Origin of the sequence: Lachnoclostridium sp. Marseille-P6806 (assembly GCF_900625025.1) — a bacterium.
In the GTDB taxonomy this organism is placed as follows: Bacteria; Bacillota; Clostridia; order Lachnospirales; family Lachnospiraceae; genus CAG-791.
Window position 1 is genome coordinate 53,511 of the sequence record NZ_LR130577.1, and the last position, 115,343, is coordinate 168,853.

Genomic DNA, 115,343 nt, shown 5'->3' on the forward strand with positions numbered 1-115,343 from the left:
AGCTCCGCTATCGCTTCCCCGATTTTGACGGCTTTCTGTCCCGGGCGCTTGCAAACGACATATTTTTCCTGAATTACCCCTCCCCGGACGAAGGCGGCGATATTTCCTTCGCCGGAAGAGCGCTGCGCGACGAGATCGACACGCTCCTCTATCTGACCGCCGCAAACGAGGAGCTGCTCCTTTCAAAGGAGGATGTGATCGATCTCTTTGCCGCATTTTTCCGCATGGTCGATCTCACGAACTTTCAGCACAACATCCTCGCGGCGGGCGGCCCTGCCGATCCGGACGGAGGCCCCGGCTTCCTGCGCCGCGGCAGTGACCAAAGCGGCAATGACGGAGGCAGCGGAGGCGCTCCCGCCGCTGTGTGACGACCGCTGTGCCGGGCCGAAATCCCGAGCCCGTACGACGCGCCGTTCCCCGCACCGCATCACGTTCCCGCAGACACCAGATGCGTCTCCGGCTGCCGGACGCCTGAGCGGCTCAGCGCCTCCGTCACTCTCTTTGTCGTATCGTAATATACCTCCCAGTAATCCTCTGTTCTGACCCAGACCTTTACCGTAAAAGAATAGAAATTTTCTCCCGCCTTATCGAGATGAATTTCCGGGGCCGGCTCCCGAAGAATCTTTTCCACTTCAAAGACCGCCTCCCGGCACAGCCTCTCCACCTCCGAGACATCCTCCCCTCGCGAGGTGACAAAGCTCATATCGACCCGCCGGGTCGCTTCTCTGGAAAAATTGACGACATTCGCATTCATCAGCGCTCCGTTGGGAATCATAACCCTCTTGTTGTCCGGGGTATTCAGCGTGGTGTAAAAAATCGTAATCTCGCGGACCGAGCCGTCCGCTCCGGAGGCCGAAATATAGTCCCCCACACTGAACGGACGGAAGATCATGAGCATCAGTCCTCCGGCAAGATTTCCGAGAGACCCCTGCAGGGACATCCCCACCGCAATGCCGGCAGAGGCCAGCACCGCCACAATCGACGCCATCGGAACGCCGAGCACCGCAATGATCGACAGCAGCAGAAGCACATAGAGAAGCGTCCGGAGAAGATTCCCCACAAAGCTCCGGACCGTGGGCTCCACCCAGCGGACACTCCCCAGCTTATCAAACAGCTTCATCAGATGCTCGATCACGAAGCGCCCGATAAAGTAAATCAGCAGCGCCATCACCAGCTTTTTGACAATCTCCGTTCCGGAGACTGTCAGCTCATTGATCAGTCGTTCCATCGTTTCCTCCTTATGTACGGCACGGGCAGCGGCTCCCTGTCTCTGCTCCAGCCACAGACATACTGACACTTTACAGGCCCTCCTGTCAAACCGCCGCGGCATTCTCCGCGCAGCGGCCCGCAAGACTTCCCGCTTGCATACAAAAATCCCGCCCACCCGGCGTATGCTCCGGATGAACGGGACTTTTGCTTCATCAACTTTACATCAACTTATTACATAGGAGAAGGGGTTTATATCAAATTGACTGTGCGGGTCAATATTGATACCGATACCGGCTCCGACAGACACCGATGAGACTTCTGTTGCCTACCATGCGGGGAGTGCTCAGTTCTCCGGGCCAGCCTCACCTGATTCATTTCATCAGGTACTTTTCTTTGTCTCATTGAGTTTGTCCTGCCTAACTTAGTTGAAGTTTACCATGGGCGTCGGGGTCTGTCAACAGGAAAATACATCAAAAGCAGAAAAAGGTTAGTCGTATATAACTCAAAGTCCCGCCTGCGGCTCTTCCTCCGTCCGCGAGAGCGCCTATTCCTTGCGCTGGATCAGCGTCCGCATCTGTGTTATAGTAGCGCTGACATATTCCGGAAGCGCACAGTATGATCAGATAAAAAATGAAAGCAGAATATTTCCTTACCCGCAAGGGCGAAAAAATAGGCGCGATCTACGATACGCGCCAAAGAGTTTCTCTTCCGCAGCTTGAGCAGGACGCCTTGGCCGGTCGTCTGGAGAACGTCACAGCCTCCCGCTCGACGGACGGCGTCCGTCTCGTCGGGAACGGCGTTCCCTCCATAGAGGACCGGGAGCCGGAGCCCAGCACCACCGGAGACATCAATTTCTACCGTCTCTGGCGCGAGTTCTGAGCCCCGGCTCCGTCTGTTCGCACGGCGGAACTGCTTATGCGGGCGCCGCTCAGGCCAGCGACGCCGTGATGATCGCCATGGAGTAAACCTCCAGCGCATTGCAGCCCCGCGACAGATCGTTGATCGGCGCGTTGAGGCCGAGCAGGATCGGGCCGTAGGCCTCAAAATTTCCCATACGCTGCGCGATTTTATAACCAAGATTTCCCGCATTGACATCCGGGAAAATAAAGGTGTTCGCGTGTCCCGCCACATTGGAGTCCGGCGTCTTCTGCCGCGCCACGCGGGGAGAAACCGCCGCGTCAAACTGCAGCTCACCGTCAATCGGAACATCCGGATACCGGCCCTGCGCTTTTTTCGTCGCGTTCTGCATCTTGGTCACCGACGGATCATGCGCGGAGCCCTTGGTCGAAAACGAGAGGAACGCCACTTTCGGGTCAATGCCGAACGCCCGCGCGCACTGCACGGTCTCCCCGCAGATCTCAACCAGCTCATCCTCCGTCGGATTGATGTTGATGGCACAGTCGCTCATCGCGATAACCTCATTGTCGCCCGTCGCCGAGGGACGCACCAGAATGAAGCAGGACGAAACCACGCTGTTGCCCGGCTTTGTCTTGATGACCTGCAGCGCAGGACGGACCGTATCCGCCGTCGAGTAGGTCGCGCCGCCCAGCAGACAGTCCGCCAGTCCCATCTTGACGAGCATCGTTCCGAAATAATTCGCCTGACGGAGAATCGGGCGCGCTTTCTCCTCCGTCATGCCCTTGTTCTTCCGAACCTCACAGAATACCTCAACCATCTCGTCAAATTTATCATAATCCTCCGGATTGATGATCTCCGCCCCCCGGATGTTGTAGCCGGCCTCTTCCGCCGCTCCGGCGATTTCCTCCGGATTGCCCAGCAGAATGGGCTTGAGGAAATTGCTGGCCAGAAGCCGCGATGCAGCCTCCAGAATGCGGGCATCCTTTCCCTCCGTCAGGACGATGGTCTTCGGATCCGCTTTCAGCTTTTCAATCATAGTGCCGAACCCGTACATATTCCGATACCTCCGATAAAAAAGAAAGATGGATCCGCAGCCCGCCGGCGGGTCTGTTTACCGGCGGTTTTCGCGGCGGAGCTCCCGCACGGGCCCCTTTGCCGCCGCTTCGGATCTGAGATTGTATACAAAACCCCTTTTGATTGCAGTGTATCATGTTCTCTGCATATTTTCTTCCTTTATTTGAATTGTATATCATAAAAAACAAAACCACCCTGCCGCAGCCGCAGCAGGGTGGTTTTGCCCCTTATTATCGTTAAACTTTTGTCATTTTCGGCTCAGAGACGAAAAAACAGACCGGCTCTGCGGAGTGGCACACGAAGCGCCCAGTAGAGAAGAATGACGACCACCAGAGATGCCGCCGCGTTGACAAGCGTGACCGCAAAATTGATGGCAAACGACACCTCCGCCATCGGCTTTCCGAGAATCAGGATCTTGTAAAAATAGCGGAGCGTCGGATCAAAGACTACATTATAGAGGAGTCCCGCCGCACTGGCGATGATCACCCAGCGCATCACCTTTCCCTTATCGCTCTCCCGCGTGATATGGCCCAGACGGTGTGCGATCACCCCCACGATAAGGCCCAGCAGGAGCTTGATGATAAATGTGATCGGCGCCTCCGCGATATAGGCCGGGTCGACGAGATCCGCAATCGTAAGCCCCAGCGCTCCCGCGATTCCTCCGTAATATCCGCCCAGAAACAGGGCTCCCAGAACCACAAAGACATTGCCGAGCTGCACCGACACCTGTCCGCCGCCCGGCGTGGGGATCCGGATAGATAAAAAGGTGAATACTATAAAGGTCAGGGCCGCAAAGACACCGGCAAACACGGCTTTGCGGAGACGATCCTGACCGCGCCCCGCCTCCTCTACACGCGCAGAGCCTGTTCCCGCGGCTTCTCCTGCATTCTTCCTGACATTTTCTTCTCTTTCCGTACTCATTTGGCACCTCCTTGGATGCCACTCAGTATAGTGCCGAAGTGGATATACTTAAAGTTCCAATTTATGTATTTTTGAACAGTCCAGTTTTTCCAATCTCCGATCTCCGGATCAGAAACGCCATGCCGCTCCGCAGAGCTCTTTCATTGACGCTGTTTTCCCGTCATGCTAAGATTTCCGTGGTAAAATGACAGCAATCCTCCATGCCGAAGCACTTTTGTGCGAGGCACGCGCCACAATCGCCCAGCGCCAGCGCGCAGGGCTCCGAGCCGCTTTGCGGCTCGTGCCGTCCCTTGACCTGACAGCATTTTTCGTTTGCTGAAAGGTCCGCGCAGGCGATTTTGGGGCTGCGATCAGGGCTATTTGGGCTTCGGCACAAATAGCTGTGTAAAAATCAGCGCATCAGCGTGATTTTTCACACTATTCTCCATGGTGACGTTCATGAATTATACAGGCTATGCCGGAACCTACACCGGCTCCGGCAGTCAGGGCATTTACCGCTTTCAGTGCCGGGACGGGATCCTCTCCGAAGCCGCCCTGTTCGCCCGGGCTGAAAATCCGAAATATCTGTGCTTTTTTGACGGTATGATCGCGGCCGCCGTCGATTTTTCTGCCGAGCTTGCAGCCAAGTCCCTTCCGTCCACGGTTCCGAAAATCCATCCGGACGACAACGCCGGCATCGCCCTGTTCCGGCCGAACGGGGAGCGTGTGCAGGCTCTCGCCTATGAGAGAGGAAGCTCCTGCTATCTCTGCGCGGGCGGTGATTTCCTGTATTCCGCGAATTACCACACCGGAGTGCTGAGCGCGATCCGGGCGGATGCCTCCAAAGACGACCCGGTGCTCACACTGGCGGCGCAGCTTTTGATCGCCGATCATGCCGGTGCGCATCAGGCACTCCCTTTCGGCGAATGGCTGCTCGTCCCCTGCCTGTTTCTGGATCGGATCGTGCTCGTGGACCGAATCCGCTTCCGGATCACCGGCAACATCGGCTTTGAGCCCGGAGCCGGCCCCCGACATGGCGTTTTTTCGGAGGACCTGCGCTTTCTCTATGTGATCGGGGAGCTCAGCGGCGCGCTCTACGCCGTCGATATGCAGAGCTTTTCCGTCGTGAACCGCCTCCCGCTTCTTCCGGACGGAGAGCTCCCCGCGGAGGGGAGCGCCGCCATCCGCCGGGCGGGGAATCTCTTATATGTCTCCACCCGGGGACAGGATCTTCTCTCGGTCGTCCGGGCCGAGGGCAGCGAAATGCGGCTTTTGCAGACCTGCTCCTCCGGCGGCAGACATCCGCGGGATTTTGTCCTCACAGAGGACGGACGGCTCATCGCCGCGAACCGCTTCAGTCATTCGCTCGTGTCGATGGAACGGGCGGAAAACGGCCTGCTCGGCAGGAGCGTTTCCTCCGCGGCGGTGCCCGAGGCCGTCTCGATTATTTTACGGGAGCAATGAAAACAGAAGCTATAAAACCATATGATGCAGGCTCTGCGGCATGTACGCAGACAGAAAGGAAATCATGAGTCAGATCGGCGTCATCGGCCTGGGCGTGATGGGAAGCAGCATCGCCCGCAACATGCTGAGCCACGGCTTTTCCGTGAGCGGCTACAACCGCTCCTTTTCAAAGACACAGGCCCTCATCGGCCGGAACATTCCCGGCTTCTCGGGCTATGAGACCCTCGCGGAATTTGCGGCCTCTCTTGAGAGTCCAAAAAAGGTCTTCCTGATGGTGCCCGCGGGCAGCGCGGTGGATCAGACCATCGACGAGCTCATCCCTCTCCTTGCCCCGGGGGACATCATCATGGACGGCGGAAACTCTTTCTTCCGCGATACCAACCGCCGGAGCGAGCGCCTGCGCGCGCTCGGACTCCGCTACTTCGGCGTCGGCGTCTCTGGCGGCGAAGAGGGCGCTCTGAAAGGCCCCAGCATCATGCCCTCCGGCGATCGGGAGAGCTACCCTCTCATCGCGGAAATTCTGGAAACCATCAGTGCGAAGAAGGACGGGGAGCCCTGCTGCGCGTATATCGGTCCGGAGGGAAGCGGGCATTACGTCAAGATGGTGCACAACGCCATCGAATACGCCGATATGCAGCTTCTGGCCGAGGTCTATCTCGTTCTGAAATACGTGAACAGGCTGAAAAATGCAGAGATTGCGGATATCCTCGAGGACTGGAACAAGGGCGAGGTTTCAAGCTATCTCGTGGAGATCACCGCGCACATTCTGCGGGAGAAAGACCCTGACACCGGAAATGATCTGATCGATATGATCCGGGATGTTGCAGGCAACAAGGGGACGGGACGCTGGACCAGCATCGAGGCGCTGGAGCAGGAATGCAATGCCTCTCTCCTCACCGCAGCCTATCAGGCCCGCATCACCTCGGGCAGCACGCTCCTGCGCACGGCGCTCCGCGGCATCGTAAAAGAAAATGCGGCCGCGCCGGTTCCGATGCAGACGGTTCATGCGGCCTATGCCCTCGCCAAGTCCATCGCCTATTCGCAGGGCTTCGCCCTCTACTCCGACGCCTCCCGGCGCTATCAGTGGGATCTGAATCTCGCGGAGATCGCCTCAATCTTCCGGGCGGGCTGCATCATCCGGGCGCGCCTCCTCTCGGATATCATGGAGGCCTGCCGCGGCGGCGCGGAGCATCTGCTGCTCGCCCCCGGCTTCCGCGCACAGGCGGAGAACAACAGCGGAAGCCTCCGGGAGCTCCTCATCGCGGGGCTCCATGCAGGGCTTGCCCTCCCGGTCTTCTCAAGCGCCGCCGCCTACCTGAATCAGCTCTCCGCCGAGTGCCTCGGCGCCAACATCATTCAGGGGCAGCGCGACTTCTTCGGCGCGCACACCTACGAGCGGATCGACCGCGAGGGCGCCGAGCATCATCTGTGGAGCGCGGCGGAGCATTGATAAGACAGCAGCCCTCCTCTCCGGGAGGGGCCGGACGAGCGCCGGACCGGGCTGGCTTTGCCGCCCGGTCCGGCATGATATGAGGGAAGCATGAACAGAACAACTGTCATTATTTTCGGCGGGACCGGTGATCTCACGTACCGGAAGCTGATTCCCGCCCTGTACAACCTGAGCCAGAGAGAGCTTCTCGGCGACGATTTTTTCATTATTGCCATCGGACGGCGGGATTATGATACCGCCGCCTACATAAGCGTCATTGATTCATGGCTGAAGCAGTTCGCCCGCCTCCGCTTCGACGGAGAAAAGCTCGCCGCTTTTTACCGCCATATCCGCTATTACCGGATGGATTTCACCCGTCAGGAGGAGTACGAGGGGCTGAATGCGTTCTGCGCCGGGCCGGAAAGCGGGGCCACGCTGGTTTATTATGCCGTGGCGCCCCAGTTCTTCAACGCCATCACCTACGGCGTCAGCGCCTGTCCGAATATCCGCAGCCCCCGGATCATTCTGGAGAAGCCGTTCGGAGCGGATCTGGAAATGGCGAAGCTCCTCAGCTACGCGCTGGAATCCCGCTTCGGGGCGGAAAATATCTACCGCATCGATCATTATCTTGGAAAAGAGATGATCCGCAACATCCTCGCGATCCGCGAGAACAATCCGATTATCGAGAACGCATGGTCGCGGGAAAGCATTGAATGCGTCCACATCTCCGCGCTGGAAACCGTCGGCGTGGAGACAAGAGGCGATTATTACGACAGGGCCGGCGCCCTGAAAGACATGGTGCAGAATCATCTCCTGCAGCTCCTCAGCATCACAGCGCTGGAGCATACCGGGGGGAATCTTGCCGATGAACAGCTCGCCGTGCTACGAAGCCTCCGTCCTGCTGCCGGATCGGACATCCGGGGCAGCATGGTGCTCGGGCAGTACGAGGGCTACCGGGAGGAGCCGAAAGTCGCTCCCGATTCCGACACGGAAACCTACGCCTGCCTCCGGCTCTTCATCGACAACGAACGATGGCAGGGCATCCCGTTTTTCATCCGCACCGGAAAAAAATGCGGAAACCGCGAGGTGGAGGTCGCCATTACATTCCGGCGGGTGAATCCGGCGGCCGACCCCAATGTCCTCATCATTAAAATACAGCCCACCGAGGGCGTGTATCTTGAATTCAACATCAAAACGCCCGGCGAAGAGACCGGCATCAGCAAGGCCAAAATGGAATTCTGCCAGAACTGCAATGACATCTTCCGGCAGAACACGCCCGAGGCCTACGAGCGGATGCTCTACGCCTGCATCACCGGTGATTCGTCATGGTTCAGCAAATGGGATATGATCGAATTCAGCTGGAAATACATTGAGGATCTGAAAGCGCTCTATGACGACGCGGGCCTGACCGTCTATCCCTACGCGCAGGGAAGTGCCGGCCCCGCGGAGGCGGACCGGCTAGCAGAAAACGACGATCAGCGCTGGAGAGAGTAGACCGGCGGACTCAGCTCCGATGCGGATCGCCGCCGCGCCCTTTATCTCTTCTCCCTGCCGGCAAAGCGACAACAGAGTCTTACCGGCAGGCTCCTCCCGGATATCGAGCATTTCACGGGCCGCCGCATTCATGCGGACAAGCTTCCCGTTCTCATCCAGCAGAAGCAGCCCCTCTTCCATATACTCCAGTATGGTGTCCAGCTCCTCCTGCTTCTGATCCAGAAAGCGCTCCTGCCGGGTCAGCTCCTCCTGCTGACTGCTGATTCTCCGCAGAAGAGGCGCGAGCTCGTCGAAGCCCGCATTGTTGAGCGGCTGCTCCAGATCGAGAAAGTTGAGCGGCCGGATAATCCGTTCCGACAGCCGCACCGAAAAAAATGCCGATATCCCGCCCACCAGAGCCGTCATCACCAAAAGCGGCTGCAGGATCCCCAGCAACAGCATCCATATGGAACGCTGGGAAACCGAGAGCCGCAGCACGCTTTCGTCCTCCATGCGCACCGCCGCGTAAAGAAGACGCTCCATGAGCGTCTCGGAATAGCGCCGGCTCTCCCCGTAGCCTGTCCGCAGCGCCTGCTGCGTTCCGTACCAGAGATCCAGCTTGCTCGTCCGAATGGCAGTTTCCATATTTACCTCTGTTTCCTCAGCCTTGCGGCCATGTAATCCGCAAGGAAATTGATCAGCAGCGTCAGCAGAAGAAGAATGACCGCGATGGCAAAGGCGACCTCCGTCTCTCCGCGTTCCCCCGCGTACACGTACAGCGCCACCGTCAGGGTCGCCGATGATGACGTGAGCGCATTCCAGAAGCTGTTCAGGGCAAGGTCGAAGCCCGCCGTGAACAGCAGCGCCGCCGATTCCCCGACCATGCGTCCCGCCGCAAGAATGCAGCCCGTGACAATGCCGTCCACCGCGCCGGGCAGAACGACGGTGCGTATCATGTGCCACTTCCCCGCACCCATGGCCAGCGTTCCCTCCCGATGCTGTATGAAAATCAGCATGCCCACAAGGCCGAAGATAATGGAGGGAATCCCGGTCAGCGTCTCCGCCGCAAATTCGATGAGCTCCACGATTTTTCTGTTTTTTGCATATTCCGTCAGATAGACCGCCGCGCCCACGCTGACCGGCAGAGCGATCAGCATGGCCGTCACAATGATATAGAGCGTGTTCAGAAGATTCGGCAGTATGCCGATGCGGCTCTCCAGATAGCTGCTCTCCGTACTCAGAAGCTCCCACGTCAGATACGGGAGGCCGCGCCACAGAATATAGCCGATCAGAAACACCAGCAGTAATACCGTAACGGCGGCGCACAGGTGCAGTACCGTCGTCGCCGCGTTCCACAATCTGCGTCTCAGGCCTTTTTTCATGACAGCGTAGTCTCCATGCCGAAGCGCTTTTTGCGAGGCGCGCACCGCAATCGCCCAGCGCCAGCGCGCAGGGCTCAGAGCCGCTTTGCGGCTCGTGCCGTCCCTCTACCTGACAGCATTCTTCGTTTGCTGAAAGGTCCGCACAAGCGATTTTGCGGCTGCGATCAGAGGCAATTTGGGCTTCGACACAAATTGCTGTGTGCAAAATCAGCGCATCAGCATCAGCGTGATTTTGTATCCCCTTTCCTCATGATGGCATTGGGCACCGCGTTCAGCAGCATGATGAACAGAAACAGCACCAGACCGATCGAAAACAGCGCGTTTCTCTGCAGGGAGCCGACGGCGGCATAGGACATTTCCGAGGCGATCGCCGTCGTCATGAAGCGGACGGATTTGAGCAACTCCGGCATATTCGCCACATTTCCGGATACCATGATGATCGCCATCGCTTCTCCGACGGCACGTCCGACGCCCAGTACGATGGAGGCGGCGATTCCGCTGCGTGCCGCGGGAACCGATATTTTCAGATAGATTTCATACGGCGTCGCGCCGAGGGCCATGGAACCCTCCTCGTATTCTTTCGGCACAGCCTCCAGCGCCGAGACGGACACGCTGACGATGGACGGCAGAATCATGACCGCCAGAACCACGATCGCCGCCAGCAGCGTCGCGCCCGACGCCAGATGAAAGGCGCTCTGGATAAACGGAACAAGAACAATCATTCCCACCAGCCCGTACACCACCGACGGGATTCCCGAAAGAAGCCGGACCGCCGTTTTCATCATGCGGGCCGTTCCCGCGGAAGCCGCTTTGGAGAGGTACAATGCGGTCAGCAGCCCGACCGGCGCCCCGATCAGCACCGCTCCCGCCGTCCCGTACATACTCGTCAGGATAAACGGGAGAATGCCGAATGACGGCTCGGCCGCTGTGGAGCGCCATACGGTACCGGACAGAAACGGCACCAGACCGATCGTCCGGATGGCCGGAATCCCCGAGATAATCAGATACACGGAGATGCAGAGTACAAAGACAACCACTGCCAGACCGCAGAGCAGGAACACCATGTGCGGAATCGCTTCCGACATTTTCTCATTCTTTCTCATTGTGCGGGGACCACTCCGGCTTTTTCAATCAGCTCATGCACCTCTTCCGAAATCATGTAGTCGAAGAACGCCTGCGCCGCGTCGCCAAGCTCAGCTCAGACCACGATGTGATGCTGCCCGTATAGACGTCCGCGATCTGCTCGACGCTGAGATCCTCCAGCGGATTCGCCTCATTGACGATGATGGCAATTCCGTCCTTTGCAATCGTCGTCTGCGCAAGACCCTTGCTCTTTTCTTCCTCTTTCAGATCTCTCGATGCAAGACCGATATCGCAGGTGCCGTTCCCCGCCGCCTCGATGCCCGTTCCCGAGCCAGTGGCGTCGTAGGTGATGGTCACACCGCTGTTCTCCATCATGAACTGCTCCGACAGAAGACCGATCACCTTTTCCATCGAGGTGGAACCGTTGACTGCAATATTCCCGGAAAGCTCAGCCGGCATTTCCGCCGCGCTCTCCTGCGAAGCCGCCTCATTCGAAGCGCTCTCCTGCGGGGCGGCCGTCTCGGGCTGCGTTCCGCCGCAGCCTGCGAGCAGCATTGCCGAAGAAACCAGTGTCACCGCCGCAGCCGTCATTCCTTTTCCCATCTTCCCTGTCATAAACTTTCTCATATTTTCCTCCGTTTTCAAACACATCCGACGGTTTCCTTATTAACAGCTATGATCATAACGGTCAAAGATCAATTCTGTTATCATATTCCTGTAAGAACTTTGTAAAATCACATCCCCCGCAGCTTACCGCCGGGCATCTGACCCGCGACGGCCTGAACGCAAAAACCCCTGCGGCCGCCGATATTGCAGCGGCCGCAGGGGAAATTTCCTGTATCATGCGGAGCGTTCCGTTTTATTCCCCGGCGCCCCACCCCGGTTTCTGCCGGATATGCAGCAGTTCCTGCGCATCCTCCAGCAGAATATGAAATGTGGAATTCTGCTCGCGGTTGATATCTCCCGCAGTCACGTCCATCGCTCTGTCATAGCGATCCAGATCCAGACATATATTCTCGACCATATCCTCTGCAGCCGCCTCATACGGTACCGACTGACGGACCAGAATATATTCAAAGCGGTTTGCATTCCCGCCGCTCACGGCAAGCTGGGCGACTGATTTCACCGGCTTTCCGGGGCGCAGCTCCTCAAAGCTGATGTGCTGCACCTGACCGCTCCCCGGCGCTCTCTGCACCTCCGTGATAAAGGCCTTGTGCTCTTTCCCCTCCACCAGCAACTTCACCAGTCCGCCTACCGTAGCCTCCCGGAGGAGCTTGTCGCATTCCGTATCCCGCAGCTGCAAGGAAAGGTTATCCGTATCAACCGTGCTGCGCTGATCGAGAATGACCGGGATCCAGCCCTCTCTCCGCAGTCTCCGGTTCTTTGTGTTTTCTCCTCTTACTCCCGCTTCTATCGTCGTCATGATGTCTGCCTCCATCCATCTGCCATGTTCCGGTTTTCTGTTCCATTCCCTGCGCAATCCATAAATCTATACTCCCGGCAACGCAATCACCTCCTCTGTGCCGCTGACGCAGCCGTCTCCTCTGTAAATCTCCATATCGGAGCGTTCCCGGCGAGGCGCGCCGCAAAATCCGCGCAGATCGGATTTCCCCGGCTTCTTCCCGGATATAAAAAGGGAAAGACTCCTAACGCCTGCCGCAGACACGGCAGGACACCAAAAGCCCTTCCCTCATGAGACGGTTCTTTTCTTCTCTGTCAGATTCCGGAGCAGCCGATCGGATCTATCACGCGATAACCTCCGATCTCTTCTGATCCGGAAATTTTCTGTATTTATTATAGCGCAGGCCGAAAATAATGCAAATTTTGTCTGCACATCTCAAAACTGCACGCCATTTTTACAAGAACTTCCACTCTGTTTTCACGCCGTTCTCGCCCCATGCAATTCCCGATCCGTTCAGGCATCGTTCCACGCAATTTCGTTCCGCCTCCGCTATGCCTCGATTACCCGGAAGCCGTTGCGAAGCAGGAGCTCCGCCGTCACGCCCGGCCCCTCGGTCAGCGTTCCGGTAAAGCTCCCGTCATACCGCTGCTTCACGCCGCAGCTCGGACTTCTCGGCTGCAGTATGATGAGATCGGGCTGTTCCCTCCGGGCAAGCTCCAGACACTGCTGCGCGCCGGAGCGAAATTCCCGGTTTACATCACGGCCATCCCTCGTGGTCACTCTGCCCGCCACGATTTCTGCGGGGACGCGCGGCGTCGGCAGACCTCCCATCACCTCCGGACAGACGGAGATAACTTCATGCCCCGCAACAAAACGAAGAACGCTCTCGTTCCGGTTATTTCCGCCGTTGTATTTGCAGTTTTCTCCCAGAAGACAGGCACTGACCATGATTTTCATCGGCGATTAATCCTCCATGCCGAAGCGTTTTTTAGCGCGGCACGCGCCGCAAAATTCGCGCAGGCGGTTTTGCGGCTGCGATCAGGGGCTATTTGGGCTTCAGCACAAATAGCGTGTGCAAAATCTCTGCGCCAGCGCGCAGAGATGCGAGCCGCTTCGCGTCTCATGCCGTCCCACTACGTAACAGCTCTTTTCGCTTACGGAGCAAATCATCGCATCAGCGTGATTTTTCACACTACTCTCTCGGTGTGTCCCGCGCCGAAGCTCTGCGAGGTATAGGCGGCGCCCACGACAGACAATCCGATGGCAATCGAAAAGAAGAAAAAACTGATGGCATTCGTCGAGCCAACCGCCGCGAGTGCATCCGGTCCGAAAAATCTGCCGACAATGATCGAGTCCGACAGATTGTAGAGTTGCTGAAAAACATTGTGCCGATCCCCATCGGAAGAAGAAAGCGGAGCAGCAGGCCTGTCGGTTTTCCCTCCGTCATATCCAGTGCACCGTTTCTCATTCCACTGTCCCTTTGCCCGAACACGCTTTCTTCCCGTTTCTGATTTTTCTGTTATTCCGCAGAGCATTCTGCCTTACATGGCCACCGTCACAATGTACTCCATGTCCTCAGGAACGGCGATGCCGGGATCTCTGCTCACCGCTTCCGGCCGCTCTCCCCGCTCTTCAAGTCCTGTCATGAAATGGCACAGCGCGATTCCCACATCGATCTTCTGCAGATCTCCCGCGGCATCACTGACATAGCCCTTGTCCCTCTTCTCATAAAAATGATACCGGCCGTCTTTCCGGATGATTCTCCACGGCTGTTTATTGACGGCGGACGGCGCCCAGCGCACCATTTCGATCAAATCGGAAATCTCCGCTTTCTCCTGCTCCGAAAGCGGCACATCCGGTACGCCGTCAAAGAACAGTCTGTCCGCCGGCATACGGCTGTCGGCATGAACGCCCTTTCGCATCAGCGTCTCCCTCACGGAACGCTGCTTTGCAGGATAACCGAGTGGACTTACACAGGGCATCATCTCGTTTTCAACGAGTGCGGCGGCTCTCTCAAACAATTCCCTCCTGATCGTCCCGCCGATCCATGTCGTTCCGATCCCGAGGGACCACGCATAGAGCACCAGCTTCTCAAAGGAATAGCCAAACGCGGCCTCTGCGCCGGGCCTCTTCTCGGTTTTCCCCGCCACATAGAGCTTTTCCCCCGTAAGAACCGGACTGGAAAGACCATACTCGTCCGCATCAAGGAACACAAAACGAACCGGAATGTGAAAGGGATTCGTGATCCCGGCAGCATACTGCTCCAGCGTTTCCCGATCCTCCGTGGAAAGCCCGCTCCCGTCAAAGCTGCGGACGCTTTTTCTGCTCTTTATTAGCTCAGACCATGCTGTCATTTTCATCGCCTCTCATCCGTACAAAAACATATTCCGTCTCTGATGATCGACTCTCGTCGAAACGGTATCCGCTCCTCCGGAATGCCTTGATCTGCTCCGGCTCCTCCGCGCCGATCCCGGCCATGAACCGCACCATTTCACCTCTGGCCATCTTGGCATACACGCCTTTCTGGATGATTCTGCCGCTTTCCGCCTCACCGAATACGCAACGGATGGAGCGGTCGCCCGGCTGCAGATATTTTTCTATGCACTTCGCATACTCTTTCGAGGCCAGATTGATCAGAACCCGACTGTCGTCCATAACCTCCCGGTACAGCGCATCGCCCCAGAAATCATAGAGATCACGATACCCCGCCACCTCCGCTTTTGCCTGCATTTCCAGCCGGTACGGCACTACGCCGTCCATGGGCTTCACCACGCCGTAGAACCCGGACAGAATTCGCAGATGCTTCTCTGCGTAGTCGAACTGGGCATCCTCAAAAACCACCGGCGCCATATAGGTATACTGTATTCCGTCATAGGCAAGAAGCGCAGGAGTCAGCCGCCGGCGAAGATCCATGTCCGCAAACCATTCCGCACTCTGCCGCGCAATCCTGTCGCTGCAGTCCCAGAGCTTCTTCTGATCCGCATACAGAAGAGCAATGATCCACTTTCTCAATGCCTCTGCCTTTCCCAGAAACACCGGAAGCTGCATGCAGGCAAGCGTGTCCATATCCTCCCGCATCTGCTTCGCCGGGGATATGATGATCCTCATGAAAGCTCTCCCAGCATCTGCTCCGGATTCTCTGCCGCTTTCACCTTATCAAAGGCTTTCTCGATCACGCCGTTTTCATCGATCAGATAGGTCGTCCGGACCACTCCCATAAACGTCCTGCCGTAGCTCTTCTTTTCTTTCCAGACATCATATGCCTGAATCACCTCTTTTTCTGTGTCCGAGAGCAGCGTAAACGGCAGCCCGTGTTTTTCTTCAAATTTTTTTTTGAGAGGCCACACTGTCCTTGCTCACGCCGAGCACGACCGCCCCTTTCTCACGAAACTGCGGGTACAGCTCCCCGAATGCGCAGGCCTGCTTCATGCAGCCGGCCGTCATGTCTTTCGGATAAAAATACAGAATGACTTTCTGCCCCCGGTAATCAGACAGACGCCTCTCCTCTCCGTTCTGATCAGCCAGCGCAAATTCCGGTGCTACGATTCCAATTTCAATCCTGACTCCGAAGCACTTTGTGCCGGGCACGCGCCCTCAAAATCCGTACAGGCAGTTTTGCGGCTGCGGTCAAAAGCAATTTGGGCTTCGGGACAAATTGCCGTATGAAACATTTCCGCGTCGGCGCGCAAGGCGCCGAGCCGCTTCGCGTCTCATGCCGCCCCCCACGTAACAGCGCTTTTCGCTTACGAAGCAAATCACACCGATACGCTGTTTGTTTTTCCACTGTCAACATAGCGCACTTTTGAATATCTTACAACCGCCACGCGGGGAATACGAGGAGAATATTTGGGTATTTCAATACTTTCAAGGATCATCCCCGCCACGCGGGGAATACCTGGGAGAAGTCAGACAGCTATCCTGCTGTAGAGGATCATCCCCGCCACGCGGGGAATACAAATGCACAAAGGAGGGCGCAGCCTATGACCTAGGATCATCCCCGCCACGCGGGGAATACTTTTCGGGAGGCGTTTTGGAGGGGGAAATCCTTGGATCATCCCCGCCACGCGGGGAATACTACCGGTGACACTCTTACGCTCACGGTGGACGGAGGATCATCCCCGCCACGCGGGGAATACAAGAAAACTGAGATAAGTCAATTTCAAAATGAAGGATCATCCCCGCCACGCGGGGAATACCTGACTGCCGCGATCGCGCGGAGTATCGTATCAGGATCATCCCCGCCACGCGGGGAATACGGCGTTCCATAAAACTGTCCACTTGGCTTTCCAGGATCATCCCCGCCACGCGGGGAATACTTTTTTCTTCCAAGTACTGGATGAACGGCGAGTGCATCATCCCCGCCACGCGGGGAATACTTATCACGTAGGCGAAACCGTCAAGGTGGACAAGGATCATCCCCGCCACGCGGGGAATACCAATCTGTACGAAGCCAATCTGCGCGAAGCCAAGGATCATCCCCGCCACGCGGGGAATACGGTCTGACATGATGCTCCGCACCTCTTCAGCCGGGATCATCCCCGCCACGCGGGGAATACGCAGACATCATTTCTCGGTTTCCGGCCAGATTGGGATCATCCCCGCCACGCGGGGAATACATCTCCTCAACTCTTACTTCGCCAAACTCCTCAGGATCATCCCCGCCACGCGGGGAATACTGTTATACCATGCCACCTAATAGGTGGCAAGTAGGATCATCCCCGCCACGCGGGGAATACGGACATGTGGGACAACTTTTCATTTGCGCAAAAGGATCATCCCCGCCACGCGGGGAATACGCTTCTTAAACTGCTTGTCAAATCGGGAAGTAGGGATCATCCCCGCCACGCGGGGAATACGACAACTTTTCTCCGAGATGAAAAACACCGTTAGGATCATCCCCGCCACGCGGGGAATACATATGCCTGCCCTGATTTTGGAATGTTTATCGGGGATCATCCCCGCCACGCGGGGAATACATGTGGACAGTCAGGTGGATGTGTGGCAGATGGGGATCATCCCCGCCACGCGGGGAATACAAGTCGTGTCCATCTTCGTCCTTGCAACAGTGAGGATCATCCCCGCCACGCGGGGAATACGCTTGTTTTTGCGTAGTCCATTTCTTCGATGCAGGATCATCCCCGCCACGCGGGGAATACGAGTGCTATATCGAAGAGGAGTTTGAACTGCGGGGATCATCCCCGCCACGCGGGGAATACGAGAAATGCGCGTGAGAACGAGCCGACGGCAGAGGATCATCCCCGCCACGCGGGGAATACGCATTTATCGGATGGAAAAAGGCCAGTGGGTATAGGATCATCCCCGCCACGCGGGGAATACACGTGGCATCACCGCTATGGAAAACGGCAGCAGGGATCATCCCCGCCACGCGGGGAATACGAAATTTCCTTTTTCCATAGCTTACGATATTTAGGATCACCCCCGCCACGCGGGGAATCCCCGTCATGCACGACTTGCGGAACCGCCGAAATAGGATCATCCCCGCCACGCGGGGAATACACTAAAAAATCCCTGAAAATCCGCCGTTTTCACGCTCTGTCGTGCTATATTTCCTTTAGTTTCTCATAGAGCCGGTAGGTCAGATAGCAGTCGTTATATGCTCTGTGCAGTTCTTTCTGTTCAAAACCCAAAAATTTCACCAATGTCGACAGCTTATAGTCCGGTGCGCCACGCACTCTGCGTCTGGCCAGCGCCAGCGTATCCACGCACGGATTGCCCGGCGTTTTGATCCCCGCTTTCCGGCAGCCGGACTGAATAAAGCCGACATCAAACGCAGCATTATGGCTTACAATTTTATCTCCTCTCATGAATTCCAGAAGAGAATTCAGCGTCTCTTTTAAGCCTTTTCCCTCCTCCTGCAATATCTCATCGGTAATCCCTGTCAGCTCACGGACGGCTTCCGGAATTTTTCCGGAGATTCTGACATACTGATGAAACGAGCCGCGGATCTCTCCCTGCTCTATCCGCAGCGCCGCCATTTCAATGATATCGCATTGCTGTATGGACAGGCCGGTTGTTTCGAGGTCAATGACCACATACGCATCCAACTGCAACTTTTTCTGTTTCGCCGCCCGGATACGGTTTATTTTATGTATATTCTCAATCCGCGTCTCCGTGATCTTTTCCTGTACGCCGGTTTCCCTATGTCCCGGCAGAGGCCTTTTCATCAGCTGAATCCCGTCAAAATCCACCGGCTCCCAGTTTGTATTATGCGCACGGAAGCCCATTCTCTGTTCTCCGGCCGCGCTGTAAACCATGGTCGCCTGCCCTGTTTTTATATTTTCACAGATGCGGTCCCACAGCTTATCGCGGACCCTGACGCTGATGTTTCCGACATATACGCCTGTATTGATTTCGCAAAGCCACTTTGAAATGTCCCCTCTAAGTTTGGGCGGGCAGTCTGTCAGGCTTATCACAACCATGAGCGTCCTCAGCTTTCTCTGTACAGTCTCCCGTTTTCTACGGTTCCGATGCGGTCATCCCAGAGATAAATCACATTGGAGGCTTCCTTTTCGAGCTCTTCCTTTTCCAGCAGGAGCCATCGGATATCATGAACCATCCGCTCCAGAATATGGGCCGACACCATGGCATCCCTGACCCGGCGTCTGACAACGGCAGGCAGATCCCACAGATTTTCGGAGTCTATCTGAATTTCGGAATCTGTCTGGACCTCGGAATCTGTCCGGAACTCGGAATTTGTCCGAAACTTAGAATCCGCCTGAATCTTAGAGCCTGCCTGAAACTCGGAGGCCGTCTGAAACGCGACAGGAATGGTGATCTCCGCCTTATACAGATCCGCGATGTCATAGACAAAAGAACAGTCATGTCCCACATGGACGAAGCCAAGTCCGGGAGAACAGCCGAGCGCCGCAATGACGGCATGCGCCAGTCCGTACAGACATACGTTTCCGGCAGACAGCGCCTGATTTACCGGATCGCCCGCGGCGAAATCCTCCGCATCGTAGCTGCGGCCTTTCCATGAGATTCCCCATTTTTCAGCCTGTCTGCGGTAAATGTTCCGCATCCTGCTGCCCTCCCGCCCCCGGAGCTGCTGCAGCGTCAGCCTCGACACATCCTCGCCCGAAAAGCGAATCTCATACATTTTTCTCACTACGCCGAGGTGCTTCCGCATATTTCCCACAAGCTCCGCCTGCCTGACGAGGAGCCGGGACTGGTGCGTGAGAGGACGGCCGGAGGCATAGTACCGGACGCCGTGCTCGCCCACCCAGGCGACACTGACGCCCGCATCGCCGATCAGCTCCATCGCTCTGTGCGTCACCGCCGTCCCCGGGCCCAGCAGCAGAACCGAAATGGAGGCCGCCGGGATATGAACCACGCCCTCGTCATCCGTCACCGTAATCGCGCTGTCCTGACGGTTCAGTTTACATTTTTCCAAATACAGAAAAGTCATCCTGTCACGGATTACCGGAAGCTCCTGAAGCTCCGGCCTTATCATTCCCGGCATCTCGGATTTCATAATTTCATCTTCCCCCGCAGGCCGCGCGCAAAGAGCGGCCTGCATGATCCCCGTTTCCTTATGTCCGAAGCCGTAGCTTTATCCTGTCCGCTGTCCCGCGCTATCCCTTTACAATCGTCAGCAGGCCCATCCCGTAGGCTTTTCCTCTTCCGATTCCGGTACACAGCGTCTTTTCAAAGAGCTCCCGGTTCTTTACCGTCAGAACGCCCTCATAAACCGCGCCTTTCAGGCTGACTCTCCGGCGCTGCTCTCCTTTCGCGAAAATGTGCCATCCTGTCTCTCTGACCTGAAATTCTCCTTTTTGCAATATAAAGCCGTTCTTTTCCGCCCGCTCGAGCAGCCATTCCTCCTGCTCCTCCACCGAGCAGCAGGCACGGACCTTTCCTCTTTCTCCGCGGGATACCATCTCGCTTTTTACGGGGTTCGCCGCCAGCCGGAACCGCCATCGGCTTCCGTTCTCCACCCTATGCAAAAGGGCGTCATAATCTCTCGTTTCCCATGGCTCTCCGGTCCCGTAGCGCTGCATCACCTGTGTGAGCTCCGGTTTTTCTTCGCTGAGAATGAGCAGGTACAGCTTTTCTCCCAGCGTGTCAATCCGCCACAGCTTTCTTTTCCGTTCCCCGGCAAACGCACTTTCCACCGCGCCGTGCAGGTTTCCCGGAGAGGAAAGCAGCCGCAGCGTGCTGCGCCGTTTTTGATCCAGCTCCAGCCTAGTCAGAAACATCCCTCTCCTCCTCCAGTTCTCTCATCGGGTCATGCTCCGCCGTCTCCCCGTCCGTTCTGGCAATCGAAAACGCTTTCACCGCCCGAAAGCCGTATCTGCGCATCCTCTGATCAAAGGATAGGGGCAGATCATTCTGCAGAACCGTTCCGCCCCCCTGCCCCTCGCTGTCCATGACAATCCGTGCGCATCCGGTGCGAAGACGGGGGTTTTCATCTGCAAGATACGGCTCGGAGCGCAGTGCGTATTCCAGTCCCGTCTCGCGAAGCCCCAGAACCAGAGGCATCACAGGCGGACAGGCTCTCCGCCCCAGAAACAGCGGATACGCGGGATGCCGGAGAGCGGTCTCCAGCTCATGCAGAAGCCCCTCGTCTCCCTCTATGCCCACCAGAAATACCGCGTCGCAGAGATAGCAGCGTTCCGTCACATAGGAAGTCTCCGCATTTCTGGCTGTGTGATAATCCCGCAGAATGACCCCCTCCCGATCGGCCCGCACGCCCGTCCGAAGAGCGCAGAGGCGGCTCAGATCCCCGTCCCTCGGCAGCCCGAGGGCCGCTGCCAGCAGGCCGATGATGCCGCTCTTGGACGGCTCCCGTCCGGTTCTTCTGGTCTCAAATTTAGAATCGATTCCCCATGACTGAAGCGGCGCCGCAAATCGAAGTAATAGCGTACTCATCCGTCTTCCCTCTGTACCAGATAATCCTCTGCATATTTTTCCACACGATCGAGCAGGTCGTCCCTCGATACCGTATCCATAAAGCCGTGCAGCGCCTTTCCCACCCCCAGCTCCAGGGCGGGCTCCGCCACATAGTCCTGATAGGTCTCCCTCGCGTAGTTCATCAGGCGTTCCGCCGATTTCTGCACATAGCCGTCCCTGCTTTTCACCGGCTCCTCAAAGGCTCCGCACAGATTGACGGGCTGATCCTTTCTGCAGGCCGCGTAAATGACATCCGGCCGCGTCCGGTTCCCGAAGCTGTTCTGCTTTCCCGTCGGCATGGAAACAATAAACGCCTCCGCGAAGCCCCGAACCACCTTTGCCGCATCCCTGCCGAGCAGTCCTGCGAGCTCGCCCACATTGACGGTCGCATAGCGGTAAAGCGTCGCGGAATTAAATTCGATGGTGCCGATGTGGCCGGCTCCCGCATTATCCTCCGGGGACAGATCATCCACAGCCGCGAAATAGTCATATTCCGTCTGCACTCCATGGGTGGAAATGCTGTGCGCAACCTGCGCCGCGGCATCGTAATTCAGCGACGGATCGGCCGCCACCATTCTGCCGAACAGCGCCATATCATAACCCGGTTCTCCCTTCAGCGCCGCCTTATATTTCTTTTTATCGCTTTCCTTGGCAACTGCCAGCGCGGCCAGCGCTTTCGCCTGCGCCGGGCTGAAAAAGCAGAGAACATCGCTCTCATTTTTTTTGCTGTCGATTTTTATGCCGATATATCCCAGCGCTTTCAATGCCAGCCCGTTGGCGTCCGCCTCCGGACGCAGAGCGGCAATTTCCGCCGCGAGCATATCCACGACCTTTTTCGTCCGGACGCCAAGCTCTTCCCCGGCAAAAATCCTCTCAAATTCCTCTCTCATGGCATGCTTCCATGCCTGCGAGGAAACTCTGGCCCGGGTGACGCCTCCATATATCGCCGTTTTGGGGCTTCCCGTATCATCCCTGTTCACACAACTGGGCGGCACGGTCTGCAGCACATGAAAATCAATATACAAGTTGTTCCTGTCCATAGTCTCACTCTCCTTTGTCTTCTTTTGGCATCAGCAGCATGTCTCTTGTCCGATAGTAATCTCTCCCCCAGTTCAGTCTGACGGAGGCCCGCTGGTTCAGATCCTGATAGCGGTACAGGTCCTCGGCCAGCGCAGGGTAATCCAGAGGGATCTTCTGCTGCCGCAGGAGCTGTACAAGGCCTTTCAGATGCCATGCCAGCCCTTGTATATCCGCCCCTGCCGCCAGCGCCTGAACCCGTCTCTGCACCGCCTCCTCGGAAAATTTCTCGCGAAGCGACAGAACCGCCATGGCTTTCCCGAGTCTCTGCCCGGCCTCGTACATGTTTTCTGTGCCCGGCTTTTTCCCCTGCTGATGCAGCGCATACAGGGTCAGGGCATCGTATACCGCCCATTCCGCCGGACCCGGCTCCTGCCCCGTACCCTCCAGCTCTTCCGGAAAGTCCATGAAAAGGCTGGCCCAGAGCTCCGGCATATCTCCCGGCTTTTTGCCGATTCCCCGCCGAAGCCTTGCAAGCTCTGCGCCTGCCGCCGCCTCATTGGGATTCTCCGAAATCTGATGCAGCTTGTATAAAACGATGTCACGCACCCGTTCCGACGGTCTCTTCTCCTGTGTCACGGATTCCCTCCCCTCTTGTGTCTCCGAGCAGTCTGCGTATGTTTCTCAGCAGACGCTCGTATGCTCCCGGCGCCGTATAGACGATCTCGGCATCTGCTCCCTTTATTTTTTCTTTCCTCTTTCTTCCCATATAAGCGCGGTCCCCCGCCTCCGCCACGAGCTCGCGCCCCAGCCGCTTCGCAATCCGCCGCTCCTCCTCCAGCCAGAGATCCGTGATCTGCTCCGCCTGCTCTCCTCCGGTTTCCGGGTCAATCCGCTGAAGCCATCCCCGGAAAGGGATATCCACTCTTTCATAGAACGCTGCTCTGGCCTTTTCCGCGATCTCCGGCTTCCCGTCGCCTCCGCCCGCCTTGTCCAGATCCTGCGCAAAATAGCCGATCACCTCCGACAGCTTCCGGCAGCGCTCCACCTCCCCGGCGATTCTTTCCCGCCACTCTGCTCCCGCCTCTGTCAGCAGCTGCGCATGAAACGAAAGCTGATCCGCAAAGGAATCGTCGACGAAAAAGTCCTTATCACCATAGTGCATTGAGGTGACGCGGAAGCGTACAAGCTCCTTTCTTCCCAGCATTCTGGTTATTTCTTCGTTCCAGCAGACGACGCCCGGATTTCGCACCGCTTCTTTTCCCTGATTCCTGTCGCTCGGAAAAACAGCACCGAAATCTCTCCACATCTGTTTGGCCGGATCATGGCGTCTCGGCTGAAAAACAGGCGGCCGGTCTTTTTTCTCTTTCACGGCTCTCCACACGGTCATCTGCTCCGAAAAAGCAAATTCCTTGGCGAAAAAGTCTCCACCCAGAACGCGGACGCCCGTCACCTTTTCTTTATTTCTCACAAGAAGAAGTCTTCTGGACTGCAGCGTCAGCAGCTCGGCCTGATTTTCCGGAAGCGCGATTTCCGTCCGTTCCCCGGCTCTCGGCTTTTCCCTCTCCCAGACCGGGAAATCTTCCTCCTCCCACAGCTCCGTCCCGTCCTTCAGCAGCGTCAGGTTCAGCATCAACGTCTCAAAAAGGTTTTTCCCCACCGCCGTAATCAGTCCCAGCTTACCCAGCCAGCCGGCGCCGGGCGAGGGCAGCTCCTTGCCCTTGGGCTTGGCGGAGGTATCGTCATAGCCATTGATATAAAGAAGCCATCGGGCCGCCTGCGCGCAGCTGAGCTCCTGCTTCGATTCCCCTGAATAAGCCGAAAAGAGCCGCACCTTGTTGCTGCTCTCTGAAATTTCTCCGTTCAGCTTGGCCGCCTCGTACTTTGTCCCGAGCTCCGCCTCATTCACCTGCCAGAACGGTCTTTCCTCATGGAACAGCCAGAAGCGATCCCTCCACTCATTCAGATAATTCCGGATCGGTTCCTCGGGCAACTTTCCCAGACGCCAGAGCGTCTCCCATCTGTTTCTGGCGTCCTTCGGGCGCTCGATCGGCGCCTCCTCGCCCGCGGCATTCACTCTGGAAAATACCGTATGCAGAACAGCCAGCAGTAAACGAAGCACAGCAATATCCTGCGCGGGCATCTCCCCCCGGATGTCGACATATTCATGCGCGTGTATCAGCGCCTCCGGCAGTGACAGCTCGCTGACCGCGCCGTTTTTGCCAAGCAGGCAGATCCAGTTTTCCTCGCACAGATTAAATTCCGGCTCCATGCTCTTCCTCCTTTCCGTACTCCAGCCCGTTTTCCGCAGAATATTTCAGATGATATCCCATAAAATCCGTTTCCATCCGTTCATCCAGCAGCAGAATCATCTCCTGACACAGAAGCGGCGCATGGTTCCACCCGGCAAAAAACGTCTCCCGGATTTTCCTGAGCTCCGCTATGGTTTTGTCTATCCTGCAATCGAGGCAGAAAATCCCCGGCATCCGGATGCTCTGCGTCAGAATCTCTCTCTGCTCCTCCTCGGACGGCACGCGGTCCGCGCACACCTCCTTTCCGCCAAACTGCCACGGAAGAAAGCAGATTGTCTCCCCCTGTTTTCTCAACAGAAGTACCTCAAAGGACGCATCCCCGTCGCGCACCGCCGCCTTGCCCTGCGCGTCTTCTACATACGACTGATGAAAAAGTCTGTGGATGGCAGAAAATTCCTCTTCCTCCGCCTCCTCCGGTGCAGCAAGCCGATAGGCATCCGCTTTTGTCCTCTGCTTCTTACAGGCTTTTTTATACTCGTTGCGATCTTTCTTATCCTCTGCACGCCCCTCCTGCGCGCCGCTTTCAAAGTCGTACACGCTCTGCACAAGCACCGGAATGGAGGAGGGCAGAAGCAGCCTCTCCGGAAGCCGCTCCGCCGTCCGTTTCAAAATCCACGCATCGTAGACACTGTTCCCCCATTCTTCCTCCTGCGGCTCCAGCACATAGCACTTCGCAGCGCCGAGGCAGGCGGGACGTATGTCATCATGCCTGTCATGCCGGTGCAGGCGCCCGATCCGCTGGAGCAGAAGATCCATCGGACAGAGCTCGGTCAGGAGAAGATCAAAATCAATATCGAGGCTCTGCTCCAGAACCTGCGTCCCTACCACCAGAAGACGATCCCGGTCAGCCCGGCCGGATTTTTTGCCGATCCGTTTCATAAGCGCCGCCTCTCTCTCCGCTCTGTCCCGGAAAAGGAATCGGGAATGGAATAAAATCACCTGCATTCCCGAAAGCTCCTTTCGGGCTGTTTCCGCAAAGCGCTGCGCCTCCGCGACGGTATTCATGATCACGCCGGCGCAGCCTCCCTCCCGCAGCCCTTCTTTCAGAACGGATATGGCATCCTCTTTGCAGATGCGAAAAACGGATACAGGTTTTTCTTCCTGCTGCATCTGCAGTGCGCTCTGCCGCACCTCTCCGCGGTCGGTCCATGTAAAAAGCGGATACTCCAGAGCCTTTTCCCACGGAGCCGCCCCGGCCCTCTTTCCTGCTCGCGGGCTTTTTCTTAAATAGGAATTGACCAGCGCCGTCCTTTTTTCGGCAGGAAGCGTAGCGGACAGAATAATGACGGGAACCCCGTATTCTCCCAGCCACTCCATAACCCGGTAAAGATACTGGCTCATGTAGCTGTCGTAGGCATGGCATTCGTCCACGATGACTACTTTCCCGACGAGGCCGAAATGCCGCAGCATGACATGTTTCTGCTGCAGCGCGGCCATCAACAGCTGATCGACGGTTCCGACGACAAAATCTGAGAGAAGAACCTGTTTTTTCCCCTTAAACCAGTTATGGACAATCAGACCGCCCTCTTCGCTGTCCTCCTCTACCCTTGCTGTCCCCTCAAACAATGCCCGGTAGTCCTCGTTCATCTCCGCCGCGCCATGGGCGAGCCGCACGGAGAGCTGTTCATTCTCCGCGAACTGACCGGCCCATTTCATGAGACGTGGAAATATTCCGTTGGCCGTAGCCTGCGTCGGCAAGCCGAAGAACAGACCGCCGCAGCCCTTTGCCCTCGCGAAAGTCTCCGCGGCCGCCAGTGCCGCTTCCGTTTTTCCGACCCCCATCTGCGCTTCCAGAATGAAGATCCCCGGCTCCTCGATTCCTGCGGCAATCTCCAGCGCCGCTCTCTGTACCGGATTCGCTTCATAAGAAAAACGATCGTAAAAAAGCTCCGCATCCATGCCAAAGCCCGTGACCAGCCAGCACGCCGGCGGATGCAGCCGCTTCCAGCCCGCGCCAATTCGTTCCGGATACATCTCCTCCCGCCCGGTTTCCTCCACGGATATCAGAGGGAAATAGCAGGTATTGCTGGCGATCCAGTCCGCCATAACCAGCATTCCGCTGAGCAGAAGCTGATGCTTCATTTCCAGAAATGCGAGCTGCGAAAGGGACGAATACCCTCCCTCGTCGAGCGCCGCTTTGATCCAGATATCCCAGAGGGTATCCCATTCGCTCTTCTGATCACCGTAATACAGGCGCGGGTTCAGATTCATTTCGAGCTCCGGATTGAGGCTGTCCGACTGCGGCGCGCCGTGATGCGCCCCCACGACGGCCGCGGCCCCGATGCGGCACCCTTTATTCCGCAGGATCACCTCTCCCGCCTTTGCATGCGGCGCATTGCCGGCGTCCCGCAGCTGAAAAAAACGAGGAATATGAATGCCCGCATCCTCCAGCCGTTCCCGGCACTGAGGATCCAGTGCATCGCTGATTCTGCTCTGAAAGACCGGCGTCGTCTTCCCTATATCATGGAGATAGCCGAGAAGCCGACACAGCTCCCGCATCTCGGCGTCCCAATCCCCGGTCTGAAAGCAGCTCGAAAAGCACTGCCTTGTCGCTTCCGGAATCCACTCATTCCACAGGCGGGCCATCACCCCCGCTGTATCCCGCGAGTGCATCCAGAGCGGAAGCCAGCTCTGGCCCCCATCCCCTGATTTCGCGATCAGCAGCTTGTCCGCACGTTCTGACATCATGAGCATCCTCCGGCCGAAAGAGTCTCTGTGCTTTTGAAGAATATCATTTCCCGAAACCGGAAAAGAATATTTTTAGAAGAGCAGTGAAATGACATACAAATGTCAATGCTTTACAAAGAATTTTTTCACCACTATTTTGTGTTCTCTTTACGATCCTAATTACTATCACAGAAATTCAAATTCCACGCTGGTGTCTTGTGCTGTGGTTGCTATCTCTCTGGATGACGTGGTTTCCATAAATTTTCTCCACCCCCGCCATTGCGGGGAAACTGCAAAACGCTCCCTGATTTACGTCATTCATCCTTGGAGCACCCTCGCCGCGCGAGGAACGTGATAATATATCTGTTATGAAACGCTCCTCCAGAGCCTGTTTCAGATTTTGAAGTCAAAATTTTCGACCTCAAAAATTCCCATTCATCTCCTGTGAGCTGAAATCCAAAATCTTCATCAAACTTCTTACTGTGCCTATAATATACCTGTTAGAATAATTTTTCAATATTTCATTAATCCTATTAATAAAATTAAGTCCACCTCTTTCTACAGCCTGATATCTTTCTTTCCCATGCGCGGGACCGCCCGCTGTGTTACGATATCCCTTGGCCTGTGAGCAGGCGGCCCCATGAGGAACCCACATCTGAACAACACCACTGCGGACACTTCCGCAAAACGCATCTCAGAGGAAAAAGAGCTCGACCTCTGGATCACCACTCACCGCGACGAAGCGCTCGCACAGCACCATATCGAGGTATACTATCAGCCCGTCGTCCGCACTCTGAACGGTTCTCTCTGCGGCTTTGAGGCTCTGGCCAGATGGCGCGATCCCGAACGGGGCATTCTCGCACCGGCGCAGTTCATCGCCGCACTGGAAGCAGATAACCAGATCCATAAGCCGGACGTATATATGATCCGTGAGGTCTGCCGGAAGCTTCGAGAGGAAATCGACAAGGGCAACCGCGTCGTTCCCGTTTCCTTTAACCTTTCCCGTCTGGACTTTTTTGCCTGCGATATATGCCACATCATTGCCGATTATGTCTCGCTCTGTAATCTCTCCATCGACCTATTCCACGTCGAAATCACAGAAAGCATCATCACCTCCAACGAAAGCCGTATCCGGGACGATCTCAACCGGCTTCGCGCCAAAGGCTTTTCCATCTGGATGGATGATTTCGGCAGCGGATATTCCTCACTGAACGTCCTGCAGGACTACCATTTTGACGTCATCAAATTGGCATGATCTTTCTGCGCAACTTCCCCGACCGCGCGCAAGATCATCACCGCGATCGTCTCGATAGAAAAAACGCTCGGCGTGCAGGTGCTCTGTGAAGGCATCGAGACGCGGGAGGCAGACCAGCTATTTCCGCGTCCTCGATAGGGGACAGAAGAACTGGTGCTTCTATATCATACTCCAGCTCCCCAGCCCCAAAACAGACGTCATCGTTCTGCTCTCCTTGGACTGCAGATTTGAAAATCCGGATGTGAACATTTCCCCCTGAGGATGTGTTTCTGAAACAGAATGGAAAGCCCTCTCATATCCGCTCGTTGTTATGGACAATATCGCTCACAGGTCTCCCAGATATTTTCTGAGAGTTGCGCGCACCGCCCCGGGGCCGGCGATTTCTTCGCGGAACATCGCTTCAATTTTCTCCCCGAGGCCGGCATTGTACAGATCGACACCGAATATATTGACATTGGAAAGAATCGGCCGGAGCTGATCCGCAGCGCTCTCCGGCCTCCCGAGCTCTATGCCGGCAAGCTGCCTTTGCAGCTCGGGAAGCAGCGGGTCCGGCGCCGGAGCAAACGGCTTCCCGTCGTCATCCACCGCCAGCAGATACCGCAGCCAGCCGGCAATGGCCAGAGGAACCCCGACGAGCGCCGCTGCCGTCCCGTCCTTTTGCAGATAGGATTTAATGGTTTCGCCGAAGCGGATTCCCATCATCTGGGAAATATCCACGGCGATGCGCTGCGAGGTATCTCCGAGAAAAGGATTGGACAGTCGGACATGAACCACTTCATCTAAAAAGTCTTTCGGATTTAGTATGCCCGGGTCCGTCACGACCGCGAGGCCCTCCGCATAGCCGATCCGACTTGCAAGACGGGCCAGCTCCGGATCGTTCATTCCGTCAGCGAAAAAGGTATGCCCGAGCATGCAGTCATACGTACAGAGCGCCGTGTGAATCGGATTCAGGCAGGTATTGACTTTCATTTTCTCCGCCTTGTCGACCGTCTCGCGGGAAGTCATGTAAACGCCGGCTTTTTCCAGCGCGGGGCGGCCGTTCGGGAAGTGATCCTCAATAACAAGATACTGCGCCTCTTCCGCATTGCCAAAGGGTGCAATAAATGTCTTTTTGTCCGTGACAATCGGCTGCATATCCTCCACGCCGTCGGCCGAAAGTTCATCCGCCACACTCTGCCCCGGCCGCGGCGTTATCTTATCGATCATTGTCCACGGAAAGGAAATGTTCCGATCATTCTGCACATATTCGAGAAAACCGTCTTCCACAAAGCCCCGTTTATTCCATTCCCGGCAGATCGTTAGAACGGATTCCCGGAGCTTTTCTCCGTTATGGGAGCAGTTATCCATCGAGACCAGCGCAAGCGGATATCCTCCCGCCCGATATCTCTGATGGAGCATGGCCGCGACGACCGCCATCGCGCTCCTCGCCGCCTCCGGGCCGCTCCGGATATCCTCTTCAATCCATTTCAGATACCGGCCGTCATGTCCCGTCAGCGCATAGCCCTTTTCCGTGATGGTAAAAGACACCAACTGGAGACCGGGCGCGCAGAACACCTCTTTCAGGCGGCTCCACTGCGGAGTCCCCGCTTTCGCGGCAATAGCCTCGCCAAACGGCGCCAGAACCCGCTTTGTTTTTGTCCCGTCCTGATGCAGGATCACACTGAGCATCAGGTTATCAAAGGGGCGGTAAATCTTGTCAATCACTTCATAATCATAGGGTTCAACGCAGGTCACTCCCTCCTGCATCAGCCCCCCGGTCAGCAGCCTGTCGGCAATGCTCCCGATGAAAATGCGGAAAATATTGCCGACGCCGATATGAACCCAGCGCGGTCTTTCCGCAGTCGCCTGCCGAACCGCCGCCGCATCATAGGACGGAAGAGCAATTCCCGCTCTCTCAAATGCCGCCCTGTCCGAAATTCCTTTCAAGGTCAGTTTCAAGGCTGTGTCCCCCCTCATTAAGAACAGGTATCTGATGAATGATACTTATACTACACACATTAACATGAGAGACTCTGTTTTCCTAATTATTTTCAGTGTTAAAATAATTTATAACAAGAAACCCGATGGAGGACCGCGATGGATATTGAAAAATATCTGCTTCTGATCAACGGAGAAGATAAAACCGATTACAGCCCAAAGATACAGTATATGGAGATACAAAGACGAATCCATCCGTCGGACTTCATCATTACCGCATAAGGAAACTTCATTCCGCAGACGGAAGATATTCTGGATTTCGGTCCTTTTTACCGCTTTCTCCGCGCCGGAAAAACATCTCCCGTATATCCGAAATCCTCTGTAATATTCCAAAAGAATTGTCTCCTGAACGAAAAGAGACGCGCTGCCTTTGACTACTTCAGGCAGACGGCAGCCGTGGTTTCAAACAACAACTCCGCCACTCTGAACGTAGCAGAAAAATTAGAGAAGAAAGGCGTCTCTTTCCTCACAGCCTTTTTAGGCAGTCACGCAAGTCAAATACCCCGCAGCTTGCTGCGGGGCATGATCTAGCTTGTTTCTGGATTTGTACGCCCCAAGGGGGCGGGGTATCCCGCCCTCGCGGAATTCGCCAAATGGACATGCAAGCATGTCCGCTTGGCTCATTGCCCGCGGGAATAAAGAACGCTTTCTGAATAATCAGTCCGGAAAATATCCCGATATGGACGCGTGGGCCCTGCCGCAAGAAGAAAAAATCTGCTGAATCAGGAGGTTGCCGCGCTCTCCGAAGAACTCAGCAATCTCCTCCCGGAAACTCCTGTCCCTCTTGCTGGACCCCCTGGCTGGAATATGAGGAGCATGCCCGACGGGGGAACAAATTGGGCCTGATTCAGAAAATTTTCATCCTGTTCCGCTTCAATCACAGCGCTCTGAGAATGTTCCTCCATGAGCCGGAATTGGTAATTCCGTATCTTCAACAACAGTTTTATGTGCTGCACCGGCAGGAATTGACAGAAGAGAGAGTACAGCTGGAGAAAAAACTGGAGGGGTTCTCTTTCGCGGAAAAGATGACGGAGCCGGCGGAAAAATCTCTGCGACTGTTCCACGCTGAGCTGAGCGAAGCATTCGACTGGCGGCGTCCGCACCGACACTTCAGCCAACAGGATTTGCAGAAAAATTCGGGAGATTTCAATCAAGAATACCCGGTGGTATTGAGTACAACCTACTCTGTCAAAAGCACCTTGAATCCGGCGCACGTCTACGACTATCTCATCGTAGACGAGGCTTCACAGGCAGACCTTGCCACCGGCGTACTGGCCTTTTCCTGCGCACGAAATGTCGTTATTGTCGGAGATCTTCAGCAGCTTCCCAATGTACTGGACAGTAAAAGTCTGCGGGACAGCGAAGATATCCGGGCCCGGTATTCCCTGCCGAAGGCCTATCATTTTTCTGCCCATAATCTGCTCTCCTCCGCGGCGGCAGCATGGCCGGACATTCCCTCCGTGCTGCTGCGGGAGCACTATCGCTGTCATCCCAAAATAATCAATTTCTGTAACCAGAAATTCTATGACGGAAAACCGATCGTCATGACCGAGGATCACGGTGAACCGGATGTCCTGACCATGTATCGGACGCCCCCCGGAAACCATGCGCGGGGACACACGAATCAGCGGCAAATCGACGTAATCCGTCAGGAGGTTTTCCCCAGACTGATGAAGCAGGAGTATAAGAGCATCGGCATCATCACGCCATACAAGGATCAGGTGGCAGTTCTTCAGGCACAGCTGAGCCGGAATCTGGAAACGGCAACCGTTCATAAGTTTCAGGGTCGGGAGAAAGGTGCCATCATTCTGACTTCTGTTGACAATGTAATCACAGAATTCGTGGATGATCCCCGGATGCTGAACGTGGCAGTATCCCGGGCCGTTCGGTCGCTGACGGTGATCACCTCACAGACCCCCCGGAACGATCGAACCAACTATGGCGACCTCGCTCGCTATATCGAGTACAACAACTGTGAAATAATAGAAAGCACCGTCTATTCCGTATTTGATCTGCTCTATCAGGAATATGACCGTCAGCGGCGGATTTTTTTCTTTTGCGGGCTGCGCTGCGCATGTGTCGCTGGTCAATATTTTGAAAAATGATTCATTGCTGAGCGCTGAGGAAGCCGCAGCCGCATATGCAGGAAATCCTCTGACACATGTGGATTTTCTTCTGTTTCGGAAAACAGATAAATCTCCTCTGCCCGCGGCATAAAACACAGGCGCAACACCATGGCATGGCTGCTGCGTCAACTGTCAGCCTCCTTGCTACCATCCCGGGGGTTCAACGGGATTCTGCCATACGCATCATCGCGGAGATCGGGGCCGATATGACACAGTTCTCCTCCGCAAAGCAGGCCTTAAAGCTGCTGAGGGCGGAGGGTATTATTGCCGAAGAAATCGGAGTCGCCTCCTGACGCTCTTTATATCTATCCCTGTACAGCCCATCCTTTGGTGGTTTTTTAACGTTACCCTTTTTATGAATACCCTCTACTTTCTTTCACACTATCCTCCATAAACAACATTTTTCAGCATCCTGTGCCGTCCAGACGGCATGCCGCCGCTTCCGGCCGTCCGGCTCTCAGCCCGACATCCTCCGGCGAAAGCGTGACGGTTCCATCCTCCAGCACGAAGCACGGGATCCCGACACAGGCGTTCTCTTTCGCACCCGCAAAGGCCGGTTCCGCATCCCGGAGCCGCAGAAATGCTTTCAGATCCTTTACGTGTCCGCCGATATCCACCATCCGGAAATCGTCTCTGCCCCTTATCTGCTTCGCGACATACGCGCAGTCCGGGCATGTCGACATGCCGTATACGGTAATCACCGTCTTGTCCTCTATTTCCGCATACGCCGGATTCTTTTCAACTAAATGCGCCGCATATGAGCAAAACGGCTTTATCCTCATGCCCTCCGTTTTCGCCTCCTGAACTACACAGTCCACCAGCTCTCCGGCAATTCCCTGACCGCCGTATTCCTGATTCACCTCTGTGTGCGTAATCACCCAGAATGTCTTTCCGGCGGCAATCTCGCACTCGCCCACGAGACGGCTTCCGTCATAGGCCGCTGCTCTGCGCCGCTCTTTCTCAAACTGTATCGCAATCATGATTCTCGCCTCCGCATCCCCGGATGTCTTTCAGTTATTATCCTCCCAGTAGCCGTAGGCTTCATCCCATGCTTCATCCTCATCATTGCCGCCATCGCTGAATTCGTCGGCCCAGTCATCGGCAAAATCTTCCGGATCATCATACTCATATACATCATATGGATCCGGATTATAGCCGGAACTCCCATGGGAATAATAGCTGCCATATCCGGAACTATTTCCCCCGGAATCTTGCAAGCCCGGAAGTGCGTTCTGATTATTTTCCATCCTCCGCTGCTCCTGTTCTTCATAGCGCCGCCTTTCCTCTTCATAGTACTCCTCCCACGTCTGTCCGTGATCTCCGGGATTCTGATTTTTATACCAATCGACAAAAGTATATTGGTCTTTCTTGAGAAGAAACGACTTTCGCGGTTCTAAATTTTCAACAATATGCGGAAGCTCCGACCTCATTGATAAATATACATCATCATACAAAAGCTGCCGGTCAATTACCGGATACTGAATAATCAGCCGGGTAGTATACCCCCGGTGATCATAAGGCTGTATCGCCAGATACCCTGCATAATCCCAGTTGTACAAATCCTGACAGTCCTGAAGATAGCCGTACATCTGAAGCTCTCCCACGACCGCCCTTTTATTGTCCGACTCATACAAAATCGTTAAGGAATAATTGTCAGGATCTATATTATTTGCATCATCTTCCCACGAAGAATCTTTTCCACCATATTCTTCATGCATCGGCTGCACTTCGACAGATACTTTGTCTTCCCACTCAAACGGACAATTCAGATTATAATACCTTGTCTGAATCTGGATTCCACCCGCTTCCGATGCCACAACGCGGCCACGGCAAACAGAAGCATCATTGATCCTTGCCGCAGCATAGCGGAAGACATAACAGCTTATAGGAATTGCCGCGATGACTCCCACTGTCAGCAGTGTATAATTGATCTTTTTCATGTGCCGCCATCCCTCATCCCTGTGACAACGCAGCGATTCCTGCCGCCAGTCAATTTTTCATCTTTCAATGAATTGCGCTTCATTCCCCGCTCTCCCGAGTATAATAGATTATACTCACAAATGCCTTGTTTCATGAGCTCCCGATTTGAAGAAAGTGTATTTCCTGATGAACACACAGTTTGTCCGATCCGTACAGATTCACTGGGATCAGCTCCCGGAAGAGAGCTATGTCCGCGGCATTCCTGCCTTTGAACATGTCGATCAGATCGAATTTCATCACCCGGTCACGTTCTTTGTCGGTGAAAACGGCAGCGGCAAGTCCACACTCCTTGAAGCGCTTGCCATCCGCTGCGGCTTTAATCCGGAGGGCGGCACCCGCAATTATTCCTTTTCCACCTACGACGACTACTCGGATTTTCATGAAGCCGTCACGTTTTTCAAGGGATATCGCAAACCGAAATGGGGGTATTTTCTCCGGGCGGAGAGCTTTTATAATGTCGCCTCGGCGGAAGAAGAATACTCCCGGTACGGCGGCCGGCCGGAGCGGCTGCACGAGCAGTCCCACGGCGAGAGCTTTCTGTCCATTGTCCAGCACAATTTTCAGGCAGACAGCCTCTATCTGCTCGACGAGCCGGAGGCCGCACTGTCTCCGCAGAGACAGCTTACTCTTCTTGCGGAAATTGTCCGCTGGGCGAAGCAGGGCTCGCAGTTTTTCATCGTGTCACATTCGCCGATTCTGCTGGGAATCCCGGAAGCGGAAATCCTGACCTTTGACGACGGCCCCGTCCATCCGTGCCGCTATGAGGATACCGATAGCTATATGGTGACGAAAATGTTTCTTGAACACCGGGAAGCGCTTCTCCGCTGGTTGCTCTCGGACACCTAAATTTTAAAGCGGATGGCTTTCCAGCGTCCCCGCCCGTAGACGACGGAGACAAGGGCCGTTCTGACAAGCTGGTCTGAAGCAATGGCGAGCCAAGCCCCCGATCAGTCCCATTCCCAGCCAGTAAATCGACGCCTGCGCGATCACCGGACGAAGAAGCAGAATTCCGATCATCGTAATCACCGCCGTTGTCTTTGTGTCGCCTGCACCACGGAGGCTCCCCGAGAGGATGAACTGCGACGTCTGCACCGGCTGGAGCAGGCCCAGACTGACAGAAACGGCGATGCCGATTCGCACGCAGCGGGCGGAATAATGCTCCGCCATATCCGGCCTTTTCTTCCCGAGGCTCTGCCCTACCAGCGACGTGGATGACGCCGCCATGTCGACAGGGCTCGCCAGAAGCAGCTCCACCATGGAGGGCCACGCGATCCTCATCACATCTCTGACAAGGACAAGCTCTCTGCATCCCTCGGGCAGCTTCCGGCGTTCCCTGCGGCTCTTCGTCAGTTCTCCTGCGACAAACTCATCGGTTCCAAAGGGCAGTGAATCCAAAAAAGTAGTCGTCATCCTTTTTGCCGTATACTGCATTTTTCACTGCCCCCTTTGAAACAGAAGCTTCCGCGCACTACTGCTGCAGCGCCTCATATACCAGGTCGCGGATGGCGGGATGAATTTCCGAATAGACCACCGGGAAGCCCATAATATGCTGCACATAGAAGATACTGACGTGATGGATCGGATCGATCACCACATACGCCCCGGCCGCTCCGTCCCAGCCGAACTCCCCGAGCGGAGATTTCGACCTGCTGCCGTCAATCAGCACACGGACGCCGAGGCCATAGCCGTAACTGTCTTTCCCGGACTCCTCAAAGTCTTTCTGCATCTGTCCGGTCGTATAATTCGTCATAAACAGGCGGATCGACTTCTCAGACAAGATTCTTGCGCCGTTCCGTCCTACACCGCCGTTTGCCAGAGCATCTATCACCGTGCTGTAATCCGCGATGCCGGCAATCAGGCCGGCTCCGCCGCTCTCGTAATTCTCCGTAATCTTAAAGCTGTCCGACATTTCCCCGTCGTCGCGGACGATATCCTTTGTTCCGAATTTCCCCATATAAAGGGCGGCAAGTCTTTTTTGCTGCTCCGCATCCAGACCGAAGTGGAGATCCGAAACTCCGAGAAGGCGGAAAATATGTTCGTCAAGATATTCGCTGAATTTCTGACCGGAGACGATCTCCACGACGGCCGCCAGAACATCATGTGCAAGGCTGTAAGCCCAGCGCGTTCTCGGTTCATACAAAAGAGGCATTCCGGCCATTGCCCGGACGACCTCCTGCGTAGACGCCTGATTGCCGCTCTCTTCCTTGACGCGCAGCAGCTCCGGCGCCGTCGTATTGTAGTTCAGTCCGGCCGTCATGCTCATCAAATCAATGATCCGGATGGAATTGTGCGCAAGATGACACGGATCGCTGCGCTCCGGCCAGTGGATCGGAAACGAAAAGGTATACTCATCGGCGACATACAAGCATCCGAATTCCGGAATAAATTTCTGCAGCTCATCATAGAGGCCAAGTTTCCCCTGCTCGATCAGCTGCATGACCGCCGTCATGGTGATCACCTTTGTCGCAGAGAACAGACGGTACAGATTGTCCTCCCTCGTAGGGATTTTTTCCTCATAGTCGCAGAACCCGGTCTGATGCCGGTAAACCGTCTCATGGTCCTTAGTCACAATAATATCCGATCCCGGTACGCCATAGGATTCTTTCAGGCCGTCCAGATACATCGTCAGCTTTTCAAAATTCATATTTTCCTCCTTGCCGAAGCACATTGGTGCGAGGCGCGCGACGCCGCGCCCCTGCCCCGCGGCACTTCCGTTGATATCAAGAGTATAAAAAACGGCTATGCTTTCTTCCTTAAAAAAACGAACCTGCTCTTTCAATTTTGTACGCTGAAATCAGAGCTCCATCAGCTGTCCCAGCCGCATCGGCTTCGGCTCGCGGCTTTCCGCTCTCTTCTTAAATAGAGATACACAATCCGCTCCTTATCCTCTTCGGTGAACATGTGCGAATCATTTCCCAGAATGAAGACCTCATCATCCTTTTCATACGGCTTCTCCGCGCAGTGCGGACTGCCCGCACGATGACTGCGCTCTGTCTCATTCTCCTTGTTCATCAGCCATACGTATGCTCTGCGCCCGTACTGAACGCATTTCTGCGCCAGCTTGATGGAGCCGAGAAGCATGATGTCCGAGGCGATCGTCGCGCCGGACTTCGCCGCCTTCATCGGAGCCGTCCCGGGATACCACTGCTTCATCCGGCTGATGTTGTCCGCAAAATTCCTCTGGAGATAGGCTTCGTATTCTTCAACCGGAAGCCCTTTCTCTTCATCCCCAACAGGGAACTCCTGCGCACAGCTCCCGATCATGACGTCAAAATCATTGAATTCCCCGCGCTCGATCAGGTCTGAGTACTTATGTTGTCCGGATCGCCGCCGAATGCCGCGATGTTGTTCTTAACCCAGCGGCAGGCCTTGACGATATCAAACAGCGCATAATTGCCGCTCGAGCCATTCCCCTCCGCCGTGCACCCATATGAATACCGGCAGCTTATCCTCCGCGGTCCCGGCCGGGGACCAGATATTCACTAAAACTTCCCACACCCAAAAGGTGTGTTGAACCTTGAAACCTCAATAAATGTAGGCAATAAAAAAGGCATAGAACTCTGTTCCTTGGTGTAATTGAATTGACTAGAAACAAATAAACTAAGGAGCAGATCTATGCCAGCTTCAATTCTACCACAGGACCAGGACGGACAGGAACTTTATAATGCAATTTCTTCTTTTTTCAGCACTTTTCACATTGGAAATCTGTTGCGTAAATGTAATGCGCAGAAAGAAAAGGGAGTTCCGGTTCTCCAGATTTTCAAATATAAGCTCTGCAACGTCTTCGCCAATCGAAGCATGTATATGCAGCAGAAAACAGGTTCTTTCAAGGAATCTTTCTCCAAGAATACGTTCTACCGTTTCATGAACAGTTCTAAGACCAACTGGATGAAATTCACAATACTACTGTCGAAGTCTGTGGTGGATACCCTTGAACCTCTTACCAGTGAAGACAGAGTGAATGCTTTCATCGTTGATGACAGCCTGTTTGAAAGAACCAGCTGCAAAAAGACAGAACTGGGATCGAGGGTATTTGATCACGCTTCCATGCGCTACGCAAAAGGCTATCGCCTGCTGACGCTAAGTTGGACGGATGGCAATACCATGATCCCTGTAAACCGCACGCTACTTGCATCTTCAAAGGAGCAAAATATACTCGGTGTTCAGAAGAAGTACGATGGCCGTTCTCTTGCCGGACGCCGACGCAAGCGTGCACAGATAAAAGGCACTGATGCCATGCTGGAGCTGATTCGTACAGCCCAGTCAGCTGGTCATAAGGCAGACTATGTGCTGTTTGACACTTGGTTCTCCTCTCCGGCTCAGATTCTTTCTGTTAGAGATCTTAGTCTGGATGCTATAGCCATGATCAAGAAAAGCTCCAGGATCCGGTACGAATTCGAAGGGAAACAACTGTCACTCATCAGGATTTTCAGCGCTTGCAAGAAACGCAGGGGTCGTAGTAAGTATCTGCTCTCCGTAGATGTAATGGTAGGAAAAGAACAGAAGATTCCTGCCCGCATCGTCTGCGTTCGCAATAGAAGCAACAAGAAAGATTGGGTTACCTTCATCTGCACAGATATGAGTCTCAGTCCGGAAGAAATCATCCGGATATATGGCAAACGCTGGCAGATTGAAGTCTTTTCAAGACCTGCAAATCATACCTGAACCTGATTGGTGAATGCCATTCTCTTTCTTACGATGCTCTGACAGCACATGTAGCTATCGTGTTTGCACGGTACATGATGATTGCATTGGCGCAACGTAAAAATCAGGACGAGCGGACGCTGGGCGAGCTATTTTTCTATTTCATTGACGAAATGGCTGACATCACTTTTGTAGAATTTTATCAGATTCTGGTAAAAGCAATGTTTGAGTGTATCTATGCCATTTTTCAGGTAAGTGAGAAACGGATGGATGCGTGACGAGAACGATATTCTCCGTTCTTATTCTTCCACTATACTCTGTGCTCTTTCACAGAATTCATCCAGTGTAATTTCATTCATAATGTATTCCTGAAAGTTTTCACCCATTTCCGAAATACTCTTCATCGGAGCATCCGTAAAATACCGGGCTTCCAGTTCACATTCAGAAACATATTCTCTCATGATATCCAAATCCGGAATCTGCAGCTCTTCATCAAGAATATCCAGTCTGGCCGGCAATCTGTGCAGTGCGTTGCTGTATGCTTTACACCCCTCTGCGCTGGCGCAATATGTCAGGAACTTTTCAGCCGCTTCCTTATGATCGGATGCATTGTTAATAATATACTGCCATGTTGCAATATTGGTTTTCATTGCGCCAAAATCCGGCAGTTTTACAATATGTATCTTATTTTCTTCATACCTGCCATCCTGTACGAAAAAATTCATGGCTCCGCTGTACATAAATATTGAAGCATATTTGCCCTCAATAAATTTCTGTTCCATCTGGTCGTATTGATCTACCAGCTGGTCTATGGGCGTATCATGGTTTCGCGCCATATCATGCAGTAATTTGACGGCTTCCCTTGTCTGTTCATCTGACCAATCGAGATAGTTTCCGCCAAACATATTCACAAATTGATAAATCTCATTATATACGTAGGTCTTCTCCCATGCTCCGCCATATCCATATGTTCCATCGCTCCGCGTTTTTTCAGCCAAATGCTTAAACTCATCGATGTTATTGATATGTTCGATTCCTGTTTTATCAAGGATTTCCTGATTGACCCAGAACATCATTATATCCATATAGAATGGCACGGAGTACAGAATATCTCCCTCCATCGGTATGGCTTTCAAATACTGCTGCGGATACAGCCCCCGTATTTCCGGTGAAACCGTTTCTTCTGAAATCGGTTCCAGATATCCTTTGGACTTAAATTCACTCATCATTTCATCATTAACAGTAATGACATCTACCGATCTGTCGCCTGATGAAAGAATCGTTGAAATTTCCGCATGCCTGTTATCCGCGTTTTCATTGGGCTCGCGCACATTGATTTTTATATTTAACATCTGTTCCGCATCCCGGATAAACTCCTGATAAGCAGGGCTTGAGGCATCCATACTCAGGAGAGTTATTGTTTCATCGCAACGATTTTCCGCGTCTTTGTCACAAACAGCAGTGGGCTCGGCCGTATCAGAGCCGAGCCCGCAGGCTGTCTGCAAACATCCGACCACCAGAACCGGAATGATCCATAAAAACCATTTCCTCATACAGTTCCTCCATGCCGAAGCTCAAATCGCCGTGTGAAAAATCCCTGTGCATCCGCGTGATTTTTCACACGATATTCCTTTTTTATCTGGGCCATCTCTCCTCTGACGGCGGAAGCTCCTTAAACTTTGCATGCGGAAGCAGCTGATACCAGTATGCCACGCTGGCAACATCGTCCTGTCGTTCAAAGAGACCTCGATATCCAACTCCGATCTGCTGAATCGTCACTCTCAGGTTTTCATCAAAGCAGATCGGGTCCTGAATATGCCATCTGTAAAAACCGCGCTGCGGCATTGTATCATTGTTATGGTATAAATTATGAACGGCATCATCCTGTCTGGAATAATAAGGATATCCGAGATATGGCGTACAATAATTCTGTTCCACGGTTTCACCGTTCACCTGTTTGGCAAAGCTCCATGACCCTCCGAAATAATCCTCCGTCCCCGTCCCGCAGATTGTCGGGTACTGTTCATCGCCATCAATATAGAACTTAAGTTCACCCTCTCCCCACCAATACCTTTCCAGCGTGGTAAGAGCGAGATATGTCCCAACATAGTGGCCTTTGCCTTTCACTCCGTCAATAATCGTATAGTCAACGCCCTTTTTCGTCAGTCTTTCTCTTCTCCACTGCGCATGAAAGTAATTGATATCTTCAGGGAGATCATCTCTCAAACTGTAATCGATCTGATAGAAAAACGCGGGAATCGGGTTGACATGCTGATTTTCCAGAATCACCCGTGCTTTTTTCTTAAACGGCATCTGAAAATAGCAATTCATTCCTCTGGAGGGAACAACAACCATCGGGAGAGAATTAACCACACATTCACGCCCAAAGCCACAGCAGAAGAAATCTCCGAGAGGAGCTTCGACCGAGGGATCGCCTTCATCCTCCCAGAAAATTTTCAATACCAGATCACGCAGGACGAAGCAATCCGCTTCTGTTGTCCGGTCCGCCACCGTTACCCAGATATGATTGATCATACCCGGACCCTCCATCTCGCCAAGAACAATCTCCGCTCCGGCGGGTATATCGCGAAGACAGGGACTCCCCTTGCGTGAAGGACCTAAAACGCCTGCTTCCATTCCTCCTCTTCCTTTTTCTCCCGTTCTGTTTTCCGCATTGATCGAACGGCTTTTCATATGCTTATTGAGCGGAAGAGATGACAGCGAACCATGAAAATCATACATACCAGAACCTCCTGAGGCTTACTCTTTGACACCGCCCGCCATAATGCCGTCCATGATCTGTTTCTCAAAAATTGCAACAAAGATGATAATAGGAAGAAGAATAATCCATCCCATTGCACTTGTCAGATCCCACGGAACACCATACATATTATCGCGAAGCGGAAGCTGCACAATGGCTACCGACAGTACCTGTATTCCATTTGAATAATATAACGGCGTAAAAAAATTATTAAGACAGTTAATAAAGTTGATGATACATACTGTCGCAATGGCCGGTTTCATAAGAGGAATCACAACGAAAAATAATCTTTGAATGAAGCTTGCGCCGTCAATCGATGCGGCCTCTTCCAATGATTCAGGGATCTCTCCCACAAAGTTTCTGAGAATCAATACCGAAAACGGAATCACACTGCTTATATAAAGAATGATCAGACCCGGAAACGTATCATAAAGCCCGGCCTTTTGCATGAATTCATAGAGCGGACGAGCCGTCACAACCTCTGGTATCAACATCGTTGCGACAATAAAGCCAAATACAAGACTGATTCCTTTATTCTTAGCAAATCGGCAAAATGAATATGCGCCAAGCACACATACCAGCGTACTGATCACCAGTGTAAATCCGATAATAATTGCAGTGTTCTTTATTTTATCCATCAGGCCGACATTATCAATCAGGAACCGATAGCTTTCCAGCGTGGGATGATCCGGCAGGTAGTCGATCGGTGATTTGAACAGTTCCCCGGGTGATGTGATGGAAGAAATAAAAATCCAGTAGACCGGAACAAGGACCACTAGTGCAACAATTGCTGCAAGAATCCATTTCCCGGCTCGTACACCGATCGTATAAATTTTGTACTTTGTATTATTCATTCTGTATGGTCTCCTTTAATCAGCCATTTTTGTCTGGAGCCGCATATTCAATGACGTAAATATGAGCATTACAATAAACAGCAGAACGGCAAGCGCTGCTGCATAGCCCGTATTAAGATTCGTGAATGCCTCCATCGTGATCCGATAAGCAATGAGAGCCGTGTCCTCTCCCGGCCCGCCCGACGTCATCGAATATACTAGATCAAAGGAGGTCAGCCTCCACAGCGTAAAAGGAATCGTCAGAGTCGCTACATTTTTTGCAATCAGAGGCAATGTGATTTTTGTAAAGCACTGTATTCCGCTTGCGCCATCCACTCTGGCCGCCTCATAAATATCGTGGGAAATAAACTGAAGTCCTGATAAGACAAGAATGGCAAAGAACGGCAGATCTTTCCAGAGATCCATCACAATTACTGCAAATCTGGCCGAGTTCTTATAAATAAGCCAGCTGTAATTAAAATCCGGATTTATGAATCTGCGGATCAGATCATTGATCAGGCCGTAGTCATTATTAAAACCCCATTTCGCGGCCATACCGATTACAACGGCAGGCATCGCCCATGGAATAAGAATTATTGTTCTTAAAAACCTCTGTCCCTTGAACTTTATGTTCAAAATCAGCGCAAGTATGACTCCCATCATAATGTGGAGGATCATAGACGCGGCCACAAAAATCACAGTAAACTCTATACTTGTCAGCACCTTGGGATCTCTGAAAGCAAAGATATAGTTTTTAATTCCGCAAAATTCATTTTTCCCCTGCAGCAGCTTAATATCAAAAAAACTGTTGCGAATCGTTGCCGCGATGGGATAAAGCGTCGTAAATGCACGGATGGACAAAACCGGTATTACCAGAAGCCATGCGGCTGCCAGTATTGATTTTTTATTTTTCATTATAATCCTCTAGGCCGAAGCCCAAATAGCGTGTGCAAAAATCATCGCATCCGCGTGATTTTTCACACTATTCCCCGTCAGTCTCTTATAAAGCCGGGGCACATCATGAACCATGTGCCCCGGCTTCCACCATATCAATCCGTTTCGCGTCAATTACTGATACTGCTCAACATATCCCTGCGCCTGTTTAAGGAAATCATCCACTGTAATTTCATCTCTCACATAGGATTGGAAGATGGTTCCCATTGCGCTGATGAATTCCATTGTCTGAGGAAGCATCGGACGGCCCATAACGTTACATTCGGACGCATATTGAGAATACATTTCCTTTGTCGGGTCTGTATCCGGAACAACCTCTTCCGCAACATCCGCCCTTGCCGGGTAACGGTCAAAATACTTATAGCCGGCTTCCATCCCGTCTTTTCCCGCCGCAAACTGCAGGAACTTAACCGCTGCATCCTGATGCTCAGATGCCGCATTCAGAACATAGCTCCATGAATCCGTAAAGATATATCGCTGTCCGTCCTCCGATAAGCAGGGAACCATTGCCTGATGAATCTTATCCTCTCCAAGCATTCCAGCGTTTGCATAATCTGTTCCAAGCCCCCACATAAACCAGCAGCCATACTTGCCATCATTGGCTTTCGGATTCATCTGCTCATATTTATCTGCCAGCTGATCAAGTGGTGTATACCCATTCTTAACAAGATCATGCATGAATTCCATAGCCTCTTTATTCGCCGGGTTCGTCCAGTCATAATAATCGCCGCCGAACATATTGACAAACTGGGCAATTTCATTGAATACGTATGTTTTCTCCCATGATCCGCCGTATCCATATCTGCTGCCATCAGAGACAGCTTCCATATACTTCATGAAATCTTCCTTGGTATTAATCGATTCAATCCCAACCTCGTCAAGGATTTCCTGATTTACCCAGAATGCAAGGTACCCCGCATAGCTGGGCACGCCAATGATATCTCCATCATTGCTGGTGATCATCTGCTTTACATAACCCTGCGCAAATTTATCACGGATATCCTCTGTCATGACAGTATCATTCAGTCCGACAAGCCAGCCGGAATTCTTAAAGGTCGTGGACATTTCATCATTGATCTCAATGATATCAACACTGGAATCCCCCGTAGAAAGCATGGTCGTAATCTTCTGCTGCCGGGTATCAGAATCCGTAGGCGCTGCAATTACATTGATGTTCAGTCCGGTTCCGGCTTCAACGTCTGCAAGCCATTGATCAAACTCGGGGTCTGTCGTCTGAATGGAATAAAGAGTAAGGTCATACTCTTCATCTCCCTGAGACAAGGCCGCCTCTGCTTCTTCTGCTGCTCCCGCAGCTCCTGTACCTGCTGCCGCTCCGCCGGATGATGCTCCGCAGCCGGCAAGCAGACTGGCTCCCATAGCCCCGCTGAGTACTAAACCAATCAGTTTCTTTTTCATTTCCGCCTCCTTAATCCATCGACACGTCATCAGGATGTCTCTGTTTTGTATTTTTAGGTTAACAAAGCAAATTGGAATTAAAAATATGATTTATTACTATCTGTTTATGAAAAATTTTGATTTGCAGTTGTCTGACTTGAACGAAAAAATCATTTTGAGACAATAGTATAAAGGAAACTCGAAGCGGCTCGCATAAAGCGCTTCGGCATGGTGATTTTTTATGAAAGAAAAAAAGTTATTCCGCCCGATTTTTCTTTTGAAATTTCAATCCAAGCTCTTTCTCAGCTTCATCTTTTGCAGCATGGTTCCGCTCATCGCAATGGGCTTTTTATCGTATCGTTATACCTATCGCAATGCCGTTGAACGTGTGCTTCAGACGACCATACGCTCCGATGATCTTCTGAATTCCCAGCTCAATGATCGGATCAGACAGGTAGAGACGGTTGCGGACACCCTCCAGTACGACATGTATACTTTGAATCAATCACAAGGAGACATTTCAGATGAGCTTTCTGTCTTCACGAATGTGCGCAACAATATCAGTCTGTATAAATCAACCTTTGATTTTCTGCATATATTTGTTTTTCTTCCAGATAACTGCATCGGCTCCGATGAGGGGCTGACCTTTTTTTCAATCGAGGATCTGAAGAAATTCCAGTCATTTTCAAACAGTTCCGGCATTTCTTCTCTCTGGTTTTATCAAAGCGACATTGTTTTGCCGGAGCTTGTTTCCTCCAGAAATCCCTCGGATTCCGTCGGATGCGCCCGCATATTGACTGACCAGACCACCGGCAAAACAGACTACGCTTATATCATCTTCCTGCAGCCCCGGGAATTATCCGGCTTACTGCGTCAGACCTATACCGATTTATCGATTGCCAGCTATATTCTTTCCTCCGATGGGCAGATTATGGCCCATACCGATGAAGCTCTTAACGGTTCAGCAATACCCCGGGATCATTTCCGGCATCTGATAAGTTCCGGATCAGAATTTTTATCCGGGCATACGCACTATCACGTGATTAAACTGGCAAATGGATGGTTTCACGTCACAGAAATCCCTCAGGAATACATCGATTCCAATATTCATGTTCTGGTCATGAGTATTTTCGTGATTTTTCTGCTGACGACTTCCAGTATTGCCGCCCTAACCATTGTCCTTTCGCGCACCCTTTCCAAACGGCTGACTACGATTTCGGACGCCATGGAGGCTTTCCGGCTCGGGCACTCTTTCCCCAAGGAAAAGGAACAGCAGCTGGTGCTTGCCGGCAATGAAAAGGATTATGATGATTTCGATAAATTAGGCGTTACATTTTTAGAAATGAATCATTCCATTAACAGAAGCATGCACTCCATCCTCGAGTTATCTCTTACGGAAGAGAAGCTGCGGTACAAGCTGCTCCAATCCCAAATCAATCCGCATTTTCTTTATAATATTTTAGGGACAATCAATAACTGTATATCTCTCGGAAAGCTTGATATCGCAACAAAGATGACCACGAATCTCACACAGTTTTACCGTCTTACCCTGCGCAAATCCGACGAAATGATTCAGATCAGAGATGAGCTTGAGATATCCCGGCTCTACCTTGCGCTTGAAAAGCTGTGCCACAATGATACTTTATCATGGGAAATTCATGCAGAGGATGGAATAGAGAACTTTTACATCTGCAAATTCACGCTGCAGCCCTTCCTCGAAAATTCGATTCATTACGGCTACGCACCGGGCATCGATAAAATACATATTACAGTAGACATCCGCTACGGCGACGACACTGTGATCGCCACGGTACAGGACAATGGAAAAGGCATTGAAAACGACAGGCTCGCGGAGCTTCAGAAAATGCTGAAAAGCAACTCCTTAAGCTATACAAAGCATTTCGGTATCGGTAATGTTAACCGGAGGATTTCCAGTCCTAATTACGGAAACGGCAAAATTGAAATCTGTAGCGCCGATGCCGGAGGCACTCTGATAACCATTACATTGAATCAAATTGATGAATACAGGGAACAAAATATATGAAAAAAGTAATGATTGTCGATGACAATTACATTTCTGTCGAGGGAATCGCTGCCGGCATCGACTGGGCCGAATTAAATGCTCTTGTCACGTTCAAAGAAAATGACGGCTGTTCAGCCGTCAGGGATATGAAAAAAGATCCTGTGGATCTTATCATCTCCGATATCGAAATGCCTCAAATGGACGGGATTGAAATGTGCCGGCAGGCGTTGATAATCAATCCTCAGGTAAAAATTCTTCTGATCAGTGCCTTTGATAAATTTGAGTATGCCAAAAGAGCCATTCGGATTGGTGTATATGACTATATTGAAAAACCGGTCGACTATGCCTATCTGCGCAAAAAAATAGAAAACGCCCTCCGGATTATGGATCAGGAGGATCGAAATCGCCGGATTATTGAGCAAAGCCGCCCGGTTTTAATGGAAAAATTTCTGATTGATTTGGTAACAAACGCCGGCGATAAGGTTCAGGATCACCTTGGCCAGTATGCAGACTTCCTTAACATCCGCACCGACTACTCCCATTACAATGTCATTAAAATTGAAATTGCAAATGCGGCAGATATTGAAAAGGTGTACGGCGTTATGCAATACCAGATGGAAATACTGGGCACCATCGACCGGCTGAAGGAACAATGCTCTATTTATAACTGGTTCTGCTGGACGACCCGCTATAACGAGATCGTATGCTACATTGGTCAAAACACGAATAATCCCATCCATTTTCTTCAGGTTATTCACAAATGCTCAGAGGATATCCTCGCATTTTCCTCGCGGACCCTGCTCGATATCAATATAGGAATCGGAACCATTGTAGACAGTATATGGAAAATGCACGTTTCATATGAGAACGCCAGTAATGCTCTGAAATATCGCTTCTGTTTTCCCCATGAATCCATTTATGATTCAAACGATATTGATAAGCATTCTTTTTCACTGACTCTTGATTCCGACCGGACAGAGGATGAACTGATTCTATTGCTGGGAAATAAAGACGAAGAAAAAATCAAAAAATGGCTGGGCGGTTATTACAATGATCTGCTGACCACCTCTGCGACAAAAGGCATCCTTTTTACAAGGACCTATAACCTTGTCGGAAAAGTACTGCGCTTTCTCTATGAGCTCAATATGGATTCCACTGATCTTGAAAATGACATCGCGGGCCTGTACAGTGAATTTGATAAATTTGATACATATCAGCAGCTATACAGCTGGACTTGCGAATTTTGCCGCAAGGTATGTCAGAAAATGGATACCTCCACATACTCCTACCACGCTCAAATATGTCAGAAAGTCTCCTCTTTCATTGAGCACAATTTTATGGATAATACTTTGAGCCTTGCTGATATTGCACGCGACGCCGGCGTCAGCAAAGCCTATCTGTCAGCGCTGTACAAAAAGCTCACCGGTCAGAATATAAATGATACAATCTATAGCTTTCGCATCCAGAAAGCATGCCAATTACTGGCAGGCTCTGAGCTGCCGTTAAAAGACATCGCAACGCAGTGCGGATACAGTAATCAATACTATTTCAGCAACAGCTTTAAGAAAAATATCGGAAAATCTCCCTCGGCCTATCGGGAAGAACATAAACGATAAATGCGTGCATACGATACTCCGTTGCGAAATGATCCCATATTAACTACCCCTTAATCCCGGAAAGCGCGATCCCCTCCACGAACTGCTTCTGAAGAATGCAGTACATAACGAAAGGGAAGACGAACGAAACGGCAGCACCGGCCATAAGAAGACCGTAATTGGTCGCATACTGCGTCTTCAGCAGGGACAAGGCGACCGTAAGCGTGTACATCCCGGATTTGGATGTGGAGATAAGGGGCCACATGAAATCATTCCAGCTGGTCACGAAGGTGAAGATCACAAGCGACACCAGAACCGGCCGGATCAGGGGAACCACGACGTTCAGGTAGATTCTGAACTCCGGGCAGCCGTCAACCTGCGCCGCCTCAATCAGATCGTCCGGCACTCCTTTCATAAACTGGCGGATCAGAATCACGCCAAAGGCATTCAGAATCAATACGATCAGGGCATAGTAGGTGTTGAGGAGCTTCATCTCTTTCATCATCAGAAAGATCGGAATCATGGTGACCTGTCCGGGGATCATCATCGTCGCCAGATAGATCAGATACAGCTTTTCCTTCCCCGGAAACTGTTTCTTCTCAAATCCATAGGCCGCCATGGAGGCGATGATGCAGTTCAGGACGCAGGAAAAGCCAACAACAACGATACTGTTCCACAGCGATCGCAGAAACCCGTTGTTGCGAAAGACATAGTTATAATTGCTGAAGTCCGTGAGGCGTATCTCACGCAGCTGGAGCGTCGCCGTCGTCGACTGCGTAAAGGACATCAGAACCATGTAAATAAACGGCGCGATGCAGATCGCCGCAAACAGAACCAGAATAACCAGACCGAGGATGGAAAAAACCGTCCATTCGCGTTTCCTGCGGCTTCTGTGCTCATACTTGTCTGTCAATGCAGAATTACCCATCTCTCTTCCCTCAATCCTTTTCCTTAAAGAACTGGTTCTCAATCAGATTCACAATCAGCACGACAGCGAGGAGAATAATGGCCTGAGAGCAGGCATACCCCATCTTGTTCTGCTTGAATGCCGAGTTGTAAATTCCCATAACCAGCGTAACGGTTGATTTGCCGGGCCCACCGCCTGTCATCTGATAGGACAGGTCGAACACCTGAAAGGACCAGATAATGCCCAGCGTAACGACAAGATAGGTAATGGATTTCAAAAGAGGAAGCGTCACCCTGAAGAACTGCTGCAGCGCGGTGGCGCCGTCGATTTCCGCCGCCTCGTACAGGTCCGTCGGAATTGCCATGATCCCGGCATAATAGATCACGAGAAAGTATCCGATGTTTTTCCAGATGGCGACGATACATACCGAAATCAGAGAGGTGCCGGTATCGCCAAGCCAGTTCACGGGAGCGCCTCCGAAGATGCCAAGGATGCTGTTGAGCATGCCGCCGTCCGTCGCAAGGATGATGCGCCAGATCGTTGCCGCCGTGATGCCGGATGCAATGACGGGAATAAACATAAGACTTCTTAACAATCCGCCGAAGCGCTTGTCTTTCAGCTTGACTGCCAGAAACGCCGCGAAAACCAGAGCCAAAATCGTCTGGAGCGGGACTGTGATAATCGAATATACCAGCGTATTCTTCGCCGCCGCCCGCACGTAGCTGTCCTTAAAGGCTTTCAGAAAATTGCTGATTCCGACAAAGGCCGGCGCTTTCATCATGTTGTAATCGGTCATGCTGAAATACAGCGTCATAAAAATCGGAATGATCGCATACATTATCAGCAGAATCAGGCTCGGAAGAATATACAGCACTCCATACAAGGCCTGTCTCTTTTTTCTGGTCACGGTTATGTCTCCTCTAAGCCGCAGCAGGGACACACATCGGCAGCGCCGCTGCATGCCCCTGCATTCTGCAAGCCTTTCTCCGTTCAGGAAAGAACTTCTCTTTCAGAACGATGGCATAAACTTATTTTAGATTCTCATTATAATACGTTGTTGTTTCGGAGAGAACAGCCGCCGGCTCCATCTCCCCGAGCATCATGGACTGCAGGTTCTTGAAAAGGGAGTCGTACATGCCGGAAGCATTCGCAAATACCGGGAGGGACTGCATATTGTCGCTATAATTGGCGAACATGTCGTCAAACTTGTTGTTCTCGCCGGTATAGCTGTCGTCCTCGGTAATGGCAGGCTGCTGGGAAACTCTCTTATGGAAGTCCGCCATCACCTCTGCGCTGGAAAGATACTTCATCAGCTTCGCCGCAAGCTCCTTGTTCTGACACTTCTCAAACATCACAAGGCAGTCCGCCGCAACAAAGGTTTTGGACTGATCTCCTGCGGGGCCCTTGATAACCGGCGCATAATCCCAGTTGACGCCGTCGATCTTAAGGGCATTGGAGGTTGCGCAGTAAATCATCGCGGCCTCGCCGTTCTTAAACGAGGTGAGCGAATCATCGTTGGAGGTGGCAGACGCCGGAATGATGCCCTCCTCCTTCAGCTTCATAAGATACTCGGTCGCTTCCAGACCCTCCTTGGTGTCGATGGTCAGATTGCCCTCCTCATCGACGATCGAAGCGCCCGCCCCCCAGAAGAAAGGCCAGTAGATCTCATTCAGGGAACCGTAATGCGGATTGCCCCAGTCCTGCATGAGCGGCGAAACGCCATCGCACTTTTCAAGAATTGCCTTGCCGACTGTCTCAAGCTCTTCCCATGTCGCCGGAACCTTGTCGATTCCCGCCTCGCCAAGGATATCCATGTTAGCAATCAGAACACGGGGATTCCCGACCACAAAGGGAAGACCGTACTGACCGCCCTGAATATTTCCAAGGCTGTAATACTTGTAATTTGCCTTTTCCTCATCGGTAAAATACGAATCGACATCCGCAATCATGCCGTTGTTTATATAGTCATAAAACATTTCCATATAGAGATATCCCACGTCCGGGCCGTCGTCCGAGGTGCTCCCCGTGAGATACTTCTCTTCGTATCCGTCCCATGGCGTGATCTCGATAGATACCTTACAGTTGTTTTCTGCTTCAAAAGCAGCCGCCTTTTCGGTCCAGAAATCAAGATCCGTGATTTCTCCATCGGTTCCGGCAAAAGGGGGAAGCCAGAGGGTAAGCGTCTGCGCTTCGCCGTCTGCGGCTTCGGCTGCCGGCGTTTCCGCAGAGGCTGCACCGGAGGATTCCTGCGCTGTCTTGCCGGTGCCCCCGCAGCCGGCAAGAAGCCCCGCGGCCATCGCTGCGGATGCAGCAAGTGCAATAAACGGTTTCTTTTTCATAATTTTCTCCCTTCTTTGTTACCTCCGATACATCATCGGATGGTGAAAATGTGAACAAACTCCTGTTCCATCTCTCCGACGAGCCGAATCTGCGTTCTGGCTCTCTCAAGGTTGTGCGTCGCATGGTCTGTCTTATAATACACATCCCCCAGAAGATAATCTCCAAGGAACCGGAGCGCCTGCTCATAGGTAATGATTTTGCTCCCCTCCGGAAGCATCCGGATCTCTTCCTGCGTCAGGGCATCCCCACAGCCTTTCAGAAACCCGGCGAGAAAAAGATCGTACAGCTTTTTATCAAAATGGACCTTGTCAAGGTCCTTTTCATCCTCCGCGGCGGTCGAGGCGCCGAAGCGGATCGCATCCCCGAAATCCATGATGACATAGCCCGGCATGATCGTATCGAGATCAATGACGCAGAGCGCCTTTTTGCTGTCCTTATCAAAAAGCACATTGCTGAGCTTCGTGTCGTTGTGGCACACCCTGCGTCGCATGGACGTGTTCTGCAGCTCCTCCGCATAGTGGAAGCGCTCCGTCAGGAAACGAATCTCCTCCCCGACATCCGCCGCCCGCCCCACGGGATCCTGTTCCACCGCGGCAAGAAAATCCCTGTACCTGACGGCGGTGTTGTGGAAATCCGGAATCGTGTCATACAGCGTTTCCGCAGGGTAATCGCGCAGAAGATTCTGGAAGCGGCCGAAAAGCTCTCCGCTCTGCCCGAACTGCTCCGGAAGCTCCGGCTTGTCATAGCAGAGCGTATTCTCAATGAAATCATACGCCCGCCAGTAATTCCCCTCCGCGTCACGGTAACAGGCCCTGCCGTCCCTTGCAGGAATGACCGTCAGAGTCTCCCTCGCCGGATCTCCGCCATATTCCCGGATCCTGTCTCTCAAAAAAGCGGTGACCCCCACGACGTTTTCCATCAGCTCTTCCGGCCGGTGAAAAACATCGATGTTGATCCTCTGCAGAACATAACGTTTCTTTGACGCGCACCCGCTCACGGTTATGATTTCGGTGTCGTTGATATGTCCCTGATTGTTTCTGTCAATCGCCTGCGGTTCCCCTTCCAATTGAAAATGCGCCGCTGCTTCCCGCAGGTTTTCTGCTCTGAGCTCTCTCATGTGTACATCCCTTTGCTTAAACCTCTCCCAGCTTCAGACAGTCCTTATAGATCCCGCAGACCTCATCCGCCATCTCTCTCGTCGGCATCTCAGCGAAAACGCGCAGCAGCGGCTCTGTCCCTGAAAACCGGATGGAGATCCATCCGCCATTTACAAAATACACCTTGCAGCCGTCCATATAGGAAACATGATCGATTTCATAGGGGAGCTCCGGAACCGCCCGGTCCTCCATGATGATCCGCAGATACTTCGCCTTATCCTCGGCGCGGAAGCGGTAATTGTTTTCCACAAAGACAGACCTGCCGACCACTTCCCGGATATCGTCGAAGATCTCGCTCATCTTCTTCCCGGTCACGGCCAGCATCTCCACGAGGAGCGCCGCGGCATAGATCCCGTCTTTCCCGTGAATGTGCCCGCGAATGGAAAGCCCTCCGGAGGATTCTCCTCCGATGAGCGCATTGCTCTCCGACATTTTCGAGGAGATCCATTTGAAGCCGACCGGAACCTCATAGCACGCCTCGCCGAACATTTCAGCCAGCCGGTCCAGAACATGCGTGGTGCAGAGATTTCGGACCGCCGGCCCTTTCCTGCCCTTATATTTTTCAAGATAGTAATACAGAACGACCAGAAGATCATTCGGCGAAAGATACCTGCCATTGTTGTCGATGACGCCGATGCGATCCGCATCCCCGTCGGTGGCAATCCCGATATCGAAGCCGCCGTCGACAACCGTTGCGCTGAGAGCTCTCATGGCCTTTTCATTCGGCGCGGGGAGCTTTCCCCCGAACAGCGTATCGTGATTTCCGTGAATCGTCGCGACATCGCACCTTGCCGTAATCAGCAGCGTCTTGATGGACGTCTCGGAAACCCCGTACATGGGATCCAGCGCGACGCGCAAATTCGCCCTGCGGATCGCCGCGGTATTGATATCGGAAAGAATGCTGTCGAGATATTCATTGATCGGGAAGATCTCCTCGATCAGTCCCTCTCTGACCGCGTCTGCATACGGAAGAAACGGAATCGGGAACAGCTCGTCATGCTTCTCCCCCGCAAGTCTGTATGCCGCAAGCCGCTGTGCTTCGATTCTGCCGGCATAGCTCTCAATATCCGCCGTCACCTCCATATCCGCATCTCTCCCGCCCCGCGTAAACACCTTGACGCCGTTATAGATGGCCGGATTGTGACTTGCCGTGACCATCATTCCGTAAGGAAGATCATGCTCCATCGTGTAGAACATGGCGAGAGGCGTCGGCGCAGACCGGTTGATCAGCCATGTGTGGATTCCGTTCGCGGCGAACACCTCCGCCATCCACTGCATGGACTCCTTGGAAAGAAATCTGCGGTCATATCCGATGACAATTCCCTGATCATCGACCCGTTCGGCTTTCATCTTGTGGGACATGGCCGCCGCAAGCAGCTGAAGATTGTATTTCGTAAAACCGTCTCCGATGACGGCGCGCCAGCCGCCTGTTCCGAATTTTATCATATTCCGCGCCTCCGGGAACGCTGTCTGCCTGAACAGACGTACCCTCTTATTCAATAAAAGGATACATTTTTGCATGTATTTTTCCTGTTTCCATTTTACCCTGCCGTCCCTTGCGTATTTGCACGATTGTTCGTATTATTTATACATAAGGATTTTTTATTTATGCACATTGCAGCAAAACGCACGGCGCCGGAGCACATTTATGATAATTCTGCCTTATCGGATGACGGAGCTTGAGCGCATCATTGAGATTCGCGCTCTCATCTCGGTTCACTACTACGAGTACAAAAGAAACTTTTCCTTTGAGGGCGAGGTTCATAATTTCTGGGAGTTCATCTGCGTCGACCGCGGCGATGTCGACATCACCGCAGGAAGCAAAAAAATCGTCCTGCACAAGGACGAGATTGCATTCCACGAGCCGATGGAATTTCATGATGTCCATACCTCCCCGCATTCCACGCCGAACCTTATCGTGATTGCGTTCGACTGTCCCTCTCCCGCAATGGACTATTTCCGCAGAAAAGTCCTGAAAATCAATCAGGAGGAGCGGACGATTCTGGCCAGTGTGATCAGAGAGGCGAGAAACTGCTTCTCGGGCCGGCTGGATGACCCTTATTCCGATCACCTTGAAATGCGCGAGGATCAGGAAGAGGGCTCCCAGCAGATGATCCTCCTGTCCCTCACCTCCTTTCTCATCCATCTGATGCGCCGCACCCGGATGGAAGCGGTCCGCAGGCCGGCGCATCGCCTGCCCTCCAAATCCACCGCCATCAACGATGCCGACCTGCAGTTCGAGAAGATTCATAACTACCTCGAGGGCCATCTTCACGAGTCCCCCTCGATCGAACAGATCTGCCGCGATAACCTCATCGGCCGCTCACAGCTTCTGTCTCTCTTTCATAAAAAAACGGGCCACGGCGTGATGCGGTACTTCCATGAAATGAAGATCGATCAAGCCAAGACCCTGATCCGCCGGAGCAACAAGCAGTTCTCGCAGATCGCCGCAGAGCTGGGTTACTCCTCCATATGCTATTTTTCCAGACAGTTCCGAGTGATTACCGATATGTCGCCCTCCGAATATGCAGAATCCATTCAGGCCATCTCGGAGAAAGACCGGGGGTGAGATGGGCATGGAATCAATTCTGCGATATCCATATTGCAAGCGTCGGAAAAACCTGGGCGCATCACTGCGCTCGGGTTCCCATCTCGTCAATGCTCGTAATTTTCAAGTGAGATTGCTTTCAGTCCTCCGTCATCATAAACCGTGAGCTTCAGCTTGTAGGTGAAGTCATCAAACCAGTTATAAACGGTATAGCCGAGCTCTTTTGAGACAAACGGCTCTTCCTCCGGCTCCCCGTAGGCTTTCAGAATATCCTCGGACGTTGATCCCCATGTAATGCCGTCCGGAAGCATCACCTCCGGATACTTGTCCGCCGAGGAGATATCCATGGTAAAGGACCAGACATCGGTATCCAAAATATCCTGCACCTTATCTCCGGTATTCATGAAGCCGATGTTGAACCGGACCTTGTCATACCGGTCGTTGTCCAGCGTAATCGTTCCGGTCACCTTATCCCCCGGATTCAGTACATAGCCATCGGCATATCCGTAATCCGCAAGGTCAAAGCTCCAGCTGTCCCGGAGCTTGGAATAAGGGAACGGAAGCTGATATATCTGCCCGTCCATGGACAGAACCATATCCTGCCACTTTGCATCGCCGAGATCCGCGTCCTCTGCGGACTGCCCCGCGGCGGATACCGCGCTCATGACCTCTTCCGGAATCTGAATCGCTCCCACCTCGTTGAAGCGGTCAAGAATCGTGCTGATGTGAAAGATCCCTATCGTGAACGACACATCCTCATCCGTCTCTCCGACGGCGGAACGGATCATGGCATTCCCCAGCTCCTCAGCATCCACGTCAAGGCCCGCAGGATACAGTGAGTCCTCATAGATATAGAGCTCTGCCGGTGCGGAGGCCTCGCCAAGATCCATATTGTTGTCTGACATATTGTTCAGCGCAGAGTTCACCTGCTGCAGGGCGTCCTGCAGAAACTCTCCGGTCAGAGTGACACGGATCACATAGGCATCTTTCCCATTGACCGTTTTTGTCTCATCCTCTAGAACGGCATCTGTCCCGCCGTCCGCAATCGCCTCATAGACGGTGCGGGAATACAGACTGCTGTCCTTCGGAATATCCGCCTGCGTGCCGGTCCAGGTCGTCCCGTCCGAGGTATAAAGATTATATTTTCCATCCTCCTCGACAGAATACATCTCGATTTTCGTTTCCTGATCCTGTCCCAGCACCGAGAGCCTAACCGTACCGTTTGTATGTGTAACGAGCGGCTCCTGATTCAGATCAATGGCAAGCTCCATGCCCATGGACAGCTCCGCGCTTTCTTCTCCGGAGTCTATGGTCGCTTTCAGATCCAGCGTCACAGACTGGGAGACTTCCCTGACTTCGCTCATTTTCTGTATCGTCTGGCCGGCAAGCTCTTCCGCCGTCAGCTTCTTCTCCGGCTCTTCCGGCGCCTTTGCCGGCGTCTCTGCCGAAGCCTCCTCCGTGACAGGGGCCTCGTCGGACGCCGCCGTTAACGCCTCCTTACCGGAAGCTCCCGACCCGCAAGCTGTGGCAAAAATTCCAAGGAATAACGCACAGCACACTGCCGCGAGCTTCCCGACCTGCTTTATTTTTTTCATAATTACCTCTTTTCCGCGAGGCGAATTTCAGATTCGCCGATGCAATCTGCGACTCGGTGCCCCGCACCGATGTCGGAGTTTGAAAGGACTGCATCAGCAGGACTTTCAAACTTTTCCTCCTGTCCTTCCGTAATATGGTGCACACTCAGTATACTCCGTCTGACGGACGCTGCACACCCCGCGCTTCTGCCGGTGTACTACCGCCCGTTTGCGCCATCCATCACTTCCATGCCGATAACCATACTGCCAGTCAGCCAATCGGAAGAATCACTGCTGTAAAAGCTCCTGTCCACCTCTTCAAATGTCAAATCCGGATTATTTGTCAGAACGGTGTACTTTATATCGTATCTGGCATTCGGGCTTCGGCCTGTCAATTCCTTTTTGTATGCAAAAACCATATCCCCCTCTGCGACATACACTCCGAATTGACTGATCAGCGTCCAGAACCTTTCATTGGAACCCTCCCCGATCTTATAGCACGCCCCGCCGGTGCAGAACATATTGCAGCTGTCCGTTGCGGGAAATACGGTTCCGACCGTTCCGTCCAGACCATTGATTTCCTCCGGATTTCCGTGAAGCGCATATCCCTTAAGATCATATATTTCCCGGCTCAGGCTGTGATCCCTGACACGGTAGACAAACATATCCCCGCTTCCGGCAGGATGTAAATAAACGGTATTTCCGTCAGCGCTTACCGCCTTTTCACAAAAATCATCGCCTTGCGTCCGGCTGCAGCCAATCGGCTCCAAGTCCACGGCGTTCGTTATCGCTCTTCGTTCTTTGGAATATACAAAAAGGCCATAATATTCGCTGAATATGATCCTGTCTTTATCCGCATATAATATCTCCGTCGGGTCTGCGCCCTCAGAAGCTGACAGATTCACCACGGGACTTGCCGGCTCTGTCCATTCTGCTTCGGAAGCAGACGGATTTGCGGCGGGACTTACGCTCTCTCCCATCTCCTTATGTTCGATGATTCCATTTCCTGCCTCCGGAGAACGCGCTTCCGCCGGCTCATTCTGCGGATTCGTCATAAAACAGACAGCCACAATAACACACAGCACGGCGGCGCTCAGGATTACCCGGAACGCCGGCTTTTTATAGCGCAGTACACCTCTTATGCGTTCTTTCACTCCGATCTCACCGAACGCGAGCGGACAGGCCGCAATTGTACGCCGATGAATGCTGCAGTCCAAAAGCGCCTGAGAATAAGCGGCAATATATGCCCGGTCTTTGTTCCGGATCACCTTTTCATCACAGGCTGTCTCGATATCCCGGCAAAGCAGGATATAGGCGATCCAGCAAAGCGGATGAAACCAGTACACGGCCAATAATCCGAACCCGAGCGGCTTCCACCAGTGATCATGTCTCCTGAGATGTGTTTTTTCATGCGCTGCCGCCAGATCCAGAGTATCGGCGCGAAGCCCTGACGGCACATAGATTACAGGATGTATGATCCCCAGAATAAAAGGAGACTTCACCTCATCGCACGCCATGATTCCATCGCGCACCGGCACCGCTGCCCTGACTCTTTTCTTCAGCAGGATATAACTGAACAGGGCATACAGAAGAAAGCAAATAACCCCGATGCTCCAGATTATACCTGCTGCGAATATGACGGCCTGCATCGGATTGCCGCCGGCCGCAGCATCGGCGGCAAATGCGTCCCCTATCACCGGATTTACCGCATGATCAATCACCCTGACGCCGGAATGAATCTGCGGCGTCTGCTCCATCGCGATATTGCCCGGTACGACTTCCGCGCTTGGCAAGAGACTGTAAGCGCTCGTAACAGATAACGGACAGACGAGACGCAGCGCGACCAGACCCCACAACAGGCAGGACATCCAGCGGGGAGCTTTCTTTAACATGAACCTCACCGCGATCACCGCCATGATAAGCCAAGAGGCATTCCATGACAGATTCAATACTTTCAGGAACAACAGCGTACTCACCGTCTCATCCCCCTTGCTTAATGGAATCAATCATCCTTTGAATCTCGCTCACCTCATCCGCGGTCAGTTTTTTTCTTGATGTAAATGCCGCTATGAAAGCCGGCAGAGAACCCTCATAGGATTCCGCGATGATCTGTTCGCTCTTTGATGAATAAAACGCCTCCCGGCTGACAAGCGAAGAAACCATTCCGTTCACATTCTGAAACAGCCCTTTCTCACAGAGCTTGCGCAGAACCGTGTACGTTGTCGGCTTTTTCCAGTTCAATTCTTTTTCACAGATTTTCACCAGCTCTCCTGATCCGACAGGCTCATTTCTCCATACGATATCAGCGAAACGCTCCTGTACTGCTCCAAGCTCTATGTCGAACACAGCTTTCTCCTCTTTGAGTTTACTCTGATAAACCACATAAAAAGTTTATTCGGATAAACTGACTTTGTCAAGCTGCCTCTCTTCTCTATGATGAAAGAATGTCCGCCAAATTTATGTTTTCCAGACGCTTATTCGGAACGAGCTCTATTGCTCTCCTCCTGCACATGATGCTCTGCGGACGATCTCAAGAATGTGCATGGCACAATCCTGCAGGTCGCCTCTGGTAATGGTCTTTTCGTCGTGCCAGACACCCTTATAAATGATGGATCTGCCATCCTCCGACAGAGAAGCGACCTCCGTCGTAACAGGCGTGGAAAACGGACAGGCATCGTGATTTCTGAACATTTCGCGAGGGGGAGTCGCCTTGCGGAAGATGGCTTCGCCGTCAACAAGGATTTGCCCGTCCTTTATTTCCGCGTGATGTTCTTCACCGATCGGCGCTGTCACTATATCGCTGCCATACTCTGATACTTCAAAGGAGTTCCAGTCCGCCTCGTAAAATGGCATGACATTGACCGGTTTAGTCATTCGAACCTGTCCTCTCTCATCAAAGGCAGGATCGATGTGATGATAAGCCAAAAGAATTTCTTTCTGCTTCGACGGACCGCCGGGCATGATTAAGTCATTGCCCGCATGCATAGAAACACTGGCATGGGAACTGCCGCCATTCCAGTCTGTCATGATAAGACCTTTGAAGCCCCATTCATTTCTGGCTGCGACATTACAGAGATCTCTGCTGTCAGCACAGGGCACATGATTGATCTTGTTGTAAGCGGTCATGATGGCCCATGGGGCCGCCTTTTTGACAGCAATTTCAAATCCTTTCAAATAAATCTCGCGAAGCGCTCTCTGCGAGATGATTTCATCAACGCCGCTGCGATTGGTCTCCTGATTATTGGCTGCATAATGCTTGATGCATCCGCCCACAACTGTGCCGTCCTGAAGTCCTTCCACGAAAGCCGCTCCGCACAGGCCGGTCACAAGCGGATCCTCGGAGAAGTACTCGAAGTTTCTTCCGCAGAGAGGATCTCTGTGAATATTCATTCCCGGGCCCAGAAGAATGTGGACACCGATATCTTTCATTTCCTCTGCAAAGGCCCGGCCGACCTTTCTCAGCAATTCTTCATCGAAGCTCTGCGCCAGAAGAGTTCCTACCGGCCATGCCGTTGCATAGTGGCAGACCGTTTCTTTCTGACCGGTCACTTGATTGAAAGCCTCAAAATCCTGACGGACACGAACGCCGCCGGGACCGTCCGCCATAATAATGGAGGGTACGCCGTACTCTTCTTCCAGCATTCTCGTGGTCTCGCCCGCTGCTCCGGGAACAGACTCGGAGTTCTCACCGACAATGGGGTTGTTTTCATCCGCCACGCCCCAGCCGGTTCCGGTATTGATCCTTGCCAGATCCAGATCGGAAAGCTGTGCAATAAACTCCGCCATGGCCGCACGGCCTGCCGCCACGCCGGAAAACATGATTTTGTCTGTTCGTCCGGTGTTCACCGGTCTGTCGTAGTCTAAAACCGTCTCATAGGCAGCTGCCTGATCCGGCGTCAGATACGTTGCTACCGGAACGTCCGGCATACGAAGATCCGCCGTTTCCGCCTCACTCTTCAAAATAAGCTCCGGAACGGAAAGCTCATCCGCCGTCATTACGTTATAGCTGACCGGCTCAGCAAAAGGCAATTCTACCGGAAGAATCTTCGATACAAAAGAAATCACCTGATCGGACTCAACCTTTACACGGTAGACAGCTGTCAGCCTGTCAGAGCGGGTTCCTGTCAGGAACAAATAGTTCCCTGCCAGCAGAGTGTAGCTCTGGTTCGTCTCCAGAAAGCTTGCCAGATCATCCATCTCCACCTTTACTTCCAGAACCTGCGACTGGCCGGGCATCAGCAGTCTCGTCTTCGCAAAACCTGCCAGCGCCTTGACAGGCTGTACAATGCCGTTTGCCTCCGGGCATATTCTGGTGTAAACCTGCCACACTTCACGACCGGCACAGTTCCCGACGTTGGTGACTGCTGCATGCAGCGTTACAATTCTCCCCTGTAATGTAAATGTTATATCTCCTACTTCAAAGGAAGTGTAAGAAAGGCCGTAGCCAAAAGGATACGCCGGCTTCGTCTTTTTCAGATCAAAATATCTGTAACCGACAAAGATGCCCTCCTCATATTTTTCCAGATCAATATCCCTGTTCTCATCACCAAAGGTCTTCGATGCAGGATAATCTTCATAATTTTCTGCCCATGTGTCGGTCAGCTTGCCGCTGGGATCGAATGTTCCGTTCAGCACATCGCGAACCGCGCGTCCGCCCTCCTGACCCGCTAAGCTCATGAGAAGAATGGCATCGGGATTCACTCCGCGAATCTGCTTTGTGTCCAGAATGCCGCCGACGTTGAGGACGACAATCAGCTTCCGGAATGCACCGCGCAGCTTTTTCAGATTCTCCGCCTCCGTTTCGGAGAGCGCAAAATCGCCGATGGTTCTGGCCTTTCTCTGTTCCTTGCTGCCGCCGTACATATGACGATCGGCTCCCTCGCCGGAGTTTCTCGTGATGACATAAATGGCCGTATCACATCCCTTTCCGCCCTCTCTCAGCATCTCTTCTGTTACCGCGGGTTCCGGGAAAAAGAAAGTACCCATGCCGGGACGAAGCTGTGATTTTGCATCGTCATAAGGCTCCGCCTGTCTGCGCAGGAACCTCTCTGTTGTCACTTCATAGCCCGCTGCCACAAAGGCATCCAGAATATGAATGTGGTAACGCGGGGACTGATCCACATCCACACGGCCGCCTCCGGAGAGGCCGCCGTTGAAAGGGTCTCCGGAGCCGGTACCGCTTCTGACGGTCCGGACTGCTCCAAGACCGAACAACGCTGCTTTGCCGCTTTGCTCGATCGGAAGCGCTCCGTTGTTCTCCAAAAGAACCATCCCTTCCGCTGCCGCGCAGTATGCCAGATCGGCGCAGCGGATCTCGCGTTCGCTCATACGAATCATTTCCATCGCGCGATTTCCCTCTCCTTTGGACAGATATCATCCCTTAACTCCGCCGAGTGTAATACCCTTAATAAAATTATTCTGAATAAAGGGATAGACAATAACGATCGGTAAAACACCTACCACAGCCATGGCCATTCTCACAGATACACTGGGAATACTGCCAAGACTCTTATCCGCACCGGTAAGTGAGGACGAGTTGTTCACAAGGAATTGAATGTTCTGGATCATACGGTACAGAAGATTCTGAATGGAATAAAGATCCGTCCTCTTGGTCAGATAAATATAACCGTTCATCCAGTCATTCCAGTACCCGATACCGATAAAAAGTCCGATCGTTGCGATAATCGGCTTGGACAGAGGAAGCGCAACTCTGAAGAAAACCGAAAACTCATTCGCGCCGTCAATATTGGCCGCCTCCATGATTTCTTCCGGAATGCTTGTCACAAAATATGACTTCATCATCATGACGTTAAAGGCATTCATGAGAAGCCCGGGGATCATAAGGGCAAGGAACGTATTCTTCAATCCGAATACACCGGTGTAATTGATATACGTCGGCACCAGCCCGCCGGAGAAGAGCATGGTAAAGAATACAATGAAAGTAAGAATGCCTCTGCCGGGCAGAAACTTCTTTGACAGCGCATAGGCCAGAAGCGTCGTGATCGTAAGGCCTATCAGGGTTCCGGATGCGGTCAGCACGAGCGATATCCAATACGCATGAGGAACGGAATTTCCGCTGGAGAAAATATACTGATAGGCATAGACGCTCCACTTCTCAGGGACGAAAGAATAACCGTTTCGAATCAATGCCGAATTATCCGTCAGGGAAGCAATCGTTAACAGAATCAGAGGAATGATGGCAATCAGCGTAATCAGAATCATTACAATATTGGCAAAAACCTGAAATCTTCCTTCCGGCTTAATATTCATGACTTCTCTCCTATATAAAATAATGCGCTCCTTTAAAACAATGCACTTCTTTAAAACAATGCACTGTCCGGGTCTGCCCTTTTTACGATCAGGTTGGCGGCCAGAACCAGAACAAAGCCGACAAATGACTGATATACGCCTGCGGCTGCAGACATTGTGATGTCGCCGAGCTCCAGCAGCCCCCTGTACACATAGGTATCAATCGTATTCGTAACCGAATACAGGGCGCCTGCATTCTGAGGCACCTGATAAAACAGGCCGAAATCAGAATAAAAGATGTGACCAACCGCCATGAGGGTCAGCATGATCACCGTCGGACGAAGCAGGGGCAGCGTAATCTTGGTGACCTGCTGCCATCTTGTGGCGCCATCGATGGATGCCGCTTCATAAAGACCCTTATCAAAACCGATAATCGTGGAGAGATAAATAATGCAGTTGTATCCGATTCCTTTCCAGAGATTCACAAATACCAGAATGAACGGCCAGTACTTCGGCTCCTGGTACCAGCTGATTCCCTCTTTTCCCATTGCTTTCAATATGGTGTTGTTGATAAACCCGTTTTCGGGAGAAAGAAACGCGAATACAAGGTAAGAGACGATCACCGCGGAAAGCAGATAGGGAAGCAAAATAGCGGACTGATAAACCTTTTTCAGTCGGCCTGTCAGCTCTGACAGAAGAATGGCCACGGCAATCGCTGCCATCGTGTTGACCACAATAAATGCCAGATTATAACAGATCGTGTTTCTGGTAATAATAAAGGCGTCCTGCGTCTGAAACAGATACTTGAAGTTTACAAATCCTGCCCATGGCGAACCATAAATGCCATCCTTGGCCTTATAATTCTTGAATGCCAAAATAATGCCGGGCATGGGCATATAATTATTGATAAACAGATAAATCAAACCGGGAAGCGCCATAATGTAGATCGGGATGGTTCTTTTCAACAAGGCTTTCTTTTTCGCCTTGGACATTTTCGGTTTAGCAGCGGTACTTTTTCTTATCATGTTCTTCTCTGCTCCTTAGTGTAAGAAAACGGCTTTTTCCTTTTCCGCTTTCTCTTTCAGCATCTTCTTCCATGCAATCTGATTCTTGATTGCAAAGGGTGAAACGACGCCGGTATCGGCAATCAGTTTCTGCAGCTTATGATCGAAATCCGGCGCCAGACGGCATCCCGCATTGTCAAATACCATTGTGTTCTCTCTGTCCGCACGGCAGGGTATCCATGTGATATCCCCGCATACGCCGGGCTCGCCGCTTGCCGCGAAATTCACCCACGCCGAACTCATGAGATTCTCCAGCCGGTCCGAAACGCCCGGAATATTGGAAATCGGTATCTTATCCGTATTGCGGAAGCAGAATGCAATATCTGAACAGTGCCATGCGGTTTTTCCCTCGTTATAGGGGAACTCATAAGCAAATACATAAGAGTAAACATTTGTCCTGCTGACACCGGATAACGCCTTGATGAAGTCGATGGCGGGCTTTCGGAAGAAGATATCGTATGTAAGCAGATTGGTGAGATGGCTGCCCGGGAATGCCCGGGAAAACTCCCCGGCGATTTCCTTTTCCGCATCTCCGAATTTATCCCTCAGCATCCTGTGTATTTCTTCTCTCAGCTGCTTTCTGCCCGGCAGATCCGGCATAAAGCCAAGCTCGCCCATGCAGCTGCCCATAATAATCGGTACAGTTTTGGCATATTCTGTGAATCCCACATGCAGGGGATCGCCCAGATAAAAGTCATTCTGAATGGGATAACCGCCAATATAGTCTCCCTGAATCAGGATATCGGTACTTACCTTGTTGTATGCGTCAGCAAGCCTGTTATAAGGCATGGTTTCCAGTGCCTTAACGTCCCCGGATTCACAGCCGAGCTCCGCAAGCATTGCTTCGACCAGCGGACGGGAGTCTGTCGTTGTCTCATGCATGAAGTCTTCGAGAATGCCGCTCTGAATGATGCCCTTGTGATAAAGTCCGTCCGCCTCGGGCGTCTGCATAAGCGTCCAGATTTTCATGCCGCCGCCGGACTGTCCAAACAAGGTAACGTTATTGGGATCGCCGCCGAATGCCTCTATATTCTCCCGAATCCATTTGAGTGCCGCAACGATATCCGCATTTCCCAGATTGCCGCTGTTGGCATACTCATCTCCATACGGCTCCAGATTTAAGTAGCCCAGAATATTCAGTCTGTGGTTGAGAGAGATTACAACCACATCTCCGAATGCGCTCAGGTTATCGCCGTCATAGGCCTGCTGCTCAATGGAAGATCCTGCATAAAATCCGCCGCCATGAAGCCATACCATAACCGGGCATTTTGCTCCTTTGCCCAGATGCTGAGTCCAGATATTCAGATACTGGCAATTCTCATCCATCGGCCAATACCTGTGCGGAACCATGACCTCGCCATTCGGAACGTCCTGCTGAAGAAGCGGACAGACATACCCATAGGAGAGCGCATCCTTTACGCCGTCCCATGGCTGCACCGGTTCCGGTGCGTGAAAACGTTTCGCATCAGCGTATTTAATTCCATGGAACGTAAAGGTTGTTCCATATTGAAAGCCTCGAATTTTTCCCCCGGCAGTCTCAGCCACAGGAAAATCGGAAGAACTTGCAAACAGCTTCGTCATATCTACATTCTCCTTAATTTTTTTCTGAATTTTTTCGGAGTGTCTCCGGTGATTTTCTTAAACAATCTGGAAAAATAAGAAAAATTGTCATATCCCACAGCCATGGCAATATCATTGATACTCTGTTCTGTCGTCTCCAGAAGTCGACAGGCTTTCTGGATCCGGACATTGATCAGGTAATTCGTTATGGAAATACCTACTTCTTTTTTAAACAGCCGCGTCATGTAATCCGCATTGAGGTGAACCAGATCCGCCAGCTGATTTCTCATCAATTCTTCTGCACAGTGCTCCCTGATATAGTCTTTCAGGATCCGGCAGGCATCTCCCAGCTGTGAGGTTTCCACCCTTTCCGCAGCTTTGCTCTCCAGCTCAAGAAATTCCTCTCCCGCATTTTTCAGTGTGGTTTCGGCATGGATAATTTCAACCGAACTGTCCAGATGCTTGTCAAAAACGCTCTGAAGCTCTGCGGCAACATCATCAATGCATAAAGCACATTTCTTCAAAACAACAGTAAAAATATCTTTCCGATATATACTGATATTCTCCGGTACACATCCGCTTTTTGTAAAAACCTCGTCGACGATATTCTGTACCACAAATTCCTGCATGGCCTGACTCAGAGCTTCCATCTTCCCGCTTGTTTCCGTTATCTGAAGCAGGAAGAGATCAAACAGCTCCGATGTCTTATAGTTCACCTTTCTCCGTTCGCAGTAGTCGGCAAGGCTCTCCTCATCCAGCGCAATGACACTGTAAAGTATATGTCTCCAGAATTCCTCTCTTCGATTCTTTTCATCATCCAGCCAGTACTGTCCGTACTGCAAATAGGACTGCTTTTGATGTTCCGAGCGCACCTGCTCCACTGCCTTTCTGATCAGAGCCGAAAAATCATCGAAAGCAATCGGTTTCAGGTAGTAGTCAAAACACTGCAGCTCCACGGCTTTTTTGGCATAGTTGAAATCAGCATAGCCTGTGCAGAAAATCGTAACCAGATTCATGTTCTGCTTCGTCGCCCATGTCAGAAGATCGATCCCGCTCTGCTGCGGCATTTCAATATCCGTCACCAGAATTTCGATTGGTACAGAGCTCAGGATCTTTTTTGCTTCCTGCACGTTATCCGCAGCATAAACCTTATCGATTCCAATCTCTTTGTAATGAATGCCGATCTGCAGACTTTCAAGAACATTGATCTCATCATCGACGATTAAAATGTTCATGCCTGTTCATCCTCTTTCATGCAGGGCAGCTTTAATATTACGCAGGCGCCCCCTTTCTCCAGATTGCACATCTCCATAGAAGCGCGTAGGCCATAAAGAAGAGACAATCTCTTCTGCGCATTCAAAATCCCTATTTGGAAACGTTCATCGCCCGAATGCAGACTATGGTTTTTCCATTGCTCCAGAAAATCTTCAGGAAATCCGGGGCCGTCATCGCTGATCTGCAATGTCATTTCCTGCGTGTCCGGATTGGAAATAAAGCCGCGAATTCGAAGCAATATGCTGCCGTGGCCCGTGGCTGTGTGTTTGATGCAGTTCTCTGCAAAAACCATGAGCAGAAGCGGAGGAATCAAAGCATTCATCAGCTCCGGTGAAATTTCTGTAATCACCTCACAGCGATATCGGTACAGAACCTCATGAATTTTGACGTAATTCTGAATCGTCGTGATTTCCTCAGACAGCTCTACCGGATGCATACCCCTCCGGAGAGAAGAGCGCATATAATCCGTGACGTATTTTGCCAGTTTTTCTATCGCTGACGTCTTATTCATCTGCGCCATGCTGAAAATGCTGTTTAAGCAGTTGATATAGAAATGCGGCCGTATTTGAAGCTGCAGATATTCGACCTGAGCCTTTTCTGTATTCAGCCTTTCTTCATAGACCTGAACCTTAAGATCACTGATCTCCTGTTCCAGCTTTCGGAAAATCTCTCCGGCTTTCGAAAATTCATCGTATATTCCCGGATCGCTGAACCTGCCGGTTTCCTTATACTTTTGGATGCTCTCATAAAAAAGCTGAATAGGTCTGTTGACCATTCTTCCGGTATAGAGAATGGAACCAATACTTACGATAATGACTCCGGCTGCTGCCGCCAGCAGAACGATCTGATACCAGAACAGCGTTCCCTCGATTGATGTTTCCGCCATGAGATACAGCTCCGCTTCCGCATTGGAAAACGAAAAGGAAAGCGGGAAGTTCTGCCAGTCCTTTGTTTTGTCCTCCGCTCCGGTTCTGTCTTCCCGCACCGCATAGGCCGTGTCTTTCTCAGGGCAGTACACATATATGCTGCTGACCAGTTTGCTGTCCCACATAGGCTCCAGAAGGTCAGCAAACGATGCTGTGCATCCGATGCAGATCCCATTTTCCTGAAACCCTGTTGAAATCAGCAGTCCTCCCTCCTCCGTAATGGTCCATTGCCTTGAGCTGCTCTTAATCAGCCGGTCTGCGCCATAGCCTCGGATGAACTTTTCAAAATTTTGTTTATCCGTATAGCTGTTTGCCGTAATCAGATAGATATCCTGCGCAGGGCTGATCATCCAGAAAATATAATTGCCGTCAAAACGATTTCCCAATGTCTCCAGCTGTGACAGCATGTCACGTTCTGCAGAAAGCCTTTTAACCAAGGTCAAGCTGTTGCTGCTGTTTCCCGCAGACCGTATGTCATTTATTGTCGCATTTCCGACGAGGACATCTACGATCGACTGATTGATCATCTCAAACTCAGCGTCGATGTCTTCGCAATTCATCTGGATATTACTGCGTGCAATATCCGATACCTCTTGTCTGTATTGAATGAACAGATACCATCCAAGCAGATACATTGTTACAACTGCCGAAACCAGAAGAAGTGTGATCTTTCGAATTGTATGGATCAGGTTTCTCATTCCGGCCTTTCTTACCTCAAAAGGGCCGCATCCTCCTGAAAGAATGCGGCCATATTATGGTTAATTCTGCTGTGCCAGCCACTCGTCGAGTTGTCTCTGCTTTTCGTCAATTACTTTCTGAAGTCCGGCAGCATACAGCTTCTGATTGAATTCAGGAAGAACTTCTTCCGGATCAACCGCACCGCAGTCAAGGGAAGCCTCATACTCACTCATAACATTGCTGAGGGCCGTAAGTTCAGCAGCAACGTTTGTACTGTCAAACATGAAGCCGAGAGCCTTGGAATGAGTTGCCGTATAGTTCATCGCTTTCTGCTCATCCATGATCTCATGAGAGCTGCCCTCCCAGACATGCATATTATACTGGTTTGGAAGCTCCCATCCCATATTCAGGTTGTAGCCTGCTGTTGTCGCATCAACACCGTCGGGGAATCCGATAATATCGTTTTCTTCATCAACATACTTGTAATGCACGCCCTCAATGCCCCAGTTAAGCAGGTTCATGAAGTCCTTGTTGGAATACATGTAGTTGAGAACCTTCATTGTTATCTCCGGATCCTCGCAGTTGTAGGAAATGCCCCATGTAAGAGCTGCAACAGCACTAGTATAGCAGAAAGCTCCCGGAGGGTTGATTCTGACGGCAATCAGGTCCTGCCCGGTGCTTAAGGATTCCTGCTCGGCAACACCCGGCTTGTAAGGCGTAGCGAAGCAGAACGCATTGCCCGCTTTCATGATTACCGTACCGGAATCCGTGCTCGTCGGCATATCCTTGCTGATGTACCCCGCCTCATAATACTTGCGGACGGTGCCGGCAAGATTCTTGTAGTTATCCGTCTCGAAGTAGTTGACTACGGTAGAATCCGCACCGCCGTTATCAAGAACGCCCAGCTTATCAGCCAGAGTATCCGCAAAATAGATGTTGCCGATCAGCGAGCCGCTTGCGCCGACAATCACATCCATTTCGGGCTCATTCTCATGAACCGCGGCAAAGATATCTTCACACTCCTCCAAGGAATCGATGCCGGAGACATCAAGATTATACTTATCAAGGATATCCTTACGCATAACCAGACAGCTGTCTGCATACCACTCTTTTTCAACAGGAAGACCATAGGTGATTCCGTTCATGGATGCTACATGTAAGATCGTGTCATCATTGATCGCGCTCTTGATATCAGGTCCGTACTGCTCCACAAGATCTGTCAGATCAAGGAGATAACCGCTGTTTACATAGTTGCTTGCCTGTGTATACATGACAGGCACCAGATCCAGCTTCTCACCGCCTGTCAGCATCAGCTGAATCTGCTGTGCGAATTCGCCCCAGCCAAGAACAGTAACATCGATCTGCGCCCCGAGATCCCGTCCCAGCTGCTCATTCATCTTCGCAACAACCTGATCAAGATCTTTCTGCGGGTTGCCGATAACCGCCATCGAAACAGTAAACATATCATCTGTATTTACGGGCTTTGGCTCCGCATCGGCTGTCTCCTCAACAGCCCCTGCATCATTGGATGCCGCTTCTGCAGGAGCCGTATTTCCCGAAGCGCCGCATCCCGCCAATGCTCCCGCTGCCAACCCGGCGGCAAGAGCAAAAGATAAAACTTTCTTTCTCATACATTCCCTCCCTATAATATTGTTGTTTACGTTGGAATTATAATATCCCAGAGAGAAGTATATTTCTTGCAGCAGGCTGACTTAAATTGGCACTCAAATGTATATTTTGTAAAAGGCGCCATTGCGGAAGAAGGCCGATTGCAGAAGATTCCGATCCGCTTCGATGTACGCCGGCCGTCAAATCCGCACCCATGCAGGCACGGCGCCCGCTCTCCGTCCATCTCACACAAAAAGCCCTGCTGAACCGGGGTTGATCCGTTCAGTAAGGCTTTCTTTTCATACCGTTCGACGGCTTTCATGACAGCATCCGCTTTACAAAGAAATTCTCCAATAATCCCACCATTTCCTCGAAGCTGTTTCTATTTCTTCTTCCGTATAATCCTCCATGCCGAAGCGTTCCTCAGCGAGGCACGCGCTGCAAAATCCGCGCAGGCGATTTTACAGCTGCGATCAGGGCTATTTGGCTTCGGCACAAATAGCCGTGTGAAAAATCAGCGCATCGGGCACAGAGGAGATGTTTTGTCGCTGAAAGGGTTTCCAAACCGCTAAAGTCTTTGACGGTTATTCTGTTACATATAAACATAAATAATACTATTATCAATTATACGGTATGGAATTATTATAGAGTTATGATTCAGAAAATTTTCATGCAACAAATAAAAAGGGCAAATTAGAATTTATGAGAAAGGATAGGGTACATGATTACAATTTTATTCCGCAGAGTATCCGTATGTATGGGCGATGATGCTGGAAATGGTGAATATACAATTGAACTACATGACAGTGCTACGCTTAGAGAACTGCTACATGTCATTTTGCATGGCGGAAGCGGTAACGACTGGCCGATTCCTTATACTGGGGCAAATAGCTACTGGGTGATTCATTCCGATATCGGTGAGCTTGCCAGAATATTCACCGACAGCAATGGTGAATGGCATATTACCAACTGTTGCTGTAACGAAAATACACTCCTAAAAAAACTCGGGATCACATGGACTTTTGCTGGCAGAGATTGAGAAAGGAAGGCAACAGCAACTCCCGGTTTGTCTAAATAATATTTTCCCGGAATACCCACTTTCAAATAAACACAAAAAGACCGTAACAACTAAGCTACGGTCTCAGACTGTAGACAAAGTCCGATGTTTCGGCCTCGGATTTTTATTACCCAAAAGTGTTGGGAATGGCGTATCTACGGCATTTCTAGTACTTTTCTATAGTATAATAAAGATGTCAAAAACGAGGTGTCCGGCACTATGATGACTCATGATTCTGATAAGAAAAGAGGTCAGGTCCAGATGTTCTGTATGGATGACCTCGTCCCGCAAGATCATCTCTTAAGAGCAGTTGATAACGCGATCGATTGGCGTTTCATATACGAGCTTGTCGAGGAAAAATACTCGCCCGACTTTGGCCGTCCGAGTATGGATCCTGTCGTACTCATCAAGATCCCCATCATTCAATACCTCTACGGCATCCGGAGCATGCGTCAAACGATCAAGGAGATCGAAGTTAACGTCGCTTACCGCTGGTTCCTTGGCCTCGACATGACAGATCCGGTTCCGCACTTTTCTACGTTCGGGAAGAATTACACCAGGCGATTTAAAGACACCGACCTGTTCGAGCAGATCTTTGCCCGAGTTCTGGAAGAATGCTGCAGTCATCACCTCATTGATACAAAGGACATCTTTATCGATTCCACACATGTGAAAGCGTGTGCTAATCATAAAAAGATGGAGAAGAAGTTTGTCCATCAGGAGGCTCTCTTCTACGAGAAACAGCTGGAGACGGAAATCAACGCGGATCGCGAAGATCATGGCAAGAAACCTCTGAAAGACAAGGATGATCCTCATGACGGTCCGGGTGCTGGCGACAATGATAAAGAAGTTAAAGCCAGTAAATCCGATCCGGATAGCGGATGGTTTCACAAGGGTGACCATAAGCAGGTGTTCGCGTATGAGATCGAAACGGCTTGCGACAAGAATGGCTGGATCCTTGGATATGATGTAAATCCCGGGAACGGGCACGATAGTCGTACATTCAAAGGTATTTACGATAAGACCAAAACTCTTGCTCCAGAAACGATCATCGTTGATGCTGGTTACAAAACACCTGCTATAGCGAAGCTGCTTATCGATGATGGAATAGCTCCTCTTTTCCCTTATAAGCGTCCAATGACCAAGGATGGGTTCTTCAAGAAATACGAATACGCATACGATGCGTTTTACGATTGCTGCATCTGTCCCAACAATCAGGTTCTTAAGTATTCAACAACGAATCGTGACGGATACCGTGAGTACAAAAGTGATTCAAGAGTATGCGCAAGCTGTCCGTATTTATCTAAATGTACGGAGAGTATGAGTCATGTAAAAGTAGTCACCAGGCATATCTGGGAACCATACATGGAGATCGCTGAGGACATCCGCCACACGATCGGTATGAAGCAGCTCTACGACATCCGAAAAGAGACGATAGAGCGGATCTTCGGAACGGCGAAGGAAGCCCATGGCTTCCGCTATACACAGATGATAGGGAAAGCCCGCATGGAAATGAAAGCCGGGCTTACTTACACATGCATGAATCTCAAAAAACTGGCAAGAATGCTTCAAAGAAAGGCGAAAAGAGAGGGCGGAGCCTCGTCTTATAAACGCTTATTTTTGTTCTCAGCAGCATAAATGTTTCCAGATAACAAAAAAGCCGGTAACCTTGCAGTGCCGATTACCCACTTTGTCTACGGTCTGTAGCGCTGCCTGACTTACTCTTGTAAATCAGACAGCGCTGTTCGTTATAGAATGATTCAAAGATTAAATTTTGTTGCCGAATCGTCGCCAAACGCTAAGCATTCTTGCTTGCAACCCGCATAAATAAAAGGTTCCATGATGGTCGAATATCACTCGAATTCTATCGTCCCGGTCGGCTTCGGCGTATAGTCATACAGCACCCGGTTCACGCCCGGCACCTCGTGCGTGATGCGGTCCGCAAGGCGGCACATGAGCTCAAACGGAACATTCTCCACCGTCGCGGTCATGGCATCCTGCGTATTGACCGCCCGGATGATCACCGACCACTCAAAGGCACGTTTGCCGTCCCTGATCCCCGTGGAGCGGAATTCCTGCACCACCGTGAAATACTGCCAGACCTTTCCCTCCAGTCCGTTCTTTGCAAACTCCTCACGAAGGATCGCATCGGACTCGCGGACCGCCTCAAGACGATCTCTCGTAATGGCGCCGGGGCAGCGGACCCCCAGTCCCGGACCCGGGAACGGCTGACGGTACACCATGGCGGCCGGAAGCCCAAGCTCCTCCCCGACCACGCGCACCTCGTCCTTGAAGAGGATGCGGATCGGCTCTACCAGCGCAAAATCCATATCCTCCGGGAGGCCGCCGGCATTATGGTGCGCCTTGATGCCCTCCTCGCTCTCGAGGATATCCGGCCAGATCGTTCCCTGCGCAAGAAACTCAATGCCGTCCAGCTTTCTTGCCTCCTCGGCGAATACATTAATGAATTCCCCGCCGATGATCTTTCTCTTTTCCTCCGGGTCCCCGACGCCCGCCAGCTTATCGAGGAAACGGTCCACCGCGTCCACATAGATCAGATTGGCGTTCATCTGATTACGGAAAACCTCGACGACCTGCTCCGGCTCACCCTTGCGGAGAAGTCCGTGGTTGACATGCACGCATACGAGCTGCTGCCCGATTGCCTTGATGAGAAGCGCCGCAACCACGGAGGAATCCACGCCCCCGGACAGGGCCAGCAGCACCTTTCTGTCTCCCACCTGTGCGCGGATCTTTGCCACCTGCTCCTCAATAAACGCCTGCGCAAGCTCCGGCGTTGTGATCCGGCTCATGTTCTCCGGTCGTCTCTCCTCTGTCATCTGTTCATTCCTCCTTATGCTTATCACGCTGTCGCTGAGTACGATAAAATGCCGGCTGTTCTGCTGCCTCTGACATCATACCACAAGCCGGCCCATGGAAATACGCCCAAAACGGCAGACAAAAAATTTATTCCTGCGGGGTATTTGACTGCTTCAAGGCTCCCTGCTCGTACTCCTCACACAGTCCCGAAAAATACTCCAGCTTGCACGACACTTTCTCATACGTCTGCTGCATTTCGGCAAGGCTCTCTGCCACAAAAGCTTTCTGCCTTTCGAGAATCTCACAGCGCGCCCGCAGAGTGGACGGCCCCTGTTCGCTCAGCTCAGGAGGTTCCATAATGAAAACCTACAACATTACCGGCGGGCCGCAGGAGGCTTCCGCCATCATCCTCGGCTGCATGCGCATGCCTGCGCTGTCTGCCTGTGAAGCTGTCCGCATCATCTCCACGGCCCGCGAGCTCGGCATCAATTACTTCGACCATGCCACCTGTTACAGTGCGGACGGAGAAGCGGAGACGCGCTTCGGAGAGACTTTCGCCAAGACGGGGATCCGCCGTGAGGACATCTATCTCCAGAGCAAGTGCGGCCTGTGCTTTGAGCGTCAGGAATTTGACTGGACAAAAGAAAATATTCTCTCCAGCGTGGACGACAGCCTGCGGCGGCTGAAAACCGATTATCTCGATGTTCTGCTGCTCCACCGCCCCGATCTCCTCTTTGAGCCGGAGCAGGTCGCAGAAGCCTTTGATATTCTCAAAAAGAGCGGAAAGGTCCGCTGGTTCGGCGTCAGCAACGTCTCCACAATGCAGATCGAGCTCCTGCGGAAATATGTGCATCAGCCGCTGATCTTCAACCAGCTTCAGTTCTCTCTCGAGCAGTTGCAGCTGATTGATCAGGCTCTCTATGTCAACAACCTGACCACCGAGCGCTCCGTCAGCCGCGACAACGGAACGCTGGACTACTGCCGGCTGCACGACATCAGGGTACAGGCATGGTCGCCGCTGCAGCACGGCATGTTCAAGGGCTGCTTCGTCGACGATCCCGCTTTCCCGGAGCTGAACAAGGCACTTCAGGAGGTCGCGGACCGCTACGGCATCTCCAAAACAGCCATCGCATGGATTCTCCGTCACCCGGCCGGCATTCAGCCCATCGCCGGAACCATGAATCCCGAGCATCTGCGGGATATCTGCGACGCGGTAAAGGCAGAGCTCACGCATCACGAATGGTATCAGCTCTATCTGGCATCCGGCAAATTCCTTCCATGAGCCGCCGCTTGGAACTGCCCGGCCGCGTCATACGGGCAGCCCAAAATCGATGTCCACCTGAATTCGGCGCTCACGGAAACGCTGCCGCCCTACCAGACGGCTGTCGGCATCACTGATATCATCGCTCATCTCTACGAGCGCTATCTCACCAATACCGGCAAGGTCGAGGTGACCGACCGGATGATCGAAGCGCTGATCATGACCATGATCCATGAGGGGCCAAGGGTGATTGCAGAGCCTGACAACTATCAGCCCAGAGCCAATATCATGTGGGCCGGCATGATGGCGCACAATAACTCCTGCGGCGTCGGGTGCAGTCAGGACTGGAACAGCCACAACATCGAGCATGAGCTTTCCGCGCAGTATGACTGCGCGCACGGAACGGGTCTCGCCGTCACCATGCCCGCCGTCTTCACGTATGTAATACAGCATGATATCACGCGCTTTGCACAGATCGCCGTGCGTGTATGGGGCTGCCGGATGGACTTCTATCCCCCTGAGAAAACCGCCGCAGACGGCATCGCCGCCCTGCGCCGTTTCCTTATTTCCATCGGAATGCCCTCGAATTTCAAGGAGCTCGGCGCGAAAGAAGAGGACATTGAAAAAATGGCCCGGGTCTGCGCTTTCGGCGACGGCCGCCCGGCTATATCGAGGGCTTTGCCCGGCTCGATCAGAAAGATATTGAAAGCATCTACCGCCTGATGCTCTGATCCCTTTTTCCACACAAAAACAAAGCGCTGCCGGTCTGCCTGATTTCCCGATCCATAAAGCATGGCCTGATTTTAGGAAGCCATTCTCATGGATACAGAACAGGCAGAGCGACAGCGTTTCTGCTCCCCTCATTTCCGCGTTGTAATCCCCGCGTCACGATACTGTCTCATCCGTAACAGCAGGCATGTCCTCCCTCACCGTGTCCGTGATCGCCACAGCCGCCGTCTCCATGATCGTGATGATCGCAGCGGATATCCTCCTGATACGACAGATTCCCTTTCAGAAAAGCATCGACCGCCGCATCCGCATTCCCGCTGCAGCCGCCGAAGAGACGGATCCCCGCCTCCGCCAGCGCCGCCTGCGCGCCCCCGCCGATGCCTCCGCAGATCAGGACGTCCGCACGCAGCTTCTTCAAAACGCCGGCCAGCGCGCCGTGTCCCTGTCCGTCGGTACTCACCACATCGCTTTTCTTTACCGTATTGTCCTCAATTTCATAGAGCTTGAAATACTCCGTCTTTCCGAAATGTTGAAAAATTTCTTCCTTTTCTCTGTCATAGCTTACTGCAATCACCATTTTTCCGTTCTCCTTATTATTGTTCTGCATGACCATGGAAATCCCGCCGGTCCGATTCCGCGCAGGGCTCCCCGCAGGGCTTTCGCCGTCGTACACAAAGCAGTCGCCATCCTCAATCCGGAGAGAGGAGCCGCGTACCAATGCCTCCGCGAGCTTTTTTCTCGCACCGTCATAGATACTCTGTACGCTCGCGCGGGACAGCCCCATACGCGCTGCACATGAGGCCTGATCGCAGTTTTCCAGATCGATCAGACGGATCGTCTCATACTCATCCAGCGTAAGCACGACAGTCGGCTGCCTGCTGTGACCGTCCTGCGGGCAAAAGCAGCGGCAGACAGGCTCCCGCTCGATCCACCGGGTTCGCTTTGGTCTTGGCATCTCTCGCTCCCACCGTTCCTTTGTTTCTGGCATATGCTAGTTATGATCATAACACGTTTCGACGGAGAAGTCAATTCTGCTTTTCTGTGCTTTTGAGCCGCGGCGGTCTGCATTATGATATGATACAGGCATGGAAAGTCTCGAAGCCGGCCGTGCCTGCGCAAAGAGACTTTTCGCATACAGATCATGGAGCAGGTACTGTTAAGCCATGGGAAACTACAATGAGAAAGGAGTCAGCATGAAACTGGAAAACAAAGTGGCAATCGTTACAGGGTCTACCTCAGGGATGGGGCGCGCGACGGCTGTGCTTTTCGCACGGGAAGGCGCCAGAGTCGTCGTCACGGGCAGAAATGAAGAGCGCGCCAAGGCTGTCGTTGATAAGATCAGAGCTGAGGGGAAAGAGGCATTTTACGTTCTGGGAGATGCTGCCGACCTGAATTTCTGCAAAGAGATCGTAGACAAAACCATTGAAGCTTACGGCACCGTTGACATCCTCGTAAACAACGCCGGGATGCTGAGCATGTCCCCCTTCAGGATGTGACGCTGGAGGAATGGGACAGAGTATTCCGGGTCAATGTGGACTCCGCCCTCAGGCTCTGCCAGCTCGTCGCCCCTGTCATGAAAGGCAAGGGCAAAGGCGTGATCGTCAACATTGCTTCTGTGGCATCCTATGCGGCACACCACGGATTTGCCGGATATATCTCATCCAAGCATGCTTTCGCAGGGCTTTCCAAGTCCATGGCATGGGAGCTCGGGCCTGAGATCAGGGTCAACGCGATCGCACCCGGCGCGATCCACACAGCGATGGTAGACAGTATCGGAGGTCCGTCGGTTCTTCAGGGCATGATCGACAGCTGCCCTATGAAGAGGATAGGACAGCCGGAGGACATCGCAACGGTCGCCCTCTTCCTCGCCACAGACGACTCCTCGTTCATCGACGGACAGATCATCAAGGTCGACGGCGGCTTTGAGTGCTGATTCTGCCTGAACGGCGCCGTATTTCGGATTTCACTGTTCATAGTAAGGGGGAGGGCTGTAAAAATTCCCCTGACGAAAAATCGCTCAAGCCTTATGACTTGGGCGATTTTAGGTATAATGAATTATACGACTAACTATTACAACTAATACTTTCCCAATCCGCCGTACTATAGAAAACGGCGAAATTGACTCGTTTTAGTGTCTGAACGCTGCGCGTTCGTGAGTAGTTCCAGATTCTATCCGCAAAGTTCCGCGACCGGTCAACACCATTGTCGAGGATAACGGCCGTGACGGACCAAACCGCTTCGCTGTCCGGGAACGGATCAGCACGAGGTACATCCCGGGAGGCAATCCGCAGCCCCGCAACGGGAAAGTCATCGGACATATCCGTGACGGAAAGTATGTCCCCAAACAGGGTTCTGTTGCTGCAAGCGTTCCGGACATGCTCTCCTATGGCGCATCGGCTTTTGTAAAGTCCGTGACCCGTGACATCCTGGACGATCTCCTGGAAGTGTACGCCATCAAGGATGCTTACACTATCATGGCGGCCGCGACTCTGAGGATCATCAAGCCTTCCATCGTGAACGGCAGGCTCACTTCAGAGTACAGCCGTACGTTTGTCTGCAAAGACTATCCCGGCATTGGAATGTCGCCGAATACGATATCCTCGTTCTTCCAGCACCTTGGCCAGGACAGGAAGAAACGCCGACTATTCTACCAGAAGCGAACCATGAGAGTCGTGGCAGATCACCACGTCGCGATCGACGGGATGCTCAAGCAGGACACCAGTACCGTCAATGATCTGTCAGCTTTCTCCTACAAAGCCCGGGTCAAGGGCTGCAAGGATGTATAAATCCGTAACCTCGTTCGTATTCAACGGCGTGAAGTCTGTTGTCAGCATCAATGACGGAAAAGAATATGTGGAGGACACCACTTATACAAGTGAAATAAGAGTTTCCACGCTCGACTGTTCGTCCTTTACAAATCCCTATCAGATGCTGGAATATGCCGAAATGCGCCTTGCCGATTACGCAAGCCCCCGTATTTCCTATGTGCTGAATGCCATGGATTTATCTTCCCTGACCGGGTATGAGCATGAACAGTGGAAACTCGGAGACATTGTTACCGTCAAGGACGATGAACTGAATCTCAGCATAAAAACCCGAATCGTCCGGCGCGAGTATAACCTCCGGGATCCGTGGAATACGATTCTGGAGCTTTCCACCACGCTCCGGGAACTTGGCGATTCTTCTTCCCAGTGGGATGCCGCCGCAGATACGCTTGCCGGAGCGGATTTTGTTGACAGTCCGGAAATGAAAGACCTTGTGCCATTCAATCATCTGCGCAACTCCAGAGCGGATTCCGGACTGAACTACTGGGAGAACTCCGGCTTTGAAGTTGACGCCGAAAACGGAGTCAGCGGCACAGCATCCTTCAAATGCGAAGGCTCGCTTAATACGACCAAAAGCCTGACACAGACGGTCACGCCAGCTAATCATGACAGCTACACTTTCTCCTGCCAGATCGCGTCCGAGGATTTGCAGAAAGGCGAAAGCGGGCAGGTCGGCATCGAGGTGGTTTTCGAGTATGAGGATGGCACGACAGAGACGCGGTTCATTGACCTTTTGTGAGGTGATGAGATGGCAAGTTTTACGCATACCGTGCAGGCGGTCAATCCGCAGAGCGAACGGATTAAGCACATCAAGATCAGTGTCTGCGTGACGGACTGCACAGGAACGATATACATCATCAAGATTATTTTTAGTCGCAACGCCGAGATATACCAATGACAATTGACAAATCAGTTAGGCAAGACTAAGATATTTATAGAGCTATATTCTATTTTTGGAGATGTCTATGAGAACGAAGAAAGATCCGGAAATCAGGCAGGAAGCCTTTATCAAGGTAGCTACTGAGCTCTTCATGGAGAAAGGCTATGAGGCTGTGTCCGTCCGTGATGTGCTGGATACCGTAGGCAATAAATCTTCCTCTCCAAGCGTGTTCTACTACTATTTCAAGTCAAAGAATGAGCTATATCACGCCTGCTCCAGAGCACTGGCAGAAAACTATATAGCAAGCCTCTCGGAGGCTTATGCAGCGGAAGGAAAGTCTATCGAGGAACAGACGCTCCTGCTTGTCGGCTGCATTGACGCCTACATCGAGCACGAGAGGAAGATGCTCATGACGGGAAAATCCACTCCGAACCGCCTGTTTATTCTGGATATGCGGCAGCAGCTAACTGAGCGAATCGCTGCACTGTGGTCAAGATTTCTGACTGACGAAGCAGGCTTCTTACCTACCGATGCAAAACGAATGGCACAGTTCCTTACGGGCGGCATCGGGGAGATGCTGTATGTATTTATGCAGGACGGCGCACATGATCCGGACGACGCACTGCGACTGACAGAGGATATTGCCCTGCTTGTGATGAACACGATCGGTATTGCGGATGAAAAGAAGACCGCCATGATGGATGTCCTGAAAACATATCATGAAAGAAGGAAAGCATAATGGTCACCCTTAAGGAAGAAGTCGATATCCCCGCTCCGTTCGAGAGACTTGACAGATGGGTGGATAACTTTGAGGAGGAGTTTGTCAAATGGAGCCCTTTCCATCTGGAATGCAATCTCTACAACGGTTCAGTTAAACCCGGGGACAAGGTGCGGTTTTATGAGATTGTCATGGGCATGGATTATGACGTTACCGGAACGATAATCGAATCCGAGCGTGACGCAGACCATTTTCTCATAAAATTTGAAAGCGACGCGAAAACGGCAATGATCACGTTCGAGGGGAAACGCACGCAGAAAGGGTGTCGCTTCTCTCATACCGAGATGTTTGGAATGCAGGCTCCCATCATCGGACTGATTATGAACTTCCTGATCTTCAAGGTCTTTTACCGAAAAAAAGCGAACTGGCAGCTCATCAGGGATGACATGATTCTGGATAACAAGCTGCTCTCCGATATTCTGACCGAAGGCAAATACCCAGAAAGGATGCCGGTGGAGGAACTAAAAAAGGTAATTAGAAAGGACAATTAAAATGGCTGAATTAGGAACCGTAGAGGACACCTTGTTTGTCCCCATGCTCGGCAGGATCTATGCCAGCGAAAACTGCAAAAACGTTCTGTACGATGAAAAGGCCCTCTCTCTCAAGGATAAGCTTCCAGAGCATCTCGCAGGTCAGGACACGCAGACGGAATATACGCTGATCGCTTCTGCATCACGTTCCGCAAACATGGACAGATATATCCGCAATTTCCTGAAGCGCAGGACGGATGGCGCGATTGTCCAGCTCGGATGCGGGCTGGAGACAACCTTTTTCCGAGACGGCAATGGGAGGACAATGTGGTACGGCATTGATCTCCCCGATGTGATCGAATATCGCAGGATTCTCCTTCCTGAATCGGAACACGAAAAATATATAGCGGGAGACGCTTTCAGCGATGAATGGATAAGACAGGTACGCAGTGAACAGCCGGACGCACCTCTACTCGTTACTGCCAGCGGCCTGTTCTACTATTTTGAAGAGGACAAGGTTCTCGAACTATTCAAAATGCTGCAAGGTTACGGCTATATCGAAGTCGTCTTCGACACTGTGAACAAGAGCGGCATGACCGCGATACGAAAAAAATGGATAAAGATGGTTGGCCATGAGGATGCGAAAATGTTCTTTTATGTCGATTCAGCCGCAGAGCTTGTCGCAAAAATCGGTGGGAACGCCAAGGTCTTCGCGGAAGAAAAATATTACAACCACATTGACAGATCCGGACTCAAATTCGGTACGCGCTTCAATATGTGGGGTTCCGACCTACTGAATATGGTGAAGATGATTCATCTGGCGCTTTAAAATACAAATTTTTACCGCGTGAACAACGGTACTATCACTTGGTACAACCTGGATCTACCTGATGTCATAAAACTCAGAGATCAGATTTTTTCTGAAAGTGGGCGGGTTTCATCCATCGATGCCTCCGCTCTGGATCCTAACTGGTCAAAGAAAGTAAAAAGCCGGAACAACATCCTTTTTATTATAGAAGGACTGTCCATGTATCTTACTGCTGGAGAAAATGCCAGAATGCTTTCTATCATTCGTGAAAACTTTGATACGGCTACGGTCATAATGGAATGTATTGCGAAGATGTGGGTGAAACGAGAAAGGGTTGAAAAATCCATCCAGCAAACCGGAGCCAGATTTGTTTTCGGTGCGGACAGCTTTGCGGATATCAAAGACATCGCTCGAGGGTATCATAAGATTAAAGATGACAACATCCTGCGCGGCATGCGTGTTCTCACGCCTTCATTGAAACTTATTGATTGGCTCCCGATTGCAAGGAAAATCACACAGAAAATTCTTATTTTCGGTAAAGATTAAAGAAATCCACAGCTTATCAGCTTTCAGCGTCTCAGCAATGAGGCGCTTTTCTTTTGCCCTGACGGAGGTGACGAAGTGGCAATCGACAAATTAAAAGGATGTATATTATCTTGAATTCACTTTCCTTAAAAGGAATCAGATTCAGATTGCGTGCGCTTCTGGCGCCCATTAAAATTATGCTTGCGTGCAACTTATCATCAGGAACGAAATTTTTTTCTCACCGGATTTCTTCATTTTCCGCCTACAAATAACAAAGGCAACGATCAAGGCAATTATAGAGTATGCGATAAAAGAACCGGCGAACTGTCCGAGATATGTAACAACCATAAAATGTGCGTACCTTCCTCAATTTGCTTTTCATTTCATGCTGCCGTGGCAGCCAAGAGAGGTTTCTGCACATATTTGGGAAGCCAGCGGATGAAATCGTTCGTAAATACGGCGATCTGCTTTGGGAGACCAGACTCTCGTCTTATTTTAGATTGTTGTATTCTGCTCCATCCACAGATTCCAGCCATTCTGTCGACGTGTCTTCCCCGGATATTTCAATCGCCAAGTGGGAGAACCACGAATCCGGCGCAGCGCCATGCCAGTGCTTGGTATTGGCGGGGATATGAATGACTTTTCCCGGAAGCATCTCTATCGATTCTTTGTTCCATTCCTGATAATAGCCGCGTCCGCCGACACAGATTAACATCTGCCCGCCGCCATTCGTCGCCTTATGGATATGCCAGTGGTTTCGGCAGCCCGGCTCAAAGGTGACGTTATGGATCGGCACCTGACTATCGGAGACGACCGCAAGATAACTCTGCCCGTCAAAATACTGCGCGTAGGCATCGTTCGGCTCTCCCACAGGAAAGAAGATCGAATTCTGGTAGCGATCCTTGTCCGTCTGTCCCGCGCGAGCTGTCCGTGATGCCCTGCGCCATCAGCGCAACTACAGTAATGAGGCTTCTTGTTTTCAGGGGCAAATCTTCGTTGTTCCAGTTCTCACCGAAAAGAACATCATCGTTAAAATGAGCAAACTCCGGCGCGAATTCGCCGAGTGCGTTCCTGCCCGCTGTCTGTACAATTTTCTCAGCCATTCTGATGCCCTCCCTTACAGTTTTCCGCCGAACACCGGGAAGAATCCGTGCTCGCCGTAATCCCTGATATGTTCGATGTTTTTCAGCACATCCATGTCAGCGTCAGAAATTTCAAAGTCTATGTCGGCATTTGCTGCCATATGTTCCGGATTTGCCGTCTTCGGAAGCGTGATCATGTTCAGCTGGAGATCATAGCGAATGCAGAGCTGCGGAACGGAAACACCGTATTTCGACGCCATTTCTCGGATCTTCACATTTTTCAGTGCCTCGCCGTGAGCGACCGGAGAATATGCCTCCATCACGATACCCCTGCTCTGACAGTATTCGATCAACGCAAGCGGCGTGTTGGAAATATGGCACAGCACCTGATTGACCATCGGCTTTATCTCCGCATTTTCAAGCATGTTGCCGATATCCTCTTTCAGGAAGTTCGACACACCGATGGCACGGAGTTTACCCGACTTATATGCATCGGTCAAAGCTCTCCACGCTTCCAGATTGCCCTCAAAATAGCGGTCATCCGACTGATTGACTTCTTTCCATGGCTGCGGGCTGTGAATGATCATCATGTCGATATAATCAAGCCCCATTTTCTGAAGAGATTCCTCAATAGAAGCTGCCGTGGATTCATACGTTTTATGCTCCGCTGCGACTTTTGTTGTTACGAAAATCTGCTCCCGCGGGATGCCACAGGTACGGATGCCTTCGCCAACGCCGCGCTCGTTTCCATATGCCTGCGCCGTGTCAATATGGCGGTATCCGATTTTAATGGCGGCGCGGACAGCATCCGCAACCTTATCGTCATCAATAAGCCATGTCCCAAGCGCAAGCTGGGGAACAACGGCGTTCGTTGGAAAGTGTGATTGTTTTATGATACATACTGAAATCCTCCTGATTTAGTCGTTTGTGTGGACATCACATGCGGTCAGCATCATATTCGCTTGCCCATTTTTTCAGTTCATCTGCAGAAACACCGTTCGGAAAACGCTTTCCGGCCACAACCTTTGCGCCCGGCGCAAGCGCCTGCATATTCCTCCCGGAATCCCCAATGGGACTCATACCGGATGTAGCAAAGGGCACAATGGTTTTGCCGTGAAAGTCATAACTCTCTATAAAGGTGTCAATGATGGACGGCTCGCGGTACCACCATACGGGGAAACCAACGAATACTGTCGTGTATTGTTCCATGTCGCCCACCTTTGTGGAGATTGCCGGACGGCTGTTTCTGTCTTCCATCTCGATCGTGCTTCTGGACTTTTTATTTGTCCAGTCGAGATCCTCTTTTGTGTAGGGCGTCTCCGGCTTAATCTCAAACAGATCCGCCCCGATTGTTTCAGCCAGCTTCTCCGCCATCTTTGCGGTCACTCCACTCGCTGAAAAATACGCTACCAAAGCCTTACTCATGATCTTAACCTCCTATTTTCCTGCTTTATGGCATGCTTCAAAACGATTCCGAAGTTATCGTTCAAGCATTCTGAATTATGTCCGCAGGTTAAAAGATAATGGAGATGTCTCCGTGGAGCCAGATTCGGAGCATCCCAATCAGCACCAGGTGCGCTGGATAGTAAATATAGAAGAACCATTTCACCCCCTTCCAGTTTCCGCGCTTACCATTATACTTGGCAAGAAAAAAGGTATTTCCCGTCAATCAGGTAGACCATGTGTCCCCAGGTATGACCGGGCACAAGAATACAGTGGACCTCAATTCCTTCGATATGCAGAGTTTGTCCATCCTTCAGCAGAACTTTCTTATTGTCTATAGTTACCTGCGGAAGCTTGTACAGTCCCCACCAGACCTTCCGACGCCATTCTCCGGTAAGGTATTTGTTCTCGACCCCGCTGATATAGATGGTCGCATCGCGGAACAAACCGGGGCTGTCCAAAAGAATATGTTCGCGATATATTCCCTGACGCAGGCCACATGTTCATCGATCCATCCTGTGTTGAGTGGCGCCCAGAGTCCCATGCCACGCGTACCGCGGCTCATGACCTTTACCTGAAAATCGGTTGCTCTCTTTGACATTTTTCACCTCGCTTCTATCAGCTTTCCATGAATGAGATGAGCTCTTTCGCATATTCTTCGCTGTGCTCGTGCAGGAACTGTCCGTGTCCCATGTGCAGCTTCACCTCTTCGGTCATCTGCGGTAAGTACAGTTTTAACGTCTGGAAGCCTTTCACTGGCATGGTTTCATATTCACCGCACCAACAGGTGACCGGATTCTTATAGTTTCGGAGTGTTTCCGGAACGCGATAATCATCCAGCAGTTTGAGGCAGTTTTTTACGGTATTCTGCGATATTCCCGGATAAAACATCTCCAGCAGGCTGGTATTATCCCTCCCGAACATCCGACCCATCAACCATTTCGGAACCGATTTTCCTTTCTTGATTCTCTCGATTCCCTTGCAAAAAACGAAGGTGAGAGGCTTTAGAAAAGCCCCTATCCGGATGACAAACGCTGCGTCCAGAAGCGTGCGTTCTACCTCTATATTTCCACGCCCTATCAGTTCGACCGCCATAGTACCGCCCATGGAGAAGCCAATCAATCCATGGAGCTTGCCATCCAAATGATCTTTTATATATCCCTCGATGTCATCACAGCAATCCAGAATGGAAGTAAGGTCGCCGGGCATTCGCTCACTATGACCGTCAATTTCCGCCAAAATGACATGATACTCCTGCAGGTAAGGCAGAAGCGGGGCAAAGCACAACTCCGCCGTAGACGCCATTCCGTGGAGGAACAACAGACTTTTATTTTCCGGTGATCCGCAGGTCAGATAGTTCAATGTCTCTTCCGCTCCTCTGCTTTATTTATCTTCTTATATCCGCAGTCGCAGTAAGGGCCGCCGGACACAAGTGTATATTTCCGGACAAACTGGTATGTGCCGCTTGCCTCGCCCATGACGAAATCCAGATGGCACATCACCGGCGTGAGATCGTAAAAGCCATACTCCTTCATCAGCGTACAGATGCCGCAGGCGTAAAACCGATCCTCATAGCCGCTCCCGTCCTCGTAGGGCAGATAGTCCATATTCCATGAGTAAGGATTCCGATCTGCCGCCTTCAATGCGGAGGTATCCTTTGCCTCCTGAATATCTTTATCCGTGAACTTCTGCTTTCCCATCATACGGAAAAACCATCGGGTCGGCGGATTCATCATGGCGTTTGTATAAAATTCCGTGAGGCTTTCAATATCAGGTCTGGTGCTCATGGCCTGCAGAAAAGCTATCAGAAGCGCACAGTTTACAATATTCACATCGAACTGGTCGGATTTTTCAAACTCCGGTAGTTTCGCGATAATCTTTTTATAGTTTGGTTTCGCGGCTACCATTACTCTTTTTGCTTCGGAGGATGACAATCCAAGGTCGGAAACCAAATGCTTCCGAAATGATCTGCGGTACAACACCCACATTCCCCACGGAAGACCACCATATTTCATTTACCTGCCCCCAGTCTGAAAGCTGCAAAAATTCTAACTGAATGCTTCATTTGGCCTACCTCCGTCGTAACCTCTCAGGCCGACACCCCTTGCAAAACCGACACCCCTGAACTTCAAACGACACCCCTGAGAGAGCTATCGTTTAGCGACGTGAAGAACTCGCCACGCAAATTAGCGCCTACAATTTCTTCATAGGCTTTGCCTTTGATATCAATTCTAGTGTTCAGGAGGCTGTAACGTTGAAACTCGCTGACGATATACGCCAAGCTGCGCGGGCTGAGTTTGATTTCATCATTCGCGTCAAAAATCTTGCCGTGACGTTTCTTTACGCGCTCAAAGATTTTACCAATTCTGTTACGGACAGTGAGCTGACCGTCAGGATCGGAACGTTCATCAGATGTAGTATAAAACTCCAAGGGATTAGGGATATTGCGCTCGTCCTCAATCTTGCAGAAAATGACCTTGAGCAATTCAAAGAAAGCAGGCTGCTTCTGCAATCCATCATTCACATAGATGTGATTATGACAGGTCTTGAAAACAAACAGGAGATTATCGTCATAGGTATTTTTGAGGCTGGTTCTGCTGGGACGGTTGACTTCATCCAGATTGCCATCTGCCGAGGGAATGTCGTTATATTCCATGAAGGTGATATTCCCGGAAGCATCTACTTCTTTGCGGAAAACAAACTTCTGGATACTGTTTGTCCACATACCCCATTCACAGTTAGGGCATACTGACATATAGGACTGCAACTGAGCGATACCATCTTTGGCATTGCGTGCGTCAACGGTCTCTTTCTTGCACTCAATGATGATTTTTCCGTCGATATAGTCACAGATTTTACCATCGGGAATAACGATTATTTTTGTATCAGCCATTATGAGTTCCTCCATCCTTGCTCTTGGATTTTTCTTTCTTTTTAGCATTGCGTGTGGACAAGTACTCTTCAGCCGCTCGATTGAAAAAATCTGCAAAGCTACTCTTGTCATAAGCCAATGCCGCTTTTAGATCGGTGTGCAGTTCTTCTGGCATTCTGAACTGCACTTGTTTCGTTCGATCGCTCAATAAGCTGCACCATCCTTTCTGCTTGGCTAATGATATTATTCTATCAAGATATAATGATATCATTTTCACACGATTTGTCAATGTTTCCGGAGATTCATGATGTAATGAACATTGTATACAAAATGCGGATTGATCTGATTCTGCAAAAGCTTGTATTCCAGCTGCTTCTTCTGACTTTCCTCTTCTCTTGCCTGCTTCATGAGCGCATCAATATTAATGGCGAGAGAATTGATCGCCCTGCCCATACGGCCCACCTCGTCGTCGCCCTCGAGCGTGCGGTCCACCGAGAAGTCCCCGCCCGATATTCTTCCGAGCGCCTTGATGCTGCGCTGGATCGGCTTCGTCAGCCAGTTCGACAGGATCGACGTCAGGATATTTCTGTCATACACAAACAGCACCGACATGGGGTCAAAATTATAATCCTCGATCGTATCCGCAATCAGATCGGTTGAGATGCCGATATACTGCCAGCCGACTTTCTTAGTAAGAATCCAGAGAAATGGCCGCACGGATAATCTGGATGAGAATCGATATCTCTGATCGCGTTCCTCAGATCCTTATCCAGATTGACCGCCGGGTCATTTTCATAATCACGGATCAGCACTTTGGAAATGTTCCGGTTATAATAAACATCATTGGAAAGATTGATAAACTGATCCAGCAGGCGATTGATGTCGCAGATTATCCTCACTGCTCTTTTGAAGCTTCTTATATGTATGATTATCCCTTAATCCGGAAACCATGTGTGGCCCGCACGCGCCAAAAACGTGTAAATTTTTTCGATATCAATCACTATTTTAGGGAAAGCAGAGATTACCACGGCAGCCGGTCCTGTTATGGCCGCAAGCAAAAAACAGCAATGGGGAAGCCGTAAATCCATGCTCTCCATTGCTGTTTTCTCTGACGCTTTTATTTATATTTTTTCCATCTGCCGTCATGCCGTCACAGACGCCAGTAGCTCCATTCCGGCGCCGTGAACCGGTTTTTATCATAGAGGCCTTTCAGATCGACAAAGACCTTTGTCCTATGCTTTGCCGCAAAGAAGCCGGCGATGTCCTCCGGCGTGAACGCCTCGAATTCCCTGTGCTTCACAGCCATCAGCACGGCGTCCATCTCTTTCACCTCGCTCATCGGGGCAAACGTCACGCCGTACAGCTGCTCCGCCTCCGCGGCGTCTCCCTGCGGATCGACGATCATTGGCTCGATCCCGTACTCCCGGAGCTCCTTTACGATGTCAAAGACCTTGCTGTTGCGGGTATCCGGACAATTTTCCTTGAACGTAAAGCCCAGCACCGCAACACGGGCGTTCTTGACCTGCGTATCGTTCCGGATGAGGAGCTTCACGAGGCTTTCCGCCACATATTTCCCCATATCGTCATTGATGCGGCGGCCGCTCAGAATGATCTGGGAATGATAGCCGAACTGCTCCGCACGGTAGGTCAGATAATAGGGATCGATCCCGATGCAGTGACCTCCCACGAGCCCCGGCTGAAATTTCAGGAAATTCCACTTGGTTCCCGCCGCCTCGAGCACGCTTCTGGTATCGATCCCCATCTTATGAAAGATGATGGACAGCTCGTTCATGAACGCGATATTGATATCGCGCTGGCTGTTCTCAATGACCTTTGCCGCCTCCGCAACCTTGATGCTCTCGGCGCGGTGAACCCCCGCCTCGACGACCAGCTCGTACACCTTCGCCACCGTATCGAGCGTCTCTTCATCCATTCCGGAGACGATCTTCGTGATGGTCTCGAGCCGGTGCACCTTGTCGCCGGGATTGATCCGCTCCGGCGAATAACCGATTTTCCAGTCCACGCCGCATTTCAGACCCGATTCTTTCTCGATGATCGGAATGCAGGTTTCCTCCGTCACGCCCGGATAAACCGTAGATTCAAAAACGACAATCGTGCCGGGGGTGATGTTCTGCCCGACAAAGCGGCTGGCCCCCTCCACCGGCGACAGATCCGGCGTGTGATCGTCATTTACCGGCGTCGGCACCGCCACAATGATGAATTTTGCTTCGGCGAGCCTTGCTGGATCGGCCGTAAACTCGACCGTTGTGTTCCGGATCGCTTCATCCCCCACCTCGCGGGTCGGGTCTGTGCCATTCCGGTATTTCTCGATCTTTTCTTTATTAAAATCAAAGCCGATGACGCCTATTTTCTTCGCAAAGGCCACCGCAATCGGCATGCCCACATAGCCGAGACCGACCAGCGCCAGCTTCGCCTCACCGTCAAGCAGTCTCTCATAAATGTCCATTTTCATCTCCAACCTCCGCACTCCTGACATTATAGCATACCGCTTTCACGTCCGCAGTATCCTCTCCGCCTCTTCCATATAGGCCGCGGTGACGCGGCGGCGGTCAAACTCCCGCTCCATTTTCTCCCGGGCGCGGCGTCCCATCTCCGCTCTCCGCTCCCTGTCCAGCAGGAGGAAGCGGCGCAGCGCCTCCGTGAGCGATTCCGCGCTCTTCGGCCGGCAGCCGAAGCCCGTCCTGCCCTCCTCAAAGATTTCCCGGCAGCCGCTGATGTCCGACGCAATCACAGGCCGGCCGGACGCCGAGGCCTCCATCAGGACATTGGACATTCCCTCGTGGTACGTGGGAAGAACCACCGCCGAGCAGACATGATAAAAGCGGTTCACCCCGGTATGAAAGCCGAGCTGGCGGATGACGCCCGCGCGCTCCTTTTCATCCAACAGCGACTGATAGTCCTCATCGCAGTAGCCCAGAAGCTGAAACTCAACCGTCTCGCTGTGAAGCGCCTCCGCCGCCGCTAAATATTCCCCGATTCCCTTTTCCCGCATCATCCGGCCGACAAACAGAAAGCGGACGACGGCATCCTCCGGGTACGCCGCAAACGGATGCGCCGTAAGATCGACGCCCGAGCCGGACACCAGCCTTGTCCGGCCCCGGAGGAGGCCGAAGCGCCGGAACGTCTCCCGATTCTCTTCATTCTGAAAAAAAACGCAGTCTGCCCGGCGCATTCCCGCGCGGTACAGGCAGCAGACGAGCCGGCGCACCGCTCCCCCTTTCTGAAACGCGCTGCCGAGCCCCGTCACCGTCTGAATATAAGGAATCCCGGCTGCGGCACAGGCCATTCCGCCGTAGACATTCGGCTTGATGGTGTACGTGAGCACAAGATCCGGACGGAATGTTCGGAGGAGGCGCCGGTATTCCCGCAGGAGCCGGAAATCCTGCGCCGGATTCATGCCCCTCCGGTTGATTGGCGTAAGGACGACCTCGCAGCCCTCCGCCGCAAGGAGCTCTGTCTTGACCGTATCGGGAAGGGACACGATCACACGATGCTCCGCAAGGAGCGCCTGCACAAGTCCGTTCCGAAAATCATATAAGCCTGCCGAGGAATTCCCCAGAATCAACACCGTTCCCATGCGTTCTGCCCTGCCTCCCGGCCGCCGGCGCAGGCCGATAGCGCCGCCCGATACCGCCCCGCCGCGCTCTGCCGGAGCGCCCTGCCGGCGCTCTCTGTCACGCTTCTTCCACCCTGCGCACCGTGAGCTCAACATATTTCATCATGGCGATTCCCGCCTCGTATCCCTCGCTCTCCGGCGGGTTCTCCCGGCCCTCAAGGTTCGCGATATACAGAGAGGGCGTATCGACGCCGCACAGATAGGCGTGCGGATAGCCGCCTCCGTAGCGCGGATTGACCTCCGAAATATAATAGACGCCGTCCTGCGCAAACACATCGATGTCGATCTGTCCGCGGAAGCCCGCCCTCTCGGCAAAAGCACGAACAAGCGCGGCGAGACGGTCATCCCGCACGGAAACCGCCTTATCGGTCTCGCCCGCGCGCATTTTCAGCTTCTTTTTGATAAAGATGCTGACACAGCGCCCGCTCAGCATATCGACATACGCATCGACGCCGTACTCCTGCCCCGGCATATATTCCTGAATCAGCAGCTCCGGACAATGCGCCGCCGCAAACCGCAGCTCCTCCCGATTGTCGCAGCGGGAAATCAGCATGCTGGCGCTCCCGTTCTCCGGCTTGACAAAGGCCGGATACGCGGCCGTCCCCGACGCCGCGTCCCGCTCGAACTCTGCGACGCTCCGCCAGCATCTTGCCGTCGGAATCCCGTACTCCCGCAGCAGCTCATACATCCGGTACTTGTGAAAGCAGGTTTCCACCAGATCATAGTCCGAAATCATCGGCGTGCAGCCGAGCGCGCGAAACTCCTCCGCATGCGCCGCAAGGAGCGACAGCTCCGGATCAATGAGGGACAGCGCGCCGGTGATCTTCCACTTCCGGATGACGGCATAGATCCTCTCAAGGTAGTCCGTCGCGTCGATGCGGGGCACGATTTCCCACGCGTCTGCATCATAGAGCGCCGGCGCATAGGGGGAGCAGTCCGTCGCAACGACCTTGCCCCGCCCGCGCAGAGCCTCTTTATAGAACTGTACGATTTTATTGCGGGTTCCCGCACTCAGAATCAGAATGTTGACTGCCATGCTCCACCTCTGAAAGCCGTTTTCTGCGGATCTCGGCAAAATTTCCCTCCGCCGCATTCGTGTCCGCCGCCACCGTATCCGCATGCCCCAGCACGGTGCGGACCGTCATGGCGATCACCCGGCAGTCCATGCCGAAGCTGAGCCGTTCCACGTACTCCGCATCCAGCGCAAGGCGCATGTCCCAGTCGACCGCATTGCGTCCGCTCGCCTGCGCAAGCCCCGTGAGTCCCGGCCGCACAGTATGGCGGAGCCGCTCCCGCTCCGTATAATACGGAAGATACTCCGGCAGCAGCGGGCGGGGACCAATAAAGCTCATGTCCCCTCTCAATATATTGAAGAGCTCCGGCAGCTCGTCAAGGCTCGTTCTGCGCAGGAACAGCCCGAACGCGGTGAGGCGCTCTCGGTCCGGGAGAAGCGTTCCCTCCTCATCCCGCGCGTCGGTCATCGTCCGGAACTTGCAGATCGAAAAAATCCTTTCGTTCCGCCCGGGCCGTTGCTGCCGGAACAGCACCGGAGCCCCCAGCTTCACCCGCACAAGAACCGCAAGAATAAGATAGACCCACCAGAACAGAGCGAGAATCACCAGCGACAGCAGGATGTCCAGCAGCCGCTTGATACCGTTTCGATAAAGCATATATTCTCCCGTATGAAAGCCGTCAGGCGCATCCCCCGGACCCGCCCGTCTGCCCGGACGCTTCCCCGGATGCCGCCCGCTCCCGCTCCTGCTCTGCGCGGTGCTCCTCCGGCGATTTGTAGGTTGGAACAATCGCCCGCACATACGAGCGGATATCCGGCGACTCATTTTCGGCCGCCGCTTTCAGCTCCTCCAGCTCCTTAAAGAAGCGGGACTCGTCGATTTCAATCGGTCTGCCGATATGAATCTGCCGGTTCGCCGTATCCCGCATGCCCTCCTCTTTCATGAGCATCTCTTCATAGAGCTTCTCCCCGGGCCGCAGGCCGGTAAAGCGGATCTCGATATCCTCGCCGACCCGGTAGCCGGACAGACGGATCAGGTTTTCCGCAAGATCAAGAATCTTCACCGGCTCGCCCATGTCAAGAACGAAGATCTCGCCGCCCATCGCGTAGGCCCCCGCCTGCAGAACCAGCGAGACGGCCTCGGGAATCGTCATGAAATAGCGGATGATCCCCGGGTCCGTGACCGTAACCGGGCCGCCCGCGGCGATCTGACGGCGGAACAGCGGAATGACCGAGCCGTTGCTGCCAAGCACATTTCCGAAGCGGACCGCGACAAACTTCGTCCCCTCATACTTCCGGTTGAACGTCTGTATAATCATCTCGCAGATCCGCTTGCTGGCGCCCATGATGTTCGTGGGGTTCACCGCCTTGTCCGTCGAGATCATGACAAAGGTCTTCGTGCCGCTCTGCGCCGCCGCCGCGGCGGTTTTCCACGTGCCGAGGACATTGTTTTTGATCGCCTCGCAGGGACTTGCCTCCATCAGGGGCACATGCTTGTGCGCTGCCGCGTGGTAGACGATGTCCGGGCGGTAATGCTCAAAGATCCAGTTCATCCGCTGCGTATTCCGCACCGATGCGATCAGCACCGTAAGGTTCAGCTCCGGATTCCGGAGAAGAAGCTCCTGCTGAATGTCGTAGGCGTTGTTCTCATAAATATCCACAATGATGAGCTGCTTCGGCCTGTGCCCCGCGATCTGGCGGCAGAGCTCGCTGCCGATGGACCCGCCGCCGCCCGTCACCAGCACCACCTTGCCGCTGACATAGCCGAGGATGGAATCCAGATCCACCGCGACCGGCTCACGCCCCAGCAGATCCTCTACCTCCACGTCGCGGAGCTTGCTGACGTTGACCTCGCCGTTCACGAGCTGATACATGCCCGGCAGCGTCCTCACCTTGCAGCCCGTCCGGCTTGTGATGGCGAGGATTTCCTTCATCTCCGCACGGGAGACGCTGGGCATGGCAATGATGATCTGATCGATGTCATAGAGCGCGGCATACTCCGCGATGCGGTCCCGCCCGCCGACCACCTTGATTCCTTGAATATAGCGTCCCCATTTTCCCTGATCGTCGTCGATGATGCAGCGGATGACCATGGTCGAGAAATGACTGTTGATGATCTCCTTTACGATGATGTTCGCCGCCTCTCCCGCGCCGATAATCATGACCGAGATGCTGTTCGTCCGGTTCTCCCGCTTATGCTTGCGCGAGCGCAGGTAACGGTAGGAAAAACGGCTGGTAAATTCAAAGGCGATCAGAAAAAAAACATACAGAAAATAGTAGCTCTGCGGCACCGGCTGGTTGTCCTCGATGCGGAAGAGCTGGAGCAGCAGCACGTTTCCCACGCCGGACAGCACGCAGGAGAGCACCAGATTCTGGAGCTCGGTCTCGCCCGCATAGGCCCAGAGGCTGTGATACATGCGAAAGGCCCAGAACAGCGCCAGCGTCATCGCGAGATTGACCGGCAGAAAATTGCGGATCGGGTTCATGAACTCCGCGGGGATGTGATCCACATGGAACTCATACCGCACGAGGATCGCAAGAAAGCTCGCCAGAATCACACTGATGATATCGTAAATGATCAGCGCGGTGCGCCGCCAGAACAGTTTGTAATTAAAGGGCTGCGGTCTGTTATGCAAACGAATTTCCTCCGGAGGATTCTTCCTCATTTCCGGCGCTCTGCTTTTCTCCGGAGCCGTCCCGTACAAGGAGCGGCGCCGCCGTGAACAGGAGCAGCATGGTCAGCGGATTTGAGAACTGGAACACCCATTCCACCATGCCCGCCATCGCGAAGCCGACCGCCGCCGCCATCGGCAGCAGTCCGTCCGGGTCTCCCCGGTCTTTGCCGTAACTATAATATATTGCGCCCCGAATAAATGTCAAAAGCAAGACGGCGGCAAACAGAATCCCCACCGGGATCCCGTGATCGTAGGCCGCCTGCAGGAACGTATTGTGCGCATGGACGGCAGGCTCCCCGTCCTCCAGCTCCGCGTTCATGGTATCATGCCCCGTCATGTTGAGCTCCGCAAGATACGCCCGCCATATCGCCGTGCGGCCGTTGGAATAATCGTCTCTGTCTTCCGCTTCCGCTCCGGGCGGCACGCCCTCTCCTCCGGCGGCTCCGTCGTCTTCCGCTTCATGAGAGAGCCGCGCCCCGCCGTTCTCCCCGCCAGCCGACGCAAGGAGCGCCGCGGCCCGCACCGTCACACGGCTCTTCGGGAGAAAAAGCCCCGGAGGAGGGGACGAAAACTTCCCCAGATATCCCTCGTTCAGATCCGGTCCTATCGTCTCCTCAACGGGAATTTCCCTCCCCTTGTAGTAGTCGTAGGAGCCCTCCTCGAGCCCGAGCATCTTGCTTCCGAACACCTGCGCAAAGCGCTCGATGCACATGTAATACATGGAATCCCAGTGCCGGCCCCGCAGAACGGCATCCGGGTATTTCTCAATCGCAAAGGTCCGCGGCGAACCGTTCACGGTGGAAAGAATGCGCTGCATGGTGAACACCGCCGGGAACGCCAGAAGCACGGAGCAGATCATGGCGGAGAGAAACACCGCAAGGCGCCGGCAGAACATCGCCGCCGGGCCGGGAACCGTCGCTCCGGGAATCGCCGCGCCGCGCGCCGCTCCTCCGCGCACCGATCCCCCTCCCTGCATCCTCCGCCGCCCGAGAGACGCCGCGGGGAGCAGAACCATGGCCATCACGAGAACAGCAATCACGCCGGTTCTCGACATTGTAAACAGCAGGTAGACGGAGGCCGTCGCAAAAAGCGCCGTCTCTTTCCAGCAAAGGGCAAGGGCCCGGCGAAACGGCTCCCCCTCCGCGCGCCGCAGCGCCGTGAGAAAACGTCCCATAACCACCGCCTCAACCAGTGTCAGATACTCGGCCGTGATCGTGACCGTGTGAAAATTCATGGCAAAGCGCGTAAAAATAAATGAGAGAAACAGGCGGTGCGCCATACAGTAGACGACCATGACGACAAACTGAAGACAGACGCCGCCGCTGACAATGCGGAACCAGCGCGCCCGGTCCTCCCGAAAGCAGTACCGCACAAAAAGCATGACAAAGGCCACAGCAAACAAAACCGGCCACCATCGGGTATTGCGCCGGAGCACCAGCGCCGCGAGAAGAGCCGCCGCCGGGAGCGCGTACCACAGACAGAGCCGGAGCTTTCCCCCGCACCTGCCGCGCGCCGCAGCTCCCGCCAGATCTCCTGCAAGAAGAAGCAGCACCGGCACGGCCAGAATCAGCACCAGAATACCGGCGCGGAGTGCCGCCCGCTGTATATCGGAATCCTCTCCCTGCAGACCGGCCGCATGAGTGAAATACCAGAACATCCCCGTCGGCGCGGCGCAAAAAAGCCACGCGCCGATCCATTTCCGGAGGAGCCTCTCCCACGACCATGAAAACAGAAGCATCAGAAGAAACGCGGCCGCCATGCGCCGCTCGAAGAGCATATGCTCATAGTCCGAAAGCGCATTCATGTAATCGCAGCCGTACTGTATCACCAGCGCGACCATCAGCGTCTCCATACCGCAGCGGAGCTCTCCCGCAAGCCGCGGCGCCTGCGTGCGCTTCCGGCTGTCCCTGACCGCCTGCTCCGCCGGCCTGTGCCACAGCGCATACAGAGCGGCCAGCACGGTGATCACAATGCCGCACAGATAGAGCAGATTATCCGCCGCGCGGTCATCAAACAGGCGCATCGGCCAGACCGCAATGCAGGCCGCAAGGCCGGCGGCGGCAAGAAGCGGCGTCAGCACGGCGCGCAGGAAGCGGCGCGGTGTAGTGAATATATTCCATGTCGGGCGGAAGCGGAACAGAAGCTCCGTGAGCGCCGCGGCCGCCGCTCCCAGAAGCACCGCCGTCAGAAGAAGCGCTGCGGAAAAAAACGGGCCGGGCTTTTCTTTCCATGTAAAGCTCATCAGCATCAGATAGCCGTCGAGCACCGTATCCGACAGGGACGCTCTCTGCTCCTCCCCGCTGTCCGATACCATATAGCTCCGATAGATTGACGCCTGAATCCCCGCGCTCTCCTCCACCGGAACGCCGAGCCCCACCCGGAAGCTCTCCGGGAGCGCCGGAGCCTCCGCCGCCGCGCTCTCCTCTGCCCTTTCCTCCGGCGAGGCGGAGGCCAGCGCTTTCTGCCTGTCGGTGACGGCCGTGAGCATGACATAATACTGCGTGCCCGGAACCGTATCGACATCCGCCGGCACCGTGACCCAGCCCGGCATCACCGGCGGCTCCGAGACAAATTCCTTGGCGATGACGGAGGACTTTCCGTCCGCGCCCACCTCGTACAGAACGGCCATCACATACGGCAGCTCATTCCACTCCGCCGCATAGAAGCGCAGCGCCTCCAGATGCGTTCCCTCCGCAAGAAAAAAGCTGCCCGCATCAAGCCCCGGCCGCAGCTCCTTAGAAACGCCGGCGAGATCCTGCCCCTGCGCATGCACGGCATAGCCTGTGACATGCTCCGTCCGCCATCTGCCAAGCGGCCCGAAAAACCAGACGGACAAAAGCACAAGAACAGTAATGAATGCAAAGCAGGCTGTTTTCAGCGAAATCTTTTTTTCCAGCATAATCCTCCGGATCATAAGCCTTTCTCCGTCTCTTCTCCAAAGAACGCCCCCGCGGCCAGCGGCAAAAGAAACCAGAGCCAGACCACATACCGCGGCAGCGAGCAGGGCCCGAGAAGCACGGTGAGCCAGACAAGACCCGCCGGGAGAAAGGCCTGCGGAGCGCCGTATCTCCGCATGTCGAGACAGCCGAACATCAGGTACAGCGTGAGCCAGAAGAGAAAGCCCGGCGACAGAAGCCAGTGCAGCACCGGGATTTTCTGCGCCCGCACATCGAGAGAGAAGAAGCGGAAAAGGCTCTCCAGCCGCGGAGCGAGGGACTTCCGGATGCCGGGAACCTCCGTCTCAAAGCCGAAGTAAGAGCTGTCCCCGTAAGTAAACGTAAATACGCCGTTTCCCTTATAACAGTCGATCACCGCCTCCGGATACCAGAAGCCGTAGGAGGTCATGAACCACGCGTTCAGATAACCCGCCGGATGCTGCAGGCCCTTGCGGAGCCAGAGCATCGCGTATTCGCCGCGCCGCTCCTCATAGACCCGGTTGTTGAAATAATATTTAACCGGGTCCGAGAGCTTCGGCCTGTAATTTTTCCAGCTTTTTTCCGGCATCAGGGCCAGCATGAGAGCCCGCTCCTCCTCTGTGAAGCTCTTCTCATCATACACAAAGGTTCTCGCAAGCTGCTGAATCGGGACGGTGAGGATCTCCTGATGCTCTGTATTGACTGTCCTGGTCAATCCGGCCATTCCCCAGTTCATCCCCAGCGCGGCGAGGATCGGCGTCAGGGAGCAGACCGCCGCCAGAAGAACCCGGCGTCCTCCCCGCCGGTTCCAGAAAAGAAAAAAAAGCAGGAACACAGCATAGGCATAGAGTGCGTTGTAACGCAGCAAAAGCATCAGAGACGCTGCAAGAATAAACAGAAGCCTGCGCCGTTTCGATCCCATGAGCCATTCGGGATCCCGGAAAAAACGCAGCAGCATCGCCGTCACCACCGCAAGCGCCGCACCGAAGAGGCCATCCTTGCAGCTGCAGAGGACAAACATGCTCACGGTTGGCACAAACGCCAAAAAAAGGCAGGAAATGACCCGCAGCGCGCGCGGGCAGCGAACAGCCCGCAGCGTCTCCAGCACATAGACAAAGGCCCCGGCGATCAGCATCATCTGCACCGCACTGTAAACAAAAATACCGGCATTCCATGAGCCTGTGAGCTTATGCACCGCCGTCACCGTTCCGCCCATGAAAAGCACATGCAGGAGCGGATGATGCGTCGTAAAGCGGCGCGTCAGTACCATATTCAGCTCTTCCTGCGCATCGTAGACAAAAAAGCCCGGAAAGACGGCAAGAAGCACCAGCAGATAAGAGAGACAGAGGAACCCCCAGACAAAAAGCCGCCGCTCCCACGCAGGCAGGGCGTCCCAGCGCCCCCACAGCGTCCCGGCATGCCGGCCGCGGCGCTTTCCGCCGCGTCTCTCGCTGCCTGAATACTCCCGCCGTCTCCCGCAGAACGCCTCGCAGAGCGCCCAGCCCGCGGGAGCGAGAATGGCGGTAAACATGCCCAGAAAGAGCATATTCCGCCACAGCCGCTGATCGTTAAACGGTATGCTGCCGTATTTTTCGAGCTTCCGGCCGATCATGAAAAAGAACGCGAAGAGCCCGCCGTACACCGCGCCGAGCACATAGCTCCGGCGGCTCCGGTACAGAAAAGCCTCCCATATGGCGGCCTGCCCCCTGTGCCGCCCGGAATCTTCCCTTGTCCGCTGCTCCTTTGTCATGGCCGTTCCTCATGCCCCGTCCTGTCGTCGACCCCCTCCTGCTCCGTGGTTTCCCGGATCACATACTGGGGCGCGCGATTGACGGAAATATAGGTTCTCCCGATATACTCGCCTGCCATGCCCAACATCAGAATCGTCATGCCGCCGAAAAAGACAATGGCGGACATCAGCGCGGAAAAGCCGACCGGCACGCCGGGATTGACGATTTTTTTCACAACGGTATACACGCCGTAAAGTATTCCCAGCACCGCCGAGACGGACCCGACCGCGGTCGCAAAGCGCAGCGGCTTAATCGAAAATGCCGTAAAACCGTTCATCCACAGCGAGAGCAGCTTTGTCACCGTATAGCCGCTCTCCCCCATCACCCGCGCCCGGTGATGCACCGGAACATTGACGATATTGGTCGTCGTGCGCAGCACAAGACCGATCAGATAGGGGTAGCTGTTCTCATAGCGCAGCATCTCGAGCGCCACATAGCGGCGCATGGCAAAGTAGCTGGACACATACAGCTCCTTTGGCTTGCCGAGCAGACGGTGCGTCATCTCCTCATTCATCCGCGTCCCGAAATTCCGGAAGCCGCCGTGCTGCTTGTGATCGTAGCGGGCGTAGACCACGTCCGCTCCCTCCTCGATCGCGGCCAGCAGCTTTCCCGCCTCATCGGGCGGCGTCTGCCCGTCGTCGTCGAGACAGACGATGCGGTCGCCCGCCGCCGCGCGGATCCCCGCCATCAGCGCCGCGTGCTGACCGAAATTCCGGGCAAGACAGATGCCCCGCCGCTTCACGGCCGGCGCGCCGCCGCCCGGGAGAGCCGTCCCGACCGCCGCGGCCTCATCGCTCTCCCGGCAGAGCGCCCGGATCGTATCCCACGCCGCGCCGCCGCAGCCGTCGTGCACCATGATGATCTCCGCCGCGTAGCGGGGAAGGGTTTGCATCGTCGCCTCGATCTCGGCCACCACCCCCGAAAGCGTCGCCTCGCAGTGGTAGCAGGGAATCACAAAGCTGACAAGGAAGCGCGCCGCGCCGCCGGATGCGGCCGCCGGTCCCTCCGGAAACGGCGTGATATCCTCCGGGCGGATCTCCAGAAGATACATGTCCTGTCGGCCCCCGTCCGAGCACTCCACGTCCTCCAGAAGTCCCGTCCGCCGGTACCCCGCCCTCTCGTTGCTTTGAAGCGAGGGGATATTGTCCGTGAAAATGCGGCAGATGATGCGATCCACCGGAAACGCGCCAAAGGCCCAGCGCATCCCGACCCGGATCGCCTCCGTCCCGAAGCCTTTCCCCGCCGCATCGTCCTCGCCGATGAAAAGCCCGTACTCGATTTCCCGGAGCTCCCGGTTCAGATCCTGAAACACCATGCAGCCGATGGCCCGGCGCTCCCCGCCTCGCTCGTCCTTTTCGCAGATCATGAGCTGTGTCTTTCGCCCCGTCTCGATCTGCGTGCGGAAGTATTCCTCCTGCCCCTCGAGCGTAAAGGCCTCCCGGTACACGTAGCGCTCCCGGACACGTCCGTTGTTTCTCCACCGGACGACGCGCCCACAGTCTTCAAGCGTCATGGGGCGAAGCGCGATGCGCGGCCCCTCCGCGACAAAAGGTTCTCTCATCTGTCTCTCCCGTACTCTCTGCAGTCTACTCCGCGTTCACCGCGATCCGGTAGACTTCCCATGCCCCGCCGATCTCATCCGTCTTTTCCGGCATGACCGAAATTCCCCGGAATTCATACCAGTCTGTAAGCCAGCTCATATCGCCGCCCGTTTCGATCACAAAAAAGACCGTGTCTCCGGAGATCAGCGCCGACGCCATATCCTCACAGCCAAGGGCCGCGAGCTTCTTTCTCCAGAGAGGGCTCCCGCAGACCCAGCCGCCCGCCAGATCATAGTTTGCCGGCCGTCCGGATCCGGAAAAGGCGCGGTTCTCTCCGAACATTTTTTCCGAGTAGGCGACCGTAGACATCACATCCGTGAAATAGACGTTCTCCGGATGCTCCGCGCAGTAGTCCATGTACGTCTCGCGGGGCGCATTGACCGTCCCGCGGTACATCGCCTCCTCCCTGACGCTCCGGAGCGCCGACGGGAGAAACAGCAGTCCCGCGGCAAGGAGCAGAAGCTCCGCAATTCTCCGATCCGTCCCGGACTCCGCGGGCGCATCCGAATCCAACGCCTCATCCGGACCCGCGGACGCATCCGAATCCGCCGCCGTATCGGTCAGCCTCTCCGGCTTCCCCCGGCGCCCGAAGCGCTGTACCAGCCCGAAGAGGATCACAAACTCCGTAAAATAGAGGCTGTGCGTGATCCGCACCGGCGCACGCTCGCCGTAAAGGATGAAACCCCAGAGCGAGGAGCGGGCGGCAAACAGCAGAAGCCCGGAAAAAACAATCCGGAGAAGCACCGCCGGCCGTCTGTCGCGGAGATAGTCGGACGCCCCCATGAGAAGCAGGAGGACGTAGCCGCCAAGCACCAGCAGATTATACGGCCGGTCCGCCTCTCCGAGCAGATGATCCGCACTGTTCCAGAGCATGTTCCGAAACGCCGCGGAAACGCTCCGCCCGGAATGCCACCGCATCCCGGCGTACCCTGCGACCGCCTCGAGCCGATCCGCGTCAATGCTCTCATCAAGGCCGAAATTATAATTCTCAAGGAGAGCCGCCTGCTCCCCGCTCAGCCCGAGCAGCTCATAGGCGGCCTCGTTCCCTGCATAGGGCGGCACATGGTAGTAGTCGTAGAGCTCCGTCCGGGCGTCAAAGAAGCGCCGGAACGTGCGCCACTCCCCGCTCCGGTACGCGGCGGCGTCCGCAGCCCGCCCCGCGCCCAGTCCGAGCGCCATGAGAAGAAGCACAAGGCCGATCCCCGCGAGCGTTCTGCCCCGCAGGCAGTCCCGGAGCTTCCTCTCCCCCGCGCTTTGAAAGACGCCGAAGAGCGCCGCGACAAGCACAAGAGGCAGAAGAAGAAGCATCATCTCCGAACGGAGAAGATAGCCCGCAAAAATAAGAAGCAGCGACGGCAGGCAGGCTTTGACAAAGCCCCTCAAATATTCTCTGAGCCCCCGGCTCTCCTCCGTCCCGGGCAGGCGCATTGTCTGAAACAGAAAGGCCGCCGCCGCGGCGAGCATGCCGCAGGTCACGGTGTACTGGACATATACCAGATGCCAGAGCTGCATGACAAGGAGCGGAACAAGGAGGGCTGCCGCAGAAAGACATACAGAACGAATATCCCGCCTCCGTGCCGGCCGCTCCAAACGCTCGGGAGCGGGCTCCAGCAGACGCCGGAGAACCAGATACAGCGCGCCGAACTGAAAGAAAAGCAGAACCGCGCCGTATATGTCAAAGCGCCTGGCCGCTCCCCCGAGGCTCTGCGCCGCGCGGTACAGTCCCGCAATCAGCGCGGAAATCGGATAGAGCATCTGGATATTGTGCGTCTCCGGCGCCCCCGTGTAGCCTCCGGACAACAGCTCTTTCATCATGACATCGTCATTGAGATCGAACCAGAAATCATGAAATACCGCCAGCGCCGTCCACAGCGCCGCCGTCGCCGCAAACGCGCACAGTCCCGGAAAGAAACGCTTTCCCCGCCGGCCGTTATTCCGCTGTTCCCGTGCCGCATCCTCTGCCATACCCGGTCACTTCTCCTGATAAAAATTCTTCAGCGCGGTGCAGATGACATGCACCTGCTCCTCCGTGAGCTGATGGAACATCGGCAGACGCAGCAGACGCTCACTCTCCCGCGTCGTGTACTCATCCTCGCCGTGGAAGCGGCCGAAGCGGAGCCCCGCGGGGGACGAGTGCAGAGGAATATAATGAAAGACGGCATAGACGCCGTTCTCTTTCAAAAACGCGATGAGCCGCTGCCTCTCCTCGAGATCCTTTGTCTTAATATAGAACATATGCGCGTTGTTGGTGCAGCCCTCCGGAATCACCGGCAGCTCGATTCTTCCGGCCTCCGCAAGAGGAAGAAGCTCCCGGCGGTACTGCTCCCAGCGGTCGATGCGGCTCTTTTGTATCTCATCCGCGACCGTGAGCTGCGCGCAGAGATACGCCGCGTTCAGCTCGCTCGGCAGATACGAGGAGCCGTAATTCATCCACGTGTATTTGTCGATCTCCCCGCGGAAATATTTGCTCCGGTTCGTCCCCTTTTCCCGCAGTATCTCCGCATCCTCGACGCGGTTCCTATCCTGTATGAGAAGAGCGCCGCCCTCGCCCATGGAGAGATTCTTCGTCTCATGAAAGCTGTAACAGCCGAACGCACCGATGGTCCCCAGCGCTCTCCCGCGGTAGAAGGACATGACGGCCTGCGCCGCATCCTCGATCACGATAAGCCGGTGCCGCCGCGCAATATCCATGATCGCGTCCATCTCACAGGCGACGCCCGCATAATGCACCAACGCGATCGCCCGGGTTCTGTCCGTGATCGCCGCCTCGATCTTCCGCTCGTCGATGTTCATCGTGTCCGGCCGGATGTCGACGAAGACCGGCACCGCGCCGCGGAGCACAAAGCAGTCCGCGGTCGACACAAAGGTAAAGCTGGGCATGATGACCTCCGCCCCCGCCTCGATCCCGGACAGATGCGCGGCCATTTCCAGCGCATGTGTGCAGGATGTCGTGAGTAGAGCGCGGGCGGTCCCGGTCCGTTCCTCGATCCACCGGCTGCACCGCTCCGTAAACTCGCCGTCTCCGCTGATTTTATGATTGCCCTCCGCCGCCATGCGGAGATATTCCATTTCCGGTCCTGCATAGGGAGGGGTATTAAACGGTATCATCTCTGACTGCCACCTTTCTTTTCTCTGTGCCCCACCGGCACCATTACAGTATACTCCTCATCCGCGTCGGTTTCCTCATACTCTCCCGCCGCAAGAAAATTCCGCAGAAGCTCCCGCTTCCCGGGCGAGGACACCGATTCCGTCTCCGTCCTGTGCACGATGACGACCGGAAGCTCTCCGGAGGATGCAAGCAGCGAAAGCTCCGCCTCCATCTCCCCGGACGGATAGCTGTCAAGGTCGGGCCACGTCGTCGAGAGCGACGGCTCCATGCCGAATATGACATGCAGCCCCGGCGCATTTCCGAAGACGATCAGCTTCTCCCCCGTAAGCTCCTGCTCCCGGAGCCGCTCCCCGAGAGCCGACAGCGACGCCGCATTTGCCGGCGTCGTGTACATGCCGTTCAAATACGGGATCCCGCCGGTCCTCGCCTGCCGGAGCGTGCCGTCCGTTCCGTCTCCGAACGCGAAGCGCAGGTGGAACAGCCCGCCCTGCACAAACACCGCGCACACCACCGCAAGAGCCATGGCAAACCATGCAAAGTCGGTGCGCCGGCGCCGCCTGAAGACCCGATAGCGCCGCAGCAGCCAGAGCGTGAACGGCGCAATGAGAAAAAGGCAGTTCAGCACCGGAAACGTATAGTTGTTGGAACCGAGCGGAAGAATCAGGATCTGAACCAGAACCTCCGCCGCGAGGAAGCGCTCCCCCGGGTCGGCCAGCCCGGCACCCGTCATGCACAGCGCCGAAAGCAGCGCCGACAGAAGCACAAACAGCATCGCCCACTCGAACATGCACCAGTAGTCCTGATAATTCGCCGTAAACATCCCTCTGCCATAGAGAAAGCGGACCAGCACCGCGATTCCGGCAAGATATACCGCCCGGCTAAGCCGCGGAAAGCGGCGGGCGGCGGGAAGAGCGAGCATCACCGCCCCCATCGCCGCGCAGGAGACGAGAATCGCCGCCCAGCGCAGAGAATGAAGATAGGCGCTCAGCGGATCGCGCAGCATCGACGCGAGCGTATAGTCCGAGGCCGAGGCCGTCATGCCAAAGAGCGCCGGAATCATGCCGAAATACGCGGACGCCCCGTAGCGGAGTACCGCGCCCGAAGCCCCCGAAAGAAAGCCGGCCGCATAGCCCGCCATGCAGAGCCCCGTTTCCCGCAGAACCACTCGCCGCGCCCTCCCGGTGACGGCCGCGAAGAACCAGAACGCCAGAATGAGAGCCGCCTGCGTGAGATTGGCAAAGCGCACCGTCACATTCAGTCCGAGACAAAGGCCCGCAAGAACAAACCAGCGCTTTTTCTCCGGCACCGCCGTCACGGCAAGAAACAGAAAGAGGCTCCCCAGCGTCAGCAGAAAATAGCTCAGATAATTATACAGAATGACCGTCGGGCACCAGCACAGGCTCTCGGCGAGAAACAGGCCCAGAAAGAGCATCCAGCCCGGCATGAGCCGGCGCAGCACTCCGTAGACGCCAAGCGCCGCCGCCGACACGGCAAGCGAGCTCAGCACATTCATTCCAAGGAGCGTGTCCCCGCCCGGGAGACGCGTGAGGAGCCCCCCCGCCGCATTGGCAAGATAGGTCGCAAAGAACCATGTGCTCCCCCGTCCTCCGCCGAGATAGACATAATTGCCGAGGCTGTACGTCGCGTCCGCCACATCGATGCCCTGATTTGCCGCCGCCATGGGCCACAGAAAAAGGATCACCGGCAGAACAAAGGCTTCGGCAGACCTCTGATATTTTTTCAAAAAGAGAAAAATACGTTGTATGTTATTCACGCTTTCTTCCGCTCATTTCCGTCCTGTCAAAGAGTCCGTCCAGCCTCTCCAGCGCCCGCGCCGCCCACGTCCGGGACAAAGCCCGTCCGACACGCGAAAACAGGACGCTGCGGATCCCGTCGGCGGCAAGGCAGCACAGGTAGAGCACAAGCACGCAGCCGAGCATGTGCAGGGGGAGGAGGATTCCCTGCGGCACGGGCCCAAAGAGCTTTTCGAGCGCCCCCGTCCACCGGTCGCGGATGTCGATGTTCTCATGAATGAGATACACACCCAGCGTAAGCGGCGCGGCGCGGCGGATCAGAGCCGCCGCAGCCCCCTCCGGCACCCGCAGGAGCCGGAACCATGCAAACAGACCGAGCGCCGCCGTGAAGCAGAGAATGAAATTGTAGTGAAACGGCACCTCTGCATAATAAAGAAGCGAGCCGCGGACATACGCGATGTGATGAAGAAGCACCGACAGCAGCCAGATCCCCGCCGCGCTCCCGAAATACAGGACCGCCGCCCGCCGGGGATCCTCCAGCCGGGGAAGTCCGTAGCGGCGGATATATCCCGCCGTGAGATACAGCACAAAAAACCAGCCGGCATCATAGCCGAAGCGGTCGGAGGTCAGGCGGACCGGACTGAGGCTCGGCAGGAACGAATAAAAAAAGAGAAGACAGAGGATGAGCGCCCGGAGCTGCTTTTCCGTAAGCGCATCCAGCCCCGCATTGAGAAGCGGCGCAAAGAGATACAGTATCACGTAGGCCGTAATGAACCAGTATGACTCCATCGACACGGGGAACAGATAGAACCACGCCGACCACACGCCTCTGCCCGACAGCGGAATCCCGATCGCCGAAAGACAGACGGGAATCAGCAGTGCATAAAAAAGGATCTCCGCGAGCAGCAGGAAAATTCTGCGGAAGCGGAAGCGCGACGCCGACAGAAAATATCCCGTGATCAGCACATAGAGATTCACCGCCGCAATGCACAGGGCCTCGAGGAAATTCCCCAGAAGCTGCACGCCGCTCCCCGGGAGCCGCACATCGGTCAGAGCCTCTGCGTGCGGGAGGTAGTGCAGGCAGACCACCATCAGCATCGCGAGAAGACGCAGCAGTTCAAAATTGGCCATCCGTCTGGTATCCGGCAAAGCGATCCTCCTTTCGTCCGCCTCTGTCATTCACGCCCGCCCTGCGTCATTCACACCCGACGTCACCGCTCCGCCACGAGCTTCTGCCCCTGCACGCGGTAGACCAGATCGCACTTCTCTATCGTCTGAAGACGGTGCGCAATGATAAGAAGCGTCTTTCGTCCGTGGAGGCGGTTGATCGAGTCCATGATGGCTGCCTCCGTCTCGCCGTCCAGCGCCGACGTCGCCTCATCCAGAACCAGCACCTCCGGATCCTCGTACAGCGCGCGGGCAATCCCAATGCGCTGCCGCTGACCGCCGGAGAGACGGATGCCGCGCTCGCCGATCTCCGTATCCAGTCCGTCCGGGAGGGAACGCACATGCCCGTCGAGCTGCGCCTCCCGCAGCGCCGCCCACACCTTATCGTCGTCGATCTCGTCATCCGCACAGCCGAATGCCACATTCCGCCGTATCGTCGTGTCCAGCATGAAGATAGTCTGCGGGATATAGCCGATGTTTTTCAGCCACTCCGCATAGTGCTCCCGCACCTCGACGCCGTCCGCGAGAATGCTGCCGCTCTCCGGCGCAAGAAGCCCCAGCATGATGTCGACGATGGTCGTCTTGCCGGCTCCGGAGGCCCCGACGATGCCGATGGATTTTCCCACCGGAAAGACCACCTCCGCGTCCCGGAAAATATAGCTCTCGGAATTCGGATAATGATAGCTGATATGCTCCATGCGGATTTCCCGGCGCACCGGGAGCTTTTCCACATGGCGCTTTCTGCGGTAATCCTCCGAGCGGTAGGAAATGCCGGCGTCATGGATCTCCTGCTGCAGATTATCGCTGACGTTATCGAGAAAGGGCTCGAAATAGGCGATCGACGTCGTGTAATTGTTGATCCGGTTGGCCGACGGAAGAAGCCGCACCGCCGCCGCCGCAAGGACGGAAACCTGCGCGACCATCTCCGTAAGGCTCGTCTGCCCCATCAGCATTTCGGCCAGCATGTAGAGCACCAGCCCCGCGATGGCGACCGTTTCGATCAGAAGCCGCGGCGTCGAGTTGTACAGGCTGTACTTCTGCACCGCATTCACATAACCTGCCCCGCAGTCGGCATAGGAATTGATAAAATAGCGTTCCTTGCCCGCGACCTTGATTTCCTTGATGCCGATGACCGACTGATCGATCCACTTGTAAAGCCCGGCGTAATAATCCTGATTGTCCTTGCCCGCACGGATCATGACCGGCTTGATGAAACGGCGCACGAGGAACAGCACCCCCATAAGGAGCGCCGCGATGGTGAGCGTCATTCCCGCGTCGATAAGGAGCAGCACCGTCACAAGAAAGGCAAACACAATGAGCTCGCTGGTGAGCTGGAGCATCGTCAGAATCAGCGCGTATACATTGTTGATGTCCGAGGTGATGTTCCGCTGAATGACCGCGGTGTCGGCATTCAGATAATATTCATAGGGCCGCATCATAAAATTGATCATCATGCGGTTGCTCGTCTCAAACTGGTTGGTGTAGATAAATTTCAGCTGGAGCTTCTGCTGCAGAAACAGGAAAAGATTCTTGACCAGAAAGACGACGGCCAGCGCCGCCATCATGACGACGGCAAACTGACGCGTGCTCTGCAGGCCGAGCGCGCGGTAAAGATCGCCCATGCGGTACTTGTTTTCCGCCAGCGCTCCGGGGTCGACCACCGTGGTCATGATCGGTACGACCAGCGCGACGCCCAGCGTCTCGAGAACCGCTCCCGCCAGCATCATGCAGAGAAGAAACGCCATGCGCATCTTCTGCTCCCGGTCGAGAATCAGGTTGATTTTTCTCAGTTTTGCAAGCATATCGCTGTCGCTGCCTCCGAAGCCGCGCCGCCTGCATGAGCGAGCCGCAAGGCGGCTGCGGATGAGGCGCCGAATAGATACATTATTTTAGCATGAAAGCCCGGATCGTGCATGCAGGGCACCGAAGTATTCCCGTCGGAGCCATCGGACCGCGGTCTCCCTTTTGAGCTCCCTGCCGGTTCCCTGCGCCGCAGTCCTTTCTTATATCTGCTCGTTCTGCCGGTGAATTTCCGGCGTTTCGTAGCGATCCATGAAGTCGTCCCCGAGATACCGCTTTTCCTTTGCGCAGCGGAGCGAGGAGGGCACGGTATAGACCGTCACGACGCGGTCAAAGCACAGCCCGTCTATGAAGTTCAGCACCTCCATCGGGAAAAAGGCGTCGAGCACAAGGCAGTCCGCAAATTCCGGGTCTGAGGCATAGTCCAGAAGATCCCGGGGGTGAGGCTTGATCACGATCTGCGCCGCTCTCCCATCCGCTCCGCCGTTCTCCCGGATCAGATCGAGAAAGAGCCGCTTTCTGTCCCCCAGATCCGGAAGCAGCGGCTCCGTGAGAACAAGAACCAGCGGCCGGTCTGAGCGCGCCGCCTCCGCGAGCGTCTGATCCAGCGCACTGCGGTTTTCGAGAAAAAGACGCGTAAGCCGCTCCCTGTCCTCCCCGGTCAGGGCCTCCGCCAGCTCCTCCCGCCGCTTCTCAATATACTTCAGGCAGGGATACGGAAGAACGGAGATGTCATTCACCTCCATATCGATGCAGTACCGGCTCCAGCCGTTCTGAATGAAAATCCATCCTCTGGCCGCCATCCACGCTTTCAGCGCAAAACACCCGCGGTTGTCGAAGCGTGCCGTGTCATAATAGCGGATGCAGTCTAGGCCGTCCTCCAGCGCATGGTAGCGGATCCGGTTCCCGGCAAGGTAGTAGCCGATGGGGTCGGAGTCGCAGTAGACGTAAATATCGCGGTATTCCCGGAAATCCACGGGCACAAAGGGCGCCTCCAGCTCGGCATAGCGGCGGCAGAAGCGGATTCTCCGAAGCATGTTGCAGAGAAGATTTCCGCTGTCCTCTTTCAGACGAAGAAGCTCCGGGAACGTTTCGTAGCTTCTCTCGTCGAACAGAACGACCTCCTCGAAAATCCCGCTCTCCCGGGCCCGCGAGGGCAGGTCCCGGAAATCGCTCGACATCCGCGACAGAACGAGCGCCGCGCCGCCCCGGCGCTCCTCCGGGAGCGTCAGCTCCTTAAGGCAGGTGACATATACATGATAATATGTATGACAGACATAGATCCGGTCTTTCATCGCTCTTTTTCCCCTTGCGGCAGCATGTGCCCGCCGGAATTTATTCTATCATATGAATCATCATGCCGAAGCATTTATCATACCGAAGCACTTTCGTGCGAGGCTCGCGCCGTAAAAGCACCCTGTACCGGCGGTTTTGTAGCCGAACGGATTTCGGATGCTTTCAGGATTTCAGCAGCGCCCCGGCACACAGGAACGGCGGCAGAGAGTCCTCCCTGCCGCCGTCGCGTTGCTCTTGCCTCGCCCTTGATAAGCTGCCGCCGCATTATTTCCGCCCCGTGTTTTGATTCGCTCCCGTCGGGCCCTCCTGCCCTGCACGCAGGACCAGCCCTTTCTGTTCCGGTCGATCCGAATGTCCTCAAAGCCCGCCGCGGCCAGAAAATCCCGGAGCAGCTCGGACCGCGTCTCACGGATGTTAGAAATAACTAACTCTTTTCGTGGAAAGTAAAGCATAAAAATATCCGAAGCGCAAGAAAAATTCTGTTCTCCGTATGCTCTGTAATTCAGGAAGCGCCGCAGGAAAAGTGAAAAGTCGCTTTTCCATCCGCTCCCGTGGAAGACCGGTGCAGATTCTGCTATTCTTTTATATTAGGATTACCGCCCGAAAGGAGCCTCGCGCGCATGAATTTTCTGGATCCCGTTTTTCTCTTTTTTTTCCCTGCGGCATTCGCCGCCGTGCATGCGACGCCCCGCAGGTACCGCTATCTTCCCCTCCTCGCCGCGAGCTGTCTGTTCTATGGCTGGAGGACGCCCGCTGTCACGGTAATCCCCCTGCTCTGTACCGTCTGGACATGGGCAGGAGGCGCGGCGCTGGGAAAGGCGATGCAGGCAGAGGCGGAGGGCAGAGCTTTTCCGTTTCTGTTTTCTCCGAATGTCCTCTTCCGCTTCTTTTTCCTGTCGAATATTCTTCTTCTCGCCGTGTTCAAATACGCGGGCTTTTTTTCTGCCGCGCTCGGGTGTCCCCTTGATCTTGCGGCGCCCGTCGGTCTGTCCTTTTATATTTTTCAGTCCTCCGGCTACCTCGGCAGCATCCGGCGCAGGGAGCTTCCGCCCGAGCGGAATATTCTCCGCTACGCCGCGTTCGTCTCTTTCTTCCCAACGCTCCTCTCCGGGCCCATTCAGCGCGCCCCGGAGCTTCTTCCACAGCTTCAGGGCAAGAGCCGCACGGCGCCCCCGGATTACCGCACAGGCTTTCTTTTATTCCTCTGGGGAATCTTCGGCAAGCTCGTCGTCTCGGCAAAGCTCTCCGCCGTCACCTCGGCGGTATTCGCCTCCCCGGACAGCTTCTCCGGCGCCGCCTGTCTCCTCGCGGCCATTCTGCTCTCATTCTATATTTATGTTGATTTCGCCTCCTACTCCGATATCGCCGCCGGCTGCGCCTGTATGCTCGGCTTTCCTGTCGGCGCGAATTTCCGCACGCCGTTCCTTTCCTCCTCCCTGAAAGAGTTCTGGAACCGCTGGCATATTTCCCTGAACCGCTGGTTCATTGAAAATGTCTACATTCCCCTCGGAGGAAGCCGGAAAGGCGCGCTTTGCCGGTACCGGAACGTTCTTTTCGTATTTCTCCTGTCCGGCGCATGGCACGGCTCGGCAGGGCACTTTGTCGTCTGGGGCGGTCTGAACGGCGCGGCCATGATTCTTGAAGAGCTCCTCGCCTCTGCGCTCCGGAAAAAACAGTCCGTCATCGAAGCTCCGGAAAGCGGCGGGCGGCTCTCCTCCGCGCTGCTCCTCTGGCTTCGCCGGCTGGCGGTACTGCTTGTCGTCTCGCTGAATTTCATCTTCTTCGGCGCGGCCTCCGTCCGCGATGCGCTCCGTTTCCTCGCACGCATTCTCTCGATCCGCCTGCCGGACATCACCGGCTTTATGCCGACGAGCCTGTTCGGCTGGGACCGGAACGTCATGTACCAGACCGCCGCGGCTTTTCTGTTCTTCCTGCTGGTGCAGTACCAGCGGCATGAGGAGGGTGCGGCGCTGCGCCGTTTCCAAAGGCTCCCGGCCGTTCTCCGGCATATGCTGCCCGCCGTGATTCTGACGCTCTGCATTTTTGCGGCCTGCGCCCAGACCGCCCGGACGAACACGGCGTTCCTGTATTACCGGTTCTGATTCCGCGCCACTCCCGGTTCCTCATTTTCACTAAATGATTCTGAATAAATACTAGGAAAAAACCATGAGGCATCTGTCCCGCAGCCGCACGCCGGCGCATAAAAACCTGCTCCGCTTCCTCCTCTACGTCCTGTCGGTTTCCGCTCTCGCACTCGGCGCCGTCGCGGGCATATTTCTCTTCCTCGTCGCCCGCCCGGCAGACGTCTTCGATCACAGCTATCAGAGCGAAATTCAGGTGCGCTACCGGAAGCTTCTCCGGACCGGAAGCCCAAAAATCATCATTCTCGGGGGGAGCAGCGCTACCTACGGCATAGACGAGGCGCTGCTCGAGGAGGAAACCGGTCTTCCGGTCGTGAATCTGGGCCTGTATGCCAGCTTCGGCGACGTGATCCCCACGGAGCTCTCCAAAGCGAACATCGGCCCCGGCGACATCGTCATCGCCGCCTACGAGTACGGCTGGAACAAAGAGGATAATTTTGATACCGTCGGCCCCGATATGGTGCTGTCCGGCTTTGACAGTCACCTGTCCATGTACCGCCATATCCCGCTGCGGATCTGGCCGCAGCTCATCGGCTATCTCGGAACATTCCGGGAGAAAAAGGCGCAGTATGCCGCGGATCCCGGCGAGGACATCCGCGGAACGCTCTTTGATGAAGAGGGCCGCCTGATTCTCTCCCGCCCCTCCGGCTCCCTGCACTACGATCCCGACGCGGAGAACGCTAATCCGCAGGATGTGACCGACAGCCGCATCGCGGACGACACCGCCCGGTATCTGCGGCGTTACCGGCGCTTTGTCGAAAAACACGGCGCACAGCTCGTCTTCACCGCGCCGCCGCTTCTTGACAAAGCGCTCGTCGGCACCGCGGAGGACCTGCGCGCGCTCGCGGCCAATGAGGAGAGCGCCGCCGGCATCCCTTACATCAGCGATCCCGCGGCCTATCTGTACCCCGAGGAATACTTCTACGACACGGTATACCACTGCAGCGAGGAGGGGGCCGCTCTGCGCACAAGGATGCTGGCGGAGGATCTGCGGCGTTTCCGGGGCTTCTGAGAGTGTGATAAAATAGGAGCTGCCAGAAAGGAGAACCCCCGCATGAGCTCACTCGCGATGATCACCGCCCGCGGCGGCAGCAAGCGCATCCCGCGCAAAAACATTCAGGAATTCTGCGGAAAGCCCATCCTGCTGTATTCTATTGAAGCCGCCCTTTGCTCCGGCGTTTTTGACGAGGTCATGGTGTCCACCGACAATGCGGAAATCGCGGCGCTCGCACGGCGCTCCGGCGCAGCCGTCCCCTTTCTCCGCTCAGAAAAAACAGCCGGCGATTATGCCTCCACCGATGAGGTCATCGCCGAAGTGCTGGACCGGTATGCGCAGGAGGGCCGGCGCTTTGACCGCTTCGCCTGCCTCTATCCGACTGCGCCGTTCCTCACCCCCGCGCGTCTCCGGGAGGCCATGGCGCTTCTTGACGCACACGAGTCGGTGATGCCGGTCGTCGCCTATTCCTATCCGCCCCAACGCTCCGTCGTGATCCGGGAGGGACGCCTTGTCCGGTGCTTCCCCGAATATCTGAACGCGCGATCGCAGGACCTCGAGCGCTTCTATCATGACTGCGGCCAGTTCTACTGCTGCAGGACGGAGGCTTTCCTCCGCGATCTCACCACCGATGTCGAGGATCTCGCGCCGCTCATTCTGGGCGAGCAGGAGGTACAGGATATCGACACGCCGGAGGACTGGCGCATCGCCGAGGAAAAATACCGCCGTCTCCATCCGGCGTTCGATGCGGCGCATTCCTCAGACGCGTAACTTGGAATCGTAAAAATACAGGGCCCGGACGGCAGCCGGAAAAGAGGCAGAATTTGAAAACTCCCTACTACTACATCAGCGAGACGGTTCTCGACGAGGACGTCGCCGTTCTGCGGCAGCTTCTCCGGACGCACTGGAAAAACGCCGCCGTCGGCTATTCCGTCAAGACCAATTCCCTCCCGTGGCTCCTCTCCCATCTTAAGGGTCAGGGGCTCCGGGCGGAGATCGTGTCGGACTTTGAGTACGAAATCGCGCGGGCCGCGGGCTTTGCGCCGTCGCAGATGATTTACAACGGTCCCATCAAGGACGCCGCCGTCTCGGATGCGATCCTCAGAGCCGGAGGACTCGTGAATCTGGACTCCGAGAAGGAGATCGCGCATCTGGAAAACAGCTCTCCGGTCGGCGCGGACGCTCCCGTGCGCCGTGTCGGTCTGCGCGTCAACTGCGACATGCACCGCCTCGTCCCCGGGGAAACGTCGTCGGGTGAAGAGACAAGCCGCTTCGGCTACTGCTATGAGGACG

The 115,343-nt window shown here is 53.8% G+C and carries 101 protein-coding genes, 6 pseudogenes and 1 CRISPR repeat array (2 of these 108 cut by a window edge); of the genes and pseudogenes, 32 read left to right on the forward strand and 75 right to left on the reverse strand.

Annotated elements, in window-relative coordinates; all coding sequences use genetic code 11:
• Positions 1 to 368, forward strand: partial view of a hypothetical protein gene (locus E0E20_RS05815; RefSeq protein WP_130837278.1) — the final stretch only. Its footprint begins 778 nt before the window's first position; the window shows 368 of its 1,146 coding nt (coding positions 779-1,146); its start codon lies beyond the left edge, outside the window; it ends in the stop codon at positions 366 to 368.
• 59 nt (positions 369 to 427) lie between these two features.
• On the opposite strand, the gene E0E20_RS05820 is transcribed toward E0E20_RS05815, so the two are convergent.
• Positions 428 to 1,228: a mechanosensitive ion channel family protein gene (locus E0E20_RS05820; protein ID WP_165444001.1), complete on the reverse strand. Its 801-nt coding sequence runs from the start codon at positions 1,226 to 1,228 to the stop codon at positions 428 to 430.
• Between the two features lie 611 nt (positions 1,229 to 1,839).
• Here E0E20_RS05820 and E0E20_RS05825 point away from each other — a divergent pair.
• Positions 1,840 to 2,088 carry a hypothetical protein gene (locus E0E20_RS05825; RefSeq protein WP_130837280.1) on the forward strand — a complete coding sequence of 83 codons (249 nt, stop codon included), beginning with the start codon at positions 1,840 to 1,842 and terminating at the stop codon, positions 2,086 to 2,088.
• A 49-nt stretch (positions 2,089 to 2,137) separates the two neighbouring features.
• Here the strand turns inward: E0E20_RS05825 and pta are convergent, their stop codons facing one another.
• Entirely contained in the window at positions 2,138 to 3,121 is a 984-nt protein-coding gene (pta, locus tag E0E20_RS05830; protein ID WP_130837281.1) for a phosphate acetyltransferase, read from the reverse strand.
• 278 nt (positions 3,122 to 3,399) lie between these two features.
• Positions 3,400 to 4,062, reverse strand: coding sequence for an ECF transporter S component (locus E0E20_RS05835; RefSeq protein ID WP_130837282.1), 663 nt, complete (start codon positions 4,060 to 4,062; stop codon positions 3,400 to 3,402).
• A 438-nt stretch (positions 4,063 to 4,500) separates the two neighbouring features.
• Here E0E20_RS05835 and E0E20_RS05840 point away from each other — a divergent pair, with 438 nt between their 5' ends.
• The 3 genes from E0E20_RS05840 to zwf all read left to right on the forward strand — a co-directional run bounded on the left by E0E20_RS05840 (position 4,501) and on the right by zwf (position 8,428).
• A complete protein-coding gene (locus tag E0E20_RS05840; RefSeq protein WP_165444002.1) occupies positions 4,501 to 5,505 on the forward strand; it encodes a lactonase family protein in 1,005 nt (334 codons plus the stop codon).
• Between the two features lie 40 nt (positions 5,506 to 5,545).
• Positions 5,546 to 6,955 (forward strand): NADP-dependent phosphogluconate dehydrogenase, encoded by a 1,410-nt coding sequence (gene gndA / locus E0E20_RS05845; RefSeq protein WP_242622676.1) that lies wholly within the window; start codon positions 5,546 to 5,548, stop codon positions 6,953 to 6,955.
• Positions 6,956 to 7,045: 90 nt separating this feature from the next.
• Positions 7,046 to 8,428 (forward strand): glucose-6-phosphate dehydrogenase, encoded by a 1,383-nt coding sequence (zwf, locus tag E0E20_RS05850; protein ID WP_130837284.1) that lies wholly within the window; start codon positions 7,046 to 7,048, stop codon positions 8,426 to 8,428.
• Here the strand turns inward: zwf and E0E20_RS05855 are convergent.
• From E0E20_RS05855 to E0E20_RS14435, 19 genes and pseudogenes are all read right to left on the reverse strand, one after another.
• Positions 8,393 to 9,052: a PAS domain-containing protein gene (locus E0E20_RS05855; protein WP_130837285.1), complete on the reverse strand. Its 660-nt coding sequence runs from the start codon at positions 9,050 to 9,052 to the stop codon at positions 8,393 to 8,395. The two genes, zwf and E0E20_RS05855, sit on opposite strands and share 36 nt — an antisense overlap.
• A gap of 2 nt (positions 9,053 to 9,054) precedes the next feature.
• Positions 9,055 to 9,789 carry a PstA family ABC transporter permease gene (locus E0E20_RS05860; RefSeq protein WP_130837286.1) on the reverse strand — a complete coding sequence of 245 codons (735 nt, stop codon included), beginning with the start codon at positions 9,787 to 9,789 and terminating at the stop codon, positions 9,055 to 9,057.
• 221 nt (positions 9,790 to 10,010) lie between these two features.
• The gene (pstC, locus tag E0E20_RS05865) at positions 10,011 to 10,892 is read right to left on the reverse strand and encodes a phosphate ABC transporter permease subunit PstC (RefSeq protein WP_130837287.1); all 882 of its coding nucleotides are present in this window, start codon (positions 10,890 to 10,892) and stop codon (positions 10,011 to 10,013) included.
• 52 nt (positions 10,893 to 10,944) lie between these two features.
• Positions 10,945 to 11,499 carry a substrate-binding domain-containing protein gene (locus tag E0E20_RS05870; protein ID WP_130837288.1) on the reverse strand — a complete coding sequence of 185 codons (555 nt, stop codon included), beginning with the start codon at positions 11,497 to 11,499 and terminating at the stop codon, positions 10,945 to 10,947.
• Between the two features lie 232 nt (positions 11,500 to 11,731).
• Positions 11,732 to 12,295 carry a hypothetical protein gene (locus tag E0E20_RS05875; RefSeq protein WP_165444003.1) on the reverse strand — a complete coding sequence of 188 codons (564 nt, stop codon included), beginning with the start codon at positions 12,293 to 12,295 and terminating at the stop codon, positions 11,732 to 11,734.
• Positions 12,296 to 12,823: 528 nt separating this feature from the next.
• Positions 12,824 to 13,231, reverse strand: coding sequence for a DUF523 domain-containing protein (locus E0E20_RS05880; RefSeq protein ID WP_130837290.1), 408 nt, complete (start codon positions 13,229 to 13,231; stop codon positions 12,824 to 12,826).
• A gap of 230 nt (positions 13,232 to 13,461) precedes the next feature.
• Entirely contained in the window at positions 13,462 to 13,809 is a 348-nt protein-coding gene (locus E0E20_RS05885; protein WP_242622677.1) for an MATE family efflux transporter, read from the reverse strand.
• Between the two features lie 6 nt (positions 13,810 to 13,815).
• On the reverse strand, positions 13,816 to 14,628 hold the full coding sequence (locus E0E20_RS05890; protein ID WP_130837291.1) for a nitroreductase family protein: 813 nt from the start codon (positions 14,626 to 14,628) through the stop codon (positions 13,816 to 13,818).
• Complete coding sequence (gene yaaA / locus E0E20_RS05895) at positions 14,612 to 15,382, reverse strand: peroxide stress protein YaaA (RefSeq protein ID WP_130837292.1); 771 nt, start codon at positions 15,380 to 15,382, stop codon at positions 14,612 to 14,614. The genes E0E20_RS05890 and yaaA overlap by 17 nt, the downstream gene beginning before the upstream one ends.
• A pseudogene (gene bcp / locus E0E20_RS14565) lies at positions 15,379 to 15,832 on the reverse strand (thioredoxin-dependent thiol peroxidase). The gene yaaA and the pseudogene bcp overlap by 4 nt, the downstream one beginning before the upstream one ends.
• Positions 15,833 to 16,141: 309 nt before the next feature.
• Positions 16,142 to 17,791: a CRISPR direct-repeat array (repeat unit 28 nt; unit sequence AGGATCATCCCCGCCACGCGGGGAATAC).
• Between the two features lie 44 nt (positions 17,792 to 17,835).
• Positions 17,836 to 18,714, reverse strand: a complete 879-nt coding sequence (gene cas2e, locus E0E20_RS05905) for a type I-E CRISPR-associated endoribonuclease Cas2e (protein WP_130837293.1) — start codon at positions 18,712 to 18,714, stop codon at positions 17,836 to 17,838.
• 8 nt (positions 18,715 to 18,722) lie between these two features.
• Entirely contained in the window at positions 18,723 to 19,769 is a 1,047-nt protein-coding gene (cas1e, locus tag E0E20_RS05910; protein WP_130837294.1) for a type I-E CRISPR-associated endonuclease Cas1e, read from the reverse strand.
• Between the two features lie 100 nt (positions 19,770 to 19,869).
• Positions 19,870 to 20,493, reverse strand: a complete 624-nt coding sequence (gene cas6e / locus E0E20_RS05915; protein WP_130837295.1) for a type I-E CRISPR-associated protein Cas6/Cse3/CasE — start codon at positions 20,491 to 20,493, stop codon at positions 19,870 to 19,872.
• Positions 20,480 to 21,166: a type I-E CRISPR-associated protein Cas5/CasD gene (gene cas5e, locus E0E20_RS05920; RefSeq protein ID WP_130837296.1), complete on the reverse strand. Its 687-nt coding sequence runs from the start codon at positions 21,164 to 21,166 to the stop codon at positions 20,480 to 20,482. Before cas5e ends, cas6e begins: the two co-directional genes overlap by 14 nt.
• The gene (gene cas7e / locus E0E20_RS05925; protein ID WP_130837297.1) at positions 21,163 to 22,227 is read right to left on the reverse strand and encodes a type I-E CRISPR-associated protein Cas7/Cse4/CasC; all 1,065 of its coding nucleotides are present in this window, start codon (positions 22,225 to 22,227) and stop codon (positions 21,163 to 21,165) included. Before cas7e ends, cas5e begins: the two co-directional genes overlap by 4 nt.
• Positions 22,228 to 22,231: 4 nt before the next feature.
• Positions 22,232 to 22,843: a type I-E CRISPR-associated protein Cse2/CasB gene (gene casB, locus E0E20_RS05930; protein WP_130837298.1), complete on the reverse strand. Its 612-nt coding sequence runs from the start codon at positions 22,841 to 22,843 to the stop codon at positions 22,232 to 22,234.
• Positions 22,806 to 24,476 (reverse strand): type I-E CRISPR-associated protein Cse1/CasA, encoded by a 1,671-nt coding sequence (gene casA / locus E0E20_RS05935; RefSeq protein WP_130837299.1) that lies wholly within the window; start codon positions 24,474 to 24,476, stop codon positions 22,806 to 22,808. Before casA ends, casB begins: the two co-directional genes overlap by 38 nt.
• Complete coding sequence (gene cas3 / locus E0E20_RS05940; RefSeq protein ID WP_165444004.1) at positions 24,460 to 27,204, reverse strand: CRISPR-associated helicase Cas3'; 2,745 nt, start codon at positions 27,202 to 27,204, stop codon at positions 24,460 to 24,462. The genes casA and cas3 overlap by 17 nt, the downstream gene beginning before the upstream one ends.
• 293 nt (positions 27,205 to 27,497) lie before the next feature.
• A pseudogene (locus tag E0E20_RS14435) lies at positions 27,498 to 27,662 on the reverse strand (hypothetical protein); the annotation flags it as partial.
• A 161-nt stretch (positions 27,663 to 27,823) separates the two neighbouring features.
• Here E0E20_RS14435 and E0E20_RS05950 point away from each other — a divergent pair.
• A complete protein-coding gene (locus E0E20_RS05950; protein ID WP_130837301.1) occupies positions 27,824 to 28,438 on the forward strand; it encodes an EAL domain-containing protein in 615 nt (204 codons plus the stop codon).
• An 85-nt stretch (positions 28,439 to 28,523) separates the two neighbouring features.
• A complete protein-coding gene (locus E0E20_RS13885) occupies positions 28,524 to 28,697 on the forward strand; it encodes a hypothetical protein (protein ID WP_165444005.1) in 174 nt (57 codons plus the stop codon).
• A 65-nt stretch (positions 28,698 to 28,762) separates the two neighbouring features.
• On the opposite strand, the gene E0E20_RS05955 is transcribed toward E0E20_RS13885, so the two are convergent.
• On the reverse strand, positions 28,763 to 30,376 hold the full coding sequence (locus E0E20_RS05955; RefSeq protein ID WP_130837302.1) for a mannitol dehydrogenase family protein: 1,614 nt from the start codon (positions 30,374 to 30,376) through the stop codon (positions 28,763 to 28,765).
• Positions 30,377 to 30,514: 138 nt separating this feature from the next.
• On the opposite strand from E0E20_RS05955, the gene E0E20_RS14330 reads away from it, so the two are divergent.
• The 3 genes and pseudogenes from E0E20_RS14330 to E0E20_RS14150 all read left to right on the forward strand — a co-directional run.
• Positions 30,515 to 30,637 (forward strand): hypothetical protein, encoded by a 123-nt coding sequence (locus tag E0E20_RS14330; protein WP_278045057.1) that lies wholly within the window; start codon positions 30,515 to 30,517, stop codon positions 30,635 to 30,637.
• A gap of 614 nt (positions 30,638 to 31,251) precedes the next feature.
• Complete coding sequence (locus E0E20_RS05960) at positions 31,252 to 32,520, forward strand: DEAD/DEAH box helicase (protein ID WP_242622678.1); 1,269 nt, start codon at positions 31,252 to 31,254, stop codon at positions 32,518 to 32,520.
• A gap of 161 nt (positions 32,521 to 32,681) precedes the next feature.
• Positions 32,682 to 32,834 (forward strand): annotated as a pseudogene (locus E0E20_RS14150) (transposase); the annotation flags it as partial.
• Positions 32,835 to 32,945: 111 nt separating this feature from the next.
• Here the strand turns inward: E0E20_RS14150 and E0E20_RS05970 are convergent.
• Positions 32,946 to 33,521 carry an N-acetyltransferase gene (locus tag E0E20_RS05970; protein ID WP_130837303.1) on the reverse strand — a complete coding sequence of 192 codons (576 nt, stop codon included), beginning with the start codon at positions 33,519 to 33,521 and terminating at the stop codon, positions 32,946 to 32,948.
• A gap of 30 nt (positions 33,522 to 33,551) precedes the next feature.
• Entirely contained in the window at positions 33,552 to 34,481 is a 930-nt protein-coding gene (locus E0E20_RS05975; protein WP_130837304.1) for a hypothetical protein, read from the reverse strand.
• A 166-nt stretch (positions 34,482 to 34,647) separates the two neighbouring features.
• On the opposite strand from E0E20_RS05975, the gene E0E20_RS05980 reads away from it, so the two are divergent.
• Positions 34,648 to 35,367, forward strand: coding sequence for an AAA family ATPase (locus E0E20_RS05980; RefSeq protein ID WP_130837460.1), 720 nt, complete (start codon positions 34,648 to 34,650; stop codon positions 35,365 to 35,367).
• A gap of 3 nt (positions 35,368 to 35,370) precedes the next feature.
• Here E0E20_RS05980 and E0E20_RS05985 read toward each other — a convergent pair whose 3' ends face one another.
• The 4 genes from E0E20_RS05985 to E0E20_RS14570 all read right to left on the reverse strand — a co-directional run bounded on the left by E0E20_RS05985 (position 35,371) and on the right by E0E20_RS14570 (position 38,000).
• Positions 35,371 to 35,952: a hypothetical protein gene (locus E0E20_RS05985; protein ID WP_130837305.1), complete on the reverse strand. Its 582-nt coding sequence runs from the start codon at positions 35,950 to 35,952 to the stop codon at positions 35,371 to 35,373.
• Between the two features lie 37 nt (positions 35,953 to 35,989).
• On the reverse strand, positions 35,990 to 37,165 hold the full coding sequence (locus tag E0E20_RS05990; protein WP_130837306.1) for a serine hydrolase domain-containing protein: 1,176 nt from the start codon (positions 37,163 to 37,165) through the stop codon (positions 35,990 to 35,992).
• A gap of 161 nt (positions 37,166 to 37,326) precedes the next feature.
• Entirely contained in the window at positions 37,327 to 37,785 is a 459-nt protein-coding gene (locus E0E20_RS05995) for a hypothetical protein (protein ID WP_130837307.1), read from the reverse strand.
• A 32-nt stretch (positions 37,786 to 37,817) separates the two neighbouring features.
• Positions 37,818 to 38,000 carry a carboxylesterase family protein gene (locus tag E0E20_RS14570; protein ID WP_130837461.1) on the reverse strand — a complete coding sequence of 61 codons (183 nt, stop codon included), beginning with the start codon at positions 37,998 to 38,000 and terminating at the stop codon, positions 37,818 to 37,820.
• 136 nt (positions 38,001 to 38,136) lie between these two features.
• On the opposite strand from E0E20_RS14570, the pseudogene E0E20_RS06005 reads away from it, so the two are divergent.
• A pseudogene (locus E0E20_RS06005) lies at positions 38,137 to 39,434 on the forward strand (IS4 family transposase); the annotation flags it as partial.
• A gap of 30 nt (positions 39,435 to 39,464) precedes the next feature.
• On the opposite strand, the gene E0E20_RS06015 reads toward E0E20_RS06005, so the two are convergent.
• The 5 genes from E0E20_RS06015 to E0E20_RS06035 form a co-directional block, all read right to left on the reverse strand.
• Entirely contained in the window at positions 39,465 to 40,718 is a 1,254-nt protein-coding gene (locus E0E20_RS06015) for an ABC transporter substrate-binding protein (protein ID WP_130837310.1), read from the reverse strand.
• Between the two features lie 82 nt (positions 40,719 to 40,800).
• Positions 40,801 to 41,907: a glycoside hydrolase family 172 protein gene (locus tag E0E20_RS06020; protein ID WP_130837311.1), complete on the reverse strand. Its 1,107-nt coding sequence runs from the start codon at positions 41,905 to 41,907 to the stop codon at positions 40,801 to 40,803.
• Between the two features lie 18 nt (positions 41,908 to 41,925).
• Positions 41,926 to 42,780, reverse strand: a complete 855-nt coding sequence (locus E0E20_RS06025) for a carbohydrate ABC transporter permease (protein WP_130837312.1) — start codon at positions 42,778 to 42,780, stop codon at positions 41,926 to 41,928.
• Positions 42,781 to 42,795: 15 nt separating this feature from the next.
• Positions 42,796 to 43,674, reverse strand: coding sequence for a carbohydrate ABC transporter permease (locus E0E20_RS06030; RefSeq protein WP_130837313.1), 879 nt, complete (start codon positions 43,672 to 43,674; stop codon positions 42,796 to 42,798).
• Between the two features lie 153 nt (positions 43,675 to 43,827).
• On the reverse strand, positions 43,828 to 45,129 hold the full coding sequence (locus tag E0E20_RS06035; RefSeq protein WP_130837314.1) for an extracellular solute-binding protein: 1,302 nt from the start codon (positions 45,127 to 45,129) through the stop codon (positions 43,828 to 43,830).
• Between the two features lie 220 nt (positions 45,130 to 45,349).
• Between E0E20_RS06035 and E0E20_RS06040 the strand changes: the two genes are divergently transcribed.
• Entirely contained in the window at positions 45,350 to 47,152 is a 1,803-nt protein-coding gene (locus E0E20_RS06040) for a sensor histidine kinase (RefSeq protein ID WP_130837315.1), read from the forward strand.
• Positions 47,149 to 48,747: a response regulator gene (locus tag E0E20_RS06045; protein ID WP_130837316.1), complete on the forward strand. Its 1,599-nt coding sequence runs from the start codon at positions 47,149 to 47,151 to the stop codon at positions 48,745 to 48,747. Before E0E20_RS06040 ends, E0E20_RS06045 begins: the two co-directional genes overlap by 4 nt.
• Before the next feature lie 43 nt (positions 48,748 to 48,790).
• On the opposite strand, the gene E0E20_RS06050 is transcribed toward E0E20_RS06045, so the two are convergent.
• The 5 genes from E0E20_RS06050 to E0E20_RS06070 form a co-directional block, all read right to left on the reverse strand.
• On the reverse strand, positions 48,791 to 49,654 hold the full coding sequence (locus E0E20_RS06050) for a carbohydrate ABC transporter permease (RefSeq protein WP_130837317.1): 864 nt from the start codon (positions 49,652 to 49,654) through the stop codon (positions 48,791 to 48,793).
• A gap of 10 nt (positions 49,655 to 49,664) precedes the next feature.
• Positions 49,665 to 50,540 carry a carbohydrate ABC transporter permease gene (locus E0E20_RS06055; protein ID WP_130837318.1) on the reverse strand — a complete coding sequence of 292 codons (876 nt, stop codon included), beginning with the start codon at positions 50,538 to 50,540 and terminating at the stop codon, positions 49,665 to 49,667.
• A gap of 121 nt (positions 50,541 to 50,661) precedes the next feature.
• Entirely contained in the window at positions 50,662 to 51,972 is a 1,311-nt protein-coding gene (locus E0E20_RS06060; protein ID WP_130837319.1) for an ABC transporter substrate-binding protein, read from the reverse strand.
• Positions 51,973 to 52,004: 32 nt separating this feature from the next.
• On the reverse strand, positions 52,005 to 53,090 hold the full coding sequence (locus tag E0E20_RS06065; RefSeq protein ID WP_130837320.1) for a phosphotransferase enzyme family protein: 1,086 nt from the start codon (positions 53,088 to 53,090) through the stop codon (positions 52,005 to 52,007).
• Positions 53,091 to 53,106: 16 nt separating this feature from the next.
• Positions 53,107 to 54,576 carry a phosphoglucomutase/phosphomannomutase family protein gene (locus E0E20_RS06070; protein WP_130837321.1) on the reverse strand — a complete coding sequence of 490 codons (1,470 nt, stop codon included), beginning with the start codon at positions 54,574 to 54,576 and terminating at the stop codon, positions 53,107 to 53,109.
• A gap of 202 nt (positions 54,577 to 54,778) precedes the next feature.
• Between E0E20_RS06070 and E0E20_RS06075 the strand changes: the two genes are divergently transcribed.
• Positions 54,779 to 55,699, forward strand: a complete 921-nt coding sequence (locus E0E20_RS06075; RefSeq protein WP_165444006.1) for a helix-turn-helix domain-containing protein — start codon at positions 54,779 to 54,781, stop codon at positions 55,697 to 55,699.
• An 86-nt stretch (positions 55,700 to 55,785) separates the two neighbouring features.
• Here the strand turns inward: E0E20_RS06075 and E0E20_RS06080 are convergent, their stop codons facing one another.
• The 10 genes from E0E20_RS06080 to E0E20_RS06125 form a co-directional block, all read right to left on the reverse strand.
• Positions 55,786 to 57,273, reverse strand: coding sequence for a DUF6612 family protein (locus tag E0E20_RS06080; RefSeq protein WP_130837323.1), 1,488 nt, complete (start codon positions 57,271 to 57,273; stop codon positions 55,786 to 55,788).
• Between the two features lie 197 nt (positions 57,274 to 57,470).
• The gene (locus E0E20_RS06085) at positions 57,471 to 59,228 is read right to left on the reverse strand and encodes a M56 family metallopeptidase (RefSeq protein WP_130837324.1); all 1,758 of its coding nucleotides are present in this window, start codon (positions 59,226 to 59,228) and stop codon (positions 57,471 to 57,473) included.
• A 4-nt stretch (positions 59,229 to 59,232) separates the two neighbouring features.
• Entirely contained in the window at positions 59,233 to 59,598 is a 366-nt protein-coding gene (locus tag E0E20_RS06090) for a BlaI/MecI/CopY family transcriptional regulator (RefSeq protein ID WP_130837325.1), read from the reverse strand.
• Positions 59,599 to 59,742: 144 nt separating this feature from the next.
• Positions 59,743 to 62,595, reverse strand: coding sequence for a glycoside hydrolase family 3 protein (locus E0E20_RS06095; RefSeq protein WP_130837326.1), 2,853 nt, complete (start codon positions 62,593 to 62,595; stop codon positions 59,743 to 59,745).
• A gap of 30 nt (positions 62,596 to 62,625) precedes the next feature.
• Complete coding sequence (locus tag E0E20_RS06100; RefSeq protein ID WP_130837327.1) at positions 62,626 to 63,522, reverse strand: carbohydrate ABC transporter permease; 897 nt, start codon at positions 63,520 to 63,522, stop codon at positions 62,626 to 62,628.
• A gap of 50 nt (positions 63,523 to 63,572) precedes the next feature.
• Entirely contained in the window at positions 63,573 to 64,526 is a 954-nt protein-coding gene (locus E0E20_RS06105) for an ABC transporter permease (RefSeq protein ID WP_242622680.1), read from the reverse strand.
• A 15-nt stretch (positions 64,527 to 64,541) separates the two neighbouring features.
• Positions 64,542 to 66,146 (reverse strand): carboxylesterase/lipase family protein, encoded by a 1,605-nt coding sequence (locus E0E20_RS06110; protein ID WP_130837328.1) that lies wholly within the window; start codon positions 66,144 to 66,146, stop codon positions 64,542 to 64,544.
• A gap of 2 nt (positions 66,147 to 66,148) precedes the next feature.
• Positions 66,149 to 67,360 carry a response regulator transcription factor gene (locus tag E0E20_RS06115; RefSeq protein WP_130837329.1) on the reverse strand — a complete coding sequence of 404 codons (1,212 nt, stop codon included), beginning with the start codon at positions 67,358 to 67,360 and terminating at the stop codon, positions 66,149 to 66,151.
• A complete protein-coding gene (locus E0E20_RS06120) occupies positions 67,357 to 69,024 on the reverse strand; it encodes a sensor histidine kinase (RefSeq protein ID WP_130837330.1) in 1,668 nt (555 codons plus the stop codon). Before E0E20_RS06120 ends, E0E20_RS06115 begins: the two co-directional genes overlap by 4 nt.
• Before the next feature lie 60 nt (positions 69,025 to 69,084).
• Complete coding sequence (locus E0E20_RS06125) at positions 69,085 to 70,635, reverse strand: ABC transporter substrate-binding protein (protein ID WP_130837331.1); 1,551 nt, start codon at positions 70,633 to 70,635, stop codon at positions 69,085 to 69,087.
• Positions 70,636 to 71,333: 698 nt separating this feature from the next.
• On the opposite strand from E0E20_RS06125, the gene E0E20_RS06130 reads away from it, so the two are divergent.
• Both E0E20_RS06130 and E0E20_RS06135 read left to right on the forward strand, forming a co-directional pair.
• Positions 71,334 to 71,651: a hypothetical protein gene (locus E0E20_RS06130; protein WP_130837332.1), complete on the forward strand. Its 318-nt coding sequence runs from the start codon at positions 71,334 to 71,336 to the stop codon at positions 71,649 to 71,651.
• 237 nt (positions 71,652 to 71,888) lie between these two features.
• Complete coding sequence (locus tag E0E20_RS06135) at positions 71,889 to 73,307, forward strand: IS1182 family transposase (RefSeq protein ID WP_242622681.1); 1,419 nt, start codon at positions 71,889 to 71,891, stop codon at positions 73,305 to 73,307.
• A gap of 215 nt (positions 73,308 to 73,522) precedes the next feature.
• Here the strand turns inward: E0E20_RS06135 and guaA are convergent, their stop codons facing one another.
• A complete protein-coding gene (guaA, locus tag E0E20_RS06140) occupies positions 73,523 to 74,479 on the reverse strand; it encodes a glutamine-hydrolyzing GMP synthase (RefSeq protein ID WP_334295337.1) in 957 nt (318 codons plus the stop codon).
• Positions 74,480 to 74,633: 154 nt separating this feature from the next.
• Positions 74,634 to 74,843 carry a hypothetical protein gene (locus E0E20_RS06145; RefSeq protein WP_130837334.1) on the reverse strand — a complete coding sequence of 70 codons (210 nt, stop codon included), beginning with the start codon at positions 74,841 to 74,843 and terminating at the stop codon, positions 74,634 to 74,636.
• Between the two features lies 1 nt (position 74,844).
• Here E0E20_RS06145 and E0E20_RS06150 point away from each other — a divergent pair, with 1 nt between their 5' ends.
• Positions 74,845 to 75,768 carry an aldo/keto reductase gene (locus E0E20_RS06150; protein ID WP_130837335.1) on the forward strand — a complete coding sequence of 308 codons (924 nt, stop codon included), beginning with the start codon at positions 74,845 to 74,847 and terminating at the stop codon, positions 75,766 to 75,768.
• Positions 75,769 to 75,888: 120 nt separating this feature from the next.
• A complete protein-coding gene (locus E0E20_RS06155) occupies positions 75,889 to 76,470 on the forward strand; it encodes a hypothetical protein (protein ID WP_442911473.1) in 582 nt (193 codons plus the stop codon).
• Positions 76,471 to 76,645: 175 nt separating this feature from the next.
• Here the strand turns inward: E0E20_RS06155 and E0E20_RS06160 are convergent, their stop codons facing one another.
• Positions 76,646 to 77,431, reverse strand: coding sequence for a DUF134 domain-containing protein (locus E0E20_RS06160; protein WP_130837336.1), 786 nt, complete (start codon positions 77,429 to 77,431; stop codon positions 76,646 to 76,648).
• 238 nt (positions 77,432 to 77,669) lie between these two features.
• Here E0E20_RS06160 and E0E20_RS06165 point away from each other — a divergent pair.
• From E0E20_RS06165 to E0E20_RS06190, 8 genes and pseudogenes are all read left to right on the forward strand, one after another.
• Positions 77,670 to 78,409, forward strand: a pseudogene (locus E0E20_RS06165) (SDR family NAD(P)-dependent oxidoreductase).
• Between the two features lie 730 nt (positions 78,410 to 79,139).
• Entirely contained in the window at positions 79,140 to 79,262 is a 123-nt protein-coding gene (locus tag E0E20_RS14335) for a hypothetical protein (protein WP_278045058.1), read from the forward strand.
• Entirely contained in the window at positions 79,255 to 80,040 is a 786-nt protein-coding gene (locus E0E20_RS06170) for a phage tail protein (protein ID WP_330508836.1), read from the forward strand. Before E0E20_RS14335 ends, E0E20_RS06170 begins: the two co-directional genes overlap by 8 nt.
• Before the next feature lie 9 nt (positions 80,041 to 80,049).
• On the forward strand, positions 80,050 to 80,199 hold the full coding sequence (locus tag E0E20_RS13890; RefSeq protein WP_165444007.1) for a hypothetical protein: 150 nt from the start codon (positions 80,050 to 80,052) through the stop codon (positions 80,197 to 80,199).
• 67 nt (positions 80,200 to 80,266) lie between these two features.
• Positions 80,267 to 80,920 carry a TetR/AcrR family transcriptional regulator gene (locus E0E20_RS06175; protein WP_130837337.1) on the forward strand — a complete coding sequence of 218 codons (654 nt, stop codon included), beginning with the start codon at positions 80,267 to 80,269 and terminating at the stop codon, positions 80,918 to 80,920.
• Complete coding sequence (locus E0E20_RS06180) at positions 80,920 to 81,450, forward strand: SRPBCC family protein (RefSeq protein WP_130837338.1); 531 nt, start codon at positions 80,920 to 80,922, stop codon at positions 81,448 to 81,450. Before E0E20_RS06175 ends, E0E20_RS06180 begins: the two co-directional genes overlap by 1 nt.
• Before the next feature lies 1 nt (position 81,451).
• Entirely contained in the window at positions 81,452 to 82,258 is an 807-nt protein-coding gene (locus E0E20_RS06185; protein WP_130837339.1) for a class I SAM-dependent methyltransferase, read from the forward strand.
• An 18-nt stretch (positions 82,259 to 82,276) separates the two neighbouring features.
• Positions 82,277 to 82,783 carry a class I SAM-dependent methyltransferase gene (locus tag E0E20_RS06190; protein WP_330508838.1) on the forward strand — a complete coding sequence of 169 codons (507 nt, stop codon included), beginning with the start codon at positions 82,277 to 82,279 and terminating at the stop codon, positions 82,781 to 82,783.
• A gap of 469 nt (positions 82,784 to 83,252) precedes the next feature.
• Here E0E20_RS06190 and E0E20_RS14575 read toward each other — a convergent pair.
• The 8 genes and pseudogenes from E0E20_RS14575 to E0E20_RS06230 all read right to left on the reverse strand — a co-directional run bounded on the left by E0E20_RS14575 (position 83,253) and on the right by E0E20_RS06230 (position 88,876).
• A pseudogene (locus E0E20_RS14575) lies at positions 83,253 to 83,865 on the reverse strand (cupin domain-containing protein).
• Positions 83,866 to 83,879: 14 nt separating this feature from the next.
• Complete coding sequence (locus E0E20_RS06200; RefSeq protein ID WP_330508860.1) at positions 83,880 to 84,761, reverse strand: aldo/keto reductase; 882 nt, start codon at positions 84,759 to 84,761, stop codon at positions 83,880 to 83,882.
• A gap of 19 nt (positions 84,762 to 84,780) precedes the next feature.
• Positions 84,781 to 85,269, reverse strand: a complete 489-nt coding sequence (locus E0E20_RS06205; RefSeq protein WP_130837341.1) for a flavodoxin — start codon at positions 85,267 to 85,269, stop codon at positions 84,781 to 84,783.
• Between the two features lie 636 nt (positions 85,270 to 85,905).
• On the reverse strand, positions 85,906 to 86,649 hold the full coding sequence (locus E0E20_RS06215) for an alpha/beta fold hydrolase (protein ID WP_130837343.1): 744 nt from the start codon (positions 86,647 to 86,649) through the stop codon (positions 85,906 to 85,908).
• Positions 86,646 to 87,302 (reverse strand): L-2-amino-thiazoline-4-carboxylic acid hydrolase, encoded by a 657-nt coding sequence (locus tag E0E20_RS06220; protein WP_130837344.1) that lies wholly within the window; start codon positions 87,300 to 87,302, stop codon positions 86,646 to 86,648. The genes E0E20_RS06215 and E0E20_RS06220 overlap by 4 nt, the downstream gene beginning before the upstream one ends.
• Positions 87,303 to 87,415: 113 nt before the next feature.
• Positions 87,416 to 88,180, reverse strand: coding sequence for a type I restriction enzyme HsdR N-terminal domain-containing protein (locus E0E20_RS06225; protein WP_130837345.1), 765 nt, complete (start codon positions 88,178 to 88,180; stop codon positions 87,416 to 87,418).
• On the reverse strand, positions 88,173 to 88,334 hold the full coding sequence (locus E0E20_RS13895; RefSeq protein WP_165444008.1) for a hypothetical protein: 162 nt from the start codon (positions 88,332 to 88,334) through the stop codon (positions 88,173 to 88,175). The genes E0E20_RS06225 and E0E20_RS13895 overlap by 8 nt, the downstream gene beginning before the upstream one ends.
• Positions 88,335 to 88,444: 110 nt before the next feature.
• Positions 88,445 to 88,876 (reverse strand): sensor histidine kinase, encoded by a 432-nt coding sequence (locus E0E20_RS06230; protein WP_130837346.1) that lies wholly within the window; start codon positions 88,874 to 88,876, stop codon positions 88,445 to 88,447.
• A gap of 11 nt (positions 88,877 to 88,887) precedes the next feature.
• On the opposite strand from E0E20_RS06230, the gene E0E20_RS06235 reads away from it, so the two are divergent.
• The gene (locus tag E0E20_RS06235) at positions 88,888 to 89,241 is read left to right on the forward strand and encodes a hypothetical protein (RefSeq protein WP_130837347.1); all 354 of its coding nucleotides are present in this window, start codon (positions 88,888 to 88,890) and stop codon (positions 89,239 to 89,241) included.
• Between the two features lie 68 nt (positions 89,242 to 89,309).
• On the opposite strand, the gene E0E20_RS06240 is transcribed toward E0E20_RS06235, so the two are convergent.
• The 15 genes from E0E20_RS06240 to E0E20_RS13900 all read right to left on the reverse strand — a co-directional run bounded on the left by E0E20_RS06240 (position 89,310) and on the right by E0E20_RS13900 (position 111,367).
• Entirely contained in the window at positions 89,310 to 90,626 is a 1,317-nt protein-coding gene (locus tag E0E20_RS06240; RefSeq protein ID WP_130837463.1) for a nucleotide sugar dehydrogenase, read from the reverse strand.
• Positions 90,627 to 90,671: 45 nt separating this feature from the next.
• Positions 90,672 to 91,757 carry a glycosyltransferase family 4 protein gene (locus E0E20_RS06245; protein ID WP_130837348.1) on the reverse strand — a complete coding sequence of 362 codons (1,086 nt, stop codon included), beginning with the start codon at positions 91,755 to 91,757 and terminating at the stop codon, positions 90,672 to 90,674.
• A 97-nt stretch (positions 91,758 to 91,854) separates the two neighbouring features.
• Positions 91,855 to 92,832 carry an ATP-grasp domain-containing protein gene (locus E0E20_RS06250; RefSeq protein ID WP_130837349.1) on the reverse strand — a complete coding sequence of 326 codons (978 nt, stop codon included), beginning with the start codon at positions 92,830 to 92,832 and terminating at the stop codon, positions 91,855 to 91,857.
• Entirely contained in the window at positions 92,789 to 93,466 is a 678-nt protein-coding gene (locus E0E20_RS06255) for a sugar transferase (protein WP_130837350.1), read from the reverse strand. Before E0E20_RS06255 ends, E0E20_RS06250 begins: the two co-directional genes overlap by 44 nt.
• Before the next feature lie 22 nt (positions 93,467 to 93,488).
• A complete protein-coding gene (locus E0E20_RS06260; protein WP_242622682.1) occupies positions 93,489 to 95,444 on the reverse strand; it encodes a polysaccharide biosynthesis protein in 1,956 nt (651 codons plus the stop codon).
• Positions 95,437 to 98,397 (reverse strand): O-antigen ligase family protein, encoded by a 2,961-nt coding sequence (locus E0E20_RS06265; RefSeq protein WP_130837352.1) that lies wholly within the window; start codon positions 98,395 to 98,397, stop codon positions 95,437 to 95,439. The genes E0E20_RS06260 and E0E20_RS06265 overlap by 8 nt, the downstream gene beginning before the upstream one ends.
• Positions 98,394 to 100,148, reverse strand: coding sequence for a DUF6020 family protein (locus E0E20_RS06270; protein ID WP_130837353.1), 1,755 nt, complete (start codon positions 100,146 to 100,148; stop codon positions 98,394 to 98,396). The genes E0E20_RS06265 and E0E20_RS06270 overlap by 4 nt, the downstream gene beginning before the upstream one ends.
• On the reverse strand, positions 100,145 to 101,749 hold the full coding sequence (locus E0E20_RS06275) for a GNAT family N-acetyltransferase (protein ID WP_130837354.1): 1,605 nt from the start codon (positions 101,747 to 101,749) through the stop codon (positions 100,145 to 100,147). The genes E0E20_RS06270 and E0E20_RS06275 overlap by 4 nt, the downstream gene beginning before the upstream one ends.
• Positions 101,750 to 101,774: 25 nt before the next feature.
• Positions 101,775 to 103,754, reverse strand: a complete 1,980-nt coding sequence (locus E0E20_RS06280) for a hypothetical protein (RefSeq protein WP_130837355.1) — start codon at positions 103,752 to 103,754, stop codon at positions 101,775 to 101,777.
• Between the two features lie 6 nt (positions 103,755 to 103,760).
• Positions 103,761 to 104,897 carry a dTDP-4-amino-4,6-dideoxygalactose transaminase gene (gene rffA, locus E0E20_RS06285; protein WP_130837356.1) on the reverse strand — a complete coding sequence of 379 codons (1,137 nt, stop codon included), beginning with the start codon at positions 104,895 to 104,897 and terminating at the stop codon, positions 103,761 to 103,763.
• Positions 104,894 to 106,672 (reverse strand): hypothetical protein, encoded by a 1,779-nt coding sequence (locus E0E20_RS06290; RefSeq protein ID WP_130837357.1) that lies wholly within the window; start codon positions 106,670 to 106,672, stop codon positions 104,894 to 104,896. Before E0E20_RS06290 ends, rffA begins: the two co-directional genes overlap by 4 nt.
• A complete protein-coding gene (locus tag E0E20_RS06295; RefSeq protein WP_165444009.1) occupies positions 106,665 to 107,801 on the reverse strand; it encodes an acyltransferase in 1,137 nt (378 codons plus the stop codon). Before E0E20_RS06295 ends, E0E20_RS06290 begins: the two co-directional genes overlap by 8 nt.
• Before the next feature lie 62 nt (positions 107,802 to 107,863).
• Positions 107,864 to 109,621 (reverse strand): ABC transporter ATP-binding protein, encoded by a 1,758-nt coding sequence (locus E0E20_RS06300; RefSeq protein WP_130837359.1) that lies wholly within the window; start codon positions 109,619 to 109,621, stop codon positions 107,864 to 107,866.
• 201 nt (positions 109,622 to 109,822) lie between these two features.
• The gene (locus tag E0E20_RS06305; RefSeq protein ID WP_130837360.1) at positions 109,823 to 110,914 is read right to left on the reverse strand and encodes a lipooligosaccharide sialyltransferase; all 1,092 of its coding nucleotides are present in this window, start codon (positions 110,912 to 110,914) and stop codon (positions 109,823 to 109,825) included.
• A gap of 171 nt (positions 110,915 to 111,085) precedes the next feature.
• Complete coding sequence (locus tag E0E20_RS13900; protein ID WP_165444010.1) at positions 111,086 to 111,367, reverse strand: hypothetical protein; 282 nt, start codon at positions 111,365 to 111,367, stop codon at positions 111,086 to 111,088.
• A 168-nt stretch (positions 111,368 to 111,535) separates the two neighbouring features.
• Between E0E20_RS13900 and E0E20_RS06310 the strand changes: the two genes are divergently transcribed.
• From E0E20_RS06310 to E0E20_RS06325, 4 genes are all read left to right on the forward strand, one after another.
• A complete protein-coding gene (locus E0E20_RS06310; protein WP_130837361.1) occupies positions 111,536 to 113,017 on the forward strand; it encodes an MBOAT family O-acyltransferase in 1,482 nt (493 codons plus the stop codon).
• Positions 113,018 to 113,081: 64 nt separating this feature from the next.
• Entirely contained in the window at positions 113,082 to 114,068 is a 987-nt protein-coding gene (locus E0E20_RS06315; RefSeq protein ID WP_130837362.1) for a hypothetical protein, read from the forward strand.
• A gap of 42 nt (positions 114,069 to 114,110) precedes the next feature.
• Positions 114,111 to 114,821, forward strand: a complete 711-nt coding sequence (gene pseF / locus E0E20_RS06320) for a pseudaminic acid cytidylyltransferase (protein WP_130837363.1) — start codon at positions 114,111 to 114,113, stop codon at positions 114,819 to 114,821.
• Between the two features lie 53 nt (positions 114,822 to 114,874).
• Positions 114,875 to 115,343, forward strand: partial view of a pyridoxal-dependent decarboxylase gene (locus tag E0E20_RS06325; RefSeq protein ID WP_130837364.1) — the 5' end (the start) only. The gene runs 725 nt beyond the window's last position; 469 of the gene's 1,194 nt are visible here — the first part of the coding sequence; it begins with the start codon at positions 114,875 to 114,877; the stop codon falls past the right edge of the window.

Bases quoted from the DNA above. Each gene is read 5' to 3' on its own strand.
- E0E20_RS05820 (WP_165444001.1), bottom strand. From the start codon at position 1,228: ATGGAACGACTGATCAATGAGCTGACAGTCTCCGGAACGGAGATTGTC.
- E0E20_RS05825 (WP_130837280.1), top strand. From the start codon at position 1,840: ATGAAAGCAGAATATTTCCTTACCCGCAAGGGCGAAAAAATAGGCGCG.
- pta (WP_130837281.1), bottom strand. From the start codon at position 3,121: ATGTACGGGTTCGGCACTATGATTGAAAAGCTGAAAGCGGATCCGAAG.
- E0E20_RS05835 (WP_130837282.1), bottom strand. From the start codon at position 4,062: ATGAGTACGGAAAGAGAAGAAAATGTCAGGAAGAATGCAGGAGAAGCC.
- E0E20_RS05840 (WP_165444002.1), top strand. From the start codon at position 4,501: ATGAATTATACAGGCTATGCCGGAACCTACACCGGCTCCGGCAGTCAG.
- gndA (WP_242622676.1), top strand. From the start codon at position 5,546: ATGTACGCAGACAGAAAGGAAATCATGAGTCAGATCGGCGTCATCGGC.
- zwf (WP_130837284.1), top strand. From the start codon at position 7,046: ATGAACAGAACAACTGTCATTATTTTCGGCGGGACCGGTGATCTCACG.
- E0E20_RS05855 (WP_130837285.1), bottom strand. From the start codon at position 9,052: ATGGAAACTGCCATTCGGACGAGCAAGCTGGATCTCTGGTACGGAACG.
- E0E20_RS05860 (WP_130837286.1), bottom strand. From the start codon at position 9,789: ATGAAAAAAGGCCTGAGACGCAGATTGTGGAACGCGGCGACGACGGTA.
- pstC (WP_130837287.1), bottom strand. From the start codon at position 10,892: ATGAGAAAGAATGAGAAAATGTCGGAAGCGATTCCGCACATGGTGTTC.
- E0E20_RS05870 (WP_130837288.1), bottom strand. From the start codon at position 11,499: ATGAGAAAGTTTATGACAGGGAAGATGGGAAAAGGAATGACGGCTGCG.
- E0E20_RS05875 (WP_165444003.1), bottom strand. From the start codon at position 12,295: ATGACGACGATAGAAGCGGGAGTAAGAGGAGAAAACACAAAGAACCGG.
- E0E20_RS05880 (WP_130837290.1), bottom strand. From the start codon at position 13,231: ATGAAAATCATGGTCAGTGCCTGTCTTCTGGGAGAAAACTGCAAATAC.
- E0E20_RS05885 (WP_242622677.1), bottom strand. From the start codon at position 13,809: ATGCTCTGCGGAATAACAGAAAAATCAGAAACGGGAAGAAAGCGTGTT.
- E0E20_RS05890 (WP_130837291.1), bottom strand. From the start codon at position 14,628: ATGACAGCATGGTCTGAGCTAATAAAGAGCAGAAAAAGCGTCCGCAGC.
- yaaA (WP_130837292.1), bottom strand. From the start codon at position 15,382: ATGAGGATCATCATATCCCCGGCGAAGCAGATGCGGGAGGATATGGAC.
- cas2e (WP_130837293.1), bottom strand. From the start codon at position 18,714: ATGGTTGTGATAAGCCTGACAGACTGCCCGCCCAAACTTAGAGGGGAC.
- cas1e (WP_130837294.1), bottom strand. From the start codon at position 19,769: ATGAAATCCGAGATGCCGGGAATGATAAGGCCGGAGCTTCAGGAGCTT.
- cas6e (WP_130837295.1), bottom strand. From the start codon at position 20,493: ATGTTTCTGACTAGGCTGGAGCTGGATCAAAAACGGCGCAGCACGCTG.
- cas5e (WP_130837296.1), bottom strand. From the start codon at position 21,166: ATGAGTACGCTATTACTTCGATTTGCGGCGCCGCTTCAGTCATGGGGA.
- cas7e (WP_130837297.1), bottom strand. From the start codon at position 22,227: ATGGACAGGAACAACTTGTATATTGATTTTCATGTGCTGCAGACCGTG.
- casA (WP_130837299.1), bottom strand. From the start codon at position 24,476: ATGGAGCCGGAATTTAATCTGTGCGAGGAAAACTGGATCTGCCTGCTT.
- cas3 (WP_165444004.1), bottom strand. From the start codon at position 27,204: ATGATGTCAGAACGTGCGGACAAGCTGCTGATCGCGAAATCAGGGGAT.
- E0E20_RS05950 (WP_130837301.1), top strand. From the start codon at position 27,824: ATGAGGAACCCACATCTGAACAACACCACTGCGGACACTTCCGCAAAA.
- E0E20_RS14330 (WP_278045057.1), top strand. From the start codon at position 30,515: ATGGATATTGAAAAATATCTGCTTCTGATCAACGGAGAAGATAAAACC.
- E0E20_RS05970 (WP_130837303.1), bottom strand. From the start codon at position 33,521: ATGATTGCGATACAGTTTGAGAAAGAGCGGCGCAGAGCAGCGGCCTAT.
- E0E20_RS05975 (WP_130837304.1), bottom strand. From the start codon at position 34,481: ATGAAAAAGATCAATTATACACTGCTGACAGTGGGAGTCATCGCGGCA.
- E0E20_RS05980 (WP_130837460.1), top strand. From the start codon at position 34,648: ATGAACACACAGTTTGTCCGATCCGTACAGATTCACTGGGATCAGCTC.
- E0E20_RS05985 (WP_130837305.1), bottom strand. From the start codon at position 35,952: ATGCAGTATACGGCAAAAAGGATGACGACTACTTTTTTGGATTCACTG.
- E0E20_RS05990 (WP_130837306.1), bottom strand. From the start codon at position 37,165: ATGAATTTTGAAAAGCTGACGATGTATCTGGACGGCCTGAAAGAATCC.
- E0E20_RS05995 (WP_130837307.1), bottom strand. From the start codon at position 37,785: ATGATCGGGAGCTGTGCGCAGGAGTTCCCTGTTGGGGATGAAGAGAAA.
- E0E20_RS06015 (WP_130837310.1), bottom strand. From the start codon at position 40,718: ATGAGGAAATGGTTTTTATGGATCATTCCGGTTCTGGTGGTCGGATGT.
- E0E20_RS06020 (WP_130837311.1), bottom strand. From the start codon at position 41,907: ATGTATGATTTTCATGGTTCGCTGTCATCTCTTCCGCTCAATAAGCAT.
- E0E20_RS06025 (WP_130837312.1), bottom strand. From the start codon at position 42,780: ATGAATAATACAAAGTACAAAATTTATACGATCGGTGTACGAGCCGGG.
- E0E20_RS06030 (WP_130837313.1), bottom strand. From the start codon at position 43,674: ATGAAAAATAAAAAATCAATACTGGCAGCCGCATGGCTTCTGGTAATA.
- E0E20_RS06035 (WP_130837314.1), bottom strand. From the start codon at position 45,129: ATGAAAAAGAAACTGATTGGTTTAGTACTCAGCGGGGCTATGGGAGCC.
- E0E20_RS06040 (WP_130837315.1), top strand. From the start codon at position 45,350: ATGAAAGAAAAAAAGTTATTCCGCCCGATTTTTCTTTTGAAATTTCAA.
- E0E20_RS06045 (WP_130837316.1), top strand. From the start codon at position 47,149: ATGAAAAAAGTAATGATTGTCGATGACAATTACATTTCTGTCGAGGGA.
- E0E20_RS06050 (WP_130837317.1), bottom strand. From the start codon at position 49,654: ATGGGTAATTCTGCATTGACAGACAAGTATGAGCACAGAAGCCGCAGG.
- E0E20_RS06060 (WP_130837319.1), bottom strand. From the start codon at position 51,972: ATGAAAAAGAAACCGTTTATTGCACTTGCTGCATCCGCAGCGATGGCC.
- E0E20_RS06065 (WP_130837320.1), bottom strand. From the start codon at position 53,090: ATGAGAGAGCTCAGAGCAGAAAACCTGCGGGAAGCAGCGGCGCATTTT.
- E0E20_RS06070 (WP_130837321.1), bottom strand. From the start codon at position 54,576: ATGATAAAATTCGGAACAGGCGGCTGGCGCGCCGTCATCGGAGACGGT.
- E0E20_RS06075 (WP_165444006.1), top strand. From the start codon at position 54,779: ATGATAATTCTGCCTTATCGGATGACGGAGCTTGAGCGCATCATTGAG.
- E0E20_RS06080 (WP_130837323.1), bottom strand. From the start codon at position 57,273: ATGAAAAAAATAAAGCAGGTCGGGAAGCTCGCGGCAGTGTGCTGTGCG.
- E0E20_RS06095 (WP_130837326.1), bottom strand. From the start codon at position 62,595: ATGGAAATGATTCGTATGAGCGAACGCGAGATCCGCTGCGCCGATCTG.
- E0E20_RS06100 (WP_130837327.1), bottom strand. From the start codon at position 63,522: ATGAATATTAAGCCGGAAGGAAGATTTCAGGTTTTTGCCAATATTGTA.
- E0E20_RS06105 (WP_242622680.1), bottom strand. From the start codon at position 64,526: ATGATAAGAAAAAGTACCGCTGCTAAACCGAAAATGTCCAAGGCGAAA.
- E0E20_RS06110 (WP_130837328.1), bottom strand. From the start codon at position 66,146: ATGACGAAGCTGTTTGCAAGTTCTTCCGATTTTCCTGTGGCTGAGACT.
- E0E20_RS06115 (WP_130837329.1), bottom strand. From the start codon at position 67,360: ATGAACATTTTAATCGTCGATGATGAGATCAATGTTCTTGAAAGTCTG.
- E0E20_RS06120 (WP_130837330.1), bottom strand. From the start codon at position 69,024: ATGAGAAACCTGATCCATACAATTCGAAAGATCACACTTCTTCTGGTT.
- E0E20_RS06125 (WP_130837331.1), bottom strand. From the start codon at position 70,635: ATGAGAAAGAAAGTTTTATCTTTTGCTCTTGCCGCCGGGTTGGCAGCG.
- E0E20_RS06130 (WP_130837332.1), top strand. From the start codon at position 71,334: ATGATTACAATTTTATTCCGCAGAGTATCCGTATGTATGGGCGATGAT.
- E0E20_RS06135 (WP_242622681.1), top strand. From the start codon at position 71,889: ATGATGACTCATGATTCTGATAAGAAAAGAGGTCAGGTCCAGATGTTC.
- guaA (WP_334295337.1), bottom strand. From the start codon at position 74,479: ATGAGCCGGATCACAACGCCGGAGCTTGCGCAGGCGTTTATTGAGGAG.
- E0E20_RS06145 (WP_130837334.1), bottom strand. From the start codon at position 74,843: ATGGAACCTCCTGAGCTGAGCGAACAGGGGCCGTCCACTCTGCGGGCG.
- E0E20_RS06150 (WP_130837335.1), top strand. From the start codon at position 74,845: ATGAAAACCTACAACATTACCGGCGGGCCGCAGGAGGCTTCCGCCATC.
- E0E20_RS06160 (WP_130837336.1), bottom strand. From the start codon at position 77,431: ATGCCAAGACCAAAGCGAACCCGGTGGATCGAGCGGGAGCCTGTCTGC.
- E0E20_RS14335 (WP_278045058.1), top strand. From the start codon at position 79,140: ATGAGAGTCGTGGCAGATCACCACGTCGCGATCGACGGGATGCTCAAG.
- E0E20_RS06170 (WP_330508836.1), top strand. From the start codon at position 79,255: ATGTATAAATCCGTAACCTCGTTCGTATTCAACGGCGTGAAGTCTGTT.
- E0E20_RS13890 (WP_165444007.1), top strand. From the start codon at position 80,050: ATGGCAAGTTTTACGCATACCGTGCAGGCGGTCAATCCGCAGAGCGAA.
- E0E20_RS06175 (WP_130837337.1), top strand. From the start codon at position 80,267: ATGAGAACGAAGAAAGATCCGGAAATCAGGCAGGAAGCCTTTATCAAG.
- E0E20_RS06180 (WP_130837338.1), top strand. From the start codon at position 80,920: ATGGTCACCCTTAAGGAAGAAGTCGATATCCCCGCTCCGTTCGAGAGA.
- E0E20_RS06185 (WP_130837339.1), top strand. From the start codon at position 81,452: ATGGCTGAATTAGGAACCGTAGAGGACACCTTGTTTGTCCCCATGCTC.
- E0E20_RS06205 (WP_130837341.1), bottom strand. From the start codon at position 85,269: ATGAGTAAGGCTTTGGTAGCGTATTTTTCAGCGAGTGGAGTGACCGCA.
- E0E20_RS06220 (WP_130837344.1), bottom strand. From the start codon at position 87,302: ATGAAATATGGTGGTCTTCCGTGGGGAATGTGGGTGTTGTACCGCAGA.
- E0E20_RS06225 (WP_130837345.1), bottom strand. From the start codon at position 88,180: ATGGCTGATACAAAAATAATCGTTATTCCCGATGGTAAAATCTGTGAC.
- E0E20_RS13895 (WP_165444008.1), bottom strand. From the start codon at position 88,334: ATGCCAGAAGAACTGCACACCGATCTAAAAGCGGCATTGGCTTATGAC.
- E0E20_RS06235 (WP_130837347.1), top strand. From the start codon at position 88,888: ATGAGAATCGATATCTCTGATCGCGTTCCTCAGATCCTTATCCAGATT.
- E0E20_RS06240 (WP_130837463.1), bottom strand. From the start codon at position 90,626: ATGGACATTTATGAGAGACTGCTTGACGGTGAGGCGAAGCTGGCGCTG.
- E0E20_RS06245 (WP_130837348.1), bottom strand. From the start codon at position 91,757: ATGGGAACGGTGTTGATTCTGGGGAATTCCTCGGCAGGCTTATATGAT.
- E0E20_RS06250 (WP_130837349.1), bottom strand. From the start codon at position 92,832: ATGGCAGTCAACATTCTGATTCTGAGTGCGGGAACCCGCAATAAAATC.
- E0E20_RS06255 (WP_130837350.1), bottom strand. From the start codon at position 93,466: ATGCTTTATCGAAACGGTATCAAGCGGCTGCTGGACATCCTGCTGTCG.
- E0E20_RS06265 (WP_130837352.1), bottom strand. From the start codon at position 98,397: ATGATCCGGAGGATTATGCTGGAAAAAAAGATTTCGCTGAAAACAGCC.
- E0E20_RS06270 (WP_130837353.1), bottom strand. From the start codon at position 100,148: ATGACAAAGGAGCAGCGGACAAGGGAAGATTCCGGGCGGCACAGGGGG.
- E0E20_RS06275 (WP_130837354.1), bottom strand. From the start codon at position 101,749: ATGAGAGAACCTTTTGTCGCGGAGGGGCCGCGCATCGCGCTTCGCCCC.
- E0E20_RS06280 (WP_130837355.1), bottom strand. From the start codon at position 103,754: ATGGCAGAGGATGCGGCACGGGAACAGCGGAATAACGGCCGGCGGGGA.
- rffA (WP_130837356.1), bottom strand. From the start codon at position 104,897: ATGATACCGTTTAATACCCCTCCCTATGCAGGACCGGAAATGGAATAT.
- E0E20_RS06300 (WP_130837359.1), bottom strand. From the start codon at position 109,621: ATGCTTGCAAAACTGAGAAAAATCAACCTGATTCTCGACCGGGAGCAG.
- E0E20_RS06305 (WP_130837360.1), bottom strand. From the start codon at position 110,914: ATGAAAGACCGGATCTATGTCTGTCATACATATTATCATGTATATGTC.
- E0E20_RS13900 (WP_165444010.1), bottom strand. From the start codon at position 111,367: ATGCTTTACTTTCCACGAAAAGAGTTAGTTATTTCTAACATCCGTGAG.
- E0E20_RS06310 (WP_130837361.1), top strand. From the start codon at position 111,536: ATGAATTTTCTGGATCCCGTTTTTCTCTTTTTTTTCCCTGCGGCATTC.
- E0E20_RS06315 (WP_130837362.1), top strand. From the start codon at position 113,082: ATGAGGCATCTGTCCCGCAGCCGCACGCCGGCGCATAAAAACCTGCTC.
- pseF (WP_130837363.1), top strand. From the start codon at position 114,111: ATGAGCTCACTCGCGATGATCACCGCCCGCGGCGGCAGCAAGCGCATC.